Source organism: Haemophilus parainfluenzae (assembly GCF_014931275.1).
Taxonomy (GTDB): domain Bacteria; phylum Pseudomonadota; class Gammaproteobacteria; order Enterobacterales; family Pasteurellaceae; genus Haemophilus_D.
The window spans coordinates 790,001-905,343 of record NZ_CP063110.1 but is presented as its reverse complement, the minus strand read 5'-3'; the positions used below and the strand labels follow the sequence as shown (position 1 = coordinate 905,343).

The 115,343-nt window shown below is 39.9% G+C and carries 116 protein-coding genes, 5 tRNA genes and 2 rRNA genes (2 of these 123 running past the window's edge); 56 read left to right on the top strand and 67 right to left on the bottom strand.

The window, feature by feature from the left end:
* The 3 genes in view from iolD to iolG are tightly spaced (at most 52 nt apart) and all read left to right on the top strand, a layout consistent with a single transcriptional unit that may run on beyond the window.
* Nucleotides 1-841, top strand: the end of a protein-coding gene (iolD, locus tag INQ00_RS04485; protein ID WP_197547423.1) for a 3D-(3,5/4)-trihydroxycyclohexane-1,2-dione acylhydrolase (decyclizing). Its footprint begins 1,106 nt before the window's first position; only the last 841 of its 1,947 coding nucleotides appear in the window; its start codon lies off the left edge, out of view; it ends in the stop codon at nt 839-841.
* Nucleotides 842-893: 52 nt separating this feature from the next.
* On the top strand, nt 894-1,790 hold the full coding sequence (gene iolE, locus INQ00_RS04480; protein WP_197547422.1) for a myo-inosose-2 dehydratase: 897 nt from the start codon (nt 894-896) through the stop codon (nt 1,788-1,790).
* A 2-nt stretch (nt 1,791-1,792) separates the two neighbouring features.
* Nucleotides 1,793-2,803: an inositol 2-dehydrogenase gene (gene iolG, locus INQ00_RS04475; protein ID WP_049380127.1), complete on the top strand. Its 1,011-nt coding sequence runs from the start codon at nt 1,793-1,795 to the stop codon at nt 2,801-2,803.
* Between the two features lie 293 nt (nt 2,804-3,096).
* Here the strand turns inward: iolG and INQ00_RS04470 are convergent, their stop codons facing one another.
* From INQ00_RS04470 to INQ00_RS04445, 6 genes are all read right to left on the bottom strand, one after another.
* Complete coding sequence (locus tag INQ00_RS04470) at nt 3,097-4,050, bottom strand: ABC transporter permease (RefSeq protein WP_197547421.1); 954 nt, start codon at nt 4,048-4,050, stop codon at nt 3,097-3,099.
* A gap of 54 nt (nt 4,051-4,104) precedes the next feature.
* On the bottom strand, nt 4,105-5,616 hold the full coding sequence (locus INQ00_RS04465) for a sugar ABC transporter ATP-binding protein (RefSeq protein WP_197547420.1): 1,512 nt from the start codon (nt 5,614-5,616) through the stop codon (nt 4,105-4,107).
* 60 nt (nt 5,617-5,676) lie between these two features.
* Entirely contained in the window at nt 5,677-6,609 is a 933-nt protein-coding gene (locus tag INQ00_RS04460; protein ID WP_197547419.1) for a sugar ABC transporter substrate-binding protein, read from the bottom strand.
* A 78-nt stretch (nt 6,610-6,687) separates the two neighbouring features.
* Complete coding sequence (locus INQ00_RS04455; RefSeq protein ID WP_178165100.1) at nt 6,688-7,626, bottom strand: substrate-binding domain-containing protein; 939 nt, start codon at nt 7,624-7,626, stop codon at nt 6,688-6,690.
* A 270-nt stretch (nt 7,627-7,896) separates the two neighbouring features.
* Nucleotides 7,897-9,036: a Gfo/Idh/MocA family protein gene (locus INQ00_RS04450; protein WP_197547418.1), complete on the bottom strand. Its 1,140-nt coding sequence runs from the start codon at nt 9,034-9,036 to the stop codon at nt 7,897-7,899.
* A gap of 90 nt (nt 9,037-9,126) precedes the next feature.
* On the bottom strand, nt 9,127-10,635 hold the full coding sequence (locus INQ00_RS04445) for a CoA-acylating methylmalonate-semialdehyde dehydrogenase (protein WP_197547417.1): 1,509 nt from the start codon (nt 10,633-10,635) through the stop codon (nt 9,127-9,129).
* Between the two features lie 254 nt (nt 10,636-10,889).
* Here INQ00_RS04445 and iolB point away from each other — a divergent pair, with 254 nt between their 5' ends.
* Nucleotides 10,890-11,720, top strand: coding sequence for a 5-deoxy-glucuronate isomerase (gene iolB / locus INQ00_RS04440; RefSeq protein WP_014064776.1), 831 nt, complete (start codon nt 10,890-10,892; stop codon nt 11,718-11,720).
* Between the two features lie 102 nt (nt 11,721-11,822).
* On the opposite strand, the gene rplI is transcribed toward iolB, so the two are convergent.
* From rplI to infA, 5 genes are all read right to left on the bottom strand, one after another.
* Nucleotides 11,823-12,272, bottom strand: coding sequence for a 50S ribosomal protein L9 (rplI, locus tag INQ00_RS04435; RefSeq protein WP_197547416.1), 450 nt, complete (start codon nt 12,270-12,272; stop codon nt 11,823-11,825).
* 14 nt (nt 12,273-12,286) lie between these two features.
* Nucleotides 12,287-12,517, bottom strand: a complete 231-nt coding sequence (gene rpsR / locus INQ00_RS04430) for a 30S ribosomal protein S18 (RefSeq protein ID WP_005696867.1) — start codon at nt 12,515-12,517, stop codon at nt 12,287-12,289.
* An 11-nt stretch (nt 12,518-12,528) separates the two neighbouring features.
* Nucleotides 12,529-12,855: a primosomal replication protein N gene (gene priB, locus INQ00_RS04425; protein ID WP_005627623.1), complete on the bottom strand. Its 327-nt coding sequence runs from the start codon at nt 12,853-12,855 to the stop codon at nt 12,529-12,531.
* Nucleotides 12,842-13,219: a 30S ribosomal protein S6 gene (gene rpsF / locus INQ00_RS04420; protein WP_197547415.1), complete on the bottom strand. Its 378-nt coding sequence runs from the start codon at nt 13,217-13,219 to the stop codon at nt 12,842-12,844. Before rpsF ends, priB begins: the two co-directional genes overlap by 14 nt.
* A gap of 189 nt (nt 13,220-13,408) precedes the next feature.
* Nucleotides 13,409-13,627 (bottom strand): translation initiation factor IF-1, encoded by a 219-nt coding sequence (gene infA / locus INQ00_RS04415; protein WP_005627617.1) that lies wholly within the window; start codon nt 13,625-13,627, stop codon nt 13,409-13,411.
* Between the two features lie 227 nt (nt 13,628-13,854).
* Between infA and rsmA the strand changes: the two genes are divergently transcribed.
* The 4 genes from rsmA (at nt 13,855) to INQ00_RS04395 (ending at nt 17,631) form a co-directional block, all read left to right on the top strand.
* Nucleotides 13,855-14,718 carry a 16S rRNA (adenine(1518)-N(6)/adenine(1519)-N(6))-dimethyltransferase RsmA gene (rsmA, locus tag INQ00_RS04410; protein WP_005630864.1) on the top strand — a complete coding sequence of 288 codons (864 nt, stop codon included), beginning with the start codon at nt 13,855-13,857 and terminating at the stop codon, nt 14,716-14,718.
* A gap of 15 nt (nt 14,719-14,733) precedes the next feature.
* Entirely contained in the window at nt 14,734-15,561 is an 828-nt protein-coding gene (gene apaH, locus INQ00_RS04405) for a bis(5'-nucleosyl)-tetraphosphatase (symmetrical) ApaH (RefSeq protein WP_197547414.1), read from the top strand.
* Between the two features lie 9 nt (nt 15,562-15,570).
* Complete coding sequence (locus INQ00_RS04400; RefSeq protein ID WP_197547413.1) at nt 15,571-16,194, top strand: glucose-6-phosphate 1-dehydrogenase family protein; 624 nt, start codon at nt 15,571-15,573, stop codon at nt 16,192-16,194.
* Nucleotides 16,195-16,296: 102 nt separating this feature from the next.
* The gene (locus tag INQ00_RS04395) at nt 16,297-17,631 is read left to right on the top strand and encodes an NAD(P)/FAD-dependent oxidoreductase (RefSeq protein ID WP_197547412.1); all 1,335 of its coding nucleotides are present in this window, start codon (nt 16,297-16,299) and stop codon (nt 17,629-17,631) included.
* Between the two features lie 42 nt (nt 17,632-17,673).
* Here INQ00_RS04395 and folD read toward each other — a convergent pair whose 3' ends face one another.
* Nucleotides 17,674-18,531 carry a bifunctional methylenetetrahydrofolate dehydrogenase/methenyltetrahydrofolate cyclohydrolase FolD gene (gene folD, locus INQ00_RS04390; RefSeq protein ID WP_197547411.1) on the bottom strand — a complete coding sequence of 286 codons (858 nt, stop codon included), beginning with the start codon at nt 18,529-18,531 and terminating at the stop codon, nt 17,674-17,676.
* A 178-nt stretch (nt 18,532-18,709) separates the two neighbouring features.
* Between folD and INQ00_RS04385 the strand changes: the two genes are divergently transcribed.
* Both INQ00_RS04385 and INQ00_RS04380 read left to right on the top strand, forming a co-directional pair.
* Nucleotides 18,710-18,786: transfer RNA gene (locus INQ00_RS04385), tRNA-Pro, on the top strand.
* A 52-nt stretch (nt 18,787-18,838) separates the two neighbouring features.
* Nucleotides 18,839-18,915: transfer RNA gene (locus INQ00_RS04380), tRNA-Arg, on the top strand.
* Nucleotides 18,916-19,071: 156 nt separating this feature from the next.
* On the opposite strand, the gene INQ00_RS04375 is transcribed toward INQ00_RS04380, so the two are convergent.
* Nucleotides 19,072-19,161, bottom strand: a tRNA-Ser gene (locus INQ00_RS04375).
* 124 nt (nt 19,162-19,285) lie between these two features.
* Between INQ00_RS04375 and dauA the strand changes: the two genes are divergently transcribed.
* The 6 genes from dauA (at nt 19,286) to INQ00_RS04345 (ending at nt 25,270) form a co-directional block, all read left to right on the top strand.
* Nucleotides 19,286-21,028: a C4-dicarboxylic acid transporter DauA gene (dauA, locus tag INQ00_RS04370; protein ID WP_197547410.1), complete on the top strand. Its 1,743-nt coding sequence runs from the start codon at nt 19,286-19,288 to the stop codon at nt 21,026-21,028.
* A 62-nt stretch (nt 21,029-21,090) separates the two neighbouring features.
* Nucleotides 21,091-21,807 carry a ribonuclease PH gene (gene rph / locus INQ00_RS04365; RefSeq protein WP_049365314.1) on the top strand — a complete coding sequence of 239 codons (717 nt, stop codon included), beginning with the start codon at nt 21,091-21,093 and terminating at the stop codon, nt 21,805-21,807.
* A 9-nt stretch (nt 21,808-21,816) separates the two neighbouring features.
* Nucleotides 21,817-22,458 (top strand): orotate phosphoribosyltransferase, encoded by a 642-nt coding sequence (pyrE, locus tag INQ00_RS04360; RefSeq protein ID WP_197547409.1) that lies wholly within the window; start codon nt 21,817-21,819, stop codon nt 22,456-22,458.
* A gap of 107 nt (nt 22,459-22,565) precedes the next feature.
* Nucleotides 22,566-23,432, top strand: coding sequence for a co-chaperone DjlA (gene djlA / locus INQ00_RS04355; RefSeq protein ID WP_197547408.1), 867 nt, complete (start codon nt 22,566-22,568; stop codon nt 23,430-23,432).
* On the top strand, nt 23,432-24,364 hold the full coding sequence (gene dusC / locus INQ00_RS04350; RefSeq protein WP_111316051.1) for a tRNA dihydrouridine(16) synthase DusC: 933 nt from the start codon (nt 23,432-23,434) through the stop codon (nt 24,362-24,364). The genes djlA and dusC overlap by 1 nt, the downstream gene beginning before the upstream one ends.
* Before the next feature lie 153 nt (nt 24,365-24,517).
* Entirely contained in the window at nt 24,518-25,270 is a 753-nt protein-coding gene (locus INQ00_RS04345; protein ID WP_111316052.1) for a carbonic anhydrase, read from the top strand.
* 51 nt (nt 25,271-25,321) lie between these two features.
* Here INQ00_RS04345 and dapF read toward each other — a convergent pair whose 3' ends face one another.
* Entirely contained in the window at nt 25,322-26,146 is an 825-nt protein-coding gene (gene dapF / locus INQ00_RS04340) for a diaminopimelate epimerase (RefSeq protein ID WP_032822603.1), read from the bottom strand.
* A gap of 121 nt (nt 26,147-26,267) precedes the next feature.
* A complete protein-coding gene (lexA, locus tag INQ00_RS04335) occupies nt 26,268-26,894 on the bottom strand; it encodes a transcriptional repressor LexA (RefSeq protein WP_005698192.1) in 627 nt (208 codons plus the stop codon).
* 218 nt (nt 26,895-27,112) lie between these two features.
* Here lexA and plsB point away from each other — a divergent pair, with 218 nt between their 5' ends.
* Both plsB and INQ00_RS04325 read left to right on the top strand, forming a co-directional pair.
* Complete coding sequence (plsB, locus tag INQ00_RS04330; protein ID WP_197547407.1) at nt 27,113-29,569, top strand: glycerol-3-phosphate 1-O-acyltransferase PlsB; 2,457 nt, start codon at nt 27,113-27,115, stop codon at nt 29,567-29,569.
* A 216-nt stretch (nt 29,570-29,785) separates the two neighbouring features.
* Complete coding sequence (locus tag INQ00_RS04325; protein ID WP_111316086.1) at nt 29,786-30,613, top strand: class II glutamine amidotransferase; 828 nt, start codon at nt 29,786-29,788, stop codon at nt 30,611-30,613.
* 68 nt (nt 30,614-30,681) lie between these two features.
* On the opposite strand, the gene gorA is transcribed toward INQ00_RS04325, so the two are convergent.
* The 6 genes from gorA to mutY all read right to left on the bottom strand — a co-directional run bounded on the left by gorA (nt 30,682) and on the right by mutY (nt 35,075).
* Nucleotides 30,682-32,052 (bottom strand): glutathione-disulfide reductase, encoded by a 1,371-nt coding sequence (gene gorA / locus INQ00_RS04320; protein WP_197547406.1) that lies wholly within the window; start codon nt 32,050-32,052, stop codon nt 30,682-30,684.
* A gap of 163 nt (nt 32,053-32,215) precedes the next feature.
* Nucleotides 32,216-32,291: transfer RNA gene (locus INQ00_RS04315), tRNA-Asn, on the bottom strand.
* Nucleotides 32,292-32,293: 2 nt separating this feature from the next.
* A tRNA-Phe gene (locus tag INQ00_RS04310) sits at nt 32,294-32,369 on the bottom strand.
* A 233-nt stretch (nt 32,370-32,602) separates the two neighbouring features.
* On the bottom strand, nt 32,603-33,682 hold the full coding sequence (gene mltC, locus INQ00_RS04305; protein WP_177989115.1) for a membrane-bound lytic murein transglycosylase MltC: 1,080 nt from the start codon (nt 33,680-33,682) through the stop codon (nt 32,603-32,605).
* A gap of 9 nt (nt 33,683-33,691) precedes the next feature.
* Nucleotides 33,692-33,964 (bottom strand): oxidative damage protection protein, encoded by a 273-nt coding sequence (locus INQ00_RS04300; RefSeq protein WP_197547405.1) that lies wholly within the window; start codon nt 33,962-33,964, stop codon nt 33,692-33,694.
* On the bottom strand, nt 33,957-35,075 hold the full coding sequence (gene mutY / locus INQ00_RS04295) for an A/G-specific adenine glycosylase (protein ID WP_197547404.1): 1,119 nt from the start codon (nt 35,073-35,075) through the stop codon (nt 33,957-33,959). Before mutY ends, INQ00_RS04300 begins: the two co-directional genes overlap by 8 nt.
* A 193-nt stretch (nt 35,076-35,268) precedes the next feature.
* Here mutY and rpmE point away from each other — a divergent pair, with 193 nt between their 5' ends.
* A complete protein-coding gene (gene rpmE / locus INQ00_RS04290) occupies nt 35,269-35,481 on the top strand; it encodes a 50S ribosomal protein L31 (RefSeq protein WP_054419104.1) in 213 nt (70 codons plus the stop codon).
* 132 nt (nt 35,482-35,613) lie between these two features.
* Here the strand turns inward: rpmE and INQ00_RS04285 are convergent, their stop codons facing one another.
* The gene (locus INQ00_RS04285) at nt 35,614-37,869 is read right to left on the bottom strand and encodes a FepA family TonB-dependent siderophore receptor (RefSeq protein ID WP_197547403.1); all 2,256 of its coding nucleotides are present in this window, start codon (nt 37,867-37,869) and stop codon (nt 35,614-35,616) included.
* A gap of 241 nt (nt 37,870-38,110) precedes the next feature.
* On the opposite strand from INQ00_RS04285, the gene INQ00_RS04280 reads away from it, so the two are divergent.
* The gene (locus INQ00_RS04280) at nt 38,111-38,818 is read left to right on the top strand and encodes a 7-cyano-7-deazaguanine/7-aminomethyl-7-deazaguanine transporter (protein WP_049381572.1); all 708 of its coding nucleotides are present in this window, start codon (nt 38,111-38,113) and stop codon (nt 38,816-38,818) included.
* A gap of 14 nt (nt 38,819-38,832) precedes the next feature.
* Nucleotides 38,833-40,149 (top strand): MFS transporter, encoded by a 1,317-nt coding sequence (locus tag INQ00_RS04275; RefSeq protein ID WP_197547402.1) that lies wholly within the window; start codon nt 38,833-38,835, stop codon nt 40,147-40,149.
* Nucleotides 40,150-40,210: 61 nt separating this feature from the next.
* On the opposite strand, the gene INQ00_RS04270 is transcribed toward INQ00_RS04275, so the two are convergent.
* The 3 genes from INQ00_RS04270 to INQ00_RS04260 all read right to left on the bottom strand — a co-directional run bounded on the left by INQ00_RS04270 (nt 40,211) and on the right by INQ00_RS04260 (nt 43,217).
* Complete coding sequence (locus INQ00_RS04270) at nt 40,211-41,596, bottom strand: DASS family sodium-coupled anion symporter (RefSeq protein ID WP_197547401.1); 1,386 nt, start codon at nt 41,594-41,596, stop codon at nt 40,211-40,213.
* Nucleotides 41,597-41,759: 163 nt separating this feature from the next.
* Nucleotides 41,760-42,260, bottom strand: a complete 501-nt coding sequence (gene rraA / locus INQ00_RS04265) for a ribonuclease E activity regulator RraA (RefSeq protein ID WP_054419092.1) — start codon at nt 42,258-42,260, stop codon at nt 41,760-41,762.
* 45 nt (nt 42,261-42,305) lie between these two features.
* Complete coding sequence (locus INQ00_RS04260) at nt 42,306-43,217, bottom strand: 1,4-dihydroxy-2-naphthoate polyprenyltransferase (RefSeq protein WP_197547400.1); 912 nt, start codon at nt 43,215-43,217, stop codon at nt 42,306-42,308.
* 61 nt (nt 43,218-43,278) lie between these two features.
* On the opposite strand from INQ00_RS04260, the gene tsaA reads away from it, so the two are divergent.
* Nucleotides 43,279-44,016 (top strand): tRNA (N6-threonylcarbamoyladenosine(37)-N6)-methyltransferase TrmO, encoded by a 738-nt coding sequence (tsaA, locus tag INQ00_RS04255; protein WP_197547399.1) that lies wholly within the window; start codon nt 43,279-43,281, stop codon nt 44,014-44,016.
* Between the two features lie 36 nt (nt 44,017-44,052).
* Here tsaA and INQ00_RS04250 read toward each other — a convergent pair whose 3' ends face one another.
* Nucleotides 44,053-45,099 (bottom strand): AI-2E family transporter, encoded by a 1,047-nt coding sequence (locus INQ00_RS04250; RefSeq protein ID WP_054419087.1) that lies wholly within the window; start codon nt 45,097-45,099, stop codon nt 44,053-44,055.
* A 94-nt stretch (nt 45,100-45,193) separates the two neighbouring features.
* Here INQ00_RS04250 and arsC point away from each other — a divergent pair, with 94 nt between their 5' ends.
* The 3 genes from arsC (at nt 45,194) to INQ00_RS04235 (ending at nt 46,186) form a co-directional block, all read left to right on the top strand.
* Nucleotides 45,194-45,544 carry an arsenate reductase (glutaredoxin) gene (gene arsC / locus INQ00_RS04245; protein ID WP_054419085.1) on the top strand — a complete coding sequence of 117 codons (351 nt, stop codon included), beginning with the start codon at nt 45,194-45,196 and terminating at the stop codon, nt 45,542-45,544.
* A 65-nt stretch (nt 45,545-45,609) separates the two neighbouring features.
* The gene (locus tag INQ00_RS04240; protein ID WP_054419082.1) at nt 45,610-45,864 is read left to right on the top strand and encodes an alternative ribosome-rescue factor A; all 255 of its coding nucleotides are present in this window, start codon (nt 45,610-45,612) and stop codon (nt 45,862-45,864) included.
* 25 nt (nt 45,865-45,889) lie between these two features.
* The gene (locus INQ00_RS04235) at nt 45,890-46,186 is read left to right on the top strand and encodes a DUF5377 family protein (protein WP_049371484.1); all 297 of its coding nucleotides are present in this window, start codon (nt 45,890-45,892) and stop codon (nt 46,184-46,186) included.
* Nucleotides 46,187-46,249: 63 nt separating this feature from the next.
* Here INQ00_RS04235 and bamC read toward each other — a convergent pair whose 3' ends face one another.
* Nucleotides 46,250-47,251 (bottom strand): NlpB/DapX family lipoprotein, encoded by a 1,002-nt coding sequence (gene bamC, locus INQ00_RS04230; RefSeq protein ID WP_197547398.1) that lies wholly within the window; start codon nt 47,249-47,251, stop codon nt 46,250-46,252.
* Between the two features lie 100 nt (nt 47,252-47,351).
* Nucleotides 47,352-48,248 (bottom strand): 4-hydroxy-tetrahydrodipicolinate synthase, encoded by an 897-nt coding sequence (dapA, locus tag INQ00_RS04225; protein WP_197547397.1) that lies wholly within the window; start codon nt 48,246-48,248, stop codon nt 47,352-47,354.
* 117 nt (nt 48,249-48,365) lie between these two features.
* On the opposite strand from dapA, the gene bcp reads away from it, so the two are divergent.
* The 4 genes from bcp (at nt 48,366) to INQ00_RS04205 (ending at nt 50,737) form a co-directional block, all read left to right on the top strand.
* Entirely contained in the window at nt 48,366-48,833 is a 468-nt protein-coding gene (gene bcp, locus INQ00_RS04220) for a thioredoxin-dependent thiol peroxidase (protein ID WP_197542785.1), read from the top strand.
* A 175-nt stretch (nt 48,834-49,008) separates the two neighbouring features.
* Nucleotides 49,009-49,461, top strand: coding sequence for a TonB-system energizer ExbB (gene exbB / locus INQ00_RS04215; RefSeq protein WP_054419074.1), 453 nt, complete (start codon nt 49,009-49,011; stop codon nt 49,459-49,461).
* A gap of 2 nt (nt 49,462-49,463) precedes the next feature.
* Complete coding sequence (gene exbD / locus INQ00_RS04210; protein WP_197547396.1) at nt 49,464-49,940, top strand: TonB system transport protein ExbD; 477 nt, start codon at nt 49,464-49,466, stop codon at nt 49,938-49,940.
* Nucleotides 49,937-50,737, top strand: a complete 801-nt coding sequence (locus INQ00_RS04205) for an energy transducer TonB family protein (RefSeq protein ID WP_197547395.1) — start codon at nt 49,937-49,939, stop codon at nt 50,735-50,737. The genes exbD and INQ00_RS04205 overlap by 4 nt, the downstream gene beginning before the upstream one ends.
* Before the next feature lie 46 nt (nt 50,738-50,783).
* On the opposite strand, the gene fis is transcribed toward INQ00_RS04205, so the two are convergent.
* From fis to menB, 13 genes are all read right to left on the bottom strand, one after another.
* Nucleotides 50,784-51,083, bottom strand: coding sequence for a DNA-binding transcriptional regulator Fis (gene fis, locus INQ00_RS04200; protein ID WP_005696908.1), 300 nt, complete (start codon nt 51,081-51,083; stop codon nt 50,784-50,786).
* On the bottom strand, nt 51,077-52,057 hold the full coding sequence (dusB, locus tag INQ00_RS04195) for a tRNA dihydrouridine synthase DusB (RefSeq protein ID WP_049368236.1): 981 nt from the start codon (nt 52,055-52,057) through the stop codon (nt 51,077-51,079). Before dusB ends, fis begins: the two co-directional genes overlap by 7 nt.
* A gap of 147 nt (nt 52,058-52,204) precedes the next feature.
* Nucleotides 52,205-53,092 carry a 50S ribosomal protein L11 methyltransferase gene (gene prmA / locus INQ00_RS04190; protein WP_197547394.1) on the bottom strand — a complete coding sequence of 296 codons (888 nt, stop codon included), beginning with the start codon at nt 53,090-53,092 and terminating at the stop codon, nt 52,205-52,207.
* Nucleotides 53,093-53,104: 12 nt separating this feature from the next.
* Nucleotides 53,105-53,980, bottom strand: coding sequence for a DMT family transporter (locus INQ00_RS04185; RefSeq protein ID WP_197547393.1), 876 nt, complete (start codon nt 53,978-53,980; stop codon nt 53,105-53,107).
* Between the two features lie 16 nt (nt 53,981-53,996).
* Nucleotides 53,997-55,421 carry a sodium/pantothenate symporter gene (gene panF, locus INQ00_RS04180; RefSeq protein WP_197547392.1) on the bottom strand — a complete coding sequence of 475 codons (1,425 nt, stop codon included), beginning with the start codon at nt 55,419-55,421 and terminating at the stop codon, nt 53,997-53,999.
* Entirely contained in the window at nt 55,421-55,675 is a 255-nt protein-coding gene (locus INQ00_RS04175) for a YhdT family protein (protein WP_014064732.1), read from the bottom strand. The genes panF and INQ00_RS04175 overlap by 1 nt, the downstream gene beginning before the upstream one ends.
* A gap of 116 nt (nt 55,676-55,791) precedes the next feature.
* Nucleotides 55,792-56,802: a transferrin-binding protein-like solute binding protein gene (locus tag INQ00_RS09815; protein ID WP_197547391.1), complete on the bottom strand. Its 1,011-nt coding sequence runs from the start codon at nt 56,800-56,802 to the stop codon at nt 55,792-55,794.
* Nucleotides 56,803-56,926: 124 nt separating this feature from the next.
* On the bottom strand, nt 56,927-58,273 hold the full coding sequence (accC, locus tag INQ00_RS04165) for an acetyl-CoA carboxylase biotin carboxylase subunit (RefSeq protein ID WP_197547390.1): 1,347 nt from the start codon (nt 58,271-58,273) through the stop codon (nt 56,927-56,929).
* Between the two features lie 60 nt (nt 58,274-58,333).
* A complete protein-coding gene (gene accB / locus INQ00_RS04160) occupies nt 58,334-58,792 on the bottom strand; it encodes an acetyl-CoA carboxylase biotin carboxyl carrier protein (protein WP_054419058.1) in 459 nt (152 codons plus the stop codon).
* Between the two features lie 159 nt (nt 58,793-58,951).
* A complete protein-coding gene (gene aroQ, locus INQ00_RS04155) occupies nt 58,952-59,404 on the bottom strand; it encodes a type II 3-dehydroquinate dehydratase (protein WP_054419056.1) in 453 nt (150 codons plus the stop codon).
* A 60-nt stretch (nt 59,405-59,464) separates the two neighbouring features.
* Nucleotides 59,465-60,454, bottom strand: a complete 990-nt coding sequence (gene menC, locus INQ00_RS04150; RefSeq protein WP_197547389.1) for an o-succinylbenzoate synthase — start codon at nt 60,452-60,454, stop codon at nt 59,465-59,467.
* Nucleotides 60,455-60,514: 60 nt separating this feature from the next.
* Complete coding sequence (locus INQ00_RS04145; RefSeq protein ID WP_054419049.1) at nt 60,515-61,285, bottom strand: glycosyltransferase family 25 protein; 771 nt, start codon at nt 61,283-61,285, stop codon at nt 60,515-60,517.
* Nucleotides 61,286-61,379: 94 nt separating this feature from the next.
* Entirely contained in the window at nt 61,380-62,237 is an 858-nt protein-coding gene (gene menB, locus INQ00_RS04140; protein WP_014064726.1) for a 1,4-dihydroxy-2-naphthoyl-CoA synthase, read from the bottom strand.
* 152 nt (nt 62,238-62,389) lie between these two features.
* Here menB and INQ00_RS04135 point away from each other — a divergent pair, with 152 nt between their 5' ends.
* Together INQ00_RS04135 and INQ00_RS04130 are read left to right on the top strand one after the other, a co-directional pair.
* Nucleotides 62,390-62,959, top strand: a complete 570-nt coding sequence (locus tag INQ00_RS04135) for a DUF5358 domain-containing protein (protein ID WP_178196422.1) — start codon at nt 62,390-62,392, stop codon at nt 62,957-62,959.
* A 181-nt stretch (nt 62,960-63,140) separates the two neighbouring features.
* The gene (locus INQ00_RS04130; protein ID WP_197547388.1) at nt 63,141-64,799 is read left to right on the top strand and encodes a phospho-sugar mutase; all 1,659 of its coding nucleotides are present in this window, start codon (nt 63,141-63,143) and stop codon (nt 64,797-64,799) included.
* Nucleotides 64,800-64,859: 60 nt separating this feature from the next.
* Here the strand turns inward: INQ00_RS04130 and murQ are convergent, their stop codons facing one another.
* The 4 genes from murQ to INQ00_RS04110 form a co-directional block, all read right to left on the bottom strand.
* On the bottom strand, nt 64,860-65,768 hold the full coding sequence (gene murQ / locus INQ00_RS04125) for an N-acetylmuramic acid 6-phosphate etherase (RefSeq protein WP_197547387.1): 909 nt from the start codon (nt 65,766-65,768) through the stop codon (nt 64,860-64,862).
* A gap of 3 nt (nt 65,769-65,771) precedes the next feature.
* Nucleotides 65,772-66,890 carry an anhydro-N-acetylmuramic acid kinase gene (locus INQ00_RS04120; RefSeq protein WP_197547386.1) on the bottom strand — a complete coding sequence of 373 codons (1,119 nt, stop codon included), beginning with the start codon at nt 66,888-66,890 and terminating at the stop codon, nt 65,772-65,774.
* Between the two features lie 115 nt (nt 66,891-67,005).
* Complete coding sequence (gene ygfZ / locus INQ00_RS04115; protein ID WP_197547385.1) at nt 67,006-67,845, bottom strand: CAF17-like 4Fe-4S cluster assembly/insertion protein YgfZ; 840 nt, start codon at nt 67,843-67,845, stop codon at nt 67,006-67,008.
* Nucleotides 67,846-67,853: 8 nt separating this feature from the next.
* Nucleotides 67,854-68,717: a YicC/YloC family endoribonuclease gene (locus tag INQ00_RS04110; RefSeq protein WP_197547384.1), complete on the bottom strand. Its 864-nt coding sequence runs from the start codon at nt 68,715-68,717 to the stop codon at nt 67,854-67,856.
* A gap of 176 nt (nt 68,718-68,893) precedes the next feature.
* On the opposite strand from INQ00_RS04110, the gene INQ00_RS04105 reads away from it, so the two are divergent.
* Entirely contained in the window at nt 68,894-70,108 is a 1,215-nt protein-coding gene (locus tag INQ00_RS04105; protein WP_197547383.1) for an aromatic amino acid transporter, read from the top strand.
* A 42-nt stretch (nt 70,109-70,150) separates the two neighbouring features.
* On the opposite strand, the gene INQ00_RS04100 is transcribed toward INQ00_RS04105, so the two are convergent.
* Both INQ00_RS04100 and INQ00_RS04095 read right to left on the bottom strand, forming a co-directional pair.
* Nucleotides 70,151-70,786, bottom strand: coding sequence for a DUF421 domain-containing protein (locus INQ00_RS04100; RefSeq protein ID WP_197547382.1), 636 nt, complete (start codon nt 70,784-70,786; stop codon nt 70,151-70,153).
* Nucleotides 70,786-71,241, bottom strand: coding sequence for a DUF3290 family protein (locus tag INQ00_RS04095; protein ID WP_049365274.1), 456 nt, complete (start codon nt 71,239-71,241; stop codon nt 70,786-70,788). The genes INQ00_RS04100 and INQ00_RS04095 overlap by 1 nt, the downstream gene beginning before the upstream one ends.
* Before the next feature lie 147 nt (nt 71,242-71,388).
* Between INQ00_RS04095 and nudC the strand changes: the two genes are divergently transcribed.
* From nudC to glmS, 6 genes are all read left to right on the top strand, one after another.
* Nucleotides 71,389-72,183, top strand: coding sequence for an NAD(+) diphosphatase (gene nudC / locus INQ00_RS04090; RefSeq protein ID WP_197547497.1), 795 nt, complete (start codon nt 71,389-71,391; stop codon nt 72,181-72,183).
* Nucleotides 72,184-72,193: 10 nt separating this feature from the next.
* Complete coding sequence (gene hemE / locus INQ00_RS04085; protein WP_197547381.1) at nt 72,194-73,258, top strand: uroporphyrinogen decarboxylase; 1,065 nt, start codon at nt 72,194-72,196, stop codon at nt 73,256-73,258.
* An 11-nt stretch (nt 73,259-73,269) separates the two neighbouring features.
* Entirely contained in the window at nt 73,270-73,860 is a 591-nt protein-coding gene (locus tag INQ00_RS04080; RefSeq protein ID WP_049381547.1) for a YjaG family protein, read from the top strand.
* A 137-nt stretch (nt 73,861-73,997) separates the two neighbouring features.
* A complete protein-coding gene (locus INQ00_RS04075; RefSeq protein ID WP_005696943.1) occupies nt 73,998-74,270 on the top strand; it encodes an HU family DNA-binding protein in 273 nt (90 codons plus the stop codon).
* Between the two features lie 126 nt (nt 74,271-74,396).
* Nucleotides 74,397-75,179 carry a DeoR/GlpR family DNA-binding transcription regulator gene (locus tag INQ00_RS04070; protein ID WP_197547380.1) on the top strand — a complete coding sequence of 261 codons (783 nt, stop codon included), beginning with the start codon at nt 74,397-74,399 and terminating at the stop codon, nt 75,177-75,179.
* A gap of 50 nt (nt 75,180-75,229) precedes the next feature.
* On the top strand, nt 75,230-77,062 hold the full coding sequence (gene glmS / locus INQ00_RS04065; protein ID WP_197547379.1) for a glutamine--fructose-6-phosphate transaminase (isomerizing): 1,833 nt from the start codon (nt 75,230-75,232) through the stop codon (nt 77,060-77,062).
* Between the two features lie 64 nt (nt 77,063-77,126).
* Here the strand turns inward: glmS and lpxH are convergent, their stop codons facing one another.
* Nucleotides 77,127-77,831, bottom strand: a complete 705-nt coding sequence (lpxH, locus tag INQ00_RS04060) for a UDP-2,3-diacylglucosamine diphosphatase (protein ID WP_197547378.1) — start codon at nt 77,829-77,831, stop codon at nt 77,127-77,129.
* 87 nt (nt 77,832-77,918) lie between these two features.
* Between lpxH and INQ00_RS04055 the strand changes: the two genes are divergently transcribed.
* From INQ00_RS04055 to INQ00_RS04040, 4 genes are all read left to right on the top strand, one after another.
* Nucleotides 77,919-78,641 (top strand): 1-acylglycerol-3-phosphate O-acyltransferase, encoded by a 723-nt coding sequence (locus INQ00_RS04055; RefSeq protein ID WP_197547377.1) that lies wholly within the window; start codon nt 77,919-77,921, stop codon nt 78,639-78,641.
* A 1-nt stretch (nt 78,642) separates the two neighbouring features.
* Nucleotides 78,643-80,052 (top strand): multicopper oxidase domain-containing protein, encoded by a 1,410-nt coding sequence (locus INQ00_RS04050; RefSeq protein WP_197547376.1) that lies wholly within the window; start codon nt 78,643-78,645, stop codon nt 80,050-80,052.
* A 26-nt stretch (nt 80,053-80,078) separates the two neighbouring features.
* Entirely contained in the window at nt 80,079-80,561 is a 483-nt protein-coding gene (locus INQ00_RS04045; protein ID WP_197547375.1) for a PM0630 family protein, read from the top strand.
* Nucleotides 80,562-80,626: 65 nt separating this feature from the next.
* Nucleotides 80,627-81,811 (top strand): glycosyltransferase, encoded by a 1,185-nt coding sequence (locus tag INQ00_RS04040; protein WP_197542760.1) that lies wholly within the window; start codon nt 80,627-80,629, stop codon nt 81,809-81,811.
* A 147-nt stretch (nt 81,812-81,958) separates the two neighbouring features.
* Here the strand turns inward: INQ00_RS04040 and INQ00_RS04035 are convergent, their stop codons facing one another.
* Nucleotides 81,959-87,148 (bottom strand): collagen-flanked surface repeat-containing protein, encoded by a 5,190-nt coding sequence (locus tag INQ00_RS04035; protein WP_197547374.1) that lies wholly within the window; start codon nt 87,146-87,148, stop codon nt 81,959-81,961.
* Nucleotides 87,149-87,479: 331 nt separating this feature from the next.
* Complete coding sequence (locus INQ00_RS04030) at nt 87,480-87,839, bottom strand: MmcQ/YjbR family DNA-binding protein (RefSeq protein ID WP_197547373.1); 360 nt, start codon at nt 87,837-87,839, stop codon at nt 87,480-87,482.
* A gap of 179 nt (nt 87,840-88,018) precedes the next feature.
* Between INQ00_RS04030 and INQ00_RS04025 the strand changes: the two genes are divergently transcribed.
* From INQ00_RS04025 to INQ00_RS04010, 4 genes are read left to right on the top strand one after another with little or no spacing between them, the layout of a single operon-like run.
* A complete protein-coding gene (locus tag INQ00_RS04025) occupies nt 88,019-88,996 on the top strand; it encodes an ABC transporter substrate-binding protein (protein WP_197547372.1) in 978 nt (325 codons plus the stop codon).
* A 21-nt stretch (nt 88,997-89,017) separates the two neighbouring features.
* Nucleotides 89,018-89,815 (top strand): ABC transporter permease, encoded by a 798-nt coding sequence (locus INQ00_RS04020; RefSeq protein WP_197547371.1) that lies wholly within the window; start codon nt 89,018-89,020, stop codon nt 89,813-89,815.
* Nucleotides 89,815-90,507 (top strand): ATP-binding cassette domain-containing protein, encoded by a 693-nt coding sequence (locus INQ00_RS04015; RefSeq protein WP_197547370.1) that lies wholly within the window; start codon nt 89,815-89,817, stop codon nt 90,505-90,507. Before INQ00_RS04020 ends, INQ00_RS04015 begins: the two co-directional genes overlap by 1 nt.
* Nucleotides 90,500-91,597 carry an NnrS family protein gene (locus INQ00_RS04010; RefSeq protein WP_197547369.1) on the top strand — a complete coding sequence of 366 codons (1,098 nt, stop codon included), beginning with the start codon at nt 90,500-90,502 and terminating at the stop codon, nt 91,595-91,597. Before INQ00_RS04015 ends, INQ00_RS04010 begins: the two co-directional genes overlap by 8 nt.
* Before the next feature lie 51 nt (nt 91,598-91,648).
* Here INQ00_RS04010 and INQ00_RS04005 read toward each other — a convergent pair whose 3' ends face one another.
* On the bottom strand, nt 91,649-92,032 hold the full coding sequence (locus tag INQ00_RS04005) for a MerR family transcriptional regulator (protein WP_049356170.1): 384 nt from the start codon (nt 92,030-92,032) through the stop codon (nt 91,649-91,651).
* 85 nt (nt 92,033-92,117) lie between these two features.
* Here INQ00_RS04005 and INQ00_RS04000 point away from each other — a divergent pair, with 85 nt between their 5' ends.
* Complete coding sequence (locus tag INQ00_RS04000) at nt 92,118-92,729, top strand: cation diffusion facilitator family transporter (protein ID WP_197547368.1); 612 nt, start codon at nt 92,118-92,120, stop codon at nt 92,727-92,729.
* Between the two features lie 54 nt (nt 92,730-92,783).
* Here INQ00_RS04000 and folB read toward each other — a convergent pair whose 3' ends face one another.
* Complete coding sequence (folB, locus tag INQ00_RS03995) at nt 92,784-93,140, bottom strand: dihydroneopterin aldolase (protein ID WP_197547367.1); 357 nt, start codon at nt 93,138-93,140, stop codon at nt 92,784-92,786.
* Between the two features lie 97 nt (nt 93,141-93,237).
* On the opposite strand from folB, the gene plsY reads away from it, so the two are divergent.
* Entirely contained in the window at nt 93,238-93,837 is a 600-nt protein-coding gene (gene plsY / locus INQ00_RS03990; RefSeq protein WP_197547366.1) for a glycerol-3-phosphate 1-O-acyltransferase PlsY, read from the top strand.
* 47 nt (nt 93,838-93,884) lie between these two features.
* Here plsY and rpoH read toward each other — a convergent pair whose 3' ends face one another.
* The 7 genes from rpoH to INQ00_RS03955 all read right to left on the bottom strand — a co-directional run bounded on the left by rpoH (nt 93,885) and on the right by INQ00_RS03955 (nt 99,882).
* Nucleotides 93,885-94,727, bottom strand: coding sequence for an RNA polymerase sigma factor RpoH (gene rpoH / locus INQ00_RS03985; RefSeq protein ID WP_049356179.1), 843 nt, complete (start codon nt 94,725-94,727; stop codon nt 93,885-93,887).
* A gap of 146 nt (nt 94,728-94,873) precedes the next feature.
* On the bottom strand, nt 94,874-95,185 hold the full coding sequence (locus INQ00_RS03980) for a DUF2322 family protein (RefSeq protein WP_197547365.1): 312 nt from the start codon (nt 95,183-95,185) through the stop codon (nt 94,874-94,876).
* A 19-nt stretch (nt 95,186-95,204) separates the two neighbouring features.
* Nucleotides 95,205-96,230 carry a UDP-N-acetylmuramate dehydrogenase gene (murB, locus tag INQ00_RS03975; RefSeq protein ID WP_197547364.1) on the bottom strand — a complete coding sequence of 342 codons (1,026 nt, stop codon included), beginning with the start codon at nt 96,228-96,230 and terminating at the stop codon, nt 95,205-95,207.
* A 9-nt stretch (nt 96,231-96,239) separates the two neighbouring features.
* A complete protein-coding gene (gene narQ, locus INQ00_RS03970) occupies nt 96,240-97,943 on the bottom strand; it encodes a nitrate/nitrite two-component system sensor histidine kinase NarQ (RefSeq protein WP_197547363.1) in 1,704 nt (567 codons plus the stop codon).
* 133 nt (nt 97,944-98,076) lie between these two features.
* Nucleotides 98,077-99,291, bottom strand: a complete 1,215-nt coding sequence (locus INQ00_RS03965; RefSeq protein ID WP_197547362.1) for an MFS transporter — start codon at nt 99,289-99,291, stop codon at nt 98,077-98,079.
* Between the two features lie 142 nt (nt 99,292-99,433).
* On the bottom strand, nt 99,434-99,586 hold the full coding sequence (locus INQ00_RS03960; RefSeq protein ID WP_005696968.1) for a DUF1232 domain-containing protein: 153 nt from the start codon (nt 99,584-99,586) through the stop codon (nt 99,434-99,436).
* 35 nt (nt 99,587-99,621) lie between these two features.
* Entirely contained in the window at nt 99,622-99,882 is a 261-nt protein-coding gene (locus tag INQ00_RS03955; protein WP_014064693.1) for a YfhL family 4Fe-4S dicluster ferredoxin, read from the bottom strand.
* 75 nt (nt 99,883-99,957) lie between these two features.
* On the opposite strand from INQ00_RS03955, the gene INQ00_RS03950 reads away from it, so the two are divergent.
* From INQ00_RS03950 to INQ00_RS03930, 5 genes are all read left to right on the top strand, one after another.
* Entirely contained in the window at nt 99,958-100,671 is a 714-nt protein-coding gene (locus INQ00_RS03950; RefSeq protein WP_197547361.1) for a ribonuclease T2 family protein, read from the top strand.
* 98 nt (nt 100,672-100,769) lie between these two features.
* The gene (gene pgk / locus INQ00_RS03945; RefSeq protein WP_005696971.1) at nt 100,770-101,930 is read left to right on the top strand and encodes a phosphoglycerate kinase; all 1,161 of its coding nucleotides are present in this window, start codon (nt 100,770-100,772) and stop codon (nt 101,928-101,930) included.
* A 92-nt stretch (nt 101,931-102,022) separates the two neighbouring features.
* Nucleotides 102,023-103,102, top strand: coding sequence for a class II fructose-bisphosphate aldolase (gene fbaA, locus INQ00_RS03940; protein ID WP_197547360.1), 1,080 nt, complete (start codon nt 102,023-102,025; stop codon nt 103,100-103,102).
* A gap of 340 nt (nt 103,103-103,442) precedes the next feature.
* Entirely contained in the window at nt 103,443-104,429 is a 987-nt protein-coding gene (locus INQ00_RS03935) for an O-antigen ligase family protein (protein ID WP_232086618.1), read from the top strand.
* Nucleotides 104,426-105,457, top strand: a complete 1,032-nt coding sequence (locus tag INQ00_RS03930) for a glycosyltransferase family 9 protein (RefSeq protein ID WP_197547496.1) — start codon at nt 104,426-104,428, stop codon at nt 105,455-105,457. Before INQ00_RS03935 ends, INQ00_RS03930 begins: the two co-directional genes overlap by 4 nt.
* Here INQ00_RS03930 and yczE read toward each other — a convergent pair.
* Nucleotides 105,407-106,072: a membrane protein YczE gene (yczE, locus tag INQ00_RS03925; RefSeq protein WP_197547358.1), complete on the bottom strand. Its 666-nt coding sequence runs from the start codon at nt 106,070-106,072 to the stop codon at nt 105,407-105,409. The genes INQ00_RS03930 and yczE overlap by 51 nt on opposite strands.
* Nucleotides 106,073-106,262: 190 nt before the next feature.
* Here yczE and INQ00_RS03920 point away from each other — a divergent pair, with 190 nt between their 5' ends.
* Nucleotides 106,263-107,804, top strand: a complete 1,542-nt coding sequence (locus tag INQ00_RS03920; protein WP_197547357.1) for a YjjI family glycine radical enzyme — start codon at nt 106,263-106,265, stop codon at nt 107,802-107,804.
* A 43-nt stretch (nt 107,805-107,847) separates the two neighbouring features.
* Here INQ00_RS03920 and recQ read toward each other — a convergent pair whose 3' ends face one another.
* Both recQ and cyaY read right to left on the bottom strand, forming a co-directional pair.
* The gene (gene recQ, locus INQ00_RS03915) at nt 107,848-109,713 is read right to left on the bottom strand and encodes a DNA helicase RecQ (RefSeq protein WP_197547356.1); all 1,866 of its coding nucleotides are present in this window, start codon (nt 109,711-109,713) and stop codon (nt 107,848-107,850) included.
* On the bottom strand, nt 109,713-110,018 hold the full coding sequence (gene cyaY / locus INQ00_RS03910; RefSeq protein WP_197547355.1) for an iron donor protein CyaY: 306 nt from the start codon (nt 110,016-110,018) through the stop codon (nt 109,713-109,715). Before cyaY ends, recQ begins: the two co-directional genes overlap by 1 nt.
* A 95-nt stretch (nt 110,019-110,113) precedes the next feature.
* On the opposite strand from cyaY, the gene lptM reads away from it, so the two are divergent.
* The gene (lptM, locus tag INQ00_RS09745; protein WP_005696979.1) at nt 110,114-110,239 is read left to right on the top strand and encodes an LPS translocon maturation chaperone LptM; all 126 of its coding nucleotides are present in this window, start codon (nt 110,114-110,116) and stop codon (nt 110,237-110,239) included.
* A gap of 27 nt (nt 110,240-110,266) precedes the next feature.
* Entirely contained in the window at nt 110,267-111,517 is a 1,251-nt protein-coding gene (lysA, locus tag INQ00_RS03905; RefSeq protein WP_197547354.1) for a diaminopimelate decarboxylase, read from the top strand.
* Nucleotides 111,518-111,569: 52 nt separating this feature from the next.
* Here the strand turns inward: lysA and hemN are convergent, their stop codons facing one another.
* The 5 genes from hemN to INQ00_RS03880 form a co-directional block, all read right to left on the bottom strand.
* Nucleotides 111,570-112,937: an oxygen-independent coproporphyrinogen III oxidase gene (gene hemN / locus INQ00_RS03900; RefSeq protein WP_197547353.1), complete on the bottom strand. Its 1,368-nt coding sequence runs from the start codon at nt 112,935-112,937 to the stop codon at nt 111,570-111,572.
* Nucleotides 112,937-113,380 carry a DUF2489 domain-containing protein gene (locus tag INQ00_RS03895; protein ID WP_197547352.1) on the bottom strand — a complete coding sequence of 148 codons (444 nt, stop codon included), beginning with the start codon at nt 113,378-113,380 and terminating at the stop codon, nt 112,937-112,939. The genes hemN and INQ00_RS03895 overlap by 1 nt, the downstream gene beginning before the upstream one ends.
* Before the next feature lie 5 nt (nt 113,381-113,385).
* Entirely contained in the window at nt 113,386-113,943 is a 558-nt protein-coding gene (yihI, locus tag INQ00_RS03890; RefSeq protein ID WP_049368284.1) for a Der GTPase-activating protein YihI, read from the bottom strand.
* 180 nt (nt 113,944-114,123) lie between these two features.
* Nucleotides 114,124-114,239: ribosomal RNA gene (rrf, locus tag INQ00_RS03885) — 5S ribosomal RNA — on the bottom strand.
* A 149-nt stretch (nt 114,240-114,388) separates the two neighbouring features.
* A 23S ribosomal RNA gene (locus tag INQ00_RS03880) occupies nt 114,389-115,343 on the bottom strand (it continues 1,945 nt past the right edge of the window).

Below are 115,343 nucleotides of genomic sequence, written 5' to 3'. Positions count from 1 at the left end.
CAATTCAATTAGTGAAGCTAAAACACAATTTAAACAAGAATTACAACGTATTTATCACGCGACTTACACTGAAAAAGATTTCATCCCAGAAGTGAATGATGCCTTAGATCGAGAAAAAGTTTATGAGGAGTTTATTAAACTTACTCAATCTTGCTTAACACAAAGCCGTGTTCTAGGCATTCTCAATGAGACCTTAGGTGAAAACGATATCATTGTTGGAGCTGCAGGTAGCTTACCTGGCGACTTACAACGCGCATGGCAATCTAAAGGCGAAAATACCTACCATTTAGAATATGGCTATTCTTGTATGGGCTATGAAGTCAATGCGGCTTTAGGCGCAAAATTAGCTCAACCAGAAAAAGAGGTTTATGCCTTATTAGGTGATGGTTCTTATATGATGCTTCATTCTGAACTTGTCACATCTGTACAAGAAAATAAAAAAATTAACGTCGTTTTATTCGATAATATGACTAACGGATGTATTAACAACTTACAAATCGGCAATGGTATGGATAGCTTTGCGACAGAATTCCGTTTCAGAAATCCACAAACCAACAAATTAGATGGTGGATTCGTACCTGTCGATTTTGCCATGAACGCAGCTTCTTACGGATGTAAGACCTACAAAGTTACAACAGAAGAAGAATTGTACGCCGCCTTAGCCGATGCTAAAAAACAAAATGTTTCCACCTTAATTGATATCAAAGTACTACCAAAAACCATGATACATGGTTATGGCAGTTGGTGGCACGTCGGCGTAGCAGAGGTTTCTGAAAAAGAGACTATCCGTAAGGCTCATGAAAATAGTGTGAAACACATTAATGAAGCGAGACGCTATTAGTCAAGAATTTGATTTATCTCCAATTTAACCACTCTTTCGAGAAGGAAAAACTATGAAAGCTGAAAACGTGAAATTAGGTATCGCGCCAATTGGTTGGACTAACGATGATATGCCTGATCTTGGCAAAGAAAATACCTTTGAACAATGTGTTAGTGAAATGGCGCTGGCCGGTTTTACTGGATGCGAGGTCGGAAATAAATATCCGCGCGACGTGGAAGTGCTAAAACACAAATTGAGTGTTCGTGGTATTCAAATTTGTAATGCTTGGTTTAGTACCTTTTTTGTAGATGGCAAAAAAGAAGAAACGATCAAAGAATTCATTAAACATCGAGATTTCCTTCATGCGATGGGAGCCAAGGTTATTGGCTGTTCTGAACAAAGCCGTAGTATCCAAGGCACAACAAAAGCTGTTTTTAAAGAAAAAACTGTTTTTACTGAAGAAGAATGGCAACTCCTTGCTGAGGGCTATAATGAACTAGCCAAATTAGCAGCTGAAAAAGGAATGAAAGTATGCCTACATCATCACATGGGTACAGGTATTCAAACGCCAGCTGAAATTGATAAATATATGGAAGTCGTTAACGATGATGTGTATTTATTATTTGATTCTGGTCATATCTATTATTCTGAAGGCTCACAAAAAGCGATGCTAGACGTATTAGAAAAATACATAGATCGAATTTGCCACGTGCATTTAAAAGATGTGCGTGATGAAGTCGTTGCTGAAGTGAAGGCAAATGATCTTAGCTTTTTAGAAGGTGTTCGCAAAGGCACATTCACCGTACCAGGTGATGGTGTAATCGATTTCAGACCAATTTTTGATATTCTTGAAAAACACAATTATAAAGGCTGGATGGTGGTTGAGGCGGAGCAAGACCCTGCCATCGCTAACCCATTTGAATACGCCGTCAAAGGCCGTAAATACATTAAAGAAACAGCGGGGATCTAATTATGATTAAAGTAGGTATTATCGGCGCCGGTCGTATTGGTCGCGTACATTCTGAAAGTATTACAAAATATGTGAAGGGCGCTGAAATCAAAGCGATTTCTGACGTCAGAGTAACGGATGAGCTCAAACAATGGGCAAAAGGCATGGGCATTGCTCATGTTTATGAGGATTACAAACAAATTCTACAAGATCCGGAAATTGATGCTGTATTAGTCTGTTCATCTACCAATACCCATGCGCCTATTTCTATTGAGGCTGCTCGAGCAGGCAAACACATTTTCTGCGAAAAACCAGTTGATGCAGATGTCAATCGCATCAAAGAAGTGTTAGCAGAAGTAGAAAAAGCTGGCGTGAAATTCCAAGTTGGCTTTAATCGCCGCTTTGACCATAACTTCAAAGCGATTAAAACTCGTGTAGAAAATGGTGATATTGGTGAACCGCACTTAATTCGAGTGACCTCGCGTGATCCAGATGCACCACCAATTGAATATGTAAAAGTATCTGGTGGAATGTTCTTCGACATGACTATTCACGACTTCGACATGATTCGCTATTTATCTGGCAGTGAAGTTGTAGAAGTTTATGCAGCTGGTGGCGTACTAGTCAATCCAGAAATCGGTAAAGCTGGCGATATCGACACCGCTGTTATCACCTTAAAACTTGCTAACGGTGCTATTGGTGTGATCGATAATAGCCGAAAAGCAGTTTACGGTTACGATCAACGAGCTGAAGTATTTGGCTCAAAAGGTGCGGTGCAAACTCGCAATGATACCGATTCTACTGCGGTTTATTCCTGTGAAGCTGGTGTGATTGCCGAGAAACCTAAATACTTCTTCTTAGAACGTTATATGCAATCTTTTGCTGATGAAATGGCTTGTTTTGTTGATTCCGTAGTAAACGACAAACCGACTTTAGTGAATGGTAATGATGGGTTACAACCGGTGATTATTGCACTTGCGGCTAAACGTTCATTAGATGAAGGACGCCCAGTCAAACTAGCAGAAATCGCTTAGAACTAAACATATAAATATAGAAAGAGACCTAAAGGAATTTAGGTCTTTTTTATCTCCTAAAACGACAAAAAATGTTGAGAAACATTCCCTCATTTACCATAGAGATTTAGTTTCCAATAAGTCAAGCTAGCATTTCAGATAATTACTACATCATTCCAAAAATACCCTCTTTTTTGACCGCACTTTTTTTAATAAAAACGCATACATGCATTCTCTTTATGCTTTAAATCTTAATGCAAATAAAAAGGCTACCATAGGTAGCCTTTTCTGAAATCAATGGATATTTGTCTACATTACCCTTTTTTGCGACGTTTTAAGGTATCAAGTAATACTGCGATTACAATAATTGCCCCTTTAACAATTTGTTGCCAGTATGGATCCACGCCTAACATATTTAAGCCTTTATTGGTGGTACCGATAATTAAAGCCCCAATCACACACATTGGAATCGTACCAAAACCACCACTTAAAGAAACCCCACCGATAACTGCTGCGGCGATAGCATCAAGCTCCCAAGCCAAACCGTAAGATGGATTACCTGCATAGGTTCGTGATGCAAGTAAAGCGCCTGCTAATCCAGATAATGCACCACCTAGAATATAAACCCAAATTAATGTTCTATTTGTGTTAATACCACAGATTTTAGCTGCATTCAGGTTTCCACCTACTGCATAAACATGACGACCAAAGGTTGAATGACTAAGTAAAATATGAGAAGCGATTACAATTAAGATATACAGCAAGACCAGCCCCGGAAGTCCAAAAATATTCACATCAGCAATCCAGGTAAATGCTTCTGAAGAGGCATCAATTGGACGACCATCAGAGTAAAGCTGTGCGGCACCACGTGCAATAATCATCATACCTAAAGTTGAGATAAACGGCGGAATACCACCAAGTGCTGTTAATCCACCATTAAACAATCCCAATAAAGCACCAATTAAAATTGATGCAGCAAAAGCCAATAGCGCAGATGATACGCTATCGCCACCAGTTACAATTGAAGCAGAAACGACTGCTGTAAGCGCCACCACAGAACCAGATGATAGATCGATACCAGTTGTGATAATGATGAAGGTTACACCAATTGCAATAATACCAAACATGGATACTTGTTCGATAATACTCCATACTGTTCTAGCTGAAAAAAAGCCGTCTATTGAAACAGACAATACTAAAAAGAGAAGAATTAAAATTAAGACCATCCCATACGCATTAATCATTTTCTTCAGTGTCACGTTTTCCATAATAAACCTCTCATTTTTTAATCTTAATAAATAAACCATTCTAATTAATAGACACTAACCCGAAGCCAATTCAAGTACTCGCTCTTGAGTCAATTCGGTATGAGGAATGATGCCAACTTGATGCCCTTCGTGCATAACCATGACGCGATCACTCATTGATAAAAGTTCCAACATATCTGACGTAATCATAATGATCGTTTTACCTTGTTTTGATAACTCAACCATCAATTTATAGAGCTCAGCCTTAGCCCCGACGTCAATCCCTTTTGTTGGTTCATCTAAAATCAAAATTTCAGGCTCTAGTAATAACCAACGAGCAAGCAATACTTTTTGTTGGTTACCACCGGAGAGATTATTAGTAATTACCTCTACATTTGGTGCTTTTATTTTGAGTTTCGTTTTTTGTTCATTTGCCGTTTTTTGTGCTCTTGCAACAGACACAAGAAAATTCTCTAAATAAGGCGACATTTTCGGCATAATCATATTGTCTGTAATGCTCAGATTTAAAAATAGACCAGTCAATTTTCTATCTTCCGTTACAAAACCAATTTTATGCTTCATCGCATCTAGTGGATTATTAATAACTACTTTTTCGCCTTTAATATAAATTTCACCACTATCTGCCGGTTTATAGCCAAATAACCCTTCTACTATTTCTGAACGACCAGCACCAACCAACCCTGCGATACCAAAGATTTCACCTTTACGTACAGCAAAATTAATATCTTGATATTTTCCTTCTCGAGTAAAATGTTTAATTTCTAAAACAATTTCATCAGATAACTCAAAACGCTCACGTTGGAACATTTCTGACATATCGCGACCAACCATCATCGAAATCAGTTGCTCTTTAGTCACTTCTTTGGTTGGCTTCGTATCCACATATTGACCATCGCGAATTACCGTGATCTCATCAGATACTCTAAAGACTTCATCTAATTTGTGAGAGATGAAGATAATCGCAATACCTCTTGCTTTGACCGTTTCAATAATGCGATAAAGTTGGTCTACTTCATTTTCAGTTAATGCCGTTGTTGGCTCATCCATAATGATCACTTTCGCATCATTAGAAACGGCAGTCGCAATCGCAACCAACTGAGCTTTTGCCACCGATACATCTGACATTTTTTCTGTCACATCCATCGGCACACCAAGTTCTTTTAGAATCGCAGAGGCTTGCTCATTCATTGCTTTTTGATTAAGGAAAAATTTACCTTTCGTTATTTCCCGACCTAAATAAAAATTATCCGCAATCGTCAAGTTAGCAGCAGGAGAAATTTCCTGAGGCACCATAGTTAGACCACGACGAATTGCATCAATAGGACGTCCTGGTTTAAAAGGTTTATCATCTAGAATAAGTTCTCCACCTTCATCAGGAATATAAATTCCATATAGAATTTTCATCAATGTGGATTTACCTGCTCCATTTTCTCCCATCAGAGCGTGAACACTTCCACGCTTGACCCGGAGATTGATCTGATCTAATGCCTTAACCCCAGGAAATGTTTTTGATACATTTCTCATTTCTAAAATATAGGGAGAATTTGAGCTATTACTATTAGTCATGTTTAACTCCTTGACTCGATAAAAATAAATACGGAAATAACATTATAAAGTGCGGTCAATTTACTCCTTATATTTGTTGATATATTGTTCCTTCATTTCTGGGGTAACCAATTCAAAAGGAATCCAGTTATATTTGGGAATTTCTTCACCAAGCGCTGCCTTGTAGGCCATTTCTGCACTCAATCGTCCTTGTCCTGATGCAGATTGATAAACAGTAGCATCCAATCCATTACCTAAATAAGCTAAAGCATCTGGTGTTGCATCAATTCCTACAATGAGTATGTCTTCATCTTTGAAGCCGAGTTTCTTCGCAGCCAATAAAGCCCCTATTGCCATTTCATCATTATTACTCAAAATAACATTCGCATCTCGGTGAGCTGAAAGCAGATTTTCTGCGACTTCCATACCTTTAGCTCTATCCCATTTTGCCTCTTGTTCTGCGACCACTTTAATTTCAGGATGCTGAGCAAAGATCTTTTTATTACCCTCTGTTCGTTTAATTTGAGCTTCTAACCCCAACGGTCCAAGTAAAATAATGGCTTTAGCTGGTTTACCATTCAATGAGTTAACAATAAATTCACCTTGCATTTCACCGCTTTTAATTTCTTCAGAACCAACGTAGCTCGCTACGTATTGCATGTCTTCTTCATTCGGTTTCACTGTCACCACAATTAAAGGAATCTTCGCTTTTCTTGCTTTTAATCCAATGGCTTTTACGATCTTTTGATCTGTTGGCATAATGATCAAAGCATCAACCTTCGAATCAATAAAATTTTCCACATCATTTAACATCTTGGCGGGATCGCCATTCGCATCGGCATATTTAAATTTAAGATTAGATTGGGAGGTGACAAACTTATCCATGGAATCCTGTAAATAAGTGGGATATTTATCTGCAAGGCTATACATTGAAACGCCAACTACTATCGACTTGGCTAAAATAACTGGGGCAAAAAAGAGACTAATAACTAAAATGCATACCTTTTTTAACATTGTTCATCCCTCCATTAATAAATCTCTTTAGCTTTAACCGGAAGGGTTATCACCCTTCCGTTATTTAGATGAGAAAATCTATTTTTTATATCTCGCTTGATATTCCTCTTTTTTATCTGGTGTAACGAGTTCAAAAGGCACCCATTTCACAGCTGGAACTTTTTCACCTTTTGCAGCAAGATAGGCCATTTCAGCCCCCGCAGAACCTTGTCCAGCAGCTGATTGGAACACTGTTGCATCTAATCCTTTACCTAAATAATCTAAGGCATCAGGTGTTGCATCAAGGCCAACAATTATTAAATCTTCATCTTTAAGACCTAATTTTCTACCTGCTAATACCGCCCCAATCGCCATTTCATCATTATTACTAACAACAACATTTAAATTTTTATTTGCCGCAAGTAAGTTTTCTGCAATTTCTAAACCTTTAGCTCTATCCCATTTACCTTCTTGTTCAGTAAAAATTTTGATATTTTTATGCTGACCAAAAATTTCCTTATTGCCTTGCGTACGCTTAATTTGAGCATCTTGCCCTAAAGGCCCCATCAAGATTGCAGCTTCAGCAGGGTTACCTTTTAAGGTATCAACAATAAAGTTTGCTTGAATACGTCCACCTTCGATTTCATCCGATCCTACATAACTAGTAACGTACTGCATATCTTCATCTAATGGTTTACGATTGATAATAATGAGAGGGATACCGGCTCGTTTAGCTTTTTTGCCAATAACCTTAACAATATTTGGGTCTGTTGGAACAACAAGTAATGCATCAACTTTTTGATCGATAAATGTTTCTGCATCATTTAATAAACGAGCGGGGTCACCATTTGCATCTGCGAGTTTAATTTCCACATCATCATGTGCTTTATCAAACTCACGAATGGCATCTTGAAGATAGGTTTGCCATTTATCAGAAAAGGCAACCATTGGTGCACCAATCACAACATTTTTAGCGATAACAGCTTGAGACGTTAATAAAACTCCACCACAAAGTAATGCAAGCAATGTTTTTTTCATAATGCTACTCCCTTTATTAGTTAAACGAATAACAAAGATTGAAATACAGCTATAATCTCACAATATGCGAATATAAATTTCACCAGTGCGTAATTTGGAATAAATCATCCACATGTATCTATATCATTAAAAGAAGATTTTCTGCAACTGTCATTTTTTGAAAGTGTGAAGTAGATCTTACTTTTTAGTCGAAAATATTTACTATTCGCAAAATCTTCCGATTAATAATAAAAAAATAAGGGGCACTATAATTAAATGCCCCTCATCGAATTACGCTATTTCTTCTACATTAACCCAACGTTTTTGGTGATACGATAATGCTATTGCATCTAACACGCGAGACACCTTATATCCTTCTTCAAAATCAGGATATAAAACACCTTCAGGTGAAGCTAAACCATTTACTAAATCTCTAATCTCCACCGTTTTCTGATCGTTAAAACCAATGCCATGACCTGCGCTCACACAAAAATTCTTGTAATCAGGATGCAATGGTCCAGTAAGGATTGTTTTAAATCCTTGTCTTGCTGGATCTTCATCATGTAAATAAAGCTTTAATTCAGCCATTCTTTCTTGAGTATAAGAAATACTGCCTTTTGTTCCCGTAATCACATAGCTCAGTCCCATTTTTCGTCCACAAGCAATTCGAGACGTTTCAATCGTTCCCATGCATCCATTATCAAATCGAACCAAGGCTGTCGCCTGATCTTCATTCTCTACAGCTAAACGTTCTTGTAAATTATGAGGATTTGGGCGATTTTTAATTACCGTTTGCATATCTCCGATAACAGCACGAACATCCTGCCCTAATAAATACTGAGACATCTGCACAATATGAGCGGCTAAATCTCCCAATGCACCTAGTCCTGCTTTTTCTTTCACGCAATGCCAATCCAATGGTGTATTTTCATTAGCTAAGTAATCTTCATTATGAGTGCCATAAAAATGTACTACTTCTCCAATTTCACCATTAGCAATAATTTCTCTGGCTAATTGAGTCGTTGGATTCTTGATGTAATTAAACCCAACCAAGGTCTTAACATTTGCTTTCTTCGCCGCTTCATACATTAATTTGGCATCTTCTGCAGTGAGAGCTAGCGGTTTTTCAGAGTAAACATGTTTACCATTGGCAATGGCTGCTAATGCAATTTCTTTATGAAGAAAGTTTGGAGTGCAAATATCTACTACATCCACATTTGGATCTTGCACAATATCCCTCCAATCGCCCGTAAAACGATTAAAACCGAATTCTTTTGCCTTTTTCTCTGCTAATTCAGGTGTAATCTCGGCTAAATATTCCAGAACCAATTCAGCATCAAGTGGGAATACTGTTGGAGCCTGAGCATAAGCAATAGCATGGCAACGGCCGATATACCCAGTACCAACCAAACCAATACGAACCTGTTTCATACGATATCCTTACTATTTATTGCATAGAAAAAGAGGAGATAACGTCCTCAATGCGATTATCTCCTCTTCATGATTTAAAAATTATGTTAATTAAAGTGTCGGCATACTAAATGCAGCATTTTCAATTACATATTTATTTGGCCAACGTGTTGTTGTTGTTTTCATCTTCGTATAGAAACGAACACCATCTGGTCCATAAACATTTAAGGTGCTGTAAGATGAGTGTTTCCAACCACCGAAGCAATGGAATGACATTGGTACTGGAATTGGCACGTTAATACCCACCATACCAGCCTGAACGTGATATGCAAACTCACGAGCAGCACCACCATCAGAGGTAAAGATAGCTGTACCGTTTCCATAAGGATGTTCATTAATTAACTTCATTGCTTCTTCAAAGCTTTTTACTCTGACAATACCCAATACAGGTCCAAAGATCTCTTCTTTATAAATCACCATATCGGAAGTGACATTATCGAATAAGGAGCCACCGATAAAGAAGCCATTCTCATGACCAACTGGTTTTTTACCTCGACCATCAACAATAAGTGTTGCACCTTCTTCCACACCAGTTGTAATGTAATTTGTCACATTGTTGAGATGTTGCTGAGTAATTAATGGACCAAAATCCATCTCTTTTTCACCATCTTTTGGAATACCTGGACCATAACGCAGTGCTTCTACTTTTGGTTTTAAAGCTGCCACTAATTTATCTGCAGTTTCATCGTCAATCGTAACAGCCAATGCTAACGCCATACAACGTTCACCCGCAGCACCAAATGCCGCACCTAATAAAGCATTTGCGGTAGATTCAATATCTGCATCAGGCATAATTAATGCATGATTTTTCGCCGCACCAAAAGTTTGTACGCGTTTGCCAAATTCAGAACCAACTTTATATACATGTGCTGCAGCTGGTGTAGAACCCACAAAACTCACAGCATGAACACGCGGATCACGCAATAAAACTTCATTATCATGACGATCACCATGTACTACATTAAATACGCCATCTGGTAAACCTGCTTCTTTTAACAGTTCAGCCAAGCGAATAGATAAGGAAGGATCTGCTTTAGCTGGTTTTAAAATGAAAGTATTACCGCAAGCTAATGCAATTGGGAACATCCACATTGGAACCATTGCAGGGAAGTTAAACGGTGTAATACCAACAGTTACCCCTAGTGGTTGCAAAGATGAATGAATATCGATGCCGCGTCCTGCTTGCTCTGAAAATTCACCTTTTAATAAATGAGGAATACCGCATGAGAATTCAACCACTTCCAAACCACGAGTCAATTCACCACAAGCATCAGAGTAAACCTTACCATGCTCTTCTACGATTAAACGAGCTAATGAATCCCAATCTCTTTCCAACAATTCTTTAAACTTAAACATAATCCGGGCACGACGTAGCGGAGAGGTTGCTGACCAATCAGCAAAAGCTTTATGTGCTACTTCGATAGCTTCATTTACATCATCCGGAGTACTCATAATCACTTGGCGAATTTGCTCACCTGTTGCAGGATTATAAATTGGATGCGCTTTTGTCCCTCTGCTTGGCACTTGTTTACCATTAATAAAGTTATAAACAGTTTCCATTTTGAACTCCTTCATACAGTTTCAGAAATTAAGATGCGATAAATGAATAACAACTTGCATAAAAAACAATACTCATTCTTTAAATCTAGTATAGAGTAGGCAAATAAATTGAACTTTTCAATCCACTTATTAAAATATTGGATATTTTATTTCATTTATGTGATCTATGTCTGATTTTTTAGAAATCTAGCTAGATTAATTCACTGAACGGAGTATTATCTTAAGAAGTTATTCGGCTATTTTAGGAGCATGAAATGAGTTATTTACTATCCAAATCACGAAAAGATCATCCTGAAAAGAATGGTGAAGTACAAAAAATCACCCCAAAAACAGCGAATTGGGAGTACGTTGGTTTTGAAATGTACCATCTACAAGAAGAGCAAGAACTAACTTTTGATACTGAAAATACTGAAACCTGTTTTGTTCTCGTTGCTGGTAAGGCTACTATTGTTACATCCCAAGCTACTTTCGAGCATATTGGTAATCGCGCCTCTCCATTTGAGCGGATTCCACCTTATTCAGTCTATGTTCCACACCAACAAAAAGTACAAATCAAAGCTGAAAGTTATTTAGAATTGGCTGTTTGTAGAGCACCAAGTCAGGGGAATTTACCAATTCGCTTAATTAAACCAGAGGATGTTGGTGTAGAAAAACGCGGATATGGAAATAATAAACGCTTAGTACATAATATTCTCCCTGAAACTGAAACCGCAGATGCCTTATTGGTTGTTGAAGTATTTACAGATGAAGGTAATACGAGTTCTTTCCCTAGCCATAAACACGACGATAAAAACTCTCCGACTGAAACCTATTTGGAAGAAACCTACTATCATCGTTTCTCACCATCACAGGGTTTTGCATTACAACGAGTTTATACTGATGATCGTTCACTAGATGAATGTATGGCAGTGTATGATGGGGATGTTGTTCAAGTACCAAAAGGATACCATCCAGTCGCAACTATTGCAGGTTATGACAATTATTATTTAAATGTTATGGCTGGTCCTGTAAGAAAATGGCGGTTTACTTGGGAACAAGATCATTCTTGGATTAATAGTGAAAAATATGCAGATAAATTTAAATAATTTGAGATATTATCTTTGACTAAGAAAAAATATTTTTCTAAATCTATATAAACAAAAAACCCGACATAACGTCGGGTTTTCTTTTATCAAAAACTTTGATAATTATTCTGCAACAACGATAACATCTAATGTTGCAAATACTTCGCCGTGAAGTTGGAAACGAACATCGTGATCACCAAGAGTACGGATTGGACCGTTTGGTAAACGAACTTCGCTTTTCGCAATTTCAACGCCTGCTGCAGTTACTGCTTCTGCTACATCACGAGTAGTGATTGCGCCGAATAAACGACCTTCATCACCTGCTTTAGATGCGATAGTTACAGAACCTAATGCAGTCACTTGTGCTGCGCGAGCTTGAGCTGCTGCTAAACTTGCTGCTGCCGCTGCTTCTAACTCTGCACGACGTGCTTCAAAGTGTTCAATGTTAGCTTTAGTTGCCATAACTGCTTTACCTTGTGGGATTAAGAAGTTACGAGCGAAACCAGATTTAACATTAACTTGATCACCTACATTACCTAGGTGAGCGATTTTATCTAAAAGAATTACTTGCATTTCCTAACTCCTTCTTAATTGTGATGAGAATCAGAGTAAGGTAATAACGCTAAATAACGAGCGCGTTTGATTGCGCGTGCTAATTGGCGTTGGTACTTCGCACGAGTACCGGTAATGCGGCTTGGTACAATTTTGCCGCTTTCAGAAATGTAGTTCTTTAATGTAGCGATATCTTTGTAATCGATTTCAACAACATTTTCCGCTGTGAAACGGCAGAACTTACGACGACGGAAATAACGTGCCATTTGGCTGTCTCCTAATCTATAAATTCGATTTGCTCGGCATGCAATACTAACTGTGTTAAACCATTTGAGGTTTTATGTGAAGTAATAAACCCCACCACAAGAAGTTTACTGCCGACCGTAATGCTTTGAGTTTTTTCTATTAACTGATTGCCACTGACTTGAACTGGCATCTTTAACCACGCTTGGCGTGATAAACCGCTTTCGACTTGTTCGGAACGATGTTCCAGCCAAAATTGGCAATGCGCAATCCCGTTAGGGCTTTTGCTTCGCTTGGGTAATTGACACACAGTGCCGATTAACGAGAAGCGATTATCAAGTTTTGAATTACTCTTCAGCATCCTCAAAATCGTTGTTTTCAACTTCAGCTAAAGGTTTACGTTCTTCTTTAGCCGCTTTCATTGGGGACGCTTCGGTTACGGCGTGCTTAGTATGGATAACAAGACTGCGTAATACAGCATCGTTATAACGGAAAGTCGTTTCTAGCTCGTCGATGACTTGTTGAGGCGCTTCTACATTCATAAGCACATAGTGTGCTTTGTGTAATTTGTTAATTGGGTACGCTAATTGGCGACGACCCCAATCTTCTAGGCGATGAACTCGACCACCAGCTTCTTTAACAGAACCTGTGTAACGTTCGATCATACCTGGTACTTGCTCGCTTTGGTCCGGATGAACCATAAACACGATTTCGTAGTGACGCATTACTGCTCCTTACGGGTTAATCAGCCTTTGACGTAGATTAGCCACCAATCTGCAAAGGCAAGGAACGAAAAAATGAACGTGGCTAAGGGCGCTGATTATACAGATTTTTTTCTAGACTTCAAATAATTTGTATGCTTTTCAAACAAAAAAAGCCGATATCAACATATCGGCTTTTCTTTTATTTCTAAATTAACGGCTACGGAAAATGATACGACCTTTGCTTAAGTCATAAGGGGTCATTTCTACTGTTACTTTATCGCCCGTTAAGATACGAATATAGTTTTTACGCATTTTGCCAGAAATATGGGCAGTCACTACGTGACCATTTTCTAACTCAACGCGGAACATGGTATTTGGTAAGGTTTCCAAAATTGTGCCTTGCATTTCAATGCAATCTTCTTTTGCCATTTTATCCTCTAAAATTATGATTTTTTTTGACCGCACTTTTTGCGGGTTATAAATGAAAAACGGGCGGATTATAGCCGTTTTTGGCGTTAGACGAAAGATTAAAATAAAATTGAACAGAAAAAAATCACTTTTTTTACTAATTTGTACGTTGTATCAAGACTTAGGAATGATTTACAAAAGAAATACAGGCTCTATAATAACCGCACTTTTCTTATTAAATAGTACTTATGAATTCAAAAAAACACTTAGGCCATACGGCGCGTAAACGCTTTGGTCAAAACTTTTTACATGATACTTCTGTGATTCAAGGTATCGTGGCGGCGATTTACCCACAACCCAATCAATTCTTAGTGGAAATTGGTCCGGGACTTGGCGCATTAACAGAGCCGGTTGGTGAGCTTGTTGATCATCTGACTGTGGTAGAGCTTGACCGAGACCTTGCAGAACGTTTACGTCATCATCCATTTTTACATCAAAAGCTCACCGTTATTGAAACGGATGCAATGCAATTTGATTTTGGTGAGCTTTATACAAAAGAAAATTTAGCAGAAAAAGGGCAAAAATTACGTGTATTTGGTAACTTGCCTTACAACATTTCTACCCCATTGATGTTCCACTTGTTTAAGTATCATGATGTGATTCAAGATATGCACTTCATGCTACAAAAAGAAGTGGTCAAACGCTTATGCGCAGGGCCAAATAGCAAAGCTTACGGTCGTTTAACCATTATGGCGCAATATTTCTGCCAAGTGATGCCTGTGCTTGAAGTACCACCTTCTGCATTTAAACCTGCACCAAAAGTGGATTCAGCCGTTGTGCGTTTAATTCCGCATAAAGAATTGCCACACCCAGTGAAAGATTTATATTGGTTGAACCGTGTTTGCTCCCAAGCGTTTAATCAACGTCGAAAAACATTACGCAATGCACTTTCAACACTATTTTCACCTGAAAATCTGACCGCACTTGGTATTGATTTAAATGCACGTGCAGAAAATTTGGCTATCGCAGATTATGCACGTTTAGCAAACTGGTTAGCGGATAATCCTCCAGCTGATATTAATAAAGATGAAATCTTAGATTCAGAAGAGTAAAAAGAGCGGTCAAAAATGGCAACCTATTTCGTTGGTGATTTACAAGGCTGTTATGATGAATTACAGCTTTTATTAGAACGTGTGAGCTTCAATCCTACGCAAGATAAACTTTATCTTGTGGGTGATCTTGTAGCACGTGGGGATAAATCACTTGAATGTCTTCGTTTTGTTAAATCCCTTGGCAATGCAGCACAAACTGTACTAGGGAATCACGATTTACATTTAATTGCGACCGCACTGGGTATTAAAAAGGTAAAACTGCGTGATCGTGTCGATGCCATTTTTAATGCCCCCGATTTTGATGAACTGATTCATTGGTTACGCCATCAGCCCTTACTTGTGCATAATGAGAAGTTAAACTTCCTGATGGCGCATGCTGGTATTTCGCCTGATTGGGATTTGGAAACTGCGAAATCTTGTGCGGCTGAAGTTGAACAGATTTTACAGCACGGCGATTTTCATTATCTTATTGAAAATATGTATTCAGAACAGCCTGATCGCTGGTCACCTGATTTACAGGGCTTAGCGCGTCATCGTTACATTATTAATGCTTTTACTCGTATGCGTTTTTGCTATTTGGATCATCGCTTTGATTTTGCTTGTAAATCTCCTTTAAAAGATGCGCCAACTGAGCTCACGCCTTGGTTTAATTTAGATAATCCACTTTATAAACAAATTCCCATTGTCTTTGGGCATTGGGCAAGTTTAGTCGATGAGCCAACTCCACCAGGTATTTACGCCCTGGATACTGGTTGTGTATGGAATAATCGAATGACTATGTTGCGTTGGGAAGACAAACAGTTCTTCACTCAAAGTGCTGTCAAAAATTACAGTGATTTTTAAGGAAACACTATGCTCTCGCTTACTACTGAATCTTGTGAACTGTTCAATATTCCTTTCTATCAATTTGCCCAAATGAAAAAATTCTGTCCAGAAGATATTCCGGCAATTAAAGCGGATTACAAATTATATTGGGATAATTGGAAAGCGATTATTCAAGAAGTCGCAAAGCAACTTGGCACACCTTTTGCGAAACCGCATATTGAAAGTTGGACCAATGGCTGGCAAGTACGGGCGCATTTCTTCGCTTATTTTAAATACGAGTTTAACCAAAATTCTGCAGCAATCTTTTCTGTGCTATTAAATCGTCGCCGACTAAGAGTGTGTTTAGATTGGCATTGCTATCGTGCGGATCGCTCACAAATTAATGTGCAACAATATAATCAGTGGCTTGATCAATTTGATTTCAAACAATTTGCTGATTTTGATATTTGGCGAGAGGGCGAAAGTGAATATGATGATTTTCGCCAAGTAAAACAAATGACTAAAAACGATCTTATTTTACGCTCAGAAGAAGATTTTTGGTGCATAGGCAAAAGCATTGAAAAATCAGAGCTCGGTCAAATAAATCCTGTATCTTTTATTACTCAAACAATTCAAGCATTACAACCAATCTACGAATATTGCCATCAATAAAAGTGCGGTTATTTTCATGAAAGTTTTTCGCCCTGTTTAGTTGTTATGTTATCATTACATTAATTTAACATTTTTAACAATTTAAACTTTTAGGAGAGCTTTATGAAAAACGTCGTGATCGTTGGCGGTGGCGCCGGCGGCATAGAGTTAGCGACATTTTTAGGCGACAAATTAGGTCGTAAAAAACAGGCTAAAGTGACGCTTGTGGATCGCAATGCGACCCACTTGTGGAAACCCTTATTGCATGAAATTGCCACAGGTGTGATGGATGATGGCACGGATTCTCTTAGCTATCGTGCACACGGGAAAAACCACCATTTTAGCTTTGAACAAGGTTCAATCACACGTATTAATCGTGAGCAAAAATATGTTGAACTTGCCCCCGTTTATGGGCAAGAAGGCGATATGCTCGTGGTTGCACGTCGTATTCCTTATGATTATTTAGTGATTGCAATTGGCAGTAAATCGAATGATTTCAATACAAAAGGCGTGGCTGATAACTGTATTTTCTTAGACAGCTCTGATCAAGCACTTCGCTTCCAACAAAGAATGTTGGAATTATTCCTTAAATTTTCAGAAAACCGTGCATTAGACGATATTGGTGAAGAAGAATTTAAACAGAAATTAGTCGATGAGAGCAAAGTCAATATTGCGATTGTTGGCGGTGGTGCTACTGGTGTGGAATTAACTGCTGAGCTTTATCATGCGACTGAAGACTTATCTTCTTACGGTTACGGTAAAATTGATAATTCTTGCTTGCAAGTCACCTTAGTTGAAGCGGGGCCTCGATTATTGCCTGCTCTACCTGAAAATTTATCTGCTGCGGTATTAGATGAATTACAAGAAATGGGTGCAAACGTGAAATTAAATACGATGATCACGGAAGCCCAACCAAATACACTTATCACCAAAGATGGCGAAGAAATCAAAGCTGATCTTATTGTGTGGGCTGCGGGTGTTCGCACCTCAACGGTGACACAGCAATTCGATGGATTAGAGCTTAACCGTATCAATCAATTAGTGGTAAAAGATACCCTACAAACCACGGTTGATGACAGTATTTTCGCTATTGGTGATTGTGCGGCATTAATGCAACCAAACGGTAAGTTAGTCCCGCCAAGAGCGCAAGCGGCACATCAAATGGCAAAAGCCTGTGCAAAAAATATCTTTTCACTTTTTGAGCAAAAACCATTAAAAGCATTTAAATACAACGATAAAGGAACCTTGGTTTCTCTTTCAAGCTTTACCGCATTGGGTAGCATTTCAAATAAATTTGGGAAAAACCCACTGACTGTTCAAGGTAAATTTGCACAGTTTGCATATGTGTCTTTATATCGTATGCATCAACATGCTTTGCATGGATGTATTAAGATTGGCTTGATTATTTTAGTGGATAAACTTAACCACTATTTAAAACCAAGATTGAAATTACATTAAGACAAAAAGTGCGGTCAAATTTAACCGCACTTTTTTCATTCCTTAAACTAATTGATTGTTATGCTCATAAGCATAAAGAGTATTAAACATCAGCATGGCAACTGTCATTGGCCCTACTCCACCCGGTACTGGCGTAATATAAGCCGCTTTTTGTATCGCCACATCATATTCCACATCGCCCACTAATTTGCCATTGATACGGTTAATCCCCACATCAATGACTGTTGCCCCTTCTTTAATCCAATCGCCCGGAATAAAACGAGGTTTACCCACCGCCACCACTAAAACATCAGCCTGACGAATATGATGCTCTAAATCTTTCGTGAAACGGTGTGTCACTGTGACAGTAGCGCCTGCCAATAATAATTCAAGCGACATTGGACGCCCTACAATATTTGATGCACCAACGATCACGGCATGTTTACCGTGTAAATCAATACCTGTAGTTTCTAATAATTTCATCACGCCATAAGGGGTGCAAGCACGTAAAGTTGGGATACGTTGGCATAAACGTCCCACATTATAAGGGTGGAAACCATCCACATCTTTTTCAGGGCTAATACGCTCAATCACTGATGTGCTATTAATTTGTTCAGGCAATGGAAGCTGGACTAGAATGCCATCAATGCTCTCATCGGCATTTAATTGGTCAATCAGTTGTAGTAGTTCCGCCTCTGTCGTGGTTTCAGGTAAATCATAGGATTTCGAGACCATTCCAATCTCTTCGCAACTTTTACGTTTACTGCCCACATAGACTCGAGAAGCGGGATCTGCGCCCACTAAAATTACTGCAAGTCCTGGCGCACGTTTACCTTGAGCACAATAATGTTCAATTTTACTGGCAACATCAGATTTGATTTTTTTTGATAGTTCAGTACCTGAAATAATTTGGGCGGTCATGCATTTTTCCTCAAGGTGGCATTAAGTAAACGTTTGCTATTTTAACTGACTACGCCTTATTTTACAAAGACAACAAAAGAGCGGTTAAAAAAACTGGAATAATTTTGAGCAGTTGAAAGAGGAATCTAAAAAATTAATTGACTGAAAAGAAAAGCTCACTATAATTGTGCTCAATCGTCGGCGAGTAGCGCAGCTTGGTAGCGCAACTGGTTTGGGACCAGTGGGTCGTAGGTTCAAATCCTATCTCGCCGACCACTTCTTTTATATTTCCCTCGAAATTCCATACAAAAGATGTAACCCTTGAAATGCGCCCTTAGCTCAGCTGGATAGAGCAACGCCCTTCTAAGGCGTGGGTCAAAGGTTCGAATCCTTTAGGGCGTGCCATAACTCATCTCAAGCTACCATTATTTTTCTAATTTGCTTTTTAACGAAAATAATCAATTCAACACATATTTGGTACAAACAAATAGCGTAAATTCTAGATCTCAAAATAAATTAGTTTAAAAGATGATTTTAAATTCAGAAAAGAAAATATTTGAATGGCGGTGAGAGGGGGATTCGAACCCCCGATGCACTTTCGCACATACACGCTTTCCAGGCGTGCTCCTTCAACCACTCGGACATCTCACCATTTTGAAGTGCGTGAAATATAAAGATTTATCCAAGATTAGTCAAGTTTTTTGAGCTAGAACATAAAAAATCCTATTCCTTTTAGCTAAAATATAAACTCATTCCTTTTTATTGTCGTATTTTTATGCAAATCAAATCACTCTTTTCTAAAAATGTGTTTCTGGCTGTAAAACCATTTAGCGCATTGAAAGAATCTTTCCGTGAAGGTTACGGAAAACAAAAATTGATTAAAGATATTATTGCGGGGCTTACAGTAGGAGTCATTGCGATTCCCCTCTCCATGGCCTTAGCGATCGCCAGCGGTGTTCCACCACAACATGGTCTTTATACGGCTATCGTAGCGGGTATTGTGATTGCATTAACTGGTGGATCGCGTTTCAATATTTCTGGACCAACCGCGGCATTTGTCGTGATTTTATATCCCGTCACCCAACAATTTGGACTCAGTGGTTTGCTCATGGCAACGCTACTTTCGGGGATTATTTTAGTCATCATGGCCTTGTCTCGATTAGGACGACTAATTGAGTACATTCCTCTCCCCGTTACACTGGGCTTTACCTGCGGAATTGGTATTACCATCGGTACATTACAAATCAAAGATTTCTTAGGTTTAGATATTGCCCAAATACCATCTCACTATATTGAAAAAGTACAGGCTATTTTGACCGCACTTCCGACGATTAGCTGGGCTGATACCGCTGTTGGTGTCGTCACCTTATTTGTGCTCACCCAATGGCATAAACTTCGTTTACCTGTGCCTGGTCATTTACCTGCTGTGATTATTGGTACACTGATGGCATTAGCTTTAGGACAATTTGGTTTCTCGGTTGAAACCATTGGTACAGCGTTCCACTACACCTTAGCGGATGGCACAACGGGACATGGTATCCCTAATGTCTTGCCCGAGTTTGCCTTACCTTGGAATATTCCAAACGCACAGGGGGAAATCATTAATTGGAATTTTGATAAAATACAAGATCTCTTACCTGCAGCCTTTTCAATGGCAGTATTAGGTGCGATTGAGTCACTACTTTGTGCGGTCATTTTAGATAACATGACTGATACTAAACATCGATCCAATAATGAACTGCTTGCTCAGGGTTTAGGGAATATTGTTTCGCCATTCTTAGGCGGGATTACCGCAACTGCAGCCATTGCGCGCTCAGCAGCTAATGTGAAATCGGGTGCGGTATCACCAATATCTAGTGTTGTTCATGCACTCTTGGTCTTATTCTCACTGTTATTCTTTGCGAATGCCCTGTCTTACTTGCCACTTTCTTCCATGGCCGCATTGTTGTTAATGGTGGCTTGGCATATGGCGAACGTGCCTGAAATTATTCGTTTGGCGCGTCGTTCCACACAAAATGAAATTGCGGTGTTGTTCACTTGCCTAATTCTCACTGTATTATTCGATATGGTGATTGCCATCTCAGTTGGCGTATTATTGGCGAGCCTCTTATTTATTCGCACCATTGCAGAAATGACAAAAGCTATTGAGCAACCTGCACCAGAAGATCTGAATGATGTGTTAGCTTATCGTATCAGTGGTCCATTGTTCTTTGCCGCGGCAGATAAACTCTTTGCGGATTTGCACGATAAAACCGTACATACGGATCACGAGATCAAACATATTGTATTGCAATGCGATGCCGTGACCGTGCTCGATACGGGGGGCATTCATGCACTCACTCACTTTGTACAACATATGTTGCCACATCAACAAATCTACTTGTGTAATATGCAGTTCCAACCACTCAGAATGTTAGTGAAATCAAACTCTGTTCCTGAATTGCAAAAAATCAACTACGGCTCCGATTTACAAGATGTCTTTAATAAAATTCGTGAGTTTGAACAAGCAAATCCATAAAACAGTGAAAAGCGTGCTAAAATAGGCACGCTTTTTTATCAATAAAAATAAAGGAATTCAGAATGCGTCCAAATAATCGTGAAAATCATCAATCTCGTCCAATTAAAATCACCCGTAATTACACGAAACATGCTGAAGGCTCAGTATTAGTGGAATTTGGTGATACCAAAGTTTTATGTACGGCGAGTGTTGATGAAAGCGTACCGCGTTTCTTAAAAGGACAAAATCAAGGTTGGGTGACAGCAGAATATGGCATGTTGCCACGCTCTACACACAGCCGTATGCAACGTGAGGCCGCAAAAGGCAAACAAGGTGGACGTACCATGGAAATTCAACGCTTAATCGCTCGCTCATTACGTGCCATGGTTGACTTAGAAGCTCTTGGCGAACGTTCTATTACCTTAGACTGCGATGTGATTCAAGCGGATGGTGGTACAAGAACTGCTTCTATCACTGGTGCAGCAGTGGCTTTATGTGATGCTATCAACGGTTTAATCGCTAACGGCACATTAAAAACCAATCCAATCAAAGGTCTGGTTGCTGCAATTTCGGTTGGAATTGTTGAAGGTGAAGCCGTGTGTGATTTGGAATATGTGGAAGATTCAGCCGCCGAGACAGACATGAACGTTGTTATGATGGAAGATGGCCGCATGATTGAAGTACAAGGTACTGCAGAAGGTGAACCATTCAGCCACGAAGAATTACTCACCTTATTGGGCTTAGCAAAACAAGGCTGCGAACAAATCTTCGCTGCACAACGTGAAGCATTAGGTTTATAGGAACAAAAAATGGAAAGCTACAAAATCGAATTTATTAAATTCGCGCTGAGCCGCCAAGTGCTCAAATTTGGTGAATTTACCCTAAAATCAGGTCGAAAAAGTCCTTATTTTTTCAATGCCGGATTGTTTAGTACTGGCGCAGATCTTGCTCGCTTAGGTGAATACTACGCGAAAGCAATTCAATCAAGTGCGGTCGATTTTGATGTCATTTTTGGACCTGCCTATAAAGGTATTCCGATTGCGACGAGCGTTTCCATAGCACTATTCAATCAATTTAATCGTGATACACCGGTTTGCTTTAATCGCAAAGAAGCGAAAGATCACGGTGAAGGTGGTAATTTGATCGGTAGCCCATTAACCGGCAATGCATTGTTAGTCGATGATGTCATCACTGCTGGCACGGCTATTCGTGAATCTATGGCACTTCTTGAAGCCAATAACGCCAAATTAGCGGCTGTCTTTATTGCATTAAATCGTCAGGAAAAAGGCAAAGGGGAACTTTCTGCCATCCAAGAAGTAGAACGAGACTATCAATGCCAAGTGCTTTCCATTATTGATTTCGATGATTTAATGCAATTCATTGAAAACGAAGCCGATTATCAGCAATATTTGCCAGCGATGCGTGCTTATCGTGAAAGTTATGGTGTGTAATTCATCACTTGAAAAATAAGAATAAAGCCATATTAATGTAAGGGCAGACATTTGCGTCTGCCCATTATTGTCAAAAGACCTTTTTGACCGCACTTTAGGGGAAGAGAATGTATTTTTTTGGAAAGATTATCGGGGTTATTTTAGGCTTTAAATGGGGTGGCTTTTTCGGTGCCATCGCTGGACTCATTTTAGGCTCAATCGCAGATAAAAAACTTTATGAGATGGGTTCTGTTAACTCCAGCTTTTTTAAGAAAAAAACAACCCGACAAGCGCTTTTCATGCAAACGACTTTTGCAGTACTGGGCCATTTAAGTAAATCCAAAGGTCGAGTGACGGAAGAAGATATTCAACTGGCCAATCAGTTGATGAACCAGATGCAATTAGATGAGAGTCATCGCAAACTTGCTCAAGAGGCATTTAGTCGAGGTAAAGCAGCAGATTTTCCACTACGTCAGGTGATTCGCGAATTTCGCATTGGATGTGGACAACGAGCTGATTTACTGAGAATGTTCTTGCACGTACAAGTGCAAGCCGCATTTGCTGATTCTCAATTACATGAGTCGGAAAAAGAAGTGCTTTATGTGGTAGCCGAAGAACTTGGTCTTTCCCGTATGCAGTTTGAGCAAATGCTGGCAATGGAAATTGCGGCTCGTCAATTTACTCAAGGTGGATTCTATCGCCAATACCAACAAGGCGGTTATCAACAGCAAGGTGGCTACCAATACCAACAACAAGGTAGTTACCAACAATCTTCTGGCCCAACATTAAGTGATGCTTATAAAGTATTGGGCGTGAGTGAAAGTGATGACCGTAATGCCGTAAAACGTGCATATCGTCGTTTAATGAATGAACATCATCCGGATAAATTAGTGGCTAAAGGCCTACCGCCAGAAATGATGGAAATGGCCAAAGAAAAAGCGCAACAAATCCAAGCTGCTTACGATTTAATTTGCAAAGTGAAAGGCTGGAAATAGTGCGTGTTATCCTAGCCCCCATGCAAGGGGTGCTCGATCCTTTCGTTCGCCAGCTTTTAACCGAAGTGAATGAATACGATCTCTGCATCACCGAATTTGTCCGCGTGGTGGATCAACTCTTACCTGAAAAGGTCTTTTATCGTCTTTGCCCTGAACTTAAAAATCAGGGCTTTACCCCTTCTGGAACACCTGTTCGCGTCCAACTTTTAGGTCAACATCCGAATTGTCTTGCTGAAAATGCCCATCGTGCTATTGAGCTAGGCTCACATGGTATTGATTTAAATTGTGGCTGCCCTTCCAAAACTGTGAATGGTAGTAACGGCGGTGCCGCACTCCTAAAGCAACCTGAATTAATTTATCGTGCTACACAAGCTCTACGACAAACTGTACCAAGCCATTTGCCTGTCAGTGTGAAAGTGCGATTAGGTTGGGATTGTACTTCACAAGCTTTTGAAATTGCCGACGCAGTACAACAAGGTGGCGCCACTGAAATCACCATTCACGGCAGAACCAAAGCCGATGGGTATCGTGCCGATCGCATCAATTGGGAGAAAATCGGTGAAGTGAGATCTCGCTTAACAATCCCAGTAATTGCTAATGGTGAAATTTGGCGTTGGGAAGATGGTCAAGCATGTTTGAAAGCGACAGGTTGCGAAGATCTAATGATCGGGCGTGGTGCATTAAATATCCCAAACTTAAGCCTTGTACTTAAACAAAATTGCGAAAAAATGCCTTGGGCGGATATTCAAAAAATCTTACAAAAATATGCAGAAATGGAAAACTTCCATGATTCTGGTTTTTATCATGTTGCCCGCATCAAACAATGGCTACGCTATCTCAATAAAGAATATCCTGAAGCGGACATCGTTTTTGAGCGAATTAAAACTAGCAAAACTGCAGAAGATCTGAGAGAACGACTCTGTCAGTGCTAAAAAAGTGCGCTCAGAATAGACGGCTTTTTTAGCATTATCCCCTCTCGTACGATGAGTTAAACACTCAAATAAAACTTGACCAAAATCAAAAAGTTATCATACAGAACCAGTAGAATCGATGAGGCATATACCACAAAAAAGGAGAGGTGCCTTATGAAGACTCGTCTATTGCTTTCTAGCTTACTTATCGCATTAAGTGCAACATCATTTGCCCAAACGCATAAAGCGCATTGGTCTTATAATGGGAAAGAAAGCCCTGAACATTGGGGTGATTTGCTCACCGAATATCAAACCTGTAAGCTAGGGAAAGTTCAATCGCCAGTTAATCTTGAAGCAGATAATGGCATGAAAGTGGCAAATAAACCACTTAAGATGAATTACTTCCCTGCGGAGTATCAAGTAGAAAACAATGGACATACCGTGCAAGTCAGTGTTGCACAAGAAAATGCACCATTTATTATGCTCAACAATAAACCATTTTATTTAAAACAATTTCACTTTCACACACCAAGTGAACATACCTTTAAACGCCAACATTATCCTTTAGAAATTCATTTTGTCCATCAAAGTGAAGATAAAGCGTTAGCGGTTGTTGCCGTAATGGTGAATGAAGGTGACGCTAATCCAGCATTAGCGCCAGTCGTTGAGAAAAAACTCACCGTTGGACAAAAAGAAAAATTGGCTCAACCACTTGATATTCAAGCACTAATGCCAAAAGAGATGGCACGCTTCCGCTTAAATGGATCGCTCACTACTCCACCTTGTAGTGAAAACGTGGCTTGGACCATTTTTAAAGCCCCAATTCAAGCAAGCAAAGCACAAATTGCCGCGATAGAAGAGATGGAAGGGAAAAACAACCGCCCAACGCAACCATTAAATCAGCGTGATGTGGAAGTTGAACAATAAATAAAAAATGCGTGGATAGTTTCCACGCATTTTTTATTCGATTAGAAGAGATTAAAGGTGAATGTTGCCATCATAGATATGAGTCGCATCACCCGTCATATAAAGCGGCGAACCTACGCCTTCCCACTCAATAAGCAAGCTACCACCAGGTAGATCAACCTGCACTTTGTTATCAAGTAAACCTTGCATAATTCCAACAGCCGCTGCAGCACAAGCACCACTGCCACACGCTTGCGTTTCACCTGCACCACGTTCATATACACGCAATTTAATGTGGTTACGATTGACGACTTGCATAAATCCAGCGTTTACCCTTTCCGGAAAACGTTCGTGATTTTCTAATAATGGACCTAACTCTGCTACATTGGCCGTTTCAATATTGTCCACTTGAACAACGCAATGTGGATTGCCCATTGATACTGCACCACAAAGCACCGTTTGAACATCGGTACGTAAAATATAGTTTTTTTCAAATTTGTTGGCAGTAAAAGGAATTTTATTGGGTTCCCAAATCGGCTCGCCCATATTGACGCGAATTTGCCCATCTTCTTTTACCGTTAAAACCATTTTTCCTTTTTGCGTGCTTACTGCAATATCCTTTTTATTAGTCAGCCCTTTTAAGGTGACAAAACGCGCAAAACATCTTGCCCCATTTCCACATTGCGACACTTCACTACCATCTGCATTGAAAATACGATAATGGAAATCTAAATCTGGATCATAAGGTGGCTCAACAATTAAAAGCTGATCAAAACCAATACCACGATGACGATCGGCTAAGCGTTTAATGGTTTCAGGGGTAAAATAGGCATTTTGCGTCACAGCATCAACAACGACAAAGTCATTGCCAAGGCCATGCATTTTGGAAAACTGCATGTTTCCTTCCTTGATTTGAAAATTTTTTGGCATTATAGAGAGCAATAAGCCGAATGGCAAATAGCCAGAATAGACAAAGTGCGGTCAAAAAACACTTTATTTTCTCACCGCACTTTTATCATTACATCCAAGCGTTATTACGGATAATCCCTACTGCAATCCCTTCAATTTCAAAATGAGGCTGTTCTTCAAGATTAACGACAATCGGCTGAAACTCTTCATTTTCTGCATGCAGATAAATAACTGAACCTTTGCGTTCTAAGCGTTTTACTGTCACTTCATCTTCAATTCGTGCAACAACAATCTGTCCATTTCGCACATCTTTTGTGCTATGTACGGCAAGAAGGTCACCATCTAAAATGCCGATATCTTTCATGGATTGGCCATATACTTTTAATAAAAAGTCAGCTTGTGGTTTAAACATATTAGCATCAACACGATAGGTACCTTCAATGTGTTGCTCCGCTAAAATAGGTTCCCCTGCTGCCACGCGACCAATGAGCGGTAAGCCTTCTTCTTCCTCATCATTTGCACTGTCATCAATAATGCGAATACCGCGAGAAGCCCCCGCAACAATTTCAATTGCACCTTTACGAGCAAGTGCTTTTAAGTGTTCTTCCGCCGCATTAGGGGATTTAAAGCCTAATTCACGAGAAATTTCTGCACGAGTTGGCGGCATACCCGTGGTTTCTAAATGGCGTTTTAAGAGTTCCAGCACTTCTTGTTGTCTGGCAGTTAATGGTCTCATATACACTCCTGTTACTTTATACAGAATAACTGTTAGTATATACAGAAAGATGGCGATTGCAACAACTATTTTTTAGCGATAAAAGTGCGGTCAATTTTTTTCATATTTTTGACTGCTCATCATAAATCGCAAATGTAAATTTTTAGAATTTGACTGGTCGAATGTGTTAAAATGCCCGACAATACCTAGAAATGTCTAACAAAAAGAGAATATTAATTATGTCTGGCATCGTAAGTACTTATCGTAAATTATTAGAATTACCGCTTTCGGTTTTAGTAAAAAATAATCCTATTCCCGCTCAACCCATCGAAGAGCTTCAACTCAATATCAATCAACCTATTCTTTATGTTTTACCTTATACCTCTCAAACTGACTTCGTGATTTTCCGTCGTAACTGTTTGAGTGTAGGTTTGCCTGATCCAGCTGAAAAGAATGTGATTGATGGCGTAGCATTACCACGTTATGTCTATTTAGACGAAGGTCGCCGCTTTTTTAAATCAAAAGGCGCAAAAGATGAAACCGCCAAAGTCTTCAATAAATACTTAGAACTGCACCGTGATGCAGCTGATTTAGATGTACAACTGATCCCAGTTTCGGTGCTTTGGGGACGTTCACCAGGTAAAGAAGATAAAGCAAGCTTACCCAATCTTCGCTTATTAAACGGTATTCAAAAAACCTTTGCGGCAATTTGGTTTGGACGTGATACTTTTGTGCGTTTTTCTCAAGCGCTTTCTTTGCGTTACATGGTAAATGAGCACGGTTCAGATGAAAAAATTGCGCAAAAACTGGCTCGCGTGGCTAAAATGCACTTTGCTAAACAACGTATTTCCGCGACAGGGCCTCGTTTGCCAAACCGCGAAGCGATGTTTAATAAGCTATTAAATTCCCAAGCAATTCAAAATGCGATTGAAGATGAGGCAAAATCAAAAAATATCAGCCGTGAGAAAGCCTATGCTGAAGCCGAAAAAATTCTTCATGAAATCGCGGCTAATGTAAGTCATTCAAGCCTTCGAGCAGCGGATCGTTTCTTACGTTGGTTATGGAACAAACTGTATTCAGGGATTGATGTACAAAATGCGGACCGCGTGCGTAAATTAGCATTAGAAGGGCATGAGATTGTTTATGTGCCTTGTCACCGTAGTCACATTGACTATTTATTACTTTCTTATGTGCTCTATCACCAAGGTCTTGTACCTCCACACATTGCAGCAGGGATTAACTTAAACTTCTGGCCAGCAGGTCCTTTATTTCGTAGTTGGGGAGCATTTTTTATTCGCCGTACGTTTAAAGGCAACCGCCTTTATTCTGCGATTTTCCGTGAATATTTAGGGGAATTATTCCACCGCGGTTATTCCGTCGAATACTTCATTGAAGGTGGTCGTTCTCGTACAGGTCGCTTGCTTGCACCGAAAACTGGTATGATGTCGATGACACTACAAGCGCTTCAACATAACCAAACACGTCCAATTTCTGTAGTGCCCGTGTATATCGGTTATGAGCACGTATTAGAAGTAGATACTTACGCGAAAGAATTACGTGGTGCAGCGAAAGAAAAAGAAAATGCGGGCTTAGTTTTACGTGTGATTAAAAAATTACGTAATTTAGGTCAAGGCTTTGTGAATTTCGGTGAGCCAATTACACTTTCCAATTATCTCAATCACCATTATCCAGAATGGAAAGAACAACATCATGAAGATAAACCTCACTGGTTTAACCATGCGGTTGGGTCTATTTCTAATCAAGTGATGGTGAATATTAATAAAGCTGCAGCTGTCAATGCGATGAATTTAGTGGGGACCGCTCTCCTCTCTTCTCGTCAACGTGCGCTTTCTCATGAGCAACTATTAGAACAACTCTTTAGTTATCAAAAAATGTTAAAGAATGTACCGTATTCTACTGATGTGGTACTCCCAACTGATACACCAAAAGCGATGCTTGACCACGTATTAAGCTTAGATCGCGTAGGTGTATTAGTTGAAAAAGATAACTTTGGGGAAATTATTCGTTTAGAGCGTAATTCTGCTGTTCTCATGACGTATTACCGCAATAATATTCAACACTTATTTGTATTACCTTCTCTTGTTGCGAGTATCGTTTTACATTATGAAGCGATTCAAAAAGATTTATTATTGGATGCGGTACGTAAAATTTATCCATTCTTAAAAGGCGAACTCTTCCTTCATTTCAATGAAGAAGAATTAGATACACAAATTAAAGCCATTATTGATGAATTTGCGCGTCAAGAAGTTATCCAAGCCAATGATAATTTCTTATCTATCCACCGCGCTAAAGTTCGTATTTTACAACTTTGGTCTGCAGGTATGCGTGAAATCTTACAACGCTACTACATTACTGTAAGCATTTTACGTAGAGATCCTGGAATTGCCCGTGGTTTACTAGAAAAAGAAAGCCAATTGGTAGCACAGCGCCTTTCTGTATTACACGGTATTAACGCGCCTGAATTCTTCGATAAAGCGGTATTCTCGGCCTTTATTGCTCACTTGAAAGAAGAAGGCTATTTCGATGATGACAAAGAAAAATTACACGAGCTTGCCACAATTTTAGAGCATTTGATTTCTAGCGAGATTTGCTTAACGATCAACGGTGCTGCAGATAAAGCAGATGAAGTTGAGATTGAAGTAGAAGAAGAGGATAAATCAAATAAAGATGAATAATCTTTATCTCTTTAAAGGATAAAAAAGGCGTGTTAAACACGCCTTTTTATTTACACCATGATTTGTCGTCTTACCAAAAAGCTTCCGATGTTATTTTATGTAACATTTTCTTCTAAAAATCCTTTATGATCCATCTTGAATTTCAACGCATTATGGTGTTAAATCTGCACACATTATAAGGTTATAAAAAAATATAAAAATAAGCTGTAGGAATTTATGTGCCAATTACTCGGAATGAACTGCAATACGCCGACGGATATTGTCTTTTCTTTTGAAGGTTTCCGTCGTCGTGCTGGTCTTACTGATTGCCATTCAGATGGCTTCGGTATCGCTTTTTTTGAAGGTCGTGGTGTGCGTATTTTTCGCGATAACCACGCTGCATCTCAATCCCCGATTGCAGATTGTGTAAAACAATACAACATTAAATCGCTCAATGTGATTGCCCACATTCGCAAGGCAACACAAGGCGGTGTAACTATTGAAAATACCCATCCCTTTATTCGTGAAATTTGGGGACAAAATTGGGTGTTTGCTCACAACGGTAATTTAAAAGAATTACCGGATATGTCTGAGAGTTTCTGTCAGCCTATTGGCTCGACCGATTCAGAAGCTGCATTTTGTTATATGGCAGAATACTTAAAAAATCGTTTTCGCCGTAAACCTTCTGAAATGGAAATCTTTGAAGCCATTCAAGATATTACTAAAGAGCTATCACAAAAAGGCACCTTTAACTTCATTCTTTCAAATGGAGAATGGATGATTGCCCACTGCTCAACCAATTTGCATTACTTAACGCGTAAAGCTCCTTTTGGTAAAGCTCACCGAATTGATGATGATGGCGTCATCGATTTTAATGATTACGCAAAAGATGGCGACAAAGTCACCATCATTACGACTTTCCCGCTCACCAAAGATGAACCTTGGGTCAAAATGGAACATGGTGGTTTCGTTTTCTTCAAAGAAGGAGACAAAATTGCTGAGATCGTCGGTGTGGCTAAAGAAATGGAAGATGATGGTACATTAGGCAATCGAGCTGCAGCCTAATAACAAATCACAATAAAAAATGCGGTCAAAAACATCAGAGATTTTGACCGCACTTTTTTTATCTGCAATTAACGCATTGTCACAAATTCTTCAGAACCTGTTGGGTGAATTGCCACCGTATTATCAAAGTCTGCTTTAGTTGCACCCATTTTGATTGCTACAGCAAAACCTTGGATCATTTCATCTACACCGAAACCAATGCCGTGTAAGCCCACGATTTTCTCTTCTTTGCCGACACACACTAATTTCATTCGGCAAGGTTGGCGATGTTCAGTGACAGCGGTGTACATTGCCGTGAAAGAGGATTTATACACTTTCACATTTTCTTCGCCATATTGCTCAATCGCTTGCGGTTCAGTTAAACCCACTGTACCAATTGGCGGATGGCTGAACACGACGGTTGGCACAAGATTGTAATCTAAATGCTCATTTGGTTTGTTATTGAATAAACGCTCAGACAAACGACGACCTGCCGCCACGGCAACTGGCGTTAATTCAATACCACCTTCGATAATATCACCCACTGCATAAATGCCAGGTACGTTTGTATTTTGGTATTTATCGACAATAATTTGTCCACGTGAATTCGTTTTCACACCAGTTACTTCAAGATTAATCACATCCGTTGCTGGTTCGCGACCAATCGCCCAAATTAACGTATCCACTGTGGTTTCACGACCATCTTGTAATTTCAAGATAAGCGAACCATCGGCATTTTTCACGACTTCTTCAGGCAACGCTTTAGTATGTAATTGGATGCCATCTTGTTCTAACACTTCAACTAAGGTTTCGACAATCAATGGATCTTGATTACGCAATGGGGCATGTTGGCGCACAAATAAATGGGTTTCGCTGCCTAAGCTATTTAAAACACCCGCTAATTCAACTGCAATATAACCTGCGCCTACGACTGCGACACGTTTTGGTAACTTATTTAAAGCAAATACACCATTTGAATCAATCCCGTATTCTGCGCCTTTTACTGCAGGAATACTCGGACGGCCACCCGTTGCAATTAAGATATGATCTGCAGTCACTAATTCTGTTGAACCATCTGCATAGCTCACTTCAATCGTTTTTGCATCTTTAAAACGCGCAAAACCATTTAGAACGTCCACATTATTTTTCGCTAACACATTATTGTAAGAGGTATGAATACGACCGATGTAAGCTTGACGACTTTCGACTAATTTTGCGTAATCAAACTTTTTCACTTCCACATCAAAACCATAAGCGGGTGCATAGCTATTAATGGCCTCTGCAATTTGTGCGCCATAGAACATCACTTTTTTCGGTACACAACCTACGTTCACACAAGTACCACCGAGATGTTTTGCTTCGATAATCGCACATTTTTTGCCATAACTTGCCGCACGGTTAATTGAAGCAATCCCACCTGAACCGCCACCGATAGCAATATAATCATAATGTTTAGTCATTTTCATTATCCTTTTTTACTCATTGGAATTTTGTTCTATTGTGCCTAAAACTGAACGAGAAAGCTATAAATTGATGTAATTGGAATTGTCTATATGAAGATTAGAAGACAGTTGAGTTGGAAAACAAAAAGCCGCTAAATTTCTTTAGCGGCTTCTTAGAATTTGGCTCCTCCTGCGGGACTCGAACCTGCGACATATGGATTAACAGTCCACCGTTCTACCGACTGAACTAAGGAGGAAATGGTGCCTCGAGGCGGAATCGAACCACCGACACGGGGATTTTCAATCCCCTGCTCTACCGACTGAGCTATCGAGGCGTTATCGTTATTGGCTACTGCCTGACAACGGAGCGTATTAAACTATTTTTTCGGGTATCGGTCAACAACTAAATTCAAAAAAAGTGAAAAATTTAGTGTGTTTGAATGGTTAATAACCAAAACGTCTATAAAAAGAACGTATTTTGAAAAACTCAATTAAAAATAACCGCTCTTTATAGAAAAAATAATGCCCGAGAGAAAAGTCTTTCGGGCATTGTATTTAATTTCTGAAATTATCGTCTTACACGGAATTTCTTCTGAGCAGCATCCACTTTCAATAAGTAGTTTCTTGCTTGTGAGGATGGATGTGCTGTAGTTAAGATGCGATATACCTGTTCAGGATACATCTGGTTGATTTTATAAATCGCTTCATCTTTATCACTATCAAACACACGCAATACCGCGCCAGCTCCACTGTTATAAGCAGAAATCATCGCAAAGCGTTTAGAAGTTGGATTGGTGATACCGTCTAAATATTGATTTTGTAGAATCCATAAATAAGCCACACCTGCATCAATATTATTTGCTGGATCATACAAGTAACGTGCTGACGGTTGTCCGCCTTTACCTTTCATGGCAAAGATATCACGACCTGCCGTACTCGGCACTACTTGCATTAAGCCGATTGCATTTGCATAACTGATTGCATACGGGTTGAAGCTAGATTCTGTTTGCATAATACCTAAGATCAAGCTTTCATCAATACCATAACGCTCTGCGGCTTTACGTACCAATGGAAGATATTTTTGTGCACGCACTTCAACGTGGTTTGCAATCATCGAGATCACGACAAATTGCACGGTATTACCATTTTGTAAACGGCGAGTTTGCAATTTATTTTGGATTAAATAGGTGGCGAAGTTGCTTGCAATAACTTGGTTAGCAATTTGTTGGCCATTATTGTCTACCACCTGTCCTAATAAGAAAGGACGTGTACTGATCGGTACATCACCAGAAGCAAATAAGTCGATCCCTTTTGCATCTGAACCCATCAATAAGGTATGCACAATCGCATTATGTAAACGATTAAGATCTTTTTGTGTTTCAATGATGATCGAACCTTCATCAAAACTTACGTGGCTACGCGTATAGAAAGAGTCCGTATATTTCACATAGTCTTTACGGCTCGCAACTAATAGCTCATTCACCCCCCAAATACGATCGATATTATGAGAGAATTGACCCGTTAAAATATCTAAACCTTGCGTGTCTTTTGCAAACACTTCGTCATAATTAACACCACGTCGATGGCTTGGCGAGTCACTACACGCATACAAAAGCGGAAGTAGCGCCAATAATAAATACTTTTTCATAATCTTTTGTTATTTAGATGGGGGAACGTAACCTTCAATATGCACTTCTTTGCCTTCAAATAAGAAATTCACCATTTCTTCTTCTAATAATTTTCGATGTTCGGCATTCATCATATTGAGTTTTTTCTCGTTCACTAACATGGTTTGCTTTTTGATCCATTCGCCCCATGCTTGTTTACTAATTGAATTAAAAATACGTTTACCTAATTCACCAGGATACAGTTGAAAATCCAACCCTTCCGCATCTTGTTTCAAATATTCGCAAAAAATGGTTCTAGCCATAATAATTCCTTACAAATTGCGTTAATAAATTTTTCACAGGCTGAGCTAACCCGATCTGTTCAGGTGACGTTGGATCATACCAATATTTGACCGCACTTAATAGACCAGATTGAGATTCTTTTCCTTTTTCTGACAATTTTTTCCAATCTGAACGATCGCCATCTTCAGATTTTCGATCGACTTCAACATAAATAGGATGGATATCTAAATGAAAATGACTAAACGTATGACGGAAAGTCACCCATTCTTGATATTCGGTAATACCTTGTTCTTTCAGAAAATTCAGCAATGTTTGTTTATCATCAAACTGAGGGAAACAGTACAAACCACCCCATAAGCCTTTGCTTTCACGCTGTTCCAACCAGACTTTTCCTCGATAAGATAAAATCAAAAAATAGCTTTGTTTTTCCGGCAAGGATTTTTTCGGTTTCTTTCCAGGGAATTCCGTCCACTTTTCAAGTTTATTGGCTAAACAATCGTTACTTAGAGGACAAAGATCGCATTTAGGTTTTGTTCGGGTACAAATCGCCGAACCGATATCCATCATCGCTTGATTAAATTCAGCGACTCTCGTTGTTGGTGTAACCTGTTCACTCAACTGCCATAATTGATTTTCGACTTTCTTTTCACCAGGCCAACCTTCAACAGCAAAATAACGAGAAAGGACGCGTTTCACATTACCGTCTAAAATCGGATAAGGTTGATTTTGTACAGAAGATAAAATTGCCCCTGCCGTAGATCGCCCCACGCCTGTTAATGCCCAAACTTGCTCAAATTGTGTAGGAAACTCACTTTGATATTCATCTCTAATGGTTTGAGCGGCTTGATGTAAATTTCTTGCACGGGCGTAATAACCTAGTCCCGTCCACAGATGTAACACTTCATCTTGTGATGCATTAGCAAGTGCGGTCACATTGGGAAAGGTTTTAATAAAACGTTCAAAATAAGGAATGACCGTGGAAACTTGAGTCTGTTGTAACATCACTTCAGAAAGCCAAACACCATAAAGGGTTTTATTTTGCTGCCAAGGCAAATTTTTACGCCCAAACTTCTCATACCATTGTAGAACTGAATGGGCAAAAGGGGCATCAACAGAGGATTGGGCTAACATAACTTTCCTAAAGTGCGGTCAAAAATAAGCAAAAATTTTGCGATGATTCTATCACTAAAGCACACCTCTTGATCAATTTGATTTTTTCAGTATAATTCGCAGTCTATTTGGTGCCGGATTGTCGGCGATTATTAACTCACGCGGTGTAAGTGGAAAGCATTTATAGCGGCGTGGCTTCAATTTGAGGTTTTCTATGAAACAAGGTATTCACCCAGAATATAAAGAGATCACTGTAACTTGTTCTTGCGGTAACGTGATCAAAACTCGTTCAACTTTAGGCAAAGACATCAACCTTGATGTGTGCGGTAGCTGCCACCCATTCTACACGGGTAAACAACGTGTTGTTGATACTGGTGGTCGTGTTGAACGCTTTAACAGCCGTTTCAAAATCCCAGGTACAAAATAATTTGAATCTGTGTGAAGAACCCTGCCAATGCAGGGTTTTTTATTATCTGAAATTCACTATTTTCCAAATTCAATCAATAAAAAAGTGCGGTCAAAATCGACCGCACTTTTTCTATCAGTTCTAAATGCTCAATTAAAATGAATATTTTACTGTTGCATAATACGCACGACCAGGTTCGTTATAAGTATGAGCATTGTAATTTGTACTGCTTGATGAACGATAAATGCGTTTATCAAATAAGTTACTTACGCCAACACGAATGCTGATTGTATCTTTCAAATTATAACCTGCACTTAATCCCCAAACTGCATAACCACCAATATCTTCTGAGCCAGCAAGCTGATTAATATTTTTATCGTTACCATTTTCCATACGGTTCTCTGGATTTTTACGGGATTTTTGTTTACCGTATTGCGTATAAGTTAACATTGCATCCAAACTATCAGTGATTTGATAACTTAAACTTGAATTCAACGTATATTTCGGCACGATAGAAAGCGGGTTACCCGTATCTTTATTTTTGGTTTTATGCATATAAGTGAAGTTATTCACCCAGTTTAATTTATCTTGGATTAGTGGTAATGTCAGATTACCTTCAAAACCTTCAATCACTGCGCGGTTTGCATTACCCCATTTATACACATAGTTACCTAAGTTAGTTAAACCGATAAATTCACCATTAGACACGATTTTGTTACGATAATCATTACGGAAGTAAGCCACAGAAGCAAGAAGTCCATTTTTATCATATTCAATTCCGATTTCTTTATTCCAGCTGGTTTCCGGTTTAATGTCGCTATTACCTTGGAAATAACAAGTTTTATTATTTGGTACATTCGTTGGACAACCTTGACCTAAGGTAAATAGCAAGTAATTTGGGTTAGTTTGATAAAGGTTCGGTGCTTTATAAGCTCTTGCAATCCCACCTTTAATTCTCCAATCATCGTTGAGGCTTTGTAAGAAGTTTAATCCACCACTTACGTTAGAACCAGAATAACTGTTGTAATCATAACGTAAAGATGGCGTTAGGATGGTAGATTGGGTTGCTGAAATATTATCTTCAACAAATACTGCCCATTCAGTTTGACTACTATGACCTCCTCGTACATTTGAAATGCTAGTTGGTAAATGTTCTTTCAAATCATAAAGTACTTTCCCTGTCTTTTTATCTCGTCGTCCACCAAGTAACTGTGTCATAGAAGCGTCATCATCTAAACTGCTGTGTACACCTTCAAAACCAATTGTCAGCATATGATCCACACCCAAGGTAAATGGGATATAGAATTCTGAACTAAAACGCGTATTTTTAAGAATGGAATCACTAAAAGCTGATGTACTAGAATAACTGCCCTCTGGGCCACCTGCTAAATATTCTGGTAAACGGCTGTTTTTAGTTTTATCAAAAGCAACATAGGTTTTATTGTCGAAATGATCGAATTTACCTTCATAGGTTAAAGCATAGTTCTGACGATATAAACGAGCGGTTTCAGCTTTGCTTCCTGCCAAGGTTTTGGTTTCAGGATAGTTTTTATTATTGTAAAGCCCTGCCGAACTATTTTGCGTATCACCATTATAAATATTGCCTTGACGACTGAAGCCAGAATCCAAGGTTAATTTATTTTTCTCATTGATATTCCACACTAAACGGCCATTAATATCTTTATTACGTACACCTTCACGACCAGCAATTGCAGGATCGCCATTAATGCCGACTTCATCTGCTTCTGTTTTGTTCCAGTTACCATATAAACGGAATTGCAATACATCTTTAATTAATGCCCCGCTTAGATTAAAACCGACACGGTTCGTTGCGCCTTCTTTGCTATCTTCTGGTTGGTTGGTGTAATAACTTAAGCTACCGTGTAAATCATTGGTAACAGGTTTAGTGATAATATTAACCACCCCACCCATTGCACCTGAACCATAGCGTGCTGCTGAAGGGCCACGTAATACTTCAATTTTTTCAATCGCTTCAACTGGTACCCAGTTGCTGTCGCCACGAGAGTTACGCTCACCACGCACACCATAACGTTCTGCATTACGAGAGGTGACTGGTTTACCATCCACTAAAATCAATGTATTTTCTGGTCCCATACCACGAATATCAATTTGACGTTTATTTCCGCGTTGTCCTGTAGATGAGTTACCCGTTAAATTCACACCTGGCATGGTACGTAATACTTCAGATACATCATTCGTTGCTGGGCGTTTTTCGAAATCTTTTGCCGTAATAAGAGAAGAACCGAGCGATTGTTTCACTTGAGCTTCCGCTGTCACTTTAATTTCCTCAAGTTGCTCTTCCGCATAAGAATAACTTGAAAAAAGGGCGATGGTTAATGTGCTTAATGCGAAAAATGATGTTGTTTTTAAATGATTAGATTTATACATAGAAATGCTCTCCTGGCATATGTGGAATAAATAATGCCCGAGAATTCTAGTACAATACAATTTTGGTGTAAATAACAATTCTTATCATTTTTATTGGATTTAAATAAAATACCTAATTTTTTGACCGCACTTTCTTGCAATCCCAATAAATTCTAGTATTATTCACGGCTCGCCAATTTGGCGGATTTATTTCTCATGTCGGGTTCCCTACCCCCGATTAACTAACTAAAAAGGTCTTAAAATGAAAATTAATACCCCGATCTTCAATGATCAACAAAAACGTTTTGCTTTAATTTTATTAAGCTTATTTCATATCTTCATCATCACAGCCAGTAATTATTTCGTTCAAATTCCCTTTGAAATCAATTTAAAATTGACCGCACTTGGTTTTGCTGATGATTTCTCATTCCACAGCACATGGGGCACACTCACTTTCCCATTTATTTTCTTAGCCACTGATTTAACGGTACGTGTATTTGGGGCGAAAGAAGCGCGTTGGATCATCTTTATCGTAATGATTCCAGCGCTTATCGTGAGTTACATTGTTTCTGTTGTTTTCTCTAATGGACAATATCAAGGCTTAGGTGCATTAAGTGAATTCAATATGTTTGTTTTCCGTATTGCGTTCGCCAGCTTCTGTGCTTATGTTTTCGGACAATTATTAGATGTGTTAGTATTCAACCGCTTACGCCAATTAAAAACATGGTGGATTGCCCCGAGCAGCTCCATGACATTTGGTTCCCTTGCCGATACCTTTATGTTCTTTTGTGTAGCATTTTATAAAAGTAGTGATCCATTTATGGCAGAACATTGGTTTAGCCTTGGATTCGTCGATTACTTATTTAAATTATTTGTCGGCATCGTCTTGTTTGTTCCCGCTTATGGCGTGGTACTCAGCATGATTTTGCGTAAACTTCAATCTCTCGCAAGCTCCCGCCAGTTTGCTTAACCTAAGGAAATAAAATGACTGAAACCCTTTCTCTTAGAGCCAAAATAGAACAAAGCCCAATGGGGGCTTATCAATGGATGATTGTGGTCATGGCTGCTATCATGAATTTACTTGATGGCTTTGATGTATTAGCCCTGGCCTTCACTGCAACAGCCATTCGTGACGAGTTTGGCCTCACGGGGATTGAGTTAGGTTATTTATTAAGTGCCGGCTTATTTGGGATGACTGCCGGCTCACTTTTCCTTGCACCACTTGCGGATAAAATTGGTCGCCGCCCATTGTTATTAATGGCAGTATCACTCTCCGCTATCGGGATGTTAGGCTCGGCGTTTATCTCACAATATCAATGGCTCGGTTTCTGGCGCATTATCACCGGTCTTGGCGTCGGCGGTATTTTAGTGGGTACAAACGTGATCACCAGCGAATATTCCTCTCGCAAATGGCGTAGCTTTGCGATCAGTGTTTATGCTGCTGGTTTTGGTATCGGGGCGGTATTAGGCGGTATGTTCGCGGTAATGTTGCAAGGTGAGTATGGCTGGCGTTCTGTATTTTTAGCAGGTGCTATCTTGACCGGTTTACTTTTAGTGGTTTTATTTATTTGGTTACCGGAATCCATTGACTTCCTCACCTCCAAACAACCTAAAAATGCAGAAGTGCGGTTAAATTTAATCGCCAAAAGAATAGGTTTAGCCGGTGATTGGAAACTTCCAGAAAAAACGGAAAAAATTAAGACTAAATTGCCTATTGACCAATTATTCAGCGAAAAATACTTACATTCTACTCTGTTAATTTGGACAGCTTTCTTCTCCATCATGTTCAGTTTCTATTTTATTAGCTCATGGACACCAGCCTTATTAAAAGAAGCGGGCATGACGACAGAGCAAAGTGTGAGCGTAGGGATGATGATTTCATTAGGGGGCACTTGTGGCGCCTTAATCTATGGCTTACTGGCTAGCCGTTGGACGTCGCGAGGTGTGTTGATTTTATTCACCATATTATCTTCCGCCGCGATCATTACCTTTATCCTATCTTCATCCGTTTTATGGATTGCGATGGTATTCGGTATTTTAGTTGGTGCGCTCATGAATGGCTGTATCAGCGGTCTTTATACCTTAAACCCTCTTACTTATGATGCCGATATTCGTAGCACCGGTGTGGGCTGGTCGATTGGTATCGGTCGTATTGGTGCGATTCTTGCCCCTATGATTGCGGGTCGATTATTATATATGGGCTGGGACAAACAGAGCTTATATGTTGGCGTTGGCTTCGTTATGCTGATCTCAACAGTCGCACTCTTTTTCTTAAAAAGCCGCTCAGAAATTAAAGCATAATCTTTGTAAAAAATAATAAAAAGGCGTGTTGAATATCCAACACGCCCTTTTCTTTATATGATTAATTCAACCAGAAATAATATCCTATTGTCGCGATAACGAGTATACATACAATATTTAAGATAAATCCAGCTTTAACCATATCACTTTGGCGAACCTCACCTGTACCAAATACGATTGCATTTGGCGGTGTTGCTACCGGTAACATAAATGCACAAGATGCACCTAAACCGATAATTAACGCAAGACCAATTTCCGGCATACCGAGAGATTGTGCGATAGAAATAAAGATTGGTACTAATAACGCTGCACTCGCGGTATTGGAAGTGAATTCAGTTAAGAAAATAATGAAGGTTGCGACCAATAAACCGATGAGGTAGTAATGTTGTCCTTGAACTAAGAATACAATACCATCAGCTAAAACTTTACTTGCACCAGAATCTTTTAACACTGCACTCAAGGTTAAACCACCACCGAAAAGCATCAATACGCCCCAGTCAGTATTTTCTTGAATTTGTTTCCAGTTTGCGACACCAGTAGAACAAATAACAACAGCAGCAAGCAAGGCCACCACGCTATCAAAACTACCGATATTTTTGGCAAGACCAAATACACCTGAAATCATTGGATTGATATAGCTACTGAATACCCAACAGAGTGCAATCACAGCAAAAATCACAAGCGTTAAAACGCGTTGACCATTCATTTCAATACGTTCAAAGTTTTGCTCAAAACGTAAATTAAGTTTTGGTTTAAATACAATGAAAAGCGTACCAACCATTAATGGCATCAAAATAATCATAATTGGCAAGCCATACCATAACCAATCAGAGAAGGTTAAATGTAAGTTACTTGCGACGATAGCATTTGGTGGACTACCTACTAATGTCCCCATACCACCAATACTCGCACTGTATGCAATACCCAATAATACAAAAACATAAGTATTGTGTTCTTTTTCTTTATCAAGTTGGCTTAAGATCCCCATGGCTAAAGGTAACATCATTGCAGCTGTCGCAGTGTTACTCATCCACATAGAAAGGAAAGCAGTGATAGAGAAAAGATACATCACAGCGACAAATAAATTCCCACGGGCCATTGCCATGATTTTATTGGCAATCATTTTATCGAGTTTTTGTATATGTAAAGCTGTCGCTAAAGCAAAGCCACCAAAGAATAAGAAAATGGTTGGATCGGCAAACGCGACTAAAGCTTGCTTGGTTGTCACCAAATCAAGGGCAATCGCAAGTAATGGCACCAACAGAGCGGTTACTGTGACATGCAATGCCTCAGTTAACCAAAGAATCGCCACAAAGGCTAATAATGCTAAACCAGCATTTTCCTTAGGCGCGAAAGGTAAAGATTTTAATAAAATAAAAAAACAGGCTATCGCCAGCAGAAAGATAATCCCACTTTTATAATTTTTAGTTGTGTTTGTTTCGTTCATGAGTCCCTCCAAACTGATTACAGATGAACTATTTGCGATGTTAAATGAATGTTACAAACTTTCAACCAACAAATGTTTAAAATGTGATCTTGTTCAAAAAAATTTTAACAAAAAAAGTGCGGTTATTTCTAACCGCACTTTAAAAAGGTCAATAATTTCAAAATTATTCTTCTTCGAAATCTTCTAAATCTAATGCTTCTTGTGAAAGAATAATACCTGTTAAATCGGCATAAATGTAATCTTCAGGGAAGAACGTCACGCCACCAAAATTCACTGGAAGATCACTTTCACCATGATTATTTTCATCTGCGCCAACTGGAATTGGTGCAAGCGCATGGATACCAATATCAATATTTTCAAGTTGTTGAATTTGACGCACTGCACCATAAACAATAATGCCCGCCCAGTCATTATCTGCGGCAAGTTGTGCAAGCTCAGCATCAATTAAAGCACGACGTACTGCACCACCACCATCTACGACAAGCACTCTGCCTTCACCATTTTCTTCAAGGATCTCGGCAATTAATCCATTATTTTCAAAACATTTTACTGTCGTCACTTTGCCGTAGAAATTGCTGACGCCACCAAAGCTAGAAAAAATTGGCTCAACCACATCTACTTGATCAGCATAAATATCACAAAGTTCTGAAGTATCGATATACATAATGTACCCCTTGTCGTTAAAATTTTTTCTCTAGTATAAGCCGATTTAGCCGATAAGCAAGCCTAAACTAAACAAGATATTGATAAATAAAGAAATCATTGACATCTGTGCTAACATCGGACGTAACACTGCAGGCTCTTTACTACGATAAACAAATAATGCGTGTTTTAATAATAATGGAAATGCTAATAAAAATAAGAAATGCCAAGGACTAAATGCGGTTGATACCGCAAATAGCACATAACATAAAGCGGCAACGCTTAATAAAACACAGTGATAAATACGTCCTTTCTTCGGTCCAATACGTACAACTAAGGTGTTTTTTCCTACTTTCGCATCTTGCTCAATATCACGTAAATTATTGATATTTAAAACGGCTGTCGCCAATAAACCGGAGCCTAAAGCAGGTAACGTAATTAAGTTATCAATGCTGTGAGTTTGTAGATAGTAAGTTCCCCCTACACCTAATAGTCCAAAAAAGAGCAATACTGACAGATCGCCTAAACCTAAATAACCATAAGGTTTAGCCCCTACGGTATAAGTAATGGCAGCAATAATAGCTAGAATACCCAAACCCGCAAAGACCAATAAATCTGTGAGACTTTGATATGCGATACCAATTAAGAATGCACCTGAGAAAAATGCTCCCACCGCCATTAAAATTAAGCCCCACTTAAGTTCATTTGCGGAAATCGCACCTTGCTGAATACCGCGTAAAGGCCCAATACGTTCTTCAGTATCTGACCCTTTTTGATGATCGCCGTAATCGTTAGCAAAGTTGGAAAGGACTTGCAATAAAATGGTGGTAAGCAAGCAAAGTAACATCACGGTGAGATTAAAACTTTCTTTATCCGCCCAATATGCCAATGCTGAGCCAGTAAAAATAGAAGCTAATGCCAAAGGCAAGGTTTTTGGGCGAGCGGTTTCCCACCACATTTTCAATTTATGATTTGTCATTTTTTTTGACCGCACTTTTGATTACAATAAAGGGCGTATTCTACACGGAAATTGCCTTTTTATGAATGATTTAACACTGACTCTTCACCCAATTGCGGTGATTCACACGCCTTACAAAGAAAAATTCTCAGTGCCACGCCAACCAGATTTAGTACAAGATGGTATTGGTATTGTAGAACTGCTCCCTCCGTATAATTCGACAGAAGCTGTGCGAGGATTAGAGCAATTTAGCCATCTTTGGCTTATTTTCCAATTTGACAAAGTACCGCATGGAAAATGGCAATCAACTGTTCGTCCCCCTCGTTTAGGGGGCAATCAACGTGTCGGTGTATTTGCTTCACGCGCTACGCATCGCCCTAATCCTCTAGGCTTATCCAAAGTTGAATTACGCCAAGTGGAATGTATTCATGGACGTATTTTTCTGCATTTGGGCTCCGTGGATCTTGTCGATGGCACACCTATTTTTGATATTAAGCCTTATATTGCCTATGCTGATAGTGAACCTCAGGCAAAATCAAGTTTTGCGCAAGAAAAACCACCTGCAAAATTAAACGTAGAATTTACAGAAATCGCCCAAAGTGCGGTTGAAAAATATCACAAAAACCGACCGCACTTAGCGAGATTTATTACAGAAGTGATCGCACAAGATCCCCGCCCGGCTTATCAACAAGGTAAAGAAACCGATCGTATTTACGGTATTAGTCTGTACGAATTTAATATTAAATGGCGCATTAAAGCAGGGACAACAAATTGTGTGGAAATTTTGGATATCCAAAAATTAAAAGAACAAAAAAGCTGACTTTCGTCAGCTTTCTTTTTATCGTTTTAATTCTGTCTAATCCGGTAATGCATTCAGCACAGCTTTAACGAGCGTTGCCAACGGAATAGCGAAGAATACGCCCCAGAACCCCCATAATCCGCCAAAAATCAACACTGAAATAATGATTACTAAAGGATGTAAATTAACAACTTCAGAGAATAAATACGGCACCAACAAGTTTCCATCTAGAAGTTGACTCACCGCAAAGGCCACAATTAAATACCAAAACGTTGGGGAAATGCCAAACTGGAACATGGCGACTAAAGCAACGGGAATCGTCACCAATACCGCACCAATATAAGGGACTAAGACAGAGAGACCTACGACAACAGAAAGTAACAGCGGATAATTTAAACCAAAGCTTAAAAAGATAATATAAGTCACCACGCCAACAATCAAAATTTCTAACAATTTGCCATGAATATAATTCGCAATTTGTTGCTGCATCTCATTCCATACTTTAGACGCTAAAAGACGGTTTTTAGGCAAAAATCGGCTTACACCAGCAAGAAGTTCTGTTTTATCTTTCAGCATAAAGAACATCATTAATGGCACTAAAAATGCATAGATACCCAGTGATACAAGGTTCATTAATGAAGTAATCGACAATTTCACCGCAGATTCACCAAAGCCCAAAATCTTCGCTCGAGCCGCACTAAAAAAGGTGTCAATCATGGTGTAATCGATGAGTTCAGGATAATGCTCAGGAAGGGCTAATAACCATTCATGTAACTTATTGAACATGGCTGGCAAATCGCTTAACAAGGAAATCGTTTGATTCCATAATGTTGGTACAAGCCCGAAGAAAATTAATAACGCTAAGGTTAGAAAGCCACCAAAAATAATTAACGTGGCAAGCATTCGAGGAAATTTTAATTTTTTCGTTAAAAAATTAATCGGCATTTCCAATAAATATGCTAATACAATGGCAATCAGCAACGGGGCGATTAAATCACTAAAGAAATAAATCGCAATAAAGCCAAACAACAAAATGGCAAGTAGCCCCATCGCATGCGGATCGCTTAAGCGACGGCTATACCAATTTTTTAGCATTTCTAACATAAAGTCTTCCTAAACAAGTATTTTTTGTCATTATAAGTTAAAATTTAAATCAATCCTATATCCACTCATTCAACATAAAATAGAAGGAAACGTTATGTCTGTTAAGATTTACCATAATCCGCGCTGTTCAAAAAGCCGTGAAACCTTAGCTTTATTAGAAGAAAAAGGTATCCAACCGACGATTGAACTTTATTTGCAACAACACTACTCTGTTGAAGCATTACAGCAACTGGCTAATAAATTAGGATTAGATGATGTTAGAAAAATGATGCGTACCAAAGATGAGCTTTATCAATCATTAGGGTTAGATAATCCTGCATTAACTAAGGATGAGTTATTAAAAGCCATCAGTGAAAATTCAGCCTTATTAGAGCGCCCGATTGTGGTAAAAGGTGAAAAAGCCAAAATTGGACGACCGCCTGAAAGCGTACTCGCCATTTTGTAATTTTATTCATTTTCGCTATAATGACTTGCCGTGAAACACTTCACGGCAATTTTTTAGAGGTAAATATGACAAAAAAAACAAAAAGTGCGGTTGAAAATCAGCCCATTTATCAACACTCCAAAGGAGTCGTGAAAGATAATGCTGTGATGGCACTATTACACGACAAATTATTCCGCCAACGCGTTGAGAAAAAACGTAAAGGCAAAGGCAGTTACCAACGAAAAGCAAAATATGCGAGCAATTGGTTTGAAAAGCCCGATGATAAAGTTTTTGATTTCAGAAATTTTATCATCGGGTTTTTCGTTTCAATTTCAGTATAAAAAATAACAAACAGAGGAAGTCTATATGTCAATCAAAACAGAAGTTTTATTTAACAATACTTGGAATGTCCGTATCAGTGATCCAGGTGAAGAAGGTGCTCAAAGCCACTTTTTTGAAACCATTTATCTCACGCTCACGGCTTATTTTGAAGGCGAAAATGTGCGTTATGAATTTGTGCGTAAAGTAGAAGATCAAGTAAAAATCAAACGCTCATTTACAGAATTAAGTGAGTTATTCAAATTCTTAGGGGATTATTTGGACCCAGTTTCACTCGGTAACCTCGGCGTAAAAATGGGTAACTTAGGCGTGAAAGCTGAATAAATTTTTTCTAATAAAAAAGTGCGGTCAAATTGAACCGCACTTTTTATTTATCGACTTATTATATTATTGCGCAAGTAACACACCTAGCGCGGAATAGAGGGATTGAGCAGCTTCATTTGGTAATGCCTTGCCATCTTCATCAGTGATCACGACCGCACTTTGTTTACCCACCGCAGAAATTTGCATTTGGTAAACGCCTTTTTCTAGATTAGGCGGATTCACACCTAAACGTAACCACTCTTGTTTATCCAATGGTTTATATTTCAATTCACGATAACCACGGCCTGCAGATTCAGATGTTGCTTTAAAGCCTAATTTCGGTAGAGCAGAACCTAAACGTTGCCATGCTTGACCAAAGCTTGCATCCATACCCAATGCCATTCTGCCATTCGTATCAGTAATTAAACCAGATTGGAAAGGTCCTACAGAAGCACTACTTAAATCTTGTTGTTGCTTGTTATAAGCGCTAGTGAGCGCCGAAACAAAACGATTTAAACGATCAGATGCATAGCGCTGCTTATCAGCTTGATTTGGCGTATAAATCACACCATCACGACGCATTTGTTCTACAGAAACCGCTAACGCACTTGCATCTTGCGCCGTAACTTGTTCAATTTTATAACGGATCTCTGTATTGGCTTTATCATCTGCACGACCCGTTGGCGCCCAATCGCTAATTAATACCGCACCATTTAAAGTTGAATTCGTGCCTTCTTCTTTCAATAAACGCTCAATTTGTTTGAGATTATAAAGCTCTGCTTGTGCATCCGTATAAACAATCAATGCACGTTCGCCATCAAATTGTGTTAAAGAGTTTTTGATAATCGCTAATGGTGTTGAAGGCGGACGAATATCCACGCGTTCTTTTTTCGCATTAAGCTGAGGAAGTTCATAAGTCGGATCCGCTTGCGGTAATGTTACACCACCGCTTGCTAAAGGAGAAAAGCTCGGTATTTCACGATCAGAATTTTGATAAGTATCATTAGCCGTCTGCATTTTTTCTACGCTGTTTGAACACGCCGATAATAATGCTGCCGCGACTAAACTCAGTACGATTTTTTTCATTCCTTAAATCCTTCAATAAAAATAATTAAAATAATGACCGCTCTTTGACAAATAAAAAAGCCGAAAGTTTAAAGGGCTGTAAAAACAACCCTTTAATTCATTAAATTAAGCCAGCAATTTTTAATGCTTCTTCTACTTTTACTTGCGCACTTTCGCTTAACACTGTAAGTGGTAAACGTAAGTGTGGAGTCTTAATTAAACCTAAACGATATGCAGCCCATTTTACTGGAATTGGGTTTGATTCAATAAATAAATCTTGGTGTAAAGGCATTAAGCGGGCATTAATTTCTTCCGCTTTTGCAAAATCACCCGCTAAAGCATAGCGACACATCGCGGCCATGTCTTTTGCAGCAAGGTTATTTGTCACAGAAATGACACCTTCTGCACCTAATTTCATCGCTTCTAGCCCTGTGGCATCATCCCCACTTAACACAATGAAATCTTTACCGGCTAATTCTTTAATCGCCGTGATACGAGTTAAATCGCCTGTTGCTTCTTTAATCCCCACAATATTCTCAATTTGCGACAAACGTGCCACAGTTTCAGGTTTCATATCACTACCGGTACGACCTGGTACGTTATAAAGAAGTTGTGGTAAATCCGTGCATTCTGCAATCGCTTTAAAATGTTGGAACATGCCTTCTTGAGTTGGTTTATTGTAGTAAGGAACAACAGATAAACAGCCTGCTACACCGCTATCACGTAATAATTTTGTCATCACAATGGCTTCACTCGTTGCATTCGCACCGGTGCCAGCAATGATTGGAATACGTCCTTTTGCTAACTCAACCGTCTTTTCAATCACCTTCACATTTTCTTCAATGCTTAATGTGGCAGACTCTCCTGTTGTACCCACAGATACAATCGAATCTGTACCCGCATTGATATGAAACTCGATAAGTTTTTCTAATGTTTCAAAATCAATGTTTCCGTGGTTATCCATCGGGGTTACTAAAGCAACAATACTGCCTGAAAATAAGGGGTTTTGCGTAGTCATAAGGCGCTCCATTTACATCTATTTTGCGTATTAACAATAACATTTGAAAATATTTGGTTATAATCGCTAAAATAGCTTGAATTTACAAATCATTTTTTACATTTTTAAGGATTTTTTATGAAAACATTACAGGCTGGTGACTTAGCTCCCCAATTCACACTTTTAAATCAAGACAATCAACCGGTTTCACTTAATGACTTCAAAGGTAAAAAAGTACTCGTGTATTTTTATCCGAAAGCCTTAACGCCAGGCTGTACAACTCAAGCTTGCGGTTTGCGTGATGCTAAAAGTGAGTTAGAAAAATTAGGCGTAGTCATTTTAGGTATCAGTACAGATTCGCCAAAAAAATTGGCTCAATTTGTTGAGAAAAAGTCGCTCAATTTCACCTTGCTTTCTGATGAAGATCACCAGGTTGCTGAGCAATTTGGCGTATGGGGAGAAAAGAAATTCATGGGCCGTGTTTATGATGGTATTCACCGTATTACCTTTCTCATTGATGAGCAAGGCAAAATTCAGCACGTTTTTGATAAATTCAAAACGGGCGAACATCATCAAGTTGTCTTAGATTACCTACAATCCCGTTAAAATACCTCTCAAAAACAACCGCACTTTTCTGATTTATCTCAAAGTGCGGTAAAAAAATACTCATTTTTTTAATTTATATTTACGCTTAATTTTCCATTTGATAGAATCCACATCTAATTGAAATTCATTCTCAATTCAATTTGTGTTTTTTTATTACCCATACAAGGACTATCAAATGCTACAACTTTTTGAGTTTTTAGAACAATATAGCGATTACGTAATTATCGGAATTCTACTTCTGATGAGTGTGATCATGCTCACCGCCGTAATTGAGCGTTTTCTCTTTTTAAAGAGTGTGAACGTAGCGAAATATTCCAATATTCACGCACTTGAAATTGATTTAAATCGTAATATGACCGTAATCTCCACTGTTGGTGCCAATGCGCCCTATGTTGGCTTACTCGGTACAGTAATTGGGATTTTATTAACTTTCTACCAAATTGGTCATGGCGATGGCGAAGTCGATGCTGGAGCCATTATGATGCACCTCTCTCTTGCATTAAAAGCAACTGCAATAGGTATTTTAGTCGCAATTCCTTCCATGATGTTCTATAGCGGTTTAGGTCGTAAAGTAGAAGTAAATCGCTTGAAATGGAAAGTATTAAACGCTCAAAAAGATAAGGAATAATCGTGAAAAAATTTGATGAAATCAACATTATTCCTTTCATCGACATTATGTTGGTGTTATTAGCGATAGTGTTGGTCACCGCATCCTTTATTTCCCAAGGGAAAATTAAGGTAAATGTTCCAAAAGCCAGCTCTACGGTCGCATTCAAATCAGATGAATTAACAAAATTATTAACCGTTACGGCTGATAAACAACTTTATTTTAATGATAAGCCCATTTCACAAGAAGCGCTTGAAAAAGAAATTATGGGTTGGAATAAAGACCAAAAAGTAACGTTAAAAATTGATGCTGACGCCTCTTTCCAAGATTTCGTGACCATTACCGATATGTTATCGAAAAATGAAATCAAAAATGTCGCCATTGTTTCCATGAAAGATAAAGGCGCCCCAAGCAAAACGACTCAAGGAAATGAGTCAAAAAATACGCCTGAAGTAGGTGGAGTTGCAAGCGGAGGCGTTGGAGTAGGACTTAGTCAATGAACAGCCAACAAACCAAACGATCATTATTAGGTTTGCTTATTTCTTTATTGGTTCATGGTAGCATCCTTGGAGCGTTATTTTGGAACTGGCATACGCCACATGAAGCGGCGAGTAATGCTCCAGGTGAAATATCCACGACAATATCAATGGAAATGATTCAAGGGATGAGAATGGAGGAACCCGCTCCTGAGCCGGAACCCGAACCTCAACAGGCAGAGCCGGAACCTGAAAAACAGGAAGTTGTCTCAGATCCAACGAAGAAACCAGAGCCTGAGAAGAAAAAAGAACCTGAGAAAAAGCCAGAAAAACCAATAGAAAAACCGAAACCAAAACCGAAAGAGAAGCCAAAAGAAAAACCTAAAAATGAGGTAAAAGCAGAGAAAGCGGTGGAAATGCCGAAGAATTTACCGATTGGCGATAAGAATATTAATTCAACGGCTACGGCAAATTCTAAAGCGACAACTACGGGTCAACCTGGCACAAATGGTATTCAAGGTGGTTCCGGTGCCAATACTGATGAACATAATGCCTATCGTGCGGCTATTCGACGTGAAATTGAACGGCATAAACGCTATCCTGCACGCGCAAAAATGATGCGTAAACAAGGTATTGTTAACGTCAGTTTTAGTGTTGGAGCAGATGGTTCCCTGTCTGGAGAGCGTGTTGCTAAATCTTCTGGTGATGAAAGCTTAGATAATGCAGCACTTGAAGCTGTGAGAAGTGCGAGACCTGTTGGTCCAAAACCTGCGGGATTTGCATCTTCAGTAAGCGTACCAATTAGTTTCACCATTCAATAAATAAAAAGGCGAACATGATGTTCGCCTTTCTTTTTGCTAATTTTAATTAGCCCATACCGTATTTTTTCAATTTCTTACGCAATGTACCACGGTTGATACCGAGCATATTAGCTGCGCGGGTTTGGTTACCGCGGGTGTATTGCATAATCATATCTAACATCGGGTGTTCAACTTCCGCTAATACTAATTCGTAAAGATCATTCACATCTTGACCATCTAATTGTGATAGGTAATTGCGTAAAGCTTGTTTTACAGAATCACGTAATGGTTTGTTTGTTACTTGTGATTGAGAGTTTAAAACTGAAACGGTTAACGCTTCAGACGGACTACGTTGTTGTTCTAACATTTTTCTTTATCCAAAATTGAATTTAAAAAATCTTCCAGCACAATTAACTGCTCTTTCGGTTCATTAATTGCGTTAAAAGTCTGTCTAAAAACGGAATCGGGTTGAATTCCCTGTAAATACCAAGCCACGTGTTTGCGGGCTATTCGATAGCCTTTTTGCTCGCCATAGAACTGATGGAGTTCTTGAATATGACGCAAAATATGACCGCACTTTTCACGCAAACTTGGAGTTTGAATTATCGAATCATGTTCCACTAAGGCCTCGACGGCTTGGAAAAGCCATGGATTGCCTAGTGCGGCACGACCGATCATTATTGCATCGGCACCTGTATACTCAAGTACCTTTTTCGCTTTCGAGGCAGAATCAATATCACCATTCGCAATGACTGGAATTGAAATTGATTGTTTCACTGCTCGAATATTGTCGTATTCCGCTTCCCCTTCAAATAAGCATTCTTTCGTCCGCCCGTGAATGGTTAAAGCCTGAATACCAGATTGTTCTGCAATTTTGCCGATTTGCACACAGTTTCGATTTGCTTTATCCCAACCTGTGCGAATTTTTAACGTCACAGGCACATCAACGGCATTCACGACTTCTTTTAAAATTTTCTCCACTAAATCGGGAAATTGAAGAAGTGCAGAGCCCGCCAGCTTTCGATTCACTTTCTTTGCGGGACAGCCCATATTGATGTCGATAATTTCAGCGCCATAGGCTACATTAATTGCTGCAGCTTGGGCCATTTCTAAAGGATCAGAACCTGCGATTTGCACCGCATTTAATCCTAGCTCTTCACTATGTGCTAAACGAAGTTTCGATTTCTCTGTATGCCAAACTTGTGGATTAGTGGACATCATCTCTGAAAACGTTAATCCCGCGCCGTAATGAGCACATAAACGTCGAAAAGGTTGATCCGTGATACCTGCCATGGGTGCCAATAAAATACGATTTTTTAATTCATAAGAACCAATTCGCATTTTATGTTATCCCCAATTACAAGTCCTATCTCCAGCAAGTCAGGCCACAATAGCAACCGACAAGGGGTGCTATATTACGCATTTTTCGTTTTTTTGCAAAGGGAAATTTGTTCAAAAAATGCACTTTTTTTAATTGACAAAAAGAAATTAAGCCAATTTTAATTTACCTGTAATACGGCACCATTCCTCTTTCACCGCTACGGGATCTAAATTAAACGATTGCGCATACGCATCGCATACCGATTGTGCTTGAGTTTCTAAAATACCCGATAATCCAAGATCGCCCCCCTCTTTCACTAATTGAGAAATAATCGGGTAAAGTTCTTTTAATGGACCCGCAAGAATATTCGCCACAACAACATCTGCTTTTAAATCTGCAGGTTTATCATCGGATAAGAAAAGTTGAAGACGATCCACCACCCCATTTTGTTCTGCATTATTTCGACTGGCGAGAATTGCTTGTGGATCGATATCAATACCGATTGCATTTTTTGCCCCTAATTTAAGAGCAGCAATGGCAAGAATTCCGGAGCCACAGCCAAAATCGATCACTGTTTTGCCTGTTAAATCCAAACCATCTAACCACTCTAAGCAAAGTGCGGTTGTCGGGTGAGTACCTGTCCCAAAAGCTAAACCAGGATCAAGCATCACATTAACTGCATTTTGATCCGGCACTTCACGCCAGCTTGGACAAATCCATAAACGTTTGCCAAATTGCATTGGGTGGAAGTTATCCATCCATTCACGTTCCCAATCTTTATCCTCGATTTGCTCAATTTTGTAAGCGGTGTTTTCATCTAAATGATTTGCTTGTTTAAGCAAACTCACAATTTCATTCATATCGGTTTCTGCATCAAATAATGCAATCACATCCGTATTTCCCCACAAACGTGTTTCGCCTGGAAGTGGTTCAAAAATCGGTGTATCTTGGCTATCCATAAATGTGACCGAAACTGAGCCAATTTCTTCTAAAAAATCGCTAATTTTCTCAGCTTTTTCATTTGTACTATTTAAGCGAATTTGAATCCACGCCATCTTCTTTTCCTTTTAATTAATTTCTTTATGTAACCATCTGGGTAATAAACTTACGCCTAGGGCTGAAACCACAATAATGATAATTCCAAGCGCTGAAACAAGTGAAACCTCTTCGTTGAGTAATAATACTGCCAAAAAGACACCAAAAATCGGCTCAAGTGCGGTCAAAATTCCCGAGATTTTTGCATCCACCGAATTTAAGCCTTTATTCCACAACCAAAAGGCAAACCAACTACATGCTACACCGAGATAAATCAAACCGAAGAAACCAAGCCAGTTAAAATGGATATCCCAGTTTTCCGTCAGCAATAAAGTAAATGGCAGCATGGTGATGCTTGCTAACACAATCGAAATGGATGTATAGGCTTGTGCTGAAACCGTTGCCACCACTTTTTTCGTCCAACGCAAACAACAAGCAAACACAATACTTGCCGCCACTACTAAGGAGCAACCCAATAAACTAATTTCACTTGAGCCTTCATTTCCTTGCCCACCTAAAATTAAAATGGCTACGCCTAAAAAGGCAAAAGCCCCACACACCCAATGATACCATTTGGCACGATCTTGAAAGAAAAAATGTCCTACAAAAATCACACATAATGGCTCTAATCCAATCATGGTCGTTGCGCTCGCCGCGCTTGTATATTTTAAACCTATAAATTGCAGCAAAAAGGTCGCGGTATAATTGAAAAAACCTAGCCACCAAAGCTGTTTTCGCATCGGTTTAGACACGCCTTTCCAACGACGAAAAAAGAGTGGCATCACAATAATCGCCGCCATTAATAAACGGGCTTGGATCATCAAAATGGTGTCCATCATTGTAAAGGTGTATTTAGCGGCAACAAAGGCACTACTCCAAATAAACAATGCTAGAATTTGATAAACCATAAAGTGCGGTCCATTTTTACTGTTTTTTTGTGCCGAATTGGTTACCCAAGATGAAAGCAATCAAGCCAAATACAAGTGCAGGTACAATCGCATTAAAACCAAATAGTTTGATACCAAATTGAGTCAACAACACATAACTGCTTAATCCCACCACCATTGAGCTTATTGCACCTGCTGCATTTGCTTTATCCCAATAAATGCCTAATACAATCACCCAAAGGAATGCTGCTTCTAATCCACCGAAAGCAAATAGATTCAACCAAATAATCATATCAGGTGGATTCAGTGCCGCGAGAATTAACAACGCCGATAAAATTAGTGTAATGACTGATGAAATACGGCTAATTCGTTTTTCATTCTTCGCTGCTTCAGGTTTGCTTGCAAGATATAAATCTTTCACAAAAATTGAGGAGGATTGAATGAGTTGTGCATCAACTGTGGACATAATCGCCGACATTGGCGCGGCTAAGAAAATTCCAGCAACAATAGGTGGAAGTACTTCCAACATTAAGGTTGGAATGACTTTATCTGATACTGTTAAATCTGGCACAACGGCACGTCCTAAAGCGCCCGCCAAATGCATCCCTAACATAATGACTGAAAGGACAATCGTACCAATGAGCATGCCTCGATGTAAGGCTTTACTGTCTTTGAAAGCCATGCAACGCACGGCTGTATGTGGTAAACCTACCACACCGAAACAGACTAAGATCCAAAATGATGCCATAAATTGAAAATCAAGCATCTCATTCGGGCCGTAAGGGCTCACTAAACTCGGATCAATTTCAGTTAATTTATTGACCGCACTTTCTACGCCACCGAGATGGTAAATCACGCCCACTAATAGTACGATTGTGCCAAAAATCATTACCGTACCTTGAATCGTATCGGTTAACACGACGGCTCGGAAACCACCAATAAAAGTATAAATGCCAACCGTTAAGGCAAAAATAAGCAAGGCATGAGTGTAAGGAATCCCTATCGTGGTTTCGAGCAATCTTGCGCCACCAATAAATTGCACAACCATAGCGGCAAAGAAGGCAAGCAACAATGCTAGACTGGAAATCCAAACGAGATATTTATTTTTATAACGATAGAAAAATAAATCATTGATAGTAAGCGCATTAGTCTCGCGAGAAAGTAATGCAAACTTTTTGCCCAATGCACCTAATGCTAACCACACTGCCGGCACTTGGATCATGGCGAGTAATACCCAACCTAGCCCATATTTATAGGCAGCCCCTGGTCCACCAACAAAAGAACTGGCGCTGGCATAAGTGGAAGCCGTTGTCATCGCAAGGACAAAGCCCGTCATGGAGCGATTTCCTACATAATATTCCGTAAGGAAATCACCTTTACTGCGTTTTACATAAGCAAATAATGCTGCGCCAAAGATGAAGACTAAATAGATAGCTAATGGGAGAATAATACCTAAATTCATTATTTATTCTCCTTTGACTCAACATCTAGCGGGATATCTAAAAAGACAATTTTGACAATCCAATACCCAATGACTACAAACAAAATGGGTAAATAAATACAGGATAATTCAAACCACAACGGAAAACCTATCGGTCCAGGCGAGTCTTTGGGTAAATAAGCACAAACACACCATCCAATTACATAAAAAATAGCTAACCCTAATGCCCAGCGCGCCTCCTTGGCGGCTTGTTTATATCGTTGTGAAAGTTCCATTCTGAGTTCCTGTTAAAAAATTTTATCTATTATAAATCTAAATTAGATATTTATTTCTATCTCAAGTATAAAAATAAAGCAAGCTCAAGGCTTGCTTTTAAATTGACAGAAAATTTCTAATTTTTTCTAGCACCAAAGACACCCATTGCATCTTTTCCTTTGTAAGTTCCTGCGACCTCTTCAGCATCTTTTCCATAGAACCCACCTTCGGTATGAACACCTTTCTCGCTTGTTCCACTAAATTGATTGCCTTGAATTTTGGCAGATAAGGAAACATCATCAAAATGTACATTAGGAGAAAGAGCTCCCCCTGCAATCCCATTTGATACAAGAACATCCTTATAGCCTGTTTTGGCTAAAGAAATTGTTCCATTTAATGTTTTATCTGCGAAATTAGCCGTTAGTTTTACGAATGATAAGTTAGAATCTAAGTAATCAGCCCGCTTCTCTACATGCATACCATTTCCAGTATAATTTGCAGTACCTGATTGTGGCATTTCTGTTGTTGGATTTACACCAAATGCGACATAATAATCAGAACCTAAAGCAGGCTCCGTAAATTTTCCCCAACGAATATTTTTATAGTTTTTGCCACTAATAGAACGCAATTCAGGAGAATCTGCCTGTAGCACTTCTTTCTCATTAGTTCCAATGACTGGACGTTCGTAATACCCTGATGGAATAATTTCAATTTCTTGACCTTCAACATTAACAAGATTAACGTTATTGTCATCATGTATTTGTCTTTCAATGACCGTCACTGTTTTATCTTCTTTATTAACCTCAAAACCCACTCGTTTAAGCACGATTTGTTCTTCATTTTTTGGTTGTTCCACTGGTTTTACTGGCTCAGTTGGTTTTACTGTCTCAGCTGGTTTCACTGTCTCAGCTGGTTTCACTGTCTCAGCTGGTTTCACTGTCTCAGCTGGTTTCACTGTCTCAGCTGGTTTCACTGTCTCAGCTGGTTTTACTGGCTCAGCTGGTTTTACTGGCTCAGCTGGTTTTACTGGCTCAGTTGGTTTTGCTTGATCAGCTGGTTGAGTATTGCTATCACCGCTACTTCCACAGGCGGCTAACGTTACAGTTGCCAAAATTGTTAAACTTAATTTAGAGAGATTAAATTTCATTGTTTTTCCTTAGGTAAAAATAAATAGGTGCATATTATAAAGAGACTTAAGATATCTTTTCAAAGAAAATATATTAATGATCAAAAAGATATAAAAATGGCTAACTTACGTTAGCCGTTTCATTTTAATCATGCATCCCTAATTTCTTCTCTAAATAGTGGATATTTGCACCACCTTTTTGGAAGTTTTCATCTTCAAGAATGAGTTCATGAAGTGGGATATTTGTTTTGATACCGTCAATGATCGTCTCTGATAATGCATTTTGCATACGACGGATTGCAACATCACGAGTATCACCGTATGTGATTAATTTTGCGATCATAGAATCATAATGCGGAGGAACAGTATAACCACCATACACATGAGAATCCCAACGAACGCCTAAACCACCTGGTGAGTGTAAGTGTGCCACTTTACCTGGAGATGGTAAGAATGTTTTTGGATCTTCTGCATTGATACGACATTCAATCGCATGACCTTTCACTTTAATATCTTCTTGTTTGTAAGAAAGTGGTAAGCCAGCCGCAATACGCAATTGTTCTTTCACTAAATCTACACCGGTGATCATTTCTGTTACTGGGTGTTCTACTTGAATACGAGTATTCATTTCGATGAAATAGAACTCACCATTTTCATATAAAAATTCAAATGTACCTGCACCGCGATAGCCAATTTCAACACAAGCCTTCGCACAGCGAGAACCAATATCACGACGAACTTCTTCGGTAATACCTGGTGCGGGTGCTTCTTCCACAACTTTTTGGTGACGGCGCTGCATAGAACAATCACGTTCAGCAAGATAGATTGCATTACCGTGTGTATCCGCTAAAACTTGAATCTCAATATGGCGTGGATTTTCTAAATATTTTTCCATGTAAACCATATCATTGTTAAACGCGGCTTTTGCCTCTGCTTTTGTCATCGCAATGGATTCTTCAAGTGCATCTTCGCTACGTACCACGCGCATACCACGACCACCGCCGCCGCCAGATGCCTTGATAATAATTGGATAGCCAATACGTTTTGCAATTTCTTTATTTTTCGCGATATCACTACCTACTGGGCCATCTGAACCCGGTACACAAGGCACGCCCGCTTTTTTCATTGCTTTAATCGCAGAAACTTTATCCCCCATCAAACGAATAACGTCTGCAGTTGGACCAATAAAGATAAAACCAGAACGCTCTACTTGCTCTGCAAAATCCGCGTTTTCAGAAAGGAAACCATAACCAGGGTGAATCGCATCCGCACCGGTTACTTCTGCTGCAGCAATAATAGCAGGAATATTTAAATAACTTTTTACAGATGGCGCAGGTCCGATACAAACTGTTTCATCTGCAAGTAACACGTGTTTTAAATCACGGTCAGCGGTAGAGTGAACCGCCACGGTTTTAATGCCTAATTCTTTACAGGCACGCAAAATACGCAGTGCAATTTCACCACGGTTAGCAATCACAACTTTTTCTAACATAACAATTTCCACTTGGGTGAAAAAATGGCGAGAAAGCTCGCCATTTCAGATTGATAGGGATTATTCGATAACGATTAATGGTTGGTCAAACTCAACCGCTTCGCCATCATTTACTAAGATTGCTTTAACCACACCAGCTTTATCTGCTTCGATACGGTTCATCATTTTCATTGCTTCAACGATACAAAGTGCATCGCCTACTTTGACAGTTTGCCCCACTTCCACAAAAGCTTTCGCTTCTGGGCTTGGGCTACGGTAGAATGTCCCTACCATTGGTGAACGCACTTGGTGGCCAGAAATTTCAGCCGCTGGCGCTTCAGCAGGCGCTGCTGCCGCTGGAGCCACTGCAGGAGCCGCAACGGGTGCGACAGGCGCCGCTGCATATTGAATTGCAGCAGGTGCAACTGCTGGTGCTGCACGACTAATACGTACTGTACCTTCTTCTTCTTGCACTTCTAATTCAGTGATACCCGATTCTTCTACTAATTCAATCAGTTTTTTGATTTTACGAATGTCCATACGCTCTTCCTAAAAATATTAATGAATTTTCAACCGCACTTTCAAAATTCACTCCAAAGTGCGGTCATTTTGAAACCTGTTTTTTGTGTCGGCAAGATTACCGCAAAATCACGTACTTTGCGATAAATTTCTGCGAAAATCTGTAAATTTTGTGAAATTTTATGCTTTTTTATTTAAAAAATCTAACGCGAATTGGAGAGCAAACTCATAGCCTTTCGCACCTAAGCCACAAATCACCCCTTCAGCCACATCACTAAAGTAAGAATGGTGACGGAATGGCTCGCGCTTATGTACATTAGACAAATGGATTTCAACAAAAGGAATTGACACAGCAAGCAATGCATCACGCAATGCAACACTGGTATGCGTATAAGCTGCTGGGTTAATTAAAATAAAATCCACTTTTTGAAAACTTTGATGAATCTTATCGATTAACTTTTCTTCGCTATTTGCTTGAAAGCACGCCAAATTCACATCATGCTGTGCCGCGAGTTTTGCCACATTTTCTTCAATGGCAGATAACGAAAGCGAACCATAATGTTTCGGCTCTCTTGCGCCCAACATATTTAAGTTTGGGCCATTTAACAGCAAAATATTGAATTTTTTTGACATTTTCACATCCTTTAACTTGTGCGAATTATAGCGATTTTTTGTGTAATGGTGGTCGTATCTCTATACAATTTTGGTAATAAATTCTGAATTTAAATCAATTAGCGGTAAATCTGAGCCCGGCCACGCACGTAATACCTGATGTTGCATCAAATTCAACGTATCTAATCCTGGCGTCACATTAGGTGTATATTGTGCCGCGATACGAGCGAGCTGAGTCAATCCTAAGCTACTTTCAATGCTCGAGCTAATTACTGCTTTTATGCCTAAACTATGTGCTTGTGCGATCAGTTTTTGACAATCTTGTAGCGAACCAACCAGTGTTGGTTTAATCACAATGGTACTTAAGTGCGGTTCTTTTTCTACAAGAAAATCTGGCTCACGCACACTTTCATCCCAAGCAATATTAATGCCTGTCTGAGCTGCAAACTGGCGGCTTTCTTCACGGGTTTTACAAGGTTCTTCTAGAAATTGAATACGTGAACGATGTTGCGGTTTTACTTTCTCCGCAAATTTTAATGCCTTTTCTAAAGTCCATTGGCGATTCGCATCTAGACGTAATTGCAAATCAGGAATAGCTTCAAGAAACATATCCGTCATCAAGCCATCACGATTCGCTTCATACATGCCAACTTTGATTTTAGCCACTTTGTCACCTGGCATTTGATTAAGTTCTGCATATAACTCATCTGGATCGCCATAACACAACGGTGCGGTATGATAGTTACCTTCCTCATTTAAATAACGTTTCATCTCATCCATCGCCGTGCTAATACCGAAGGCAACAGAAGGATAACAACCCTCAAGGGGGACTCTTGGTGCTTCGCAGCTTGCATGACACCAATTTGTCAGCCATTCAATGGCTTGCTCTTGCGCTTGTTCTATGGTTTCTTCACTAAACCCAGGCAAAGGTGCAATCTCTCCCCATCCATCACGGCTGCAAGCTACACGCACAATCAAGCCTTCACGGCGTTTTAAAAAACGTCCACGTAGGATCAACTGACTATCGACTGGGATAGAATAACGATAAAGATTAAATGATTTGGTTTCCATCTTGTTCTCCTTGATGGCAAAAGTGCGGTTAAAAACACACTGATTTTAACCGCACGCATTCTATTTAAAAGGCACTTGTTTCATAAATAATTTACGTTTTACTCTCATAAATTCGTTTATGATTCTTTCAAAGACTGAAAATTTCGTTTGATTTTCACAAACCAACTCTCGGCCTTTTTGCAAACTACTTTCAAAAGGCTTATCCGGATTCACAACAAAATCTTGCACACAAATCCCTGGTGAAAGCTGAACCACTTTGTAATCCTTTAAATTCAAAAAATGCTCAAAGATAAGAGAATCAATGGCCACCTCAAGGGGTTTATTTTTCACCTGTTCGAGAAGATATTTAGCGCCTTTCGCTGTCACGGTATAACCCGCCGTTCCTGATTGCTTAAATGTTATGGGATAAATCTTTCTATCATACTTTGCTGGTCTAGGCGCGCGAAATACCATTCTTCCATTAGCTTCAAGCTTCAATACATCAATATCATCAGGCAAATAATCGACTTCTAACAGCTCTTTTGCATTCTCGCCTAAGTAAATATCATCTTCAAAAATATTGATATAATCCAAGTTCTTTTCTACTGCTAAATTCCATAGTGAGATATGACTTAACGCACAACCGATTTCCCCATCCCATAATTTAGCTTCTGAAGAGCGATCTAAAATAATATTAAATTTCTTTGCAACATCCTCAATACGATCTGGTGTCACTGCATCAAAAAATGAAAAAAGGATATTTTGCCGATCAAATTCTTGTTCAATATGTTTGCGACGTTTTGTTTCTCTGGTTAAGCTAATCACATAATTATGTTGTTTCACACAGGACATAAAATAATTCTAAAATATGAATAAGGATCGAGATATATCATGATAAGGCGGTTAAAAACACACTGATTTCTAACCGCACTTCTTATGATTAAAATTAAGGATTGCGTCTGAATTTGCTGAAGTCTGGTGCGCGTTTTTCGTTGAACGCGTTACGACCTTCTTGCCCTTCTTCAGTCATATAGAACAACATGGTTGCATTACCCGCGAGTTCTTGTAAACCTGATTGACCATCACAGTCTGCATTTAATGCGGCTTTCAAGCAACGTAATGCAATTGGGCTGTTACGTAACATTTCACGACACCAACGCACAGTTTCTTTTTCTAAATCAGCATAAGGCACGACAGTGTTCACTAAGCCCATATCTAATGCTTCTTGCGCATTATATTGACGGCATAAGAACCAAATTTCGCGGGCTTTTTTCTGACCGACTAAACGCGCCATATAGCTTGCGCCCCAGCCACCGTCAAATGAACCTACTTTAGGACCCGTTTGACCAAAAATCGCATTCTCTGCTGCAATGGTTAAATCACATAACATATGAAGTACGTGGCCGCCACCAATTGCGTAACCTGCCACCATTGCTACAACTGGTTTTGGACAAGTACGAATATCACGTTGGAAATCCAATACATTTAAATGATGCACACCGCTTTCATCTTTGTAACCGCCGTAGTCACCACGAATTTTTTGGTCACCACCAGAACAGAATGCTTTTTCGCCTTCACCGGTTAATACAATCACGCCAATTTTTTCATCGAAACGAGCATTAGAAAATGCATGGATCATTTCTTTAACTGTTTGCGGACGAAATGCATTGCGCACTTCAGGACGGTTAATAGTGATTTTTGCAATACCATCAGTCGATTTGTGGAAACGAATATCAGTATAACCTTCGCTATGATCAACCCACTCAACTGGTGCATATAAAACATCATCTTTTGGATTTTGCATTGTTCTTTCCTTTATAAGTGTAAAAAGTGCGGTCATTATAGCGGAAGTTTTTTAGTTCGGGAAAGAAAATCACTTCTCAATTAGAGAATCACTTTACAATCAGATTGTTGTTGCTAAAATTTTGCCATTCTAGATGTTATAAGGAAATTTAAGTGAGAAAATTTATTATTTTGGGCGCAACTGTACTCTTAAGTGCTTGTGGTTTATTTGGCCCATCACAATCGCCGATCCCCGCAGAATTTGCACAAGCGGATTACCTCCTTTCAGATGTGAATGCAAAAACATGGGCTACGGCAAGTAAACAAGCTGAACAATGTATCTACCCGAATTTAACCCGTATTCAGCAACAACATTTTGCAAAAGAAGATAGCTACATTCATTCTCAATATGTCTTTTTCTATCCGTTAGAAAAAATCATCGGGGAAGACTATGTGAAAATGATTCAAAAAGATGAAAAATCGATGAACTATGCGACCTATCAATTTAAGAAATTCCGTACAGAAGTCGGTGATGTCGAGCCATTAGAACCTAAAGCTTGTCAAATCTTGCGTACTCAGGCAAAAGAAGATTTGGATGTCGTGAAAGGTCAATATGTAAATGGCATGGTGGATGAAACGAAGAATGACGACGGCACATTGAAGAAAACAGGTGATGGTATTGCCACCAATCAGAACAAATTCTTCTTTGATATTATCAAATGGGGTTCTGCTCTTCTTCTCTAATTTTTTCATTATTTTCTATAAAAACAACGGCGTAAATATTTTTACGCCGTTTTTGTATTCAGCGAAAACGATTACGATCAAAAAAAGCTTAGATTTTAAGTAAAAAAGCAAAATAGCCATTTAAATTAAAGTCATTTTCAGCTAGTCTAACTGGAAATATTTTTTACAAGGAGAAAACATCATGACAACGCTTTTTGATATCGCACAAAACTGGTTAAACCAAGATCCTGATGCTGAAACTCACGCAGAATTAACCGCACTTTTAACGGCGGCGAAAAATGGTGATGAAAAAGCACACGCTGAATTACAAGCTCGCTTTAGTGACCGTTTACAATTTGGTACTGCAGGGCTTCGCGGGCCTTTACAAGCAGGCTCTATGGGTATGAACCGTGTTTTAGTGGCACAGGCAGCGGGCGGTTTAGCGGATTATTTAAAAGATTACGACAAACAGCCTTCTATCGTGATTGGTTACGATGGTCGTAAAAACTCTGATGTTTTCGCTCGTGATACCGCTGAAATCATGGCGGGTGCAGGCGTGAAAGCTTATTTACTTCCACGTAAATTACCTACTCCAGTATTAGCTTACGCAATCCAATATTTTGACACCACTGCGGGTGTTATGGTTACCGCAAGCCACAACCCACCGGAAGATAACGGTTATAAAGTTTATTTAGGTAAAGCGAACGGCGGTGGCCAAATCGTTTCGCCTGCTGACAAAGATATCGCAGCCTTGATCGATAAAGTCGCAGCAGGTAATGTAAAAGATTTACCTCGTAGCCAAGATTATGTGGTGTTAGATGATGAAGTGGTTAACGCTTATATCGAAAAAACCGCTTCTCTTGCTAAAGAGCCTAAATCAGATATTAACTACGTTTATACCGCAATGCACGGTGTAGGCTATGAAGTATTAAGCAAAACCTTAACCAAAGCAGGTCTTCCACAACCTCATATTGTGGCAGAACAAGTATGGCCAGATGGCACATTCCCAACGGTAAACTTCCCTAACCCAGAAGAAAAAGGTGCATTAGATTTAGCGATTAAAGTAGCAAAAGAACACAATGCAGAATTCATTATTGCGAATGACCCTGATGCAGACCGTTTAGCAGTGGCTGTTCCAGATGCACAAGGTAACTGGAAACCTTTACACGGTAACGTAGTAGGTTGCTTCTTAGGTTGGTATTTAGCAAAACAATATCATGTAAAAGGTGAGAAAGGCGTATTAGCGTGTTCTTTAGTGTCTTCTCCTGCACTTGCTGAAATTGCGAAAAAATACGGCTTCCAATCAGAAGAAACCTTAACTGGTTTCAAATACATCGGTAAAGTTCAAGGCTTATTATTCGGTTTCGAAGAAGCGCTTGGTTACTTAGTAGACCCAGATAAAGTACGCGATAAAGATGGTATTTCTGCAGCTATCGTATTCTTAGATTTAGTGCGTAACTTGAAAGCTCAAGGCAAAACCTTAGCGGATTACGCCAATGACTTCACACAAGAATTCGGTGCTTATGTAAGTGGTCAAATTTCTATTCGTGTAAGCGATTTATCTGAAATTGGTAAATTAATGGCTGCACTTCGCAACACGCCTCCAGCAGAAGTAGGTGGTGTTAAAGTGGCACAATTCATCGACCACACTAAAACTGACCGCAAAAGCGACATCCTTGTATTCGTATTAGAAAACGGTAGTCGTTTAATCGTTCGTCCATCTGGTACTGAACCGAAAATCAAGTTCTATCTTGATGCTCGCGGTAAAGATCCAAAAGACGCGGATCACGTTTTAGCACAATTTGATGAAGGCGTTCGTCAAATCCTTCGTCAAGATGCTTACGGCAAACAAGATTGCTAATTGAGCAAACTATTAAATAATAAAAAACGCTAGGTTTGATGCCTAGCGTTTTATTTTTGCTTATTTCAATGCAAGTTGTAACTTACCCTGATATTTTTCCAATAAAGCCTCTGCTTGAGCACGATCTAATCCACTCAAAATCATCATAATCGCTAATTTCGCATTTTGATCGGCAAGCTTTAATGTCTCTTCTGCGAGTGCTTTATCACAATCCGTAGCTTGCATAACGATACGAATGGCACGAGCTTTCAGTTTTTCATTACTTGCCTGAACATCCACCATTAAGTTTTGATAGCATTTACCCATTAAGATCATAGAAGCCGTAGTCAGCATATTCAGTACTAATTTTTGAGCGGTGCCCGATTTTAAACGGCTCGAGCCAGTTAGCACTTCTGGTCCCACTACCGTATCAATGGCAATATCCACAATATTTGCCATCCCTGAATTCGGATTACTTGCAATCGAAACCGTCACTGAACCTAAACTTTTCGCATATTCCAATGCACCAATCACATAAGGTGTTCGTCCACTTGCGGCAATGCCAACCAATACATCTTTTGAGGAAAATTGAATTGTTTGTAAGTCAATCACGGCTTGTGCTTTACTGTCTTCCGCACCTTCAATTGGATGACGTAATGCGCGCTCGCCGCCTGCAATAATACCTTTCACCATTTCAGGTGACACACCAAATGTTGGTGGGCATTCAGAGGCATCTAATACCCCCAATCGACCACTGGTCCCTGCGCCAATATAGACTAATCGACCACCTTGTTGAAATGCAGCAACAATACATTCGACTGCTTGGGCAATTTGAGGTAAACATTTTTCAATTGCCAAAGGCACTTGTTTATCTTCATCATTCATTAACTGCACAATGTCCAATGCAGACAAGCTATCTACATGCATGGAATTGGGATTCCGTTGTTCAGTAATTAAAGTTGAAAGGGTTTGTAATAAATTCTCTGCCATGGTTTATTCCTTTGGAAAAATCGCCCCTAAACTGACCGCACTTGTGGCGCCCGTCACACTCGGCAAATTAGCGGGTAAATTATGCATACGACGATAAGCCAACCAAGCGAAAGCTGCCGCTTCCACATAATCGATATCAAGATTTAATTCAGTCGTCAGTTGAATACGCCAATTTGGTAATGCCTGTTTTAAACCATTCATGATCGCCTGATTTTTAGCGCCACCACCACAAACAAGTAATCGACATGGTAATATCGTCTGAATATTATTAAGAGCTAAAACAATGCTTTGCACGGTAAATTCTGCCAAAGTGGCTTGCACATCTTGTGGTAAAAGTGCGGTCGTTTTGCCTGCTATTTTTTGAATTTTATTCTCTAGCCAAGCCAAATTAAATAATTCACGCCCTGTGCTTTTCGGTGGTGGAAGCTGAAAGAAATCTTCATCTAATAATGCCGCTAACAAAGCTGAATTCACTTGACCTGAAGCCGCCCATTCACCATTTTTGTCGTAGGCTTTACCTTGATGCTTTTCGATCCATTGGTCGAGCAAGGTATTACCCGTTCCTGTATCAAATCCAATGACAGGCTGTTCGGGTATCAATAAGGATACATTACTAATACCGCCAATATTAAGCACCACTGTTGCCCAGTGAGGATCAAAAAATACCGCTTGATGAAACGCGGGTACCAAAGGCGCGCCTTGTCCACCAAACGCCATATCTTTACGGCGCAAATCACCAACGACCGTAATACCTGTTTTAGCGGCTAATAAATTCATATCACCGATTTGCATGGTAAACGGAAATTGACCTTTTGGGGAATGCCACACTGTTTGGCCATGGCAGCCAATGGCTTCAATCTGTTCTGGTTTTAATTGGTGTTTACGTAAAAAGGCATTTACACAATCCGCATAAAGTAAGCCAAATTGGTGATCGAGTTCACCCAAAGCTTGTAACGAGGTTTCGCCCGATTGAATAAGTGCGGTCACTTTTTCGCGTAAATTTGCTGGCATCGGCGTAAAATCAGCCGCAATTAATTTGGTTTGATTAGATTGGATGTCAGTAAGCGCAATGTCCACCCCATCAAGGCTGGTGCCGGACATAATGCCAAGATAATAAGTCATAATATGCAATTCGTGAGTTTTTCAGAATTATAGCGGATTTTAAAAAAATAAAAAAAGAGAGAACATTGCAGTTCTCTCTTTTCTTCTTATAAGCCATCAATGACTAAATCGTTTTTTAGCTATTGATGGAATAAGGTAACGGTTCAATTTTCATAACGGTTCCATCTTCAGGTAAACGGAAACTTATCCCTTCTTCTAAATCGTTATTCATCACCACTTGTAACCATAAAACGCCGTCAAAATTAACCGCACTTACAATCGTACCGGTTTTACGCCAAGCTGTTTCTAACTGCATTTCAATTTCGCTGCCGATTTTCGGTGTAACCGTTGTTTCACCCGAAAGCACATACATCGCTCGTTTATTGGCGCCACGATATTTGGCTCGCGCGACAGTTTCTTGCCCGATATAACAGCCTTTAGTAAAAGAAATCGCTTGTTCAATCGCTTGTAGATTTAATGCCTGCGGGATAAATTCATTTTGTGTTTCCGCACTCAAGCTTGGTAAGCCCGCTTGAATATCCGCACAAAGCCATTGTTTTTCATCGCCATTAAAGGTGACATCTAACGGTGTTGGATTGATCAAAATTGCACGGTTTTCATCAATATCTAATTGAATCTGCGCGTAAATTCGACCGCACTTTTCACCAATCAAGCCGACAATTTGCCAATCCAACACTTGGAAAGTGACTTTTGAAAACACGGCATATTTTTTTAAATGATCGAGTGGCGCAAATAAATTTTTCGGCATTAAAATCAAAAACTGCTCAGCTGAAAGCTTAATTAAGCGGAATAAGGAATTCATTTTGCCTTTAGGATCACAATGCGCTGTAAGCGTTGAAGCGCCAGCTGCTAAATGCACCACATCACAAGTTAATTGACCTTGCAGATATTTCTCCGCATCCACGCCCGCCACTTCTACCAAATCATAGTGGTTTAATGAAATAAATGTTGCCATGATTTTTCCTATTCAAGGTTTTGAATTTGTTCACGCATTTGTTCAATTAATACTTTCAACTCCACAGCAGAAGCGGTAATATCGGCATTAATGGACTTTGATGCCAAAGTGTTAGATTCACGATTCAGCTCTTGCATCATAAAGTCCAGTTTACGCCCCACTGCTCCACCTTTTTTCAAGATATTATTGGTTTCTTTTACGTGCATTTGCAAACGATCTAATTCTTCTGCCACATCCACACGTTGCGCCAATAAAATCATTTCTTGTTCGACACGTTGTGGATCAAGTTGAATTTTCGCTTCTTCAAAACGTTGCAATAAACGTTCACGCTGCCATTGTAAAACCGCCGGCATTTGTGACCGCACTTTTTCGGCTTCAACGGTGATGCCATCAAGACGTTGTTGAATAATGGCTTGTAGTTTCTCGCCTTCACGGCCACGCATTGCAATAAATTCCACCAATAATTCATCAAAAGCTGTCAACAAATCTTGACTGATCGCATCTAAATCTTGATCAGCCGCTTCCACCACGCCGGGATAACGCAATACATCTGCTAAATTGATTTCACCCTCGCCAGCTTGCGCCTTAATCCATTGTAAAGATTGAATCACTTGATTCGCTAATTCTTTATTTAAATTGAGCTCAGCCGCTGCTTGTTTTTTGCTATCAATACGCAATGAACATTCAATTTTACCGCGAGTAAGATTTTGACGAAGTTTCTCACGCAAAGCATTTTCTAAACCTCGGAATTGCTCTGGCAAGCGGAAAAAGTTTTCCAAATAACGTTGGTTAACCGAACGAATTTCCCAAACCGCATCGCCCCAATCTTTCTTGATTTCAAGGCGTGCAAAGGCTGTCATGCTATAAATCATAAGCGCTCTCCTACTATTGTCTCTCGTCTTAATTGATTTGCCGGCTATTTTATCGGGAAAGTACGGTCATTTCTACCGTACATTTTGTAGAAGAATTTTGTTTCTCCTACTTTACACCCTGTAAACTTTAAAATACAATCATCGTAAATTTATCATTACAACCAAAGGATAGTAAAATGAACAAGACTGTGGGAAGTACCTTGCTTGTGGCAGGAACCATGATTGGTGCGGGAATGTTGGCAATGCCGCTCACCTCTGCGGGAATTGGCTTAACTGCAACTGTTTTCTTATTACTTGGCTTGTGGGCGGTACTTACTTTCACCGCACTTTTATTCGTGGAACTGTATCAAACCGCTGACAGTGATTCAGGGATCGGCACTCTTGCTGCACAATATTTTGGTAAAGCAGGGCGAATTATTTCCACCGCGGTTTTAATTGTCTTCTTATATGCCTTAATTGCCGCTTACGTAAGTGGTGGTGGTTCCTTATTAATGGATTTACTCCCAGCCATGGGCGATAAAGACACCATGAACAAAATCGCGGTGCTTGTATTCACCATTTTCTTCGGTAGTTTTATTGTCATCGGCACACACAGTGTAGATAAAATCAATCGCGTGTTATTCTTTGTGATGATTGCTGCTTTTATCTTAGTGCTCGCGTTAATGCTACCGAACATCAAATTTGATAACTTAATGGCGATGCCAATTGATAACGCTTTAATTATTTCTGCAAGCCCTGTATTTTTCACGGCATTTGGTTTCCATGGTTCCATTCCAAGTTTAAATAAATACTTAAACGGTAATGTGAAATCCTTACGCATTGCGATTTTAGTGGGTTCTGGCATCACGTTATTTGCTTACTTTTTATGGCAGCTTTCTACGCACGGCTTACTCAGCCAAAATGAGTTTTTACAAATTTTACGTGAAGACGCCACGTTAAATGGCTTAGTGAAAGCAACCTTAGAAATCACCCAAAGCCCAATTATTGCGAATGCAGTAAAAATCTTCTCGACTTTGGCTTTAGTAACCTCATTCTTAGGCGTGGCATTAGGTTTATTAGAATGTATCGAAGACTTGCTCAAGCAATCTTTTAATATTCATGCTGGACGCATTTCATTAGGTTTAATGACCTTTATTCCACCGGTGCTTTTCTCCCTTTTCTATCCAGAAGGTTTTATTCTTGCACTAGGTTACGCCGGTCAAATGTTCGCGTTCTACGCAGTGGTTTTACCGGTAGCATTAGTTTGGAAAGCACGTGCGATTCATCCTAACTTGCCATACAGAGTATGGGGCGGTAAAGCATTGTTAGTACTTGTATTGGTGCTTGGGGTGATTATTACTTCAATTCCTTTTGCCATCCGAGCGGGTTATTTACCTTTTGTTGTCGGTTAAAATGAGCGAAAAAAAGACCGCACTTTTAAGGTGCGGTCTCTTTTATTTGTTTTCATATACATGTGCCACTAACTGACCATTCAAGTATTCGCCAATATACACTTGCTCAATCGTCAGGTTCTGTTTTTCTAACTCAGCTTTAACCCATTCTTCATCACGATCAATAATTTCTAAAACATCATCATCTAATTGTCCATCAATAATTAATGGATAACGTAAATCATCATCACCGTATCGAATAATCGAAAGTTGTCCATTTTGTTCAAATACCGCACGTTTAACCGTTTTGATTTCATAAATACCGGCAGCACGTAACTTAAACATGAGGTCATTAGCAGTAATACTGTTTTTCATACATTCAGCAGTTTTTACCTTGCCGTTTGAAATCACCCAAACAGGTTTACCATCAATCAAAGATTTAACTAATTTGTTATGATTTTTGATAAAACGGAGGGTAAAAACCAATAATGTCCAAAGCACGAGCACGAGAGAGAACTGGAATACCCCAATACTATCGCTATAAATCACACCACCAATAATGCCACCTAGCACATAGTTTTGTACCTGATCCATCGCGGAAGTCGGTGCAAGGTTACCTTTTCCCATTAAGTTAATTTGGAGTACCAGTCCAATAATACCCATGGCCAATTTCAAGCCTAATAATGTGTAGCCATCCATTATTTATCCTCCTTATCAATCACAGTAACATTAGGGTTTACTAAGTTAATTGGGGATAAGGTATACGCTGAAAAATCATTATTAAAATGGACTTCGAAATACTGATCCCGAATATTTAAAATCATGCCGTTCATTAATGTACGGCTATTGGTACGAATATCTTCTTTCTGTAAATTTTGACTATCTTTCACCGAATTTAAAAATGTCACCACGCTAGAGATATCAGCTGCATAGACTTCATTTTGCTCATATTGCTTATATTGCACACCGAGCAAGAAAATAATTAATAAAAGAAAGATAATACTGAGATCGCGATATTTGGTTTGTAACCGATGACGTAAATATAAGCTTGTCACCACAAGCAATGCACCTAACGAGACAAAAATGGCGATATATTTAAAATAACCTTCAAAAGACATCGCATTTTCTAAAAAAGCAAAAGAGAAAAAAGACATTTGTCATTCCTAATTTTAAAGAGAAAAACAGGTTGCTACTGTAGCACAACGAAAACTGACTAGCTATTTTTATCACAGAAATTAAATTCGTTTTTCCGAAAAATCCCTTTTATAATGACCGCACTTTTGAAACAAAAAGAGAAAAATATGAAAGCAATTCAGCCCGAAGATCAGGGATATTGGCTATTCACCAAAGGATCGACGCTTTATTGGCAGGAAAATGATCTGCCTTTTGGAACAGCAAAGGAACTCGGCCTCACAACACAAAAAGTAATGTTGCTCGGGAAATGGAAATCACAACCTTTATGGCTTGTGGCAGAAAATGATCAAGATGAACGAGAATACCTTTCCTTACGGAGTTTGTTGTCATTGCCGACTGAAGATTTTCATTTATTAAGCCGAGGTGTGGAAATCAATCATTTTTTGAAAACCCACCAATTCTGCGGAAAGTGCGGTCAAAAAGCGGAACAAACTCACGATGAGCTAGCGGTTCAATGCACAAGTTGTGGCTATCGTACTTACCCCGTTATTTGCCCTTCGATTATTGTCGCCGTTCGCCGTGGCACAGAGATTTTATTAGCCAACCATAAACGCCATTACACGCCAGGCAAAGCAGGTATTTACACCACGCTAGCCGGTTTTGTAGAAGTGGGTGAAACCTTCGAAAATGCGGTTCGTCGCGAAGTCTTTGAAGAAACGGGTATTCGCATTAAAAATATTCGCTATTTCGGTAGCCAACCTTGGGCATTCCCTAATTCACAAATGGTGGGCTTTTTAGCTGATTACGACAGCGGAGAAATTCAACTGCAAGAAACAGAACTGCATGATGCACAATGGTTTTCTAGTACTGCCCCCTTGCCAGAATTACCGCCAACAGGTACTATCGCACTCAAATTAATTAATGCGACGCTTGAGCTTTGTAAAGCGGAACAAAATAAATAAAGGAAAGTCCATGTCTGAATTAAAAAATGATCGTTATTTAAAAGCCTTATTACGTGAACCAGTGGATATGACCCCCGTATGGATGATGCGCCAAGCGGGACGCTATTTGCCTGAATATAAAGCAACACGTGCAGAAGCGGGCGATTTTATGTCTCTTTGCCGCAATGCGGATTTAGCTTGTGAAGTTACCTTACAGCCACTTCGTCGCTATGCTTTAGACGCAGCTATTTTGTTCTCAGATATTTTAACTATTCCTGATGCGATGGGATTAGGCTTAAGTTTTGGTGCAGGTGAAGGCCCGAAATTTGCCCATCCAATTGAAAACAAAAGTGCGGTCGAAAATTTACCGATTCCTGACCCTGAAGGCGAACTTCAATATGTGATGAATGCTGTTCGCACAATTCGTCGCGAACTAAAAGGCGAAGTGCCACTGATTGGTTTCTCTGGTAGTCCGTGGACACTGGCAACTTATATGGTTGAAGGTGGTAGCAGCAAAACCTTCAATAAAATCAAAAAAATGATGTATGCCGAACCGCAAACTTTGCATCTTTTATTAGATAAAGTAGCGGATTCCGTGATCTTATACTTAAACGCTCAAATCAAAGCTGGTGCACAAGCGGTCATGGTGTTTGATACCTGGGGCGGTGTATTAGGTCATCGTGAATATTTAGACTTCTCTCTGCAATATATGCACAAAATCGTCGAGGGTTTAATTCGTGAACACGATGGTCGTAAAGTACCGGTAACCTTATTTACTAAAGGCGGCGGGTTATGGTTAGAAGCCATGGCAAATACAGGCTGTGATGCACTCGGATTAGACTGGACAGTTAATTTGGCTGATGCGAAAGCGCGTGTGGGCCATAAAGTGGCACTACAAGGCAATATGGATCCAAGTGTGTTATATGCACCTGCAGAGCGTATTGAGCAAGAAGTGCAGTCAATTTTAGCTGATTTTGGTCAAGGCAGCGGACATGTATTTAACTTAGGCCATGGAATCCACCAAGACGTGCCAGAAAGTGCACCAAAAATCTTCGTGGATGCCATCCATGAGTTCTCTAAAGCCTATCATAAATAAGCGAGAAGAAAATGCGAAACCCAATTCACAAGCGCCTCGAAAATGTTGAAAGCTGGCAACATCTGACCTTTATGGCTTGCTTATGCGAACGCATGGCACCGAACTTTGCCCTGTTTTGCCAAATGACCGAACAGGAGCAAGCAGAAAAGACCTATCACAACATTTTAAACTTAGTGTGGGAATTTCTGACGGTTAAAGGGGCGAAAATCAATTTCGAGAACCAATTAGAGAAGCTCGAAGAGATTATTCCTGATGTGAATGATTATGACTTCTTTGGTGTGGTACCCGCTCTCGATGCTTGTGAAGCATTAGGTGAATTATTACATGCTATTATCGCAGGCGAAACACTCGAAAAAGCGATTCAAATCAGCCAAATTTCGTTAGGTACGGTTTGTTCTTTGTTAGAAACACAAGAAAATCGTGATCTTTCTGAGAGCGAACTAAAAAGCCGTGAAGAAATTGAAGAGGAGCTAGACCTTCAATGGCAAATCTATCGCTTACTCAAAGACTGTGAAAAACGCGATGTAGACCTGATTTTATCCCTCCGAAATGAGATCAAACAGGAGGGAATCTCCAATATTGGTATAAAAATTGAGCAATAACGTGAGATTTGTCACAATTTTTACAAATCGAGCTTTTATTTCCCGCTCAGTTAGATTAGACTTGCCAAGCCGTAGCAGTTAAAAGCTACGCTTATTTAAATAGAGTCAAATTTTAATTTAACAGAAGGTACAAATTTATGAACAAAACAGATTTAATCGATGCAATTGCAAGTGCAGCTGAATTAAACAAAAAACAAGCTAAAGCTGCATTAGAAGCTACTCTAGCGGCGATTACTGGCAGCCTTAAAAAAGGTGAACCTGTACAATTAATCGGTTTCGGTACATTCAAAGTAAACAAACGTGCTGCACGTACTGGCCGTAACCCACAAACTGGTGCAGAAATCAAAATCGCAGCATCTAAAGTTCCAGCTTTCGTATCTGGTAAAGCATTAAAAGACGCAATCAAATAATTAGTCTTAAAACAGATTTTAATTAAACCCTGCTTTGTCAGGGTTTTTTGTTGCCTAAATTTTAGCTTTACAATCATCATTTTGTCGATATAATTCCGAACCGAAACTTATTACGGGACATAAATAATGAAACGAAACATTCAACACCGAAATACCCAACAGCGCAGACATGCCATCATGCAACTGCTGCAAGAACAAGGTGAAGTCAGTGTAGAACAGCTAGTACAATTATTTGACACTTCTGAAGTGACGATTCGAAAAGATCTCACTGCATTAGAAAGTAATGGTTTCCTTCTTCGTAAATACGGTGGTGCCATTTTAATGCCACAAGAAATCATCGAAGAAGAACAAGATGATGAACTTTCGCAACGAAAGTTAGTCTTAGCAAAAGCAGCCGCAGAACGTATTCGTGATCACAATCGCATTATTGTAGATAGTGGCAGCACGACCGCAGCATTGATTAAGCAGCTTAATCGTAAACAAGGCTTAGTTGTGATGACAAATTCGCTTTCTGTGGCCACAGCATTACGTTCACTCGAAAATGAACCGACACTCTTAATGACGGGAGGCACTTGGGATACACGTTCTGAATCTTTCCAAGGCAATATTGCCGAGCAAGTGCTACGTTCTTATGATTTTGACCAATTATTTATTGGTGCCGATGGCATTGATTTAGAACGTGGTACAACGACATTTAATGAGTTGGTTCGCTTAAGCCAAGTGATGGCTGAAGTATCTCGCGAAGTGATCGTGATGGTGGAATCACAAAAAATTGGCAGAAAAATGCCAAATGTGGAATTAACCTGGCAGCAAATTGATGTGCTGATTACCGATAACAAATTATCTCAGGCCGACAAAGAAGTCATAATGGCGCAAGGCGTAGAAGTAATTTGTGTAAATGTGGCATAAAGTGCGGTCAGAAAAATAAAACTTTTAATTTTAGTAAATAAGGAAAAACTATGTGTGGTATTGTTGGTGCGGTAGCACAACGTGATGTAGCAGAAATTTTAATTAATGGTTTACACCGCTTAGAGTATCGTGGTTATGACTCTGCAGGTGTTGCTGTCGTGGATCCAAACCATGAATTACACCGCGTGCGCTGCTTGGGTAAAGTAAAAGCCCTTGATGAAGCAGTTGCAGTAAAACCATTAATCGGTGGTACAGGGATTGCGCACACGCGTTGGGCAACCCATGGTGAACCATCTGAAGCCAATGCTCACCCGCATACTTCGGGTAACTTTGCTGTCGTACATAATGGCATCATCGAAAATCATGAAGAATTACGTGAATTGCTTAAATCTCGTGGTTATGTGTTCAATTCTCAAACCGATACAGAAGTGATCGCTCACCTAGTTGAATGGGAAATGCGTACAGCCTCTACTCTGCTTGAAGCAGTACAAAGAACTGTAAAACAACTTACTGGTGCATACGGCATGGTGGTATTAGATCGCGAACATCCAGAACATTTAGTGGCTGCACGTTCAGGCAGCCCATTAGTAATTGGTTTAGGGATTGGTGAAAATTTCCTGGCATCTGACCAACTCGCGTTATTAAGCGTGACTCGTCGTTTCATCTACTTAGAAGAAGGCGACATTGCAGAAATTACACGTCGTACCGTGGATATTTACGATGCAAATGGTCAAAAAGTAGAACGTGAGGTGCACGAATCTAACCTTGAAAATGATGCGGCAGAAAAAGGCAAATTCCGCCATTTCATGCAAAAAGAAATCTATGAGCAACCAAATGCATTAATCAACACCATGGAAGGGCGTATCCTTCATAATAACGTGATTGTGGATGCTATTGGTAATGGCGCAACAGAAATCTTAGAAAAAGTTGAACACATTCAAATCGTGGCTTGTGGTACCTCTTATAATGCAGGGATGACCGCTCGTTACTGGTTTGAAGCACTTGCTGGCGTGAGCTGTGATGTCGAAATCGCATCTGAATTCCGCTATCGCAAATTTGTCACTCGCCCAAATAGCTTGTTAGTGACTATTTCTCAATCAGGTGAAACGGCGGATACCCTTGCAGCACTTCGTCTTGCAAAAGAAAAAGGTTACATGGCTGCCTTAACGATCTGTAACGTATCAAGTTCATCTTTAGTACGTGAATCGGATCTTGCATTCATGACTCGTGCAGGCGTTGAAGTCGGTGTGGCATCAACCAAAGCATTTACCACTCAGTTGGCAGCATTATTAATGTTGGTGACCGCGATTGGTAAAGTAAAAGGTAATATCTCAGGCGAACAAGAAGTAGAAATTGTAAAAGCGTTACAATCACTTCCGGCTGAAATTGAAAAAGCCCTTGCCTTTGATAAAGACATCGAAACATTAGCAGAGGACTTCGCTGAGAAAAACCATGCGCTTTTCTTAGGTCGTGGTGAGTTCTACCCTATCGCAATGGAAGCTTCGTTGAAATTAAAAGAAATTTCTTATATCCATGCTGAAGCTTATGCGGCAGGTGAATTAAAACACGGTCCATTAGCGTTAATCGATGCGGATATGCCGGTTATCGTGGTTGCACCAAACAATGAATTACTTGAAAAAGTGAAATCAAACATTGAAGAAGTGCGTGCGCGTGGTGGTCAACTTTATGTGTTCGCCGATAAAGAAGCGGGCTTCACACCAAGCGAAGGCATGAAAATCATCACCATGCCAAAAGTGAATGAAATTATTGCACCAATTTTCTACACCGTTCCAATGCAATTATTGTCATACCACGTGGCATTAATTAAAGGAACCGACGTGGATCAACCTCGTAACTTAGCAAAATCGGTAACCGTAGAATAAAGTGCGGTTGAAAATCAGCATGTTTTAATACAAAAAAGCACAGGTTTAATCCTGTGCTTTTTGTTTAAATAAACCGATAACCGTTTTCTGTTACTTCCAGAATTGAGGCATAATCCTTTCGCCAATCGCCTAACACTATTCGTGTGTACGCATTTTCCTGATGAATGCCTTCTCGATGTGTATGACCGTGAATTAACCGATTAACGCCAAATGCTTTCATCGTTTGTGCCGTAAACGCTAAATTCACATCCATAATATCCAGCGACTTATATTGCTTATCTTGTTTACTCTTCGCGCGAATTTTCTCTGCAATTTTTAACCGCACTTTTAGTGGTAAACATAAAAACAGCCTTTGTCGCCAATTTTGATGCACTTTTCGGCGAAATTGCTGATATTTCACATCATCAACACATAAGGTATCACCATGACAAATTAAGGTTTTCACGCCATAAAGATCAACACAATGATAGTCAGGCAATAACGTTAAACCACAATCTTGTGCAAATTTTTTCCCGACGAGAAAATCTCGATTGCCATGAATGAAATAACAAGCAATGCCCTTTCCTGTCAGGTTTTTAATCAACTGTTTTACTTGCGAGATTAAAGGTGAAGTTTCATCGTCACCAATCCAAAAATCAAAAAGATCCCCCAAAATATAAACCGCTTGGGCTTCTTGTGCTTTGTTTTGCATAAAATCGTTAAAAAGTGCGGTTAATTCTGGATGCGTTTCGCTCAAATGAAGATCTGCAATAAAATAAATGGGTTTCATAACTATTCCGTCATTTTTTTCATTAGATTAGCACACATTTTTGTGTAATTTGCTATACTTTCCAAAAATTTTAATTAGGTATTTTCTATGTTAAAAATCGCCAGAATTCTCATCGTTGCACTTTGCTGTATTTTAATTTGTGTGCTCGGTACGATCTATTCCTTTATTCGTTTTAAAAATCCAAGTAATGTGGGCGTTATGGCTCGCTGGTTTGGTCGTTTATACCCTTTATTTGGCTTAGAAGTAGAACACCGCTTTCCACAAAATAAAGAGAATATGCCGCGTTGTATTTATATCGGTAACCACCAAAATAATTTCGATATGGTGACCATCTCTTACATGGTATTACCTCGTACGGTAAGTGTAGGTAAAAAAAGCCTAATTTGGATTCCTTTTTTCGGCATTTTGTATTGGGTGACGGGCAATATTTTCTTAGATCGTGAAAATCGTTCTAAAGCACACAGCACGATGACGGAACTTGCTCGTCGTATCAATGAAGACAACCTGTCAATTTGGATGTTCCCTGAGGGTACTCGTAGCCGTGGTCGCGGCTTATTGCCATTCAAAACAGGGGCATTCCATGCAGCAATTGCAGCTGGCGTACCAATTGTCCCCGTTGTGTGTTCAACGACGCATAACAAAATTGATTTAAATCGTTGGGATAATGGTAAAGTGGTTTGTGAAATGATGGACCCAATTGATGTGTCATCCTACACAAAAGACAATGTTCGCGAACTTGCTACTTACTGCCACGATTTGATGGAAAAACGCATCGCTGAACTCGATGCTGAAATTGCACAAGGAAAATAATATGTTGCGTCTTTCTCGTCGCCAATTATTAAAAACTACCGCAATTTCAACCGCACTTGCTGCCACACCTCAATCGGTATTAGCAGCATCCCGTGAAAAATTAACCATTCCGCCGTTGATGGAAGCGAAACGTGGTCGTCCAATTATTCTTAATATGGAAGAAACCGGCTACAAGTTAGACGGCTCCCATAGTGTCAGTGTATGGGGTTTTAACGGCAATTATCTTGGACCCACTATTCGCATCAAATCGGGTTCCTTTGCAAAACTCAATTATCACAACAATTTGCCACAAAGTATTGCTCTCTCTATTCAGGGATTACAAGCCAGTGGCGAATTATTTGGTGGCGCGGCAAAAGTCCTCAAAAAAGGAGAATCTTGGGCACCCATTATCCCAATAGACCAACCTGCTGCGACTTGTTGGTATCGTTCTGCCACCCTGGCGAACTCGGCCTATCAAACCTATCGCGGCATTGTGGGAATGTGGTTAATTGAAGATGATCAAAGCCTAAAATCACAGCTGCCTCATAAATATGGTGTGGACGATATTCCATTAATCTTACAAGACATGGAATTTAACGGCGACGGATTACAATTATTTAAGCAAAATCAACCGCACTTTGTCGGTAATCGTCTTCTCGTTAATGGACAAGAAGCGCCTTATCTTGACGTCCCTCGTGGTTGGATACGTTTACGCTTACTCAATGCTTCATTAGCAAGAGCCTATGATCTCCGTTTAGATAACAAACAAGACATGTTGCTCATTGCCAGAGATTTAGGTTTTCTACCTCAAGGTAAAGCGATTAATTCTCTTATTCTTGCACCAGGTGAACGTGCCGAAGTGTTAGTCAATTTAAGCGAAGGAGAAGGTGTATCGCTTATCTCTGGCACTAAACGTGGTATTTTTGACAAAATCAAAAATGTGTTCAGTTCAGGCAATGATTTTGCAGATAACACCGTTTTAGAACTTCGACCGCAAGGTGACGTTTCAGCATTCAGTAAAAAAATGAATGAGCAATTTAATACTGATGCCACGGCTATGCTCGAAAGTAAAATTGCCCAAGAGCGCACCTTTGAATTGGATGTAACGAATGGCTTAATCAATAAACAACGCTTTGACCCGCGCCGTATTGATGTTTCAGCTAAAGTCGGCACCATCGAACGTTGGATTATCAACAGCTCGCTGCCTGTGGGCTTCACTATTCAAGGCGCTAAATTTGTGATTGAAAGCCAAGATGACGCCAACGTTGATGTGTCGGAACTAGCCTGGAAAGACACGGTTTGGGTGAAAAAGAAAGTACAAATTTTAGTAAAATTTGAACAACCTTCATCAAATACTCATCCCTTCTTATTTGGCTCATCCAATTTAATGCTGGCAGATATGGGGTGCCTTGGTATAATGATCGTTCAATAAAATAATGATATAAAAAGGAATCTAACATGAAAAAAATCTCAACATTCGCTTTAATTGCGACCCTATTTTCAACAGCCACATTTGCTGCATCACCAGAATCAAAAGATGCGAAAGATACAGCAAATGAGCCCACTATTTATCTCTCTGTGTTTGATAGAACTCAGGAGCCATCACCTGATTTAAATAAAAAAGAAACCTCTCGTTCCAATAAAGCCGAAAAAGTATGTTGGGTAGCAATAGGCAATTTTGGTGAAAAAGCGACAGTAAGTGAAACTTTTAAAGCTCAAGCTAAAATTGAATTCTCAAGTACAATTGAAAATGCAAAAGTGGTTTCATCGCCAAATAAAAAACTCCATACCATCACTTATACCATACCAACATTAGAAAATGGTAAATATATGATGAACTGTTGGACATTCGACCGTAGAGATCCAATCGGCAAATATGTGCTGACTGTAAAAATTGATAAACACGAATTTGAAAAACAAGTTTTCTATGTGACTGAGTAATTAAAAACACAAAAAAACTATCCCTCTAAGCGATAAAACATAACCAAAAGAAAGAGATATTATCAATGCCTCAAAGAACTGATCAAAAAACAATTTGCTGGAATGCTATCGTAAAAAATGAGTCTGCTATCATCGAACGCTGTATGAGTTCCATGGTTGGTCAAATTGATTATTGGGTTGTGGTGGACACTGGTTCAACTGATGGTACCCAACAAATCATCAAAGATTTTATGGCAAAACATAAAATCCCTGGTGAATTATTTGAACGACCTTGGGTTAATTTTTCCCACAACCGTAGCGAAGCATTAGAATTGGCAGAAAACAAAGCCGATTATATTTTCTTATGTGATGCCGATATGACATTAGAAGTGCTCGATCCTGAATGGAAATCGCAATTACAAGGCGATCCTGCGTACTCCGTCATTCAAAAAAATAGCACCTTAAGATATTCCAATATTCGTCTAGTGAATGGTCGATTAACCGGCCGTCAACGTTACCGTTATTGGGGAGCAACTCATGAATACTGTGATTCCATTGAAGGAAATAACAGTCCTACTTTATTAACTGGTATTGAACTTCCAGATTTTACTGATGGTGGTTCAAAAGGCGATAAATACGAACGTGATGCTAAACTGTTAATGGCCGAAATCAAAAAATTGAAAGCCCTCGAAAAAGCAAGTGATGCGAAAAAACAAAAAGCGATGGAAGAAGGTCTATGGGATCGTAAAGAAGAATTAATCCGACGTTGTACATTCTATTTAGCACAAACATGGCGAGACTCTGATCAACCTAAAAAAGCATTAGATACCTACAAAAAACGTATTGCTCTTGGTGGCTGGGTTGAAGAAGTTTACTATTCACTACTACAAGTTGCAAAACTAAAAGCACAATTAAATTATCCACTAGATGAAGTACAACAGGCGTTTCTTGCTGCTTATGAGTATCGACCGCAGCGTGCTGAAAGTTTATATTTCTTAGCGCGCTATTTACGCCTTAATAATCGTATAAAATTGGCTTATATCTATGCAATGGCAGCTATAAGTATTCCGCTTAGTACTGATAAACTGTTTGTGAACTACCCTATTTACGAATGGAAAGCTAAAGATGAGTTGGCAGTAAGCGCCTATTGGGTTAAAAATTATCATATCTGTTATGCGCTCTGTGTTGAATTATTAGAAAATCCAACAATTCCAGAACAAGATAAACAACGTATTCAAAAAAATCTAGCATTTGCAAAAGAACATCTCTAGAAAACATCATATAAAATATTGTTAATTAGAAAAATTCACGCACATATAATGTTATATGTGCGTGAATTTTTCTATTTTATATGTCTATTTTTAAATATAAAAACCCAGCCGAAGCTGGGTTTTTATCTATTTTAACGGAAAGTTAAATTACCATTGGTAACCTACACCCACAGAGCCACCTACGTCGCCTTGGGTATTTGCGTTACCTTGAAGTTTGAAGATAACTTTACCATTGTCACTTGAACGTGAGTAGCCAACTGCTACAGCGCTTTCACCTTTGAAAGTACCTGCAGAAGCCGCAACCATTGATTTACCTGGAATATAAACTTGTGGTAAACCTGCTGCTGCGTTAGCACCTGCGATACCGCCGCGAGCTTCTTTGCCTACTTTATTAATGCGGTTATTCAAGTTAGTCACATTACTACGTAATTGTGAAACATTCACCGCATCAGTGTCTGCTGTACCTGCTTTCACGTTGTGAACTTGGTTGCCACCCATATTAACTGTTGAGTTTGGACCCACTGTCACGTTACCACCTTCTTTAACCGTTAAGTTATTAGTGGTTACGCTGTTGTGATCTACGTCTTCAGTTGTTGAAACAAGGATGTCGCCACCATTTTGCTCAATCGCGATGTTTTTACCTGCAGTATAAGTAATTGTCTTACCAGCAGTAATTTTCGTTGTTGAGCTTCCACCTTTCTTAGCAACTTGGTTACCACCATCTTTAGTTGCAACATTAAAGTTGGTTGCACCGCTTGCAACTAACTTACCTTGATTGTTCACAGTAATTGTATCGTTATCTACATCAACTGTGACTTTATAGTTAGTTGTACCATTTGCATTAACGCTTGGTGTAACAGTGATACCTTTGTTTGGATCAGTGCTTACGCTTGCTTGCGTATTGTTTGCGCTGATGGTGTAAACACCTTTGTTATCCTTGTTCACGACTACATTATCGCCTTGTTTAATATCAGTTACATTAGCAACTAATTTATTATTGCCGTCGATATGTAAACCGTCACCTGCATTTACATCATAACTAACTTTGCTTACACCATTTGCTTCAGCAGTAACGTTAGAGCTTGTTGCTTTACCGTTTACGAAGTTAACTTGGTTACCTGCAGTAACATTGTGTTGAACATTGCCAGCGTTATCTGCAACTTTCCAGTAAGCTGAATTGATTGCGTTAGCTACATCAATTGCTGTCACTAAACCTTTATTACCTTCAGTATTAGCATCAGGTACAGTGATCTTACCGGTGTTAGTTACGTTAGATAACGCTGTAGTGTTTACATTTACTGTGTAATCAGTACCACCGGTGGTCGCATTAAGTGACGTAGTAACATTAGTTTGGATACCTGGTTTCACAACAGTTTTGGTTGCATTCAATTGGCTCAAGTTCACTGCATCAGTTGGTTTTGTACCGTTAGCTACATTATGAACTTGGTTACCACTCATATCCACATTACCGTTTGGTTTAACAGTTAAGTTCGTTGTAGTGGTATTTACTGCTGTTACATTGTTGTGAGTTACATCCGCAGTTGTTGAAATAAAGAAGGTTGGGTTACCTTTATCATCAACATCTTGTTTAACTGCTACATTTTTACCAGAAGTAATGGTTACAGTTGAACCCGGTTTCACTTGAGCAACTTTTCCACCATTGGTATCTTCTACAACCTTATCAACATGGCCACCAGTAGTAATGTTAAATGATGCGTTGTTAATCGCATTCACAACAGTGGTTGCGTTCACTAAGCTATCGCCATTACCATTAGGATCAACACTTACAGTACCATTATTGTTCACTGTAGTTGTAATACCAGTTGTATTAGCTGATACAACAAAACGATCACGGCCATCTTTACTTCCGTTAGCCTTCACTTCAACTTTAGTTGTATTCTCATTACCAGAAACTACATCAACATGTTTGTCTGGACCAGCTGGACCAGTATCACCTTTTTCACCTTTTTTACCATCTTTAACGATAGTAGTAGTTACTGAGCCATCACTTTCATTGGTAATAGTGATGGTATGAGTACCGTCGCCGTTATCTTCAACTTTACCTGTGACACCAGTACCATCTTTACCATCTTTAACGATAGTAGTAGTCACTGAGCCATCACTTTCATTGGTAATAGTGATGGTATGAGTACCGTCGCCGTTATCTTCAACTTTACCTGTGACACCAGTACCATCTTTACCATCTTTAACGATAGTAGTTGTCACTGAGCCAGTGCCTAAATCAGTAATAGTAATAGTGTGAGTACCGTCTCCGTTATCTACAACCTCACCAGTGATACTATCACCTTTCTCACCTTTGTCGCCAGTTGCGCCTGTGTCACCTTTAGCACCTGTTGCACCAGTTGCGCCTGTGTCACCTTTAGCACCTGTAGCACCTGTGTCACCTTTAGCACCTGTTGCACCTGTTGCGCCTGTAGCACCTGTAGCACCTGTTGCGCCAGTTGCGCCTGTAGCACCTGTAGCGCCTGTGTCACCTTTAGCACCTGTTGCGCCAGTTGCACCTGTGTCACCTGTAGCGCCTGTAGCACCAGTTGCACCTGTGTCACCTTTAGCACCAGTTGCACCTGTAGCACCTGTGTCACCTTTAGCACCTGTTGCACCAGTAGCACCTGTTGCACCAGTGTCACCTTTAGCGCCTGTAGCACCAGTTGCGCCTGTAGCACCTGTGTCACCTTTAGCACCTGTTGCGCCTGTGTCACCTTTAGCACCTGTTGCGCCTGTGTCACCTTTAGCACCTGTAGCACCAGTTGCACCTGTATCACCTTTAGCACCTGTTGCGCCAGTTGCGCCTGTAGCACCTGTAGCACCTGTGTCACCTTTAGCACCTGTTGCGCCAGTAGCACCTGTGTCACCTTTAGCACCTGTTGCACCAGTGTCACCTTTAGCACCTGTAGCACCTGTAGCACCTGTTGCACCTGTAGCACCAGTTGCGCCTGTAGCACCTGTGTCACCTTTAGCACCTGTAGCACCAGTTGCGCCTGTAGCACCTGTGTCACCTTTAGCACCTGTAGCACCAGTTGCGCCTGTAGCACCAGTGTCACCTTTAGCACCTGTAGCACCTGTTGCACCAGTTGCGCCTGTGTCACCTTTAGCACCAGTTGCACCTGTAGCACCTGTGTCACCTTTAGCACCAGTTGCACCTGTAGCACCTGTGTCACCTTTAGCACCTGTGTCACCTTTAGCACCAGTTGCACCTGTAGCGCCTGTAGCACCTGTGTCACCTTTAGCACCAGTTGCGCCTGTAGCACCTGTAGCACCTGTAGCACCTGTAGCACCTGTAGCACCTGTGTCACCTTTAGCACCTGTTGCACCAGTGTCACCTTTCGCACCAGTTGCACCGTCTTTACCGTTTTTACCGTCTTTAACGATAGTCGTAGTAACTGAGCCAGTACCTAAATCAGTAATCGTGATTGTATGAGTGCCGTCACCGTTATTTACAACTTCACCTGTGATGCTGTTGCCTTTTTCACCTTTTTCGCCGGTTGCACCAGTAGCACCGGTATCACCTTTAGCACCTGTTGCACCAGTGTCACCTTTCGCACCAGTTGCACCGTCTTTACCGTCTTTACCATTCTTACCATCTTTTACGATAGTAGTAGTAACTGAACCGCTTTCCAAATCGGTAATAGTAATTGTATGAGTACCGTTTTTATTATCTACAACTTCACCAGTGATGCTGCCGCCTTTTTCACCGGTATCGCCGGTATCACCTTTAGGACCAGCAGGGCCGGTATCGCCTTTAGGACCAGCAGGACCAGTATCACCTTTAGCACCAGCAGGGCCTGTTGATCCAGTTGAACCTGCACCTTCTACGCTTAAGGTGTACTCATTAGTACCATTTGAGGTTAGTTTTAATCCAGTGCCTGCGATAAGTTTCAGAACGTTATTGGTAGTTGATTTAGGATCGTATTTGTAAGTACCTTCAGCAGGTGAGCTACCGCTGCCATTGTGACCTGTAAATGTAAATGGACTCAAGTTTTCAACACGGTTTGCAACCGCATATAATTGTGAACCATTGATTGCATCGGTAGAGGTTGCAGAAATACGGCCTGCAGCAACATTTTGAATTTGGCGTTCATTGCCAGCAGTACCAACTGATACTACCGCGCCGTTACCCAAACCGCTGGTTGCACCTGCGAAACCACCGTAAGTGTAGCCGCCAACAGTAGCGCTGTTAGTAGGTACGAATGGACTCGTAGCAGCAGAGTTTGAGCCTAATGCTACTGCATTTTCAATTGTAGAGTTTGCTCCAGAACCAAGTGCAGTAGTATTCTTTTTACTTGCTTTTGCACCGACACCTACTGCCACAGCATTGGTGCCCGTTGCATTTGCTTCTTTACCTAGAGCAACAGCAGAACCATCACAACCAGTCGCTCCACCGCCAGGTAATGAAGGATTAGTTTTTTCGCCATTATTACAAACGCCTTCTGATCCATTTGCTACAGAATTTGTACCAATTGCAATATCTGATTCTTTGTTTGCAACTGCGTTATTACCTTGAGCGATAGAGTTATCAGCTTTAGCTTTAGCTGTAAAACCTACTGCAAGAGATTGTTCACCAGTTGCACTTGAACCAGCACCTGTTGCAATTGCACGTGTACCAGTAGCAGTCGCACGTAAACCGACAGCAACTGCATTTTCACCACTTGCAGCTGAAGCTTTACCCACTGCAACAGCGTTATTATGAGATGCATTTGCTTGATAACCCATAGAAACTGCTGATGCACCACTAGATTTAGCTTCTTTACCTACTGCAACAGTTGCTTGGCCTGAAGCTTGTGACTCAGAACCAAAAGCAAGAGATTCACCACCAGTCGCGTTCGCTTTTCTACCGATAGCCACATCCAGATCTTTTCCAGATTTTGCTTCTTCACCAATTGTAATAGCGTTTTGGCCTACCCCTGTTGCTTTATGACCAATTGCAATGCCATTTTGTTGTGTTGCACTAGCTTCCAAACCAATAGCTACCGAAGCATCACCCGTACCAGTTGCACGGGTACCCATAGCAATTGCATCATGAGATACTTTGCCATTTTCTGATCTGAAAGTATGAGCACCAGTACCAATATTAATATTGCCTTCACCTTCGCCCGTACCAACTACATTGTTAGGGTTAGCAGAACTAATCGTAATTGTACTAGCCCCGGTATCCACTGTTGCTTGAGCAGTACCAACCACGCCCATTACAGCACCAGCAAGAGCGGTCAATTTCACGATTTTTTTAGATTTGGTTTTACCCTTAGCATGCCCAAGTTCAGAAACTGCAGTCCACGTTTGGGTAGCATGATTCCAAATAACTTTAAACACTTTGTTCATATAAAATTATTCCTTTTATTAGGATGATTAAGAAGCTGTCACTGATGCAACAGCGCCAAAAATTCAGTATCCAAAAGGCGGCGACAACAAATTTAGATAATAGTTTCCCTTACCTTTCTGGTCAGAACACTTCATTCTAAGCGAACTTTGTATAAAAAGGAAGCATCTAAAAAAAAATTTACTAAAAATTACAATTAATTAAAGTAAATTTTGAGTTATGTAAATATATGTAAAGATTTTTGAAAATTTTTACGAGAAACTTAAAGAAGTGTAAATTTTTGTATAAAAAATAATCTATTTTAGAGGGGGAGCGTAAGATTCCCCCTTATTTCTACTTCGTCAAATCATAGCTCCAATCGAGCAATTTAAAAATTTCTTCGCTTTCTACACCATGATCTAACAAAATTGTCAGCCAGTGAGTTTTGTTCATGTGATAGGCAGGTAAAAAAGGCGGAGATTGTCGCAAAATACTCACCATATCAGGAGGACATTTAAGATTGATAAAATCCGTTTCCCCTTCTTCTTTTAAACCCAATTTCGTTTTAGCGATTTTGCCGATAAGGGCATACCATTGTCCTTTTGCATTGCTGTGGCGCAAGATCGCATAGTCCGGAAACTTTGCCCAAAGGTACTCGGGCTGTGTGGCATAGTGATTCGCCGCGTAATCCATTATCTGTTTTGCTTGGCGCATAGTTTGGTTTGTTCCTTTTATATTGCAAAGTGCGGTCAAAATTTAAAGAAATTTAAAAACACCTAAAAATCTGACCGCACTTTTGTCTTTCTTTACTTTATTCACGGGTAGTAAGATAATAAATGAAAACTATTATCAAAGTACAGGCATTAGGTCTGTTTCATTATAAGGAGATAACCATGACAATGAATAGACGTGATTTTTTAAGAATGAGCGCTGCACTTACGGCAGCGGGTATGTCGTCTTCTCTCTTTGCGGCAACAAAAGAACAATTTACCATTTATGGCGCACCAGCGATGCCAAGTGTGACCATTGCAGTGGCAGCAGCACAAGGTAAATTAGCCAAACAAGCAGATGTCGCATTAGAGATTTGGCGTTCGCCAGATCAACTGCGTGCGGGTGTGGCAAGTGGGCAATTTAAGGTGATGATGAGCCCAAGTAATGTGGGCGTGAATTTACGTAATCAAGGGCAACAAGTTGGTATGGTAAATATTCTCACCAATGGCATTACGCAGTTAATGTGTAAAGGTGGTGCCATTACTTCACCGCAAGAATTGGTGGGTAAAAAAATCCTAGTGCCATTTAAAAACGATATGCCAGACATCGTGTTGCAAGCTTTACTGAAAAAACTGAATATTGATATTAATAAAGTGGATATCACCTATGCGGCCACACCAACTGAGGCGATTGGTTTGTTCTTGCTTAAAGATTTCCATGCGGCTATCTTGCCAGAACCAATGGCGAGTGCTGTTGTGCTGAAAGCTAAAATTGTTGGTACGGAGATTGTCCGCGGCTTCGATTTAGTGAAAGAATGGGGTCAAGCGTTTAACACCAAACCGCTTATTCCAATGGCGGGCATTATTGCTAACGAAGAATATTTCCACGCACACAAGGCGGAGTTTGATCTACTTCACCAAGATTTAAGTGATGCGTTAAACTGGGTTATGGCTAACCGTAAAAGTGCGGCTGAAATTGGCGCCAATTATCTTCCTGCTCCAGAAGCCGCTATTGAAATGGGCTTAGACGGTGCGCGCTTAACGGTGACCAAAGCCAGTGAACTGAAAAATGAAATCATGCAATTCTATGAAACCTTGATGGAGTTCAATCCAAAACTCTTAGGTGGTAAATTACCAGATGATAAATTCTTCTTGGCTTAATTTAAAACAGAATCACATAACATGATTAAAACTGACAAAATCCGTAAACCACAACCTGTCCTGTTTTACATCATCGACTATCTCTGGAGCGGCTTTACCGGCTTGAGTGTGGCGATGATGGTGGTTGCCTTGTGGGCTTGGGGCAGTGCGATATTTGGTGAATTTATGCTGCCTGCTCCCGCGGATGTTTTTCAAAAAGCCCTTGATTTGCTCGATCATTTCCAACAAAACGAAATCGGTATTTCGTTATGGCGGTCTGTGGTGGGCATTACCATTGCATTAGTCGCAGGCTTAGTCGCTGGGTTGATTGCGGGCAGCTTTAAAACGGCTATGGCATTGCTTAAACCCGTCATTACGATTTTGTTAGCCATGCCGCCAATTATTTGGGTCGTGATGGCATTATTTTGGTTTGGCTTTGGCAACCCAAGTGTGCTATTTACCATTATCGTATTAGTCGCCCCGCTGACCTTTGCCAGTGCCGCCATGGGCATGGCAAGTGTAAACAAACAACATGAAGAATTGTTTGATGCGTACAAACTCGGATTGTGGAAAAAAATCCGCTATTTATATATTCCCCATCTCACAGGCTATGTGATTTCCAGCATTGGCGTCGCGGTGGCTATGGGCGTGAAAGTCGTGATTATGGCAGAGCTTTTGGGAGCTAATGAGGGTGTAGGAGCACAGATCGCCGATGCCAGAGCTATGTTAGATACGTCAACGGTCATGGCTTATGTGCTGTTAGTGATTGTGTTTGTTTCCCTCTTTGAATATTTGATTACCAAGCCATTGGAAATCCTGTTTATGCCGTGGAGAAGATAATGCTAAGCTTAAAGAATGTGCGTTTTGAAATTCTCCGCGATCCCATCGTGCGCGATTTCAGTATGGATTTACAACCGGGCGAAGTGAAAACTTTATTCGGCCCTAGTGGCTGTGGCAAAACGACTGTACTGCGTTTAATTTCAGGTTTAGAAACACCAAAATCGGGCGAAATCCATAATACATTCCGTAAAACAGGGTTTCTGTTTCAAGAAAATCGTCTATTAGAAAATCTTACAGCCATGCAGAATATCGCCATTTTTATGGATAATCCGAATGAAAATGAAATCATTGCGCTGGCAGAAAAGATCGGGCTTTCTTCGGGGGATTTGAATAAATATCCGACCGAATTATCAGGCGGTATGGCAAAACGCGTGGCATTTTTGCGTCTATTGCTATGTGGCTGTGATTTAGCCTTATTGGACGAACCTTTTGTCGGTTTAGATCGCGATTTACGTGATATTTTAGCCACTATGTTAGTGGAAAAAATTGAGCAACAAGGCATGGCCTGTATTTTAGTGACGCACGATCGTTTTGAAGCAGCTCGATTAAGCCGAGAGATTATGCAGCTTTCTCCAAAAGGGATGGATGTACAAAATGTGATTACCTTGCCAACGCCATTATCCGAACGCAATTCAGCCTTTGAAGAAACCGTAGTCGCACGCGAATTTCAAGGAATCCATTATTATGAATAATTTCTTTACCCATCCGATGCGACCTTTTTTTGTTGGGGCTGCTATTCTTGCGATTGTGGGGGCCTTGAGCTTTTTCATCAGTCCCGATGATCTCATCCTACACCGCAAAATTTTCTTAGAATTTATGCTACCAGCCGCATACGGCGGTTTTCTGACGGCTTCCATGCTCGAATGGACAAATTACAAAGGTAATTTAAAACCTATTGCGACAATATTAGCAGTGCTCTTGCTTGCAGGATTGATGTTATTGCCATTTTCCCCGCAAACCGCCTCGTTTTTAATGGCGGCTTATTGGCTCGCGTTGTTACTCTTTTGTGCTTGGCTGTTTTGGTTGGATCGCAATACCGACAATTTTACTTTACTGATGTTACTTGCTGCATTTACGGTTTGTCAGACAGCTTACGCCATGACTGATAGTCTGAAATTATTGCGGGCACAGGTGCATTTAAATATGGCGGCAGTGATGTTTGTATCGATTCGAGTCAGCATACTCTTAGGTGCAGAGGCACTGAAAGAAAGTACATTGAAAGATCCTGTATTTATCCCGAATGTCGTGTATAAAAATATCGCGATTACATTTTTATTACTTCATACCGCAGCAGAGCTTTGGTTGCCTGCGCAAACAGCCGCGTTTACAGCCTTTGCCGTTGGCTTTATTTTGCTTGCCAAGTTACGCGAATTACATCATCACGAACTGCTACGTAAACATTACGTACGCACTTATTATTTCCTTCAATTGTTCGCCGCGATTGGCTATTTGTGGATTGGCATAAATAAATTACTTGATGAACCTACTGCCGATCCGTTACACATGGTGACACTTGGCGGCATTCTCGGCAGTATGATGATGATTTGGCTCACCGCGGGATTATGGCATAGTGGCTTTACGAAACTGGATTACCCAAAACTCTGTCACCTGGCCGTGCTTTGTCTTTTCACGGCGGCACTTTCCCGAGCTTGTTTAATGTATGTGGACGAGCTATTTTTTATCACGGTTCCGGCTATTTTAATTGCCATTGTGTTTGTGCTTTATCTCGCAACCTTTGTGCCGATATTCCGAAACAACGCGTTTACGGATGATCCGGAATAATGACCAATCCGCACATCAACGTGCGGATTTTTGATATTTTTTAGACCGCACTTAATAGGCTTTTAATTGGGCCATGGCTTTACAATCAGCAGCTTGATGATCATCTTCGGTAATTAAACTTTGTAGGAAATGTTTAATTTCAGTCAGTTCGGCAATTTTTTCTTCGACTGAAACCAAATGTTTTGCCAACATACTATCCACTTCACAATGTTGAGATTGCTGCGTTTTCATCTCATTAAAAAATTTAATTTCGGCCAAGCTAAAATCTAATGCCCGGCAGGTTTTAATAAATTTTAATTGCTTCAAACTGGCTTCATCATAATCCCGATAACCATTTGCCAGCCGCTTGGGTTCCGGCATTAAGCCCATTTTTTCATAATAGCGAATGGTTTCTAAATGAATACCGCTTTGTTTGCTGAGTTCATGAATCTTCATCTTGTTAAAATTAAGCCTTGACCTTGTAGTTACTACGGACTTTATACTTTATCCCAAGTTAATCAAAGACACAATAAGGAGCATTATGTCCGTCCACCATTCCCATGAACATCATGACCATTCATCTCATGAGCATATTCCACAGGATAAAAAAATCTTAGCGTTCAGTTTTGCCATCATTACGGGCTTTATGGTTGTCGAATTTGTTGGAGGCTATTGGTTTAACAGTTTGGCACTCATGGCTGATGCGGGGCACATGGCAAATGATAGTTTATCGTTATTTTTAGCCTTGTTAGCGTTGTTTCTATCCGCTCAAAAACAACGATACATTGCCCTACTTAATAGTGGTTCATTGATTGTTGTGGCACTGATGATTTTAGTTGAAGCCATCCAACGCTGGCAAAATCCCATCGAGATGATGGCATTACCGATGCTTGGGGTTGCCTCTCTCGGATTATTGGTGAATCTTTTCGTTGCAAAGATCATGTTGAACAGCGATCATGATAATCTCAATATCAAAGCGGCTTATCTCCATGTACTCACCGATTTATTCAGTTCCATTATTGCTATTCTTTCGGGGCTAAGCGCCTATTTACTTGGATGGTTATGGATTGACCCATTGGCAAGTATGATATTGAGTATTCTTGTGCTAAAAAGCGGAATTGGAGCATTTCGCTTGGCATTAAAAAACACTTAAAAAATTAACCGCACTTTGGTTTGATATTTCCAAAGTGCGGTCAATTTTCAGCGATTATTTCAACTCACCGCGCTCTACAATAATTCCGACATTATTTGCTTGGGCAACCGCTTTAGGTTTGCTTAATTTGAGGCGTAGCCATGAAATCCCAAAACGTTGTTGTAATTGTTCTGCTACTTCATAAGCTACTCGCTCAATCAATAAAAATGGCTTAGCTTGGACATAATCTAAAATAAATTGGCTCACTTCTGCATAATTAAGGCAGTATTGCACATCATCTGTTTCTGCGGCTTTTTGACAATCCCATGCCATTTCCAAATCAAAAATGAGCTTTTGTTTAATTTGTTGCTCCCAGTCATACGCGCCAATTTGTGCGAAGACGACTAATTCTTCAATAAAAATACGATCCATCTCTCATTCCTGTAAAAATATAGTGGGCTTATGCTATCAAGTTTGGTTAAAATAACGAACAAGTTTTTCAAATACAATCAAGATTGTGGAGCACAAAATGAGCCTATTTGCCCTTTTTTATATGATTTTTGCTTATTTACTGGGTTCGATCTCCAGTGCAATTTTGATTTGTAAGGTAGCAGGCTTGCCTGACCCAAGAAAAAACGGATCTCATAATCCTGGTGCGACCAATGTATTACGTATTGGCGGACGTTGGGCGGCGCTTGCGGTATTAATTTGCGATATTTTAAAAGGGATGTTACCTATTTGGGCGGGGTATTATTTAGGGCTCACGCAATTTGAATTAGGCATGGTTGCCTTGGGTGCGTGTTTAGGACATATCTTCCCTATTTTCTTTCAGTTTAAAGGCGGGAAAGGTGTAGCGACTGCATTCGGTGCCATTGCACCCATCTCTTGGGGCGTAGCTGGCTCAACGCTAGGTACATGGTTGTTAGTCTTCTTAATTAGTCGTTATTCTTCATTAAGTGCGGTCATTACGGCACTTCTCGTGCCATTTTATGTTTGGTGGCTTAAACCGGAATTTACCTTCCCCGTTGCCTTAGTTTGCTGTTTGCTGATTTATCGTCACCACGACAATATTCAGCGCTTATGGCGAGGCCAAGAAGATAAAATGTGGGGAAAATCCAAAAAGAAATAAATAAAAAAACCTGTCGATAATCGACAGGTTTTTTTTATCAAAATGGCTTAGAAATCAACCGCACTTTTAAGTTTTTTCAGTGCGTTTGCTTCAAGCTGACGAATACGTTCTGCAGAAACATTATATTTTGCTGCAAGATCATGAAGGGTGGCTTTATCATCATCTAACCAACGCGCTTTGATAATATCTTGGCTACGTTCGTCAAGATTGGCTAAGGCTGTACCTAACTTTTCTGTTGCTTGTTCTTCAAAGTTTTCGCTTTCAAGTTCTGCCGCAAAGTTTGAGCTTTTATCTTCTAAATATAAAGATGGTGCATAAGCTTCGTCATCATCGTCTGTTGGCAAATCAAAGCCGACATCAGCCCCTGTCATACGGGATTCCATTTCGATGACATCTTCTTTTGACACACCAAGCTCATTCGCCACCATATCCACTTCGTTTTCATTGAACCAACCTAAACGTTGTTTAGTTTTACGTAGGTTAAAGAACAATTTACGTTGTGCTTTCGTGGTCGCGACTTTCACAATACGCCAGTTGCGAAGGACATATTCATGGATTTCTGCTTTGATCCAATGCACCGCAAAGGACACAAGGCGAACACCCACTTCCGGATTAAAACGTTTTACCGCTTTCATTAATCCAATATTACCTTCTTGAATTAAATCTGCTTGCGGTAATCCATAACCTGAATAACCACGCGCAACATGAATAACAAAACGTAAGTGTGATAAAACTAACTTTTTCGCTGCTTCAATATCACCTTCATAATACAAACGTTCTGCTAAGCTTTTTTCTTCCTCTGCAGTCAGCATCGGATATTCGTTTGCTGCTCGAATATAACCTTCGATGCTACCTTGAGGTACTAACATCATTTGAGTTTCTTTATTCATTCTTCTCCTCACAGCATGCGGAGCTAGGCCCCGACTCATTACTTATTTGTTATTGTATAACAACTGTTGTCATTATACCTCAATTTGTTTCATTTGACAGTTTTTAACGATTAAAAGTTCAAATTAATCACTGAAAATTTTCCAAATTAGTTTAATGGCACAAGCGAATAAACTACATCCTCTGCCACCACTTTAAACAATAAATCAATATTCGGGTGTTTTCCAGGATTTTGTTTCGCATCTTCAACGTGTTCAGCAAACCATTCAATGCCTTGCTGCGCTGAAGTGCGGTCTAATTTTCCGTTAAATTTTTCAGCTAGTGCATTATAAAGACGAAGTGAGCCAAGCTTGCCTGGTGCTGCAGGAATATGATGAATCACGGTTTCACCGTTTAAAACATCCAGACCTGTTAGATGCTCAATGCTTGGTAAAGTCTCTAAAATGTCTTTAAAGTTCATGATTGCTTTCCTCTATAAATTAACTAATAGCTTGCTCTGAATTCACTTCGCCCTTTGCGCCCATAAAGCGCACCTCAGGCTGTAAATACACACCAAATTTATCTGCCACGGTTTGACGGATATGATGTGCTAACTTAACAACATCCTGCCCAGTAGCATTACCTTTATTAATCAGCACTAAAGCTTGTTGTTGATGAACAGCCGCACCACCGATTTGAAAACCTTTTAAATGGCATTGATCGATTAACCAACCTGCTGCAAGTTTCACAGAGCCATCCGATTGTGGAAAGTGCGGTAGATTTTCGACCTGTTTTTGAATTTTCGCAAATTGCTCGGCGCTCACCACAGGATTTTTGAAGAAACTGCCCGCGTTGCCAAATTCTTTTGGATCGGGCAATTTACTACGGCGAATATGGCACACTTCATCAAACACTTGTTTTGCCGTTACAGTTTGAGGATCAAAATTCACTAATGAGCCATATTTTAAAATCGGTTGCCAATTTTTGGCTAATTTCAATCCAACCGCTGTAATCACATAACCTTGCGCATAGCGATGTTTGAAAATACTTTCACGATAACCAAATTCACATTCGTTAGCCTGTAAGCGGAATTGTTCGCCCGTGTTAAGATTCAGCACATCCACATAATCACACACATCTTTAAATTCTACGCCATACGCACCAATATTTTGAATCGGCGCTGAGCCGGCACAGCCGGGAATGAGTGCGAGATTTTCTAAGCCGTCAATCCCTTGAGAGAGTGACCATTCCACTAACTGATGCCAATTTTCGCCACCATTAACATGCAAATAATGGTAATCACTATCTTCTGTATGTTGAATACCCGATAAACGGTTAACAATTACAACACCTTGGAAATCGTCTAAAAACAGCATATTGCTGCCTTGTCCTAAAAATAAGACAGGTAGATTTTCAGCTTGTGCTTTTTGCCAAGCTTGTTGGATTTGTTCAATCGATGTGGCTTCAATGATTTCACGCGCATTTGCTGGAATATTGAAGGTATGAAAAGGCTGTAAACTTTGCATTAACTTTCCTTAAAAAAATGTGTGAGGAAGCGTGATTTTTACTTGCGTACCACCTTGCTCCCTTTTTGAAATTGTAAGCTGAGCATTTAATTGGCGACTGCGTTCAGTCATGATATTTAAACCATAATGCCCTTCTGGCTCATCTAACGTTGGAATCCCCACGCCATTATCTTGCACAAGAATTTCGTATTCCCCTTCTGCATTGATATGCGCTTTCACCTCAATCAACGTACCTTTTGAGTGTTTGATCGCATTCAACGTTGCTTCACGCACAATTTGCAGAACGTGCACTAATTCTTGTGGATTTAAACTTTGCGATGGCAAACTGCAGTCCACAGTCATTTGCATCTTCGTTTGCGAACGCAAGCTTTCGATAACTTGCTCCAAAGCAACCTGTAGGTTGGCTTCTTGTACCGTTAAACGGAAGGTCGCTAATAATTCTCGTAATTGAGAATAACCATCTGATAAAGCTTGTTCAAATTCTCTAATGATCGCAATGCTTTTCTCTTTTGATTCCTCGTCTTCTTTCTTCAAATTATGCTTTAATAGCGTTAATTGAATTTGTAAGAAAGACAGCACTTGCGCCAATGAGTCATGTAATTCTCTCGCAATAATTGACCGCTCTTCCATCAATAAGAGTTGCTCTTGCTGGCGTTGCGTTTTGTGTGAATACAACGCTTTTGCCACCATTTGCCCTAAGTTTTTCATCATGCGTGGATCAGGACAAGGCAAACCGGCTTGCCACGAGAGCACCGCCAAGTTTTCATTTTCAATGGAAAGTTCTTCGACTTGAAGTGATTGTTTAGGATCTTTTTGACCAAAAGAAATTTCCCAATGTTCTGAGCCGAAAATTTCTAACTCAATGTAGCGTAAATGTTCGCTGACACGAATATGATTGAGCACTTGGCTGAGAATTTTATCATTAATCTTCGTGGGCGTAAGTAACTGTGAGCTTTGATAAAGTGTTGTTAAAGAGCGGTTGGTTTGACGCAACTTTTGCGTTTGCTCATTTACCGCATCTTCTAAACGCGAATAAAGTCGCCCTAACTCAGAAGACATTTGCGTAAACACTTTCGCTAAAATACCCAGTTCATTATTGCTTTCTGTATCAAGTTGAATATGGTTAAACTGCCCCATTTGCACTTGCATACTGGCTTTGGTCATCTGCTCTAAAGGCTTCACGACTTCGCGCTTCATATACCAAATGACATAAGACACCATCGCAAGGATCAATAGCATTGAAACACATAGCACAGAAACCGCACTAATCCATTTTTGTTCAGCAAAGCGTTGCAATTCCAACACAAAATCATCGACATCTTGTACATAACTTTTCAGTTCAGCATGATATTTTTCGATTTGATGTGCACGAGCGAAATCGGACATCACTGCCCAGCGTTTTAGAATTTTTTGATAGGATTCCCTCACCCCTGAAGGTGCGAAAAGCTGATTCTGCACAGAAAGCAAGGCCTCTGCATTGAGGCTACGTTGATAACGCACCAGATTCTGTTCGACTGTATCCGGCGAACGTTCCATTTCCGTTAATAGTCGATAACTTTGCATACGCAAAGAACCGGAGATATTAATGGCTTCCGCATCCGATTTATTGCTTGCCATCACGAGTAAACTCAACGAGCTAATAATGCCCATGAAGATAATGACCACAAATAAATATTTAGCAATACGGGTAGAAACTGAACGTTTAGCGTACACGATAATTCTTCAAAATTGGAAAAAGTGACCATAGTTTAGCACAAAGTGCGGTTAAAATTGGCTGATTTTTCACAAATAAAAAACATCGGTTTTAACCCCGATGTTTTCAAAAAGTTGAATTTTTTGACCGCACTTAGCTCAATTCTTTGCCTTTTAATTCTGGCACTAAGAAGACCGTCGCCACCATGTCGATGACATAAATCACCGCCAAGAAAGCAATTGCAATACTGAATGAGTACGCAGAGACAATCGCTCCGACAACAACTGGTCCAAAACCACCAACAGCACGACCTAAGTTAAACAACACATTTTGTGCCGTTGCTCGTGCTTCTGTCGGATAGGCTTCAGCCATTAATGCACCATAACCGCCCATCATGCCGTTGACGAACATCCCCAAGAAGGCACCAGCCACCAACATCGCGGTTGGGTCAGTTAATTGAGAGTAAGTGATGATACTGATCACAGCACCAAGTTGGAATAATAAGAAACTTGGTTTACGTCCGATTCTATCGGCTAAGCGACCAAAAATCCAAATCCCTGCCATCATGCCGCATACCGTAACAGCCGTCCATAAACCTGATTTCGTTAAACTAAAGCCAAGTTGTTTAGATAAGAAGTTTGGCATCCAAATCATAATGCCGTAGTAACCGAAGTTTTGTACAGACGTTAAAACCACTATACCAAGGCTTACTTTTGTAGTTGCTTTATCTTTTACTAAGAGTTGGAAAGATTCCAGTTTCGATATTTTTTGGGTTGAAAGTTCGGTCTGTTTTTGTGAGAAAATTTCAGGTTCGTGTAAACGGGTACGTAAATACCAGGCCACAAATGCCGGGAAGATACCCACTACGAACATGCCGCGCCAGCCGATATGTGGAAGCAATACAGGGGTGAATAAAGCGGCGGCTAACACACCAACTTGCCAACCTAATGCTACGTAAGACGCGGCTTTTGCGCGGTGTTTTGCAGGCCAAGCTTCAATGGCTAATGCCATACCAATACCAAATTCACCGCCCAAACCGATACCCGCGATGGTACGATAAATTAATAAATCCCAATAGCCTTGTGCGATTGCACATAAACCGGTAAATACGGCGAAGAGGACGATTGTCCAAGTCAGCACGCGTACACGGCCATAACGATCGCTTAATGCACCAAATAAAATACCGCCCACCACGGCACCAATAAGTGTCCAGGTGACTAATGAGCCAGATTGTGCAGGAGTTAAATTAAGATCTGCCGAAATGGCACTAAGCATAAATCCAAGAATAAGAAGATCGAATCCATCCATCGCGTAGCCGACAGCTGATCCAACCAAGGCTTTCCAGCCATATTGATTGACGTTTGTCATGATTGAGGTCCCTTTTGCTACTCACGGGTAGCGTTTAAAGTGAAATGATGAGGAAAGAAATTTTCCGACGCGTAGTTTAGAGAAATTAAAGGAATTTTGCAAGAATAAGAAAAGCAAAGTGCGGTTGATTTTATTCAAGTTTTTATTTTTTCAATAAAATTCGAATTAATAAGGCAATGGCAGCCGCATCATCGACTAAACCTAATGGGCCAAGCACCGCTTCAGGCAAAATATCAATGGGACTGAACAGATAAATCAGAATGATGGCGATTTTAATTAACTTCGTTTTATTCATAGTCATTGGACGAAAAGAAAAAGATCAGGTAAATTCTACAACTTATCCGAATGGTGAATCATCACAAAACGTTCCCAAAGCTGCTCTTCGCTTTCTTGGTGCTCAGGATCTGGCTTGATGCAGTTTGTGATCGGGCAAACTTTTTGGCAAGTTGGCGTGTCATAATGACCAACACATTCCGTACAAAGTACAGGATCGATCACATAGATCTCCTCGCCGATTGAAATTGCTTCATTCGGACATTCGGGGAGACACATATCGCAGTTTGTGCATTTATTTGTGATCAGTAACGCCATACCATTCCTTTATATGAGAAAGCGGCGAATTATAGCCGACAAAAGCAAAATTGACAAAATTTAAACAGGATTTTTATGAAAAAACAGGCTTCCACTCTTTCCCTTATTGCCCTTGCCGCATTTAGTATTTGGCAATATTTCACTGAACACAAAAAAGACACCAAACCCGCCCCAACAACCACACAACAACAAAGTCAAAGTGCGGTCAAAAATACCAAAGATTTTGGTAATTATGATGTCATCATGCGTGATGATGCTATTGGTCAAAACAAGAATGCCCCTGTTGATTATTATATGCTGGCTTTATCTTGGTCGCCTGCATTCTGTGAAAAACAACGTGCACAATATGGCAATAATTTACCTGATTCAGCGCAATATCAATGTAGCACAAAAAATCAATTTGGCTGGGTAGTGCATGGCTTATGGCCTCAAAATGCGAATGCGCGCTCTGTTACAGATCACCCTCGTTTTTGTAAAGGTGATTTAGCGCCTCTTCCAATTGAAACACTCGAACCTTACCTTTCAATCTCGCCAGGCGCAAAATTATTGCAAGGCGAATGGGAAAAACACGGCAGCTGCGCTTTTGATTCAGCGGAAGCTTATTTCAAACAAGAGAAAGCATTATTTGAATCACTCTCCTTGCCAAACGAACAATTAAGCCGTAAAGAATTATTTCAATGGATGAAGCAAAATAATCCGCAATTAAAAGGCGCTTATTTAGGTGCTAGCCATAACGAATTATTTATTTGCTACGATCGCCAATGGCAAGTAATCGATTGCCCTAAATAAGCATAATTCGCTTTTTTATTTGATCTACATCGTTACAACCTAGTAAGAACTAGGTATAATGTCCCCGTTTAATTTTAACTAACCCAAGAGGAGAGCTTATGTCAGTAATCAAAATGACCGACTTAGATTTAAAAGGTAAACGTGTATTTATTCGCGCAGACTTAAACGTACCGGTAAAAGATGGCAAAGTGACATCTGATGCGCGTATTCGTGCGACTATCCCGACGTTAAAACTGGCTTTAGAGAAAGGCGCAAAAGTGATGGTTACCTCTCACTTAGGTCGTCCAACTGAAGGTGAATTCAAACCTGAAGATTCTTTACAACCAGTTGTTGATTACTTAAAAGACGCAGGTTTCAATGTGCGTTTAGTGCAAGACTACTTAAACGGTGTAGATGTTAAAGAAGGCGAAATCGTTGTTTTAGAAAACGTACGTGTAAACAAAGGTGAGAAGAAAAACGATCCTGAATTAGGTAAAAAATATGCCGCACTTTGCGATGTATTCGTGATGGATGCATTCGGTACCGCTCACCGTGCGCAAGCATCAACTTACGGTGTAGCAGAGTTTGCACCAGTTGCTTGTGCAGGTCCATTATTAGCGGCTGAGTTAGATGCATTAGGTAAAGCATTGAAAGAACCTGCTCGTCCAATGGTTGCTATCGTAGGCGGTTCAAAAGTTTCCACTAAATTAGAAGTATTAAACTCTCTTTCAAAAATTGCTGACCAAATTATCGTGGGTGGTGGTATTGCGAATACTTTCATCGCAGCAGCAGGCCACAATGTGGGTAAATCTTTATATGAAGCAGATTTAATCCCTGTAGCAAAAGAATTAGCAGCAAGCACTGACATTCCAGTACCAGTTGATGTACGTGTAGGTACTGAATTCTCTGAAACTGCACCTGCAACAGAAAAATCAGTGACCGAAGTGAAAGATGATGAATCTATCTTCGATATCGGTGACAAATCTGCAGAACAATTAGCAGAAATCATCAAAAATGCAAAAACTGTTTTATGGAATGGTCCAGTTGGCGTGTTTGAGTTCCCTAACTTCCGTAAAGGGACTGAAATCATTTCTCACGCGATTGCAAACAGCGATGCATTCTCTATCGCTGGTGGTGGTGATACTTTAGCAGCTATCGATTTATTCGGTATTGCAGATAAAATCTCTTATATATCTACCGGTGGCGGTGCATTCTTAGAATTCGTTGAAGGTAAAGTATTACCTGCAGTAGAAATTCTTGAAAAACGTGCGAACGGTTAATTAAATGGCTTCTATCCCCTCTGCACAGAGGGGATAAATATTGATTCTTCAAACGGAGGGATTTGTCCTCCAAAACAAAAGGAAACACAACTATGGCTAAATTATTAGATATCGTAAAACCTGGCGTAGTAACAGGTGAAGATGTTCAAAAAATCTTTGCTTATGCCAAAGCAAACAACTTCGCGATCCCAGCAGTAAACTGCGTGGGCTCTGACTCCGTAAACGCTGTATTGGAAACCGCTGCACGTGTGAAAGCACCAGTAATTATCCAATTCTCAAACGGTGGTGCAGCTTTCTACGCAGGTAAAGGTATCAAACCAACAAGCGGTGCACGTCCAGACGTTTTAGGTGCAATCGCAGGTGCAAAACACGTTCATACTTTAGCCAAAGAATACGGTGTTCCAGTTATTCTTCATACTGACCACGCGGCGAAAAAATTACTTCCATGGATCGATGGCTTACTTGAAGCTGGTGAAAAACACTTTGCAGAAACTGGTCGTCCATTATTCTCTTCTCACATGCTTGACTTATCTGAAGAGCCTATGGAAGAAAACATGGCAATTTGCCGTGAATACCTTGCTCGTATGGATAAATTAGGCATGACCCTTGAAATCGAAATCGGTATCACCGGTGGTGAAGAAGATGGCGTGGATAACTCAGATGTAGATGAATCTCGTTTATATACCCAACCATCTGATGTGCTTTATGTTTACGACCAATTAAACCCTGTAAGCCCTAACTTTACCGTTGCTGCTGCATTCGGTAACGTACACGGTGTTTACAAACCAGGTAACGTAAAATTAAAACCATCTATTTTAGGTGCATCACAAGAGTTCGTTGCAAAAGAACGTAATCTACCAGCAAAACCAATCAACTTCGTTTTCCACGGTGGTTCAGGTTCTAGCCGTGAAGAAATCCGCGAAGCGATTAGCTATGGTGCGATCAAAATGAATATCGATACTGATACTCAATGGGCTGCATGGAATGGTATCTTAAACTTCTATAAAGCAAATGAAGCTTATCTTCAAGGTCAATTAGGTAACCCTGAAGGCCCTGATGTACCAAACAAAAAATACTACGACCCACGTGTTTGGTTACGTAAAATGGAAGAATCAATGTCTAAACGCTTAGAACAATCTTTCGAAGACTTAAACTGCGTTGATGTTTTATAATCCATAAAAATAGACTAAAATGAAACCGTACTTTGTTAGTGCGGTTTTTTATTTTACATAATCTAAACATCGGCCATTATCTATGCAAATAACAAAACAAAATTGGTTAGCCACCCTAATAAACTTTGCGGTAACGCTTTTCTTTCTTTCGATATTTATTGTCAAAGGTGGATATAATGCTGCGCCTGCTCTATTGATGTTAATCGGTTTAGGTTATGGCGTTTATGCTTTGATCAAGAGACCACTTTTAAACTTATCGAAAGTTGATAAATGGTTAATTTATAGCTACCTTTTTTATTTTCTTACATTTGTACTTTCCCTCTGCATTAACGGGGGAAAAATGCGTGATCTAGATACGGCAAGTCGCGTTATTTTCTTAATTCCTGTTTTACTTTTATTATTAAAATATCCCATCAAAACCTGTGTATTGAGTTACGCTATCCCCCTTGGTGGTATTGTTTCTGTCTGCATCGCGCTTTATGATAAATTTATCTTGAATCTACGTCCCGAGCAAAACCCTCGAATTATGCATATTCAAGGTGGTGATATTTCGATGTCATTAGGCATTTTGAGCCTAATTATTGCTCTCTATGCCCATCAGAAAAAAGACGTAAAATTGACCGCTCTTAGTGTGATTGGTGCTTTATGTGGCATCGTAGGAAGTTTGCTTTCTACCGCTCGTGGAGGATGGGTTGCATTACCGATCTTACTTATTGTTATCCTTTGGATTTATCGCCATTCTCTTTCAAAACGTTTTTTCCTGACTTTCTTTGGAATCATTGCCGTAGCAAGCGTTGGCATTAGCCAAATGCCCAATAACCGAATTATGGAACGGATTGACGTTGCACGAAAAGATATCCAACTTTACTTGGATAACAATGATGGCAATACTTCTCTAGGTGCGCGTTTTGAAATGTGGAAAAGCGCACTGGAAATGGTAAAAGAAAAACCCCTATTTGGCTGGGGCATTCAAGGGGCAACAGAAAAACGTAAACAAGAAACAAAAGAAAAAATTGCCACAGGTAACATTGGGCAATTTACTCATGCTCATAACCAATATTTAGATGACCTATCCAAACGAGGAATTGTTGGGTTGTTCGCCTTGCTTGCTGTTTTATTTATCCCTCTACGTAGCTTTATGAAAAACCTGAAAACAGCAAATAATGAGATCAAGCTAATTGCAACGTTAGGCATTGCCCATATTTTATCTGTGATGATCTATGGTTTAAGCCAAGGTTTCTTGGTACATAATTCAGGTACCATTTTTTACTTTTTCTTAACGATTGTGTTTTATACCGCAATACAAACACGGCAAAAGGCAGAATAATGAAAATTTTAGTCATTCGTAACGATAAACTGGGTGATTTTGTTCAGGCGTTTCCGGCTTTTGCGATGTTGAAAGCCTCAAATCCCGAGCTAAAACTGACCGCACTTGTGCCAGCTTATACCGCCCCATTGGCTCAAATTTGTCCCTATTTAGATGATGTCATCATTGATAGTGCCAAGAACGACAAAGCGGATTTTACTCGTCTTGTTAAAGAAATCAAAGAGCAGCAATTTGATGGCATGATTAGTTTCTTTTCCAATACCCATAACGGTAAATTAGCTTGGAAAAGTGGGATTCCTTATCGTCTTGCACCCGCAACAAAATGGGTGCAAATCCTTTATAACCATCGTTTGACACAACGCCGCTCACGCTCAGAAAAATCTGAAGCAGAATACAATCAAGATCTGGCTCGGGCGTTCTTAAAGAAACACAACATGCCAATTGTGGAACCTAAACCACCTTATCTTTCACTTCCTGAAAGTGCGGTTAAAAATCAACGTGTTTTTCTTCAAGAGCAATTAGGCTTATCGGCAGATAAAAAATGGGTATTTGTGCATAGCGGAACAGGTGGTTCAGCAACAAGTCTCTCATTGTCGCAATATGCTCAATTGATACAAGGCTTATTAAGCGAATTTGATTGTCAGATTATCTTAACGGCAGGACCAGGTGAAAGTGAAAAAGCCCATGAGTTAGCAGCAAAAATCGATAGCCAAAATGTGGTTGTTTACGATAAGAATAAAGGATTAGTTGACTTTGCACACTCTCTGGCTTGTGCGGATTTATTCATTGCGGGATCTACTGGACCATTACATTTAAGCAGTGCATTCAATGTGCCAACGATTGGATTCTATCCAAACAGTCGCTCATCTCAGCCTCGTCGTTGGAAACCGATTAACGATGCTGACAAACACCTTGCTTTCTGCCCGCCAAAAGGGAAAGACGAAATGAACTTAGGTTTGATTTCTATTGATGATGCCTTAGTGGACATTATCCCCTTCGTGCGGGAAATGTGGCAAGCGGGCAATTGAGTTTAAGCATAACTGCACAATCCAACCTATTGCGGCGGCAAAAACAACGGTACCAATTCCAACTGTGCCGCCGAGCATATAACCTAACACACAAACCGACACTTCAAGGATTGTTCTCACAATCCCCACTTTTAAATGAAGTCGTTGACAAAGCCCCACCATTAAACCATCCCGCGGGCCTGCCCCCTGATGACAGGTTAAATACAATGCCGTCCCTAATCCATAAAGCAAAATCCCAATTCCACCGAATAAAATTCGGCTAAAAAATGCGGTTTGTTCTGGCACAATTTTCGTGGTTAAGCCAAGGAAAAAGGCAATCACAATAATATTCAGAATGGTGCCAAGCCCAAGCCTTAATTTGAGGGGAATCCAGGCTAACATCACCAAACAGCTAATCCAAAATGATGACCAACCGATACTCACCTTAGCTTGTAATGCCACACCTTGAGAAAGCACAGTCCAAGGTGAAGAACCCAAATTAGCGAGCACAATCAAGCCATCTCCAATGCCCAGTATTGCCAATGCAAATAAGAGCATCGACATCGTTTTACCTTCGACTGACCATAGCGATTTGGCTGCCCAACTGGTGTGAGGAATCACCCGTGCTTTTTTCATATTATTCCCATTTATATTTAACGCCGACATCATAATGGTAAACCTGATAAAACCCAAACATTTTAACGTCATATGATATAACCGAATTGACTGATAAATATCATAAATGTGATGCAGATCACATTGTCAAAATTGTCATCACTCATTCACTGACTTAAAATAAACTACCCTTTTTAATCAGGACATTATTATGCTTGCATCTCTTCAAGATATTTTGGATACCGTAAAATCCAACACGCTCACCTATCAACAAAAACTCATGTGTTTAGGCAATATCGCCGAGCGATTATTTGATCCTCGTGAATTATTAGGTTACACAGATGAAGAATGGCAATTCCTTCAAAATCAAATGATCTGTGATTTAAATGAAGGCTATGCGATTTATCGTCCTCGCTATATTTTGCCGGATTACAATGTGTATATTAAAAAAGGCTGTGAATTCCTTGAATTGCCAGCGCCAAAAGATCTTGATGAAGCATTAGATGGCTTATTGATTTTATATTCTCACGTGCCATCAATTACCACATTCCCGGTTTACATTGGGCGCTTAGACATGCTACTTGACCCGTTTATTACCGATGAAGAACAAGACTACATCAAAATTAAACGTTTCTTGAATCATGTAGATAAAACCGTGCCAGATTCATTCTGTCATGCCAATATTGGGCCTTATGACACCAAAGCAGGGCGTTTGATTTTAAAAGCGGTGATTGAGTTGGAAGCGCCAACACCAAATATGACCATTCGTTACGATAAGAGTAAAACAACTCGTGAATTTGCAGAATTAGCAGCAAAAGCGTGCTTATTGGTTTCTAAACCGTCTTTTGCCAATGATGCTTACTACATTTCTGACTTAGGCGAACAATATGGTATTGCAAGCTGCTATAACGCACTGCCTGAATGCGGCGGAGCCTATACCCTCACTCGTTTGCGCTTAGGTACTATCGCGCGCGCCTGTAAAACTGTGGATGAAATGGTCAATGAACTTTTACCTCGCGTAGCAAAATGTGCGCTCTCCACTATGGATAAACGCCATAAATTTGTCGTGGAAGAAAGCAACTTCTTCAATACCTCATTTCTCGAAAAAGAAGGTTTTATCAAACGCACTAATTTTACAGGGATGTTTGCTATTGTTGGTCTCTCTGATGCAGCAAATCATTTATTGCAACAAGAAGGATTAAATGAAACCTTTGGTAAAAGCCAACGCGGTGATGAAATTGCGACCTTAATTATGGATAAATTGAAAGAAGTCACGGATAACCATGAAGGCGTGTATGCTGAACGCACGGGCAACCGTTATTTATTACATGCGCAAGTGGGTGCAAGCAATCATGAAGAAGATAAACGTAATGCGCCTGCGCATCGTATTCGTGTGGGTGAAGAACCAACATTATTAGCTCACTTAAAACAATCTGCACCATTCCATAAGTACTTCCCATCAGGTACGGGAGATTTGTTTGCCTTTGACCAAACCTATGTGGATCATTTAGATGCCGTCGTTGATATTATAGATGGTTCATTTGCACAAGGTTACCGCTATATCACCACTTACCTTAAAAACACCGATTTGATTCGTGTAACGGGTTATTTGGTGAAGAAAAGCGAAGTGGAAAAATACCGTAAAGGTGAAGTAGCATTGCGTGATACCACTTGGTATGGTTCGGGTACCGATGATTGTGCACAAGTCTTTGACCGTCAATTACGCGATGAACAAGATGTAAGTGCAAGCTAGAAAAAAAGTGCGGTCGAAAAATTCTTTGTTTTTTTGACCGCACTTATTCTTTTTCTGCCTTTTCTAAAATTGCTTTGTGCTCTCGAATCAATGCCATAAACGGCTGCCCAAAGCGTTCCAATTTGATCGCACCCACCCCATTAATTTGTAACATTTCAATATTACTTGTTGGCATATATTGTGCCATTTCCTGTAACGTTGCATCGTTAAAGACAATATAAGGTGGAATATTTTCTTTATCCGCAAGTTGCTTCCTTAAGAAACGCAAACGAGCAAACAGATCTTTATCGTAATTTGCCACCGTATTTTTATGAGACGTATGCACAATTTTATTAATGGATGAAATGCGCGGCATCGCCAATTCAAGCGGCACTTCGCCTTTTAAAACAGGGCGAGCGCTTTCTGTGAGCTGAAGCGTTGCACTATTAAACTCACCGATCACTTGTTGAATAAAACCCAGATGAATCAGTTGGCGAATCACAGATTGCCAATGTTCTTTGCTTTTATCTTTACCAATGCCATAAACACTTAACTTATCATGTTGGCGTTCTACAATTTTTTGATTATGCATCCCTCGCAATACCGCAATCACATATTGCACACCGAAACATTGACCCACACGATAAATCGTCGACATCACTTTTTGCGCATCAATTAAGCCATCATATTTCTTTGGCGGGTCAAGACAAATATCGCAGTTTTGACAAGGCGTTTGACGATATTCACCAAAATAATTGAGTAACACTAAACGACGACAAGTCTGACTTTCAGCAAATTCACCAATGGCTTCCAATTTATGTTGCTCAATTTGACGTTGTGGCGTCTCTGGCTTTTCAAGCAGAATTTTCTGTAACCAAGCATAATCAGCCGGTTCGTAGAAAAGTACCGCTTCCGCAGGTAAATCATCTCGCCCCGCACGACCGGTCTCTTGGTAATATGATTCAATGCTTCTCGGCAAATCAAAATGGGCGACAAAACGCACATTAGATTTATTAATGCCCATGCCAAACGCAATCGTCGCAACTACAATTTGAACATTGTCTCGTTGGAAATCTTGCTGAACGCGTTCGCGTAGTGCAGTTTCCATTCCCGCATGATACGCCGCAGCCGACACGCCTTTATTTCGCAAAGTTTCGGCTATACGTTCCACTTTCGAGCGACTATTGCAATACACAATGCCACTTTTGCCTTTTTGAGCTAACACAAAACGCGTAAGCTGCTCCATCGGCTTAAACTTTTCTTCCAACGTATAACGAATATTCGGACGGTCAAAACTGCCAATGTATTTATGAGGATTGTCTAATTTAAGATGAGTGAGAATATCCTGTCTTGTCGCGTAGTCCGCTGTCGCCGTTAATGCCATAATTGGCGCATTTGGAAACGATGCTTTTAAGCCGCCAAGTTGGGTATATTCAGGGCGAAAATCATGACCCCACTGTGAAATACAATGTGCTTCATCAATGGCAATAAAGGAAATTTGAGCATAAGAAATCAGCTGAAAAAAGCTGTTTGTCATCACTTTTTCAGGCGAAACATACAATAATTTTAATTGGCCAGAAATCAGCTTATTTTCAACTTGCTGTTGTTGTTCTGGCGTCTGACTAGAGTTTAGAAAATCGGCTTCAATGCCGTTTGCTTGTAGTTGATCCACCTGATCTTTCATTAAAGAAATCAAAGGCGAAATCACTAATGTGAGACCAGGAAAACAAAGTGCTGGGATTTGATAACACAAGGACTTGCCATTTCCTGTGGCCATCACTACTAAGGTATCCTGACCGCTTAACGCAGCATGAATCACTTCTTCCTGCCCTTTGCGGAAAGATTGGTAACCAAAAACAGACCGCAACGTATGAAGTGCGGTCGTTTTTAAATCTGTTTTTTGCGGGGCAAGTTCCGCGAGTTCGGTCATCAGAATGTTACCGTTTCTCCGTGAGCGGCAACAGCCTTGGTTAAACAATCCCAAAAGCGTTTGCCATCATTTGCCACCCAATCATTGTTTTTATAGGAAAAATGAAATCCACCCAAGCGGCTCGCAAGCCAAAGCTCAAGAAGCGGTTCTTGCTTATTGATAACGATTTGTGAGCGGTCATCAAATGTGATCGTGAATACCGAACCTTGTGTCTCGCAATCCACATCGCAATCTTGATTCTCTAACGCTTCTTCAATTTTTTGCCAAACTTGTTCAATATTTTGGTGAAATTCTGCAACATTCATAAAATTTTCCGATTAAATCTGATAGAATGCCGTGAATTATAAAGCCTTTCGTCTCGTTGGCAAAGGCAGATTTTACTTATTAGAGAGATTGAAAAATGAAAAAATTACTTTCTATTTTGTTATTAGGTGCATTCTGTACTTTGGCTACAGGTTGTGGTGTAAAAGGGCCATTATACTTTCCTGAAAAAGAACAACCACAAAACACGCAAAAAACACAATAAAAACTGACCGCACTTAAAGGATTCCTCATGGATTTTTTCCAATATAAAAACGAGCAACTTTATGTTGAAGATTTGCCCGTCAAACAACTTGCTGAAGAATTTGGCACACCGCTTTATATTTATTCTCGTGCCACGCTTGAGCGCCATTGGCATGCCTTTGATTCAGCCTTAGGAGATCATCCGCACTTGATTTGCTATGCCGTAAAAGCCAACTCCAATATTGGTATATTAAATGTAATGGCAAAATTAGGCTCAGGCTTTGATATTGTTTCACAGGGTGAATTAGAACGCGTATTGGCAGCAGGTGGGGATGCATCAAAAGTGGTCTTTTCCGGCGTAGCAAAATCTCGTGCAGAAATTATGCGAGCATTAGAAGTAGGCATTCGTTGTTTTAATGTGGAATCTATTGCGGAATTACATCATATCAACCAAATTGCGGGTGAAATGGGGAAAATTGCGCCTATTTCTTTACGCGTAAACCCCGATGTCGATGCCCATACACATCCTTACATTTCTACTGGATTAAAAGAAAATAAATTTGGTGTGAGCGTAGATGAAGCGCTTGAAGTATATAAATTAGCAGCTACCTTACCTCATGTAAAAATTACCGGTATGGATTGCCATATTGGCTCTCAACTGACTGAATTACAACCCTTCTTAGATGCAACGGATCGCCTTATTCGTTTAATAGAACAGTTAAAAGAAGATGGCATCATGTTAAAACACTTAGATCTCGGTGGCGGTTTAGGCGTAACTTATACTGATGAAACACCGCCACATCCCAGTGATTATGCCGCAGCGTTACTGAATAAATTAAAAGGCTATGAAAATCTCGAAATTATTCTAGAACCTGGTCGAGCAATCGCGGCTAATGCGGGGATTTTAGTGGCTAAAGTTCAATACCTAAAAAGTAATGAAAGCCGCAACTTCGCGATTACCGATACCGGCATGAACGACATGATTCGCCCAGCACTCTATGAAGCTTATATGAACATCATTGAAATTGACCGCACTTTAGAGCGTGAAAAAGCCATTTATGATGTTGTTGGCCCAGTATGTGAGACCTCTGATTTCTTAGGTAAACAGCGTGAGCTCGCCATTGCTGAAGGTGATTATATTGCTCAACGCTCTGCAGGAGCTTATGGTGCAAGCATGTCTTCAAACTACAATTCTCGTCCACGTACGGCAGAAGTGTTAGTGGATGGAGACAAAGCTCATTTAATACGTCGCAGAGAAAGTCTCAGTGAATTATGGGCATTAGAAAGCATCGCGAAATAAATAGATTGAAAGAAAAACGGTCAAGATATAAGTCTTGACCGTTTTTGTATGACTAAATAATTCGAGAGAATTGTTGTCGTTTTGCCGCTGCTCTTGAATAAGTATCAAAGCATAAGCAAATATTACGGATTAATAAACGACCTTTAGGTGAAACTTGTAAGCCTGTTTCTGTTTCAGAAATTAATCCATCTTCAAGTAATGGCTGTAATAACTGTAAATCTTCAGCAAAGTGCTTTTTGAAATCAATATTATATTGTTTTTCAATTGGTGCAAAATCAAGCTTAAAGTTACAAATCAATTGCTTAATCACATCACGACGTAAGCAATCTTCTTCTGTCATCGCTAAACCTTTATGCAGTGCAATACCTGAATTTTCTACATCATGATAATAATGTTTCAATTCTTTTTGGTTTTGAGCATATGTATCACCTAATAAACTAATAGCTGATACACCTAAACCGAGCAAATCACATTCTTCCTGAGTGGTATAGCCTTGGAAATTTCGGTGTAAGACACCTTTCTCTTGAGCAATCGCTAATTCATCATCGGGTTTAGCAAAGTGATCCATACCGATAAACTTATAACCAGCATTGCCTAAGGTTTCGATCGTTTTCTGTAAGATTTCTAATTTTGTTTCCGGTGCCGGTAATTGATCTTCTTTAATTTTTGCTTGTCCCGCAAATCGACTTGGTAAATGAGCATAGTTAAAGATACTTAAACGATCTGGATTTAATTCAATCACTTTATGTAATGTAAACATAAAGCTTTCCACATTTTGAAGTGGCAATCCATAAATTAAATCAAGATTCGTTGATTGAAAACCTAACTCACGAGCACGAACAAGTAATGCATTCACAAACTCTTCATCTTGTTCACGGTTTACTGCTTTTTGAACCGCTTTATTGAAATCTTGTACGCCCATACTGATTCGGTTAAAACCAATATTGCGTAAATGATCAAGCATGTCGAGTTCAATCTCACGTGGGTCCATTTCAATACTGACTTCTGCATTATCCGCAATCGTAAAATGGTCTTTAAGCATCTTCATCAAACGAGCAGATTGTTCCTCTGTCAAATAAGTCGGTGTACCACCGCCCCAATGCACTTGAGTCGCAACACGATTTTTGAATAATTCTGAGCGCACTTTGATTTCTTTTTCAAGGTAATCAAGATAAATATCCGCCTTATGTTGATGACGAGTAATCACCTTATTACAGCCACAGAAATAGCAAAGTTTGTGACAAAACGGAATGTGTACGTAAAGGGAAAGTGGTCTTTCCGGATAACGATTAGCCGCTGCAATAAAATCTTCGTTTGTGTAACTTTCATTAAATTCTAATGCAGTTGGATAAGATGTATAACGAGGTCCTGATTGATTATATTTTTGAATTAACGCAAGATCCCAAATAATTTCAGACATTAAACTTCCCCAAATTTCTCTACGTCATTTAAAAACTGACGTAACTCCAACATAATTTCTTCTTCAAATTTTGCTTCTGCACTTTCTCGCTCAAGATCGAGTTTCATTCTTTCTTTTTTTAACAATACTTTCCGAGCTTCATGCGTAGGCATTTCTTTCACAATATTATAAAGTGCATGCATCGCTTGATACGGCTGCAAAGATTGTCCAAAAGGGAGTAAAAGCATTGATAAACGAATCACCCCTTCTGAATGGTTACAATCTCCATTTTGCATCGCTTTAGCGATAATTACCATACTCTCTTTTAGGCGTTTTGTACGTGCTATTTTAGCCTGTTTGATGAGAGTGTTTTGCTCGCGTAACTTCCTAAGTAATTTGAAAGCATAGAATGATACGCCAGCAATAATTCCCAAAGCAATAATACTTAAAATAATCGGCCACATGACAATTATCTGAATTGGTTGATATCAATCTTCTCGAAGGTTCGATAGAGGTCATCCTCTGTCTCTTCTTCATCTTGAATACCTAATTCTTCCATTAACTGAGCAATACGATCTAAGCATTCATCCACAAATTGTTGATCAGCTTTACTAATTGTTTTGCCTTCATCTAAGGCATCCAACAATTCATTTAGAATTTCATTATTTTCTAAACGTTCTAACTCAACTTCAGGCGCAAGTTTTTTCGGTTCTTTGACTACTGGAATTGTCATCCCTTTCTCAGGTTTATTCACAAATTCAACAATCAGTGGAACCTTTTTACGACTGCCTATACGCGGATCTTTTTGTTCAACAACTTGATTATGCTTATTTTGCTCAGCGTTACTATGACGAGAACCCGATGCTAAACCTTTATGTTTACGTTTTTTCTTATCTTCTCTTGCTTTAGCATCTAATTCATAACGTGTTAATTTCTTACCTGATAGCTTCGGGGCTTCAGGTTTCTTATCCGATTTACGAATTGGCATAATATCGCTAATTTTACGACTTTTCTTTTTACGAGCCATTTGTGTTATTTATCCTATAAAAAATTTTGGTGATTGTACCATTCCACCTCTATTTTCTCATTAAAAGATTTAAACATCTTTTAATAAAACTATTCTGCTTTTGACCGCACTTTAATTTTATTAAACTCCAATCTAAAAACAAAAACCCCAAGCCATTCAGCTCGGGGTTCTATATTCACTACCTGGCGGTGTCCTACTCTCACATGGGGAAGCCCCACACTACCATCGGCGCATCGGCGTTTCACTTCTGAGTTCGGTATGGGGTCAGGTGGGACCACCGCTCTATCGCCGCCAGGATTATTCCTTTAATAACTTTTCTATTTCTCTCTGCTCCACTATCTCTAGCGCTCACAACCAAACAAGCTGATTAACCTTCAATACTTTCTCTTTATTCTCTGAGTCTCGTCTTTGTATCATTACAACACCCAAAACCCTTGAGCGTTGTATAGTTAAGCCTCTCGGGCAATTAGTACATGTTAGCTCAACGGTTCGCACCGCTTACACACCATGCCTATCTACGTCTTAGTCTTAAACAACCCTTACAGATTTTAAATCTGGGAGAACTCATCTCTTGGCAAGTTTCGTGCTTAGATGCTTTCAGCACTTATCTCTTCCGCACTTAGCTACCCGGCAATGCGTCTGGCGACACAACCGGAACACCAGTGGTGCGTCCACTCCGGTCCTCTCGTACTAGGAGCAGCCCCAACCAATTCTCCAACGCCCACGGCAGATAGGGACCGAACTGTCTCACGACGTTCTAAACCCAGCTCGCGTACCACTTTAAATGGCGAACAGCCATACCCTTGGGACCTACTTCAGCCCCAGGATGTGATGAGCCGACATCGAGGTGCCAAACACCGCCGTCGATATGAACTCTTGGGCGGTATCAGCCTGTTATCCCCGGAGTACCTTTTATCCGTTGAGCGATGGCCCTTCCATTCAGAACCACCGGATCACTATGACCTACTTTCGTACCTGCTCGACTTGTCTGTCTCGCAGTTAAGCTTGCTTATACCATTGCACTAACCTGACGATGTCCGACCGTCATTAGCAAACCTTCGTGCTCCTCCGTTACTCTTTGGGAGGAGACCGCCCCAGTCAAACTACCCACCAGACACTGTCCGAGACCACGTTTCGTAATCTTCGTTAGAACATCAAACGTTAAAGGGTGGTATTTCAAGGACGCCTCCACAATCACTGGCGTGACTGCTTCTAAGGCTCCCACCTATCCTACACATCAAAATTCAATGTTCAGTGTCAAGCTATAGTAAAGGTTCACGGGGTCTTTCCGTCTAGCCGCGGGTACACCGCATCTTCACGGCGATTTCAATTTCACTGAGTCTCGGGTGGAGACAGCCTGGCCATCATTATGCCATTCGTGCAGGTCGGAACTTACCCGA

Excerpts from the sequence above, each read along its gene's own strand:
- iolE (WP_197547422.1), top strand. The coding sequence starts at position 894 with ATGAAAGCTGAAAACGTGAAATTAGGTATCGCGCCAATTGGTTGGACT.
- iolG (WP_049380127.1), top strand. The coding sequence starts at position 1,793 with ATGATTAAAGTAGGTATTATCGGCGCCGGTCGTATTGGTCGCGTACAT.
- INQ00_RS04470 (WP_197547421.1), bottom strand. The coding sequence starts at position 4,050 with ATGGAAAACGTGACACTGAAGAAAATGATTAATGCGTATGGGATGGTC.
- INQ00_RS04465 (WP_197547420.1), bottom strand. The coding sequence starts at position 5,616 with ATGACTAATAGTAATAGCTCAAATTCTCCCTATATTTTAGAAATGAGA.
- INQ00_RS04460 (WP_197547419.1), bottom strand. The coding sequence starts at position 6,609 with ATGTTAAAAAAGGTATGCATTTTAGTTATTAGTCTCTTTTTTGCCCCA.
- INQ00_RS04455 (WP_178165100.1), bottom strand. The coding sequence starts at position 7,626 with ATGAAAAAAACATTGCTTGCATTACTTTGTGGTGGAGTTTTATTAACG.
- INQ00_RS04450 (WP_197547418.1), bottom strand. The coding sequence starts at position 9,036 with ATGAAACAGGTTCGTATTGGTTTGGTTGGTACTGGGTATATCGGCCGT.
- INQ00_RS04445 (WP_197547417.1), bottom strand. The coding sequence starts at position 10,635 with ATGGAAACTGTTTATAACTTTATTAATGGTAAACAAGTGCCAAGCAGA.
- iolB (WP_014064776.1), top strand. The coding sequence starts at position 10,890 with ATGAGTTATTTACTATCCAAATCACGAAAAGATCATCCTGAAAAGAAT.
- rplI (WP_197547416.1), bottom strand. The coding sequence starts at position 12,272 with ATGCAAGTAATTCTTTTAGATAAAATCGCTCACCTAGGTAATGTAGGT.
- rpsR (WP_005696867.1), bottom strand. The coding sequence starts at position 12,517 with ATGGCACGTTATTTCCGTCGTCGTAAGTTCTGCCGTTTCACAGCGGAA.
- priB (WP_005627623.1), bottom strand. The coding sequence starts at position 12,855 with ATGCTGAAGAGTAATTCAAAACTTGATAATCGCTTCTCGTTAATCGGC.
- rpsF (WP_197547415.1), bottom strand. The coding sequence starts at position 13,219 with ATGCGTCACTACGAAATCGTGTTTATGGTTCATCCGGACCAAAGCGAG.
- infA (WP_005627617.1), bottom strand. The coding sequence starts at position 13,627 with ATGGCAAAAGAAGATTGCATTGAAATGCAAGGCACAATTTTGGAAACC.
- rsmA (WP_005630864.1), top strand. The coding sequence starts at position 13,855 with ATGAATTCAAAAAAACACTTAGGCCATACGGCGCGTAAACGCTTTGGT.
- apaH (WP_197547414.1), top strand. The coding sequence starts at position 14,734 with ATGGCAACCTATTTCGTTGGTGATTTACAAGGCTGTTATGATGAATTA.
- INQ00_RS04400 (WP_197547413.1), top strand. The coding sequence starts at position 15,571 with ATGCTCTCGCTTACTACTGAATCTTGTGAACTGTTCAATATTCCTTTC.
- INQ00_RS04395 (WP_197547412.1), top strand. The coding sequence starts at position 16,297 with ATGAAAAACGTCGTGATCGTTGGCGGTGGCGCCGGCGGCATAGAGTTA.
- folD (WP_197547411.1), bottom strand. The coding sequence starts at position 18,531 with ATGACCGCCCAAATTATTTCAGGTACTGAACTATCAAAAAAAATCAAA.
- dauA (WP_197547410.1), top strand. The coding sequence starts at position 19,286 with ATGCAAATCAAATCACTCTTTTCTAAAAATGTGTTTCTGGCTGTAAAA.
- rph (WP_049365314.1), top strand. The coding sequence starts at position 21,091 with ATGCGTCCAAATAATCGTGAAAATCATCAATCTCGTCCAATTAAAATC.
- pyrE (WP_197547409.1), top strand. The coding sequence starts at position 21,817 with ATGGAAAGCTACAAAATCGAATTTATTAAATTCGCGCTGAGCCGCCAA.
- djlA (WP_197547408.1), top strand. The coding sequence starts at position 22,566 with ATGTATTTTTTTGGAAAGATTATCGGGGTTATTTTAGGCTTTAAATGG.
- INQ00_RS04345 (WP_111316052.1), top strand. The coding sequence starts at position 24,518 with ATGAAGACTCGTCTATTGCTTTCTAGCTTACTTATCGCATTAAGTGCA.
- dapF (WP_032822603.1), bottom strand. The coding sequence starts at position 26,146 with ATGCAGTTTTCCAAAATGCATGGCCTTGGCAATGACTTTGTCGTTGTT.
- lexA (WP_005698192.1), bottom strand. The coding sequence starts at position 26,894 with ATGAGACCATTAACTGCCAGACAACAAGAAGTGCTGGAACTCTTAAAA.
- plsB (WP_197547407.1), top strand. The coding sequence starts at position 27,113 with ATGTCTGGCATCGTAAGTACTTATCGTAAATTATTAGAATTACCGCTT.
- INQ00_RS04325 (WP_111316086.1), top strand. The coding sequence starts at position 29,786 with ATGTGCCAATTACTCGGAATGAACTGCAATACGCCGACGGATATTGTC.
- gorA (WP_197547406.1), bottom strand. The coding sequence starts at position 32,052 with ATGACTAAACATTATGATTATATTGCTATCGGTGGCGGTTCAGGTGGG.
- mltC (WP_177989115.1), bottom strand. The coding sequence starts at position 33,682 with ATGAAAAAGTATTTATTATTGGCGCTACTTCCGCTTTTGTATGCGTGT.
- INQ00_RS04300 (WP_197547405.1), bottom strand. The coding sequence starts at position 33,964 with ATGGCTAGAACCATTTTTTGCGAATATTTGAAACAAGATGCGGAAGGG.
- mutY (WP_197547404.1), bottom strand. The coding sequence starts at position 35,075 with ATGTTAGCCCAATCCTCTGTTGATGCCCCTTTTGCCCATTCAGTTCTA.
- rpmE (WP_054419104.1), top strand. The coding sequence starts at position 35,269 with ATGAAACAAGGTATTCACCCAGAATATAAAGAGATCACTGTAACTTGT.
- INQ00_RS04285 (WP_197547403.1), bottom strand. The coding sequence starts at position 37,869 with ATGTATAAATCTAATCATTTAAAAACAACATCATTTTTCGCATTAAGC.
- INQ00_RS04280 (WP_049381572.1), top strand. The coding sequence starts at position 38,111 with ATGAAAATTAATACCCCGATCTTCAATGATCAACAAAAACGTTTTGCT.
- INQ00_RS04275 (WP_197547402.1), top strand. The coding sequence starts at position 38,833 with ATGACTGAAACCCTTTCTCTTAGAGCCAAAATAGAACAAAGCCCAATG.
- INQ00_RS04270 (WP_197547401.1), bottom strand. The coding sequence starts at position 41,596 with ATGAACGAAACAAACACAACTAAAAATTATAAAAGTGGGATTATCTTT.
- rraA (WP_054419092.1), bottom strand. The coding sequence starts at position 42,260 with ATGTATATCGATACTTCAGAACTTTGTGATATTTATGCTGATCAAGTA.
- INQ00_RS04260 (WP_197547400.1), bottom strand. The coding sequence starts at position 43,217 with ATGACAAATCATAAATTGAAAATGTGGTGGGAAACCGCTCGCCCAAAA.
- tsaA (WP_197547399.1), top strand. The coding sequence starts at position 43,279 with ATGAATGATTTAACACTGACTCTTCACCCAATTGCGGTGATTCACACG.
- INQ00_RS04250 (WP_054419087.1), bottom strand. The coding sequence starts at position 45,099 with ATGTTAGAAATGCTAAAAAATTGGTATAGCCGTCGCTTAAGCGATCCG.
- arsC (WP_054419085.1), top strand. The coding sequence starts at position 45,194 with ATGTCTGTTAAGATTTACCATAATCCGCGCTGTTCAAAAAGCCGTGAA.
- INQ00_RS04240 (WP_054419082.1), top strand. The coding sequence starts at position 45,610 with ATGACAAAAAAAACAAAAAGTGCGGTTGAAAATCAGCCCATTTATCAA.
- INQ00_RS04235 (WP_049371484.1), top strand. The coding sequence starts at position 45,890 with ATGTCAATCAAAACAGAAGTTTTATTTAACAATACTTGGAATGTCCGT.
- bamC (WP_197547398.1), bottom strand. The coding sequence starts at position 47,251 with ATGAAAAAAATCGTACTGAGTTTAGTCGCGGCAGCATTATTATCGGCG.
- dapA (WP_197547397.1), bottom strand. The coding sequence starts at position 48,248 with ATGACTACGCAAAACCCCTTATTTTCAGGCAGTATTGTTGCTTTAGTA.
- bcp (WP_197542785.1), top strand. The coding sequence starts at position 48,366 with ATGAAAACATTACAGGCTGGTGACTTAGCTCCCCAATTCACACTTTTA.
- exbB (WP_054419074.1), top strand. The coding sequence starts at position 49,009 with ATGCTACAACTTTTTGAGTTTTTAGAACAATATAGCGATTACGTAATT.
- INQ00_RS04205 (WP_197547395.1), top strand. The coding sequence starts at position 49,937 with ATGAACAGCCAACAAACCAAACGATCATTATTAGGTTTGCTTATTTCT.
- fis (WP_005696908.1), bottom strand. The coding sequence starts at position 51,083 with ATGTTAGAACAACAACGTAGTCCGTCTGAAGCGTTAACCGTTTCAGTT.
- dusB (WP_049368236.1), bottom strand. The coding sequence starts at position 52,057 with ATGCGAATTGGTTCTTATGAATTAAAAAATCGTATTTTATTGGCACCC.
- prmA (WP_197547394.1), bottom strand. The coding sequence starts at position 53,092 with ATGGCGTGGATTCAAATTCGCTTAAATAGTACAAATGAAAAAGCTGAG.
- INQ00_RS04185 (WP_197547393.1), bottom strand. The coding sequence starts at position 53,980 with ATGGTTTATCAAATTCTAGCATTGTTTATTTGGAGTAGTGCCTTTGTT.
- panF (WP_197547392.1), bottom strand. The coding sequence starts at position 55,421 with ATGAATTTAGGTATTATTCTCCCATTAGCTATCTATTTAGTCTTCATC.
- INQ00_RS04175 (WP_014064732.1), bottom strand. The coding sequence starts at position 55,675 with ATGGAACTTTCACAACGATATAAACAAGCCGCCAAGGAGGCGCGCTGG.
- INQ00_RS09815 (WP_197547391.1), bottom strand. The coding sequence starts at position 56,802 with ATGAAATTTAATCTCTCTAAATTAAGTTTAACAATTTTGGCAACTGTA.
- accC (WP_197547390.1), bottom strand. The coding sequence starts at position 58,273 with ATGTTAGAAAAAGTTGTGATTGCTAACCGTGGTGAAATTGCACTGCGT.
- accB (WP_054419058.1), bottom strand. The coding sequence starts at position 58,792 with ATGGACATTCGTAAAATCAAAAAACTGATTGAATTAGTAGAAGAATCG.
- aroQ (WP_054419056.1), bottom strand. The coding sequence starts at position 59,404 with ATGTCAAAAAAATTCAATATTTTGCTGTTAAATGGCCCAAACTTAAAT.
- menC (WP_197547389.1), bottom strand. The coding sequence starts at position 60,454 with ATGGAAACCAAATCATTTAATCTTTATCGTTATTCTATCCCAGTCGAT.
- INQ00_RS04145 (WP_054419049.1), bottom strand. The coding sequence starts at position 61,285 with ATGTCCTGTGTGAAACAACATAATTATGTGATTAGCTTAACCAGAGAA.
- menB (WP_014064726.1), bottom strand. The coding sequence starts at position 62,237 with ATGCAAAATCCAAAAGATGATGTTTTATATGCACCAGTTGAGTGGGTT.
- INQ00_RS04130 (WP_197547388.1), top strand. The coding sequence starts at position 63,141 with ATGACAACGCTTTTTGATATCGCACAAAACTGGTTAAACCAAGATCCT.
- murQ (WP_197547387.1), bottom strand. The coding sequence starts at position 65,768 with ATGGCAGAGAATTTATTACAAACCCTTTCAACTTTAATTACTGAACAA.
- INQ00_RS04120 (WP_197547386.1), bottom strand. The coding sequence starts at position 66,890 with ATGACTTATTATCTTGGCATTATGTCCGGCACCAGCCTTGATGGGGTG.
- ygfZ (WP_197547385.1), bottom strand. The coding sequence starts at position 67,845 with ATGGCAACATTTATTTCATTAAACCACTATGATTTGGTAGAAGTGGCG.
- INQ00_RS04110 (WP_197547384.1), bottom strand. The coding sequence starts at position 68,717 with ATGATTTATAGCATGACAGCCTTTGCACGCCTTGAAATCAAGAAAGAT.
- INQ00_RS04105 (WP_197547383.1), top strand. The coding sequence starts at position 68,894 with ATGAACAAGACTGTGGGAAGTACCTTGCTTGTGGCAGGAACCATGATT.
- INQ00_RS04100 (WP_197547382.1), bottom strand. The coding sequence starts at position 70,786 with ATGGATGGCTACACATTATTAGGCTTGAAATTGGCCATGGGTATTATT.
- INQ00_RS04095 (WP_049365274.1), bottom strand. The coding sequence starts at position 71,241 with ATGTCTTTTTTCTCTTTTGCTTTTTTAGAAAATGCGATGTCTTTTGAA.
- nudC (WP_197547497.1), top strand. The coding sequence starts at position 71,389 with ATGAAAGCAATTCAGCCCGAAGATCAGGGATATTGGCTATTCACCAAA.
- hemE (WP_197547381.1), top strand. The coding sequence starts at position 72,194 with ATGTCTGAATTAAAAAATGATCGTTATTTAAAAGCCTTATTACGTGAA.
- INQ00_RS04080 (WP_049381547.1), top strand. The coding sequence starts at position 73,270 with ATGCGAAACCCAATTCACAAGCGCCTCGAAAATGTTGAAAGCTGGCAA.
- INQ00_RS04075 (WP_005696943.1), top strand. The coding sequence starts at position 73,998 with ATGAACAAAACAGATTTAATCGATGCAATTGCAAGTGCAGCTGAATTA.
- INQ00_RS04070 (WP_197547380.1), top strand. The coding sequence starts at position 74,397 with ATGAAACGAAACATTCAACACCGAAATACCCAACAGCGCAGACATGCC.
- glmS (WP_197547379.1), top strand. The coding sequence starts at position 75,230 with ATGTGTGGTATTGTTGGTGCGGTAGCACAACGTGATGTAGCAGAAATT.
- lpxH (WP_197547378.1), bottom strand. The coding sequence starts at position 77,831 with ATGAAACCCATTTATTTTATTGCAGATCTTCATTTGAGCGAAACGCAT.
- INQ00_RS04055 (WP_197547377.1), top strand. The coding sequence starts at position 77,919 with ATGTTAAAAATCGCCAGAATTCTCATCGTTGCACTTTGCTGTATTTTA.
- INQ00_RS04050 (WP_197547376.1), top strand. The coding sequence starts at position 78,643 with ATGTTGCGTCTTTCTCGTCGCCAATTATTAAAAACTACCGCAATTTCA.
- INQ00_RS04045 (WP_197547375.1), top strand. The coding sequence starts at position 80,079 with ATGAAAAAAATCTCAACATTCGCTTTAATTGCGACCCTATTTTCAACA.
- INQ00_RS04040 (WP_197542760.1), top strand. The coding sequence starts at position 80,627 with ATGCCTCAAAGAACTGATCAAAAAACAATTTGCTGGAATGCTATCGTA.
- INQ00_RS04035 (WP_197547374.1), bottom strand. The coding sequence starts at position 87,148 with ATGAACAAAGTGTTTAAAGTTATTTGGAATCATGCTACCCAAACGTGG.
- INQ00_RS04030 (WP_197547373.1), bottom strand. The coding sequence starts at position 87,839 with ATGCGCCAAGCAAAACAGATAATGGATTACGCGGCGAATCACTATGCC.
- INQ00_RS04025 (WP_197547372.1), top strand. The coding sequence starts at position 88,019 with ATGACAATGAATAGACGTGATTTTTTAAGAATGAGCGCTGCACTTACG.
- INQ00_RS04020 (WP_197547371.1), top strand. The coding sequence starts at position 89,018 with ATGATTAAAACTGACAAAATCCGTAAACCACAACCTGTCCTGTTTTAC.
- INQ00_RS04015 (WP_197547370.1), top strand. The coding sequence starts at position 89,815 with ATGCTAAGCTTAAAGAATGTGCGTTTTGAAATTCTCCGCGATCCCATC.
- INQ00_RS04010 (WP_197547369.1), top strand. The coding sequence starts at position 90,500 with ATGAATAATTTCTTTACCCATCCGATGCGACCTTTTTTTGTTGGGGCT.
- INQ00_RS04005 (WP_049356170.1), bottom strand. The coding sequence starts at position 92,032 with ATGAAGATTCATGAACTCAGCAAACAAAGCGGTATTCATTTAGAAACC.
- INQ00_RS04000 (WP_197547368.1), top strand. The coding sequence starts at position 92,118 with ATGTCCGTCCACCATTCCCATGAACATCATGACCATTCATCTCATGAG.
- folB (WP_197547367.1), bottom strand. The coding sequence starts at position 93,140 with ATGGATCGTATTTTTATTGAAGAATTAGTCGTCTTCGCACAAATTGGC.
- plsY (WP_197547366.1), top strand. The coding sequence starts at position 93,238 with ATGAGCCTATTTGCCCTTTTTTATATGATTTTTGCTTATTTACTGGGT.
- rpoH (WP_049356179.1), bottom strand. The coding sequence starts at position 94,727 with ATGAATAAAGAAACTCAAATGATGTTAGTACCTCAAGGTAGCATCGAA.
- INQ00_RS03980 (WP_197547365.1), bottom strand. The coding sequence starts at position 95,185 with ATGAACTTTAAAGACATTTTAGAGACTTTACCAAGCATTGAGCATCTA.
- murB (WP_197547364.1), bottom strand. The coding sequence starts at position 96,230 with ATGCAAAGTTTACAGCCTTTTCATACCTTCAATATTCCAGCAAATGCG.
- INQ00_RS03965 (WP_197547362.1), bottom strand. The coding sequence starts at position 99,291 with ATGACAAACGTCAATCAATATGGCTGGAAAGCCTTGGTTGGATCAGCT.
- INQ00_RS03960 (WP_005696968.1), bottom strand. The coding sequence starts at position 99,586 with ATGAATAAAACGAAGTTAATTAAAATCGCCATCATTCTGATTTATCTG.
- INQ00_RS03955 (WP_014064693.1), bottom strand. The coding sequence starts at position 99,882 with ATGGCGTTACTGATCACAAATAAATGCACAAACTGCGATATGTGTCTC.
- INQ00_RS03950 (WP_197547361.1), top strand. The coding sequence starts at position 99,958 with ATGAAAAAACAGGCTTCCACTCTTTCCCTTATTGCCCTTGCCGCATTT.
- pgk (WP_005696971.1), top strand. The coding sequence starts at position 100,770 with ATGTCAGTAATCAAAATGACCGACTTAGATTTAAAAGGTAAACGTGTA.
- fbaA (WP_197547360.1), top strand. The coding sequence starts at position 102,023 with ATGGCTAAATTATTAGATATCGTAAAACCTGGCGTAGTAACAGGTGAA.
- INQ00_RS03935 (WP_232086618.1), top strand. The coding sequence starts at position 103,443 with ATGCGTGATCTAGATACGGCAAGTCGCGTTATTTTCTTAATTCCTGTT.
- yczE (WP_197547358.1), bottom strand. The coding sequence starts at position 106,072 with ATGAAAAAAGCACGGGTGATTCCTCACACCAGTTGGGCAGCCAAATCG.
- INQ00_RS03920 (WP_197547357.1), top strand. The coding sequence starts at position 106,263 with ATGCTTGCATCTCTTCAAGATATTTTGGATACCGTAAAATCCAACACG.
- recQ (WP_197547356.1), bottom strand. The coding sequence starts at position 109,713 with ATGACCGAACTCGCGGAACTTGCCCCGCAAAAAACAGATTTAAAAACG.
- cyaY (WP_197547355.1), bottom strand. The coding sequence starts at position 110,018 with ATGAATGTTGCAGAATTTCACCAAAATATTGAACAAGTTTGGCAAAAA.
- lptM (WP_005696979.1), top strand. The coding sequence starts at position 110,114 with ATGAAAAAATTACTTTCTATTTTGTTATTAGGTGCATTCTGTACTTTG.
- lysA (WP_197547354.1), top strand. The coding sequence starts at position 110,267 with ATGGATTTTTTCCAATATAAAAACGAGCAACTTTATGTTGAAGATTTG.
- hemN (WP_197547353.1), bottom strand. The coding sequence starts at position 112,937 with ATGTCTGAAATTATTTGGGATCTTGCGTTAATTCAAAAATATAATCAA.
- INQ00_RS03895 (WP_197547352.1), bottom strand. The coding sequence starts at position 113,380 with ATGTGGCCGATTATTTTAAGTATTATTGCTTTGGGAATTATTGCTGGC.
- yihI (WP_049368284.1), bottom strand. The coding sequence starts at position 113,943 with ATGGCTCGTAAAAAGAAAAGTCGTAAAATTAGCGATATTATGCCAATT.